The following is a 110559-nucleotide window of genomic DNA, read 5'->3' as shown; positions in this document are numbered from 1 at the left end:
GACGAGGAAGTACGTCGCGAACAGCTCAAGAAGCTGTGGGATAAATATTCGATCTACTTCATCGCCCTGATGGTGCTGGTCGTGGCGGCCGTCGGCGGCTGGCGCGGCTATCAGTACCTGGAGGCCAAGAAGGCCGCCGAGGCCGGCGCCGCGTTCGAGAAGGCTGTCGAACTGTCCGAGCAGAGCAAGCACGCCGAGGCCGAAGCCGCCTTCACCGAGCTCGCCGCCAAGGCGCCGTCGGGCTATCGCACCCTGTCGCGGCTGCGCGCCGCGGCCGAGGCCGCCAGCCGCGATCCCAAGGCGGCCGCGAGGCTGTATGACGACATCGCCGGCGACCGCAGTGTGGGTGGCGAGTGGCAGGATCTGGCAAAGATCCGCGCCGCGGGCTTGCTGCTCGACATTGCGTCCTATGCCGACATGCAGCAGCGGCTGGAGGCGTCGGCCGCGCCGAAATCGACATTCCGCCACAGCGCGCGCGAGATGCTGGCGTTGTCCGCCTGGCGCAACAACGACGCGACCGCCGCGCGCAAATGGCTCGATACAATTGCCGAAGACGGCGAAACGCCGCCCGGCCTGCGCTCGCGCGCCGAGGCGCTCCAGGCCCTGCTGCCGCCCGTCGCCAAAAGCTGACGACGGCCCTCTGACGTAACGAGACACCAAGATGCGCCGCACGCCACGCTTGATCGCAGCCGCCGTCCTGATCGCCTTCACGGGCGTCCTGGGCGGCTGCTCCAGCTTCGATCCAAGCGACATGCTCGACTTCCTCGACACCAAGAAGAAGCTGCCGGGTGACCGCAAGCCGGTGTTCCCGGAAGGTGTGCCGGGTCTCGAGCAGGGCGTCCCGAAGGAGCTGTACAAGGGCGCTCAGCAACAGCCTGATCCGAACGCGGGGGCCGTTGCGGCCTTGCCGACCGAGCCGCCGCCTGAACAGGCCAAGCAGGCCAAGGGCGCCAAGGCGAAGAAGACCAGGCAGCCGGCCGCAGCAGTCGCACCGGCCGAGGCGCCTGCCGGCGAAGTCGATGGCGAGGCCCAGCCGGAAGCTGCGCCGCCCACGGCCGCTCCGCCGCCCAAGCAGAAGATCGTCCGCAAGCGCACCACCGCGCCGCCGCCGGAGCAGCCTGTCCAGCAGGCCCAACCGACCCAGACCACTCAGCAACAGACGCAGGGTGGCTTCCCGGCGCCGCTGCCGAGCGGCAGCTTCTCGCGCTAATAATTCCGTTGCATTGACAGGCGCAGCCCCCGCAGCGCACGAATGACCGATGTCCTTCACGATCGCCATCATCGGCCGGCCCAATGTCGGCAAATCGACGCTGTTCAACCGCCTGGTCGGACAGAAGCTCGCGCTCGTCGATGATCTGCCGGGCGTCACTCGCGACCGCCGCGAGGGTGAGGCCAGGCTTGGCGATCTCCAGTTCACCATCATCGATACCGCGGGCCTCGACGAGGGCGCCAAGGGCTCGCTGACCGCGCGGATGCAGGAGCAGACCGAGACCGCGATCGCGCAGGCGGACGCGCTGTTCTTCGTCATCGACGCCCGCATCGGCCTCACGCCCACCGATCGCGCCTTCGCCGATTTCGCCCGCAAGGCCGACAAGCCGGTGCTGCTCGTCGCGAACAAGAGCGAAGGCAAGCATGGCGATGCCGGCGCGATGGAAGCGTTCGCGCTCGGTCTGGGCGATCCCATCCAGATCTCTGCGGAGCATGGCGAGGGCATGGGCGAGCTCTATGATGCGCTCGCCAGGCTGATGCCGGAGCCGGTCGAAGAAGACGAGGACGAGGACGACGCGCCGCTCTCGGAAGAAGAGGCCGCGACGCGTCCGATCCGGGTCGCCATCGTCGGCCGGCCCAATGCCGGCAAGTCGACACTCATCAACCATCTGCTTGGCGAAGAACGTTTGTTGACCAGCCCGGAGGCCGGCACCACGCGCGATTCCATCGCGGTCGAGATCAACTGGAAGGGCCGCGATTTCCGCGTGTTCGACACCGCCGGCCTACGCCGGCGCTCGCGCATCGAGGAGAAGCTGGAGAAGCTCTCGGTCGCGGACGCGCTGCGCGCGGTGCGCTTTGCCGAAGTCGTCGTACTGATGATGGACTCGCAGAACCGCTTCGAGGAGCAGGACCTGCGCATCGCCGATCTGATCGAGCGCGAAGGCCGCGCGGTCGTGCTCGCCGTCAACAAATGGGACCTGATGGAGACCAAGGGCGGCGGCGCGATCTCGGGCCTGCGTCGCGATGCCGACCATTGGCTGCCGCAGGTCAAGGGCGTGCCGATCGTCGCCGTCTCCGGCCTGATGGGCGAGGGCATCGACCGCCTGATGCAGGCGATCCAGGACGCCTATGCGGTCTGGAACAGGCGCGTGCCGACCTCCGCGCTCAATCGCTGGTTCGAGCAGGCGATCCAGGCCAATCCGCCGCCGGCGGTGTCCGGCCGCCGGCTGAAGCTGAACTACATCACGCAGAACAAGGCGCGTCCGCCGAGCTTCGTGCTGTTCTGCTCGCGTGCCGATGCGGTGCCGCAGTCTTATTTGCGCTACTTGACCAATTCCCTGCGCGAGACGTTCGAGCTGCCGGGCACGCCGGTGCGCATCACGCTGCGCGAGAAGGCCAATCCCTTCGCGCACAAGCGCAAGCGGCCGTCATGAGCGACGGCGCCGGCGAGGCGATGGCTCAGGGCGCAGCGCCGGTCCGGCGCGGCGCGGTCGCCTTCATCTTCGTCACCATCCTGCTCGACATGCTCGCGATCGGCGTGATCATGCCGATCCTGCCCAAGCTGGTCGAGAGCTTCGTCGAGAACGACACCGCGCATGCGGCGCGAATCTTCGGCCTGTTCGGCACCGCCTGGGCGCTGATGCAGTTCGTGTTCTCGCCGGTGCTCGGTGCACTCTCCGACCGCTTCGGGCGGCGGCCGGTGGTGTTGCTGTCGAATTTCGGGCTCGGCGCCGACTATGTGCTGATGGCGCTGGCGCCGTCCCTGACCTGGCTGTTCATCGGCCGCGTCATCTCCGGCATCACCTCGGCCAGCATCTCGACCGCGTTTGCCTATATCGCCGACATCACGCCGCCAGAGCGCCGCGCGGCGATCTTCGGCAGGATTGGCGCCGCCTTCGGCGCCGGCTTCATCCTCGGCCCGGCGCTGGGTGGCCTACTCGGCGATATCGATCCGCGGCTGCCGTTCTGGGCGGCGGCGGGGCTGAGCTTCGCCAATGCGCTCTACGGGCTCCTCGTGCTACCGGAATCGCTGGCGCCCGAGAAGCGTGCGCCGTTCCGCTGGAGAAGCGCCAATCCGGTCGGAGCGCTGCATCTGCTGCGCTCCAATGCAGCGTTGGCCGGACTGTCGATCGTCAATTTCATCGCGCAGGTCGCCCATGTCGTGCTGCCCTCGACCTTCGTGCTCTATGCGACATATCGTTACGGTTGGGATTCCAAGACGGTCGGATTGACGCTCGCGGTGGTCGGCATCTGCGCCATGCTGGTGCAGGGGCTCGCCATCGGCCCAATCGTGCGCGTGCTTGGTGAGCGCAAAGCGCTGGTGCTCGGCCTGTGCTGTGGCGCGATCGGCTTCGTGATCTTCGGCGCGGCCCCGACCGGGCCGCTGTTCTGGATCGGCATTCCCGTGATGTCGCTGTGGGGCATCTCGGGCGCCGCCATGCAATCGTTGATGACCCGGCTGGTCGCGCCCGATCAGCAGGGCCAGTTGCAGGGCGCGACCGCGAGCGTGCAGAGCGTCTCGCAGCTCGTCGGCCCGTTCCTGTTCACGCTGACGTTTTCCTATTTCATCAGCACCAGCGCGCCGCTGCATCTGCCCGGCGCGCCATTCCTGCTTGCGGCGGCGCTGATGGTGGTCTGCGTGGCGATCGCGGTGCGGTCGCTGGGTGCGACCAAGACGGTCTCGTAGGGTGGGCCAAGCGAAGCGTGGCGCGCCTTTGCCTACCCTACGGCAGTGTTGCCCGGGATGACGGCTACGCGGTCACTTCTTCACCAGCGGGCACTCGCTGTCCTTGAGCGGCTTGGCCGCGTCTTCCGCCGAGATGTTCGCGACCAGTTTGTAATAGTCCCACGGACCCTTCGACTCCTCCGGCTTTTTCACCTCGAACAGATAGGCCGGGATGAGGCGGCGGCCGTCGGCGCGTAGCGGGCCCTTGCCGAACAGCGGATCGTCGGTCGGCAGCTCCTTCATCTTGGCGACCACCTTGGCGCCGTCATGCGGGTTGGCGCCGAGCGCGTCCATCGCCTTCAGGTAATGCAGGATGCCGGCATAGAGCCCCGCGACCGTCATCGACGGCATCGAGCCCTTGGGCGAGACCTTCTGGAAGCGCTTCGACCATTCGCGGGTCTGGTCGTTGAGGTCCCAGTAGAAGGACTCTGTGAAGGTCAGGCCCTGTGCGGTCTTCAGGCCCAGCGAGTGCACGTCATTGATGAACAGCAGCAGCGCGGCGAGCTTCTGACCACCGGAGACGATGCCGAATTCGGCGGCCTGCTTGATCGCATTGGTGGTGTCGCCGCCCGCATTGGCGAGGCCGATGATCTTCGCCTTCGAGGACTGCGCCTGGAGCAGGAACGACGAGAAGTCGGCCGTGTTGAGCGGGTGCTTGACGCCGCCGAGCAGCTTGCCGCCGTTGGCCGTGACGACCGCGCTGGTGTCGCGTTCGAGGGCATGACCGAAGGCGTAGTCGGCGGTCAGGAAGAACCAGCTGTCGCCGCCGGCCTTGGTCAGCGCCTTGCCGGTGCCGTTGGCGAGCATGTAGGTGTCGTAGGTGTAGGAGATCGTGTTCGGCGTGCAGGCCTTGCCGGTGAGGTCAGCGGTGGCCGCACCCGAATTGAGCAGCACCGAGTTCTTTTCCTTGACGAGGTTGTTCACCGCGAGCGCCACGCCAGAGCTCGGCGTGTCCGAGATGACGTCGACCTTGTCGTTGTCGATCCATTGCCGGGCAATGTTGACGCCGATGTCGGGCTTATTCTGGTGATCGCCGGAGAGGACGTCGATGGTCCAGCCCTTGGCCTTCAGGCCGGAATCCTCGACCGCCATTTTCACAGCGGCGACCGAGTTCGGGCCGCCGATGTCGGCATAGAGGCTCGACATGTCGTTGAGCACGCCGATCTTGATGGTCTTGTCTTGCGCGTAGGCCGATGTTGCAAAACCGAAAGTGGCGCATGCCAAAAGAGCCGCAGTGCGGCGCGCGAGCGTCGTCGTCATGAAAGGTCTCCTCCACTGTCAAATATTCGGACGGCTCTCTTGGACGGAGCCTTGTTCCGGTTGACGCTCTACCGTGTCCCACGGCCGGCTGCAATGCACCTAAATGCGGATGACGCTGCGTCGTAGCGTCATCCGTCGGTTAACTCTTGGGGCAAAATGCGTTGAGACGCTATTTGAGCGCGTCCGAGGTCAGCTTGAATTTCTGGATGCGTTTTCCGGTATCGACCTCGGCGGTATAGACGTTACCCCTCGCGTCGACCGCCATCGCATGCACCCAGTGGAATTGCCCGGCATTGCGACCGTTGTGGCCGAAGCTGCCGACCACGCTGCCGTCGTCCCGTTTGATCACCCTGATCTCGTTGTTCTCGCCGTCGGCGCTGAGCAGATAAGTCTGTTTCGGATCGGGCCAGATCGCGATGTCCCAGACAGCGCCATTGCCGAGCGTGTTCTTCTCGAAGAAGAACTCCTTCACGAAGGTGCCGTTCTTCTTGAACACCTGGATGCGATTGTTGATTCGGTCGCAGACATAGACCTGCCCGTCATTGGCGAGCTTGACGCAGTGAACGGGATTGCCGAATTGCTGCGACACCGGCGCCTTCGGATCGTAGGCCGCCTGCTTGGCGTCATCAGGCTTGTTGCCGTAGGCGCCCCAGTGCCGCTTGTAGGCGAGCGTTGTCGCATCGAACACGATGACGCGGCGGTTGCCGTAGCCGTCGGCAACGTAGATCTCGTTCGCCTCCTTGTCGATAGCAGTCTCCGCGGGCTTGCCTAGCTGCGTCGTGTCGTTGCTGCCGAGGCTCGGCGCGATCTTGCCGATCTGCGCGACGAACTTGCCGTCCAGCGTGAACTTCAGGATCGCGTTGTCGTTGTCGGCATTGCCGCCGACCCAGACGAAGCCGCGCTCGTCGACCTCGATGCCGTGCTCGCGGCCGACCCATTCATAGCCTTCGCCCGGACCGCCCCACGAGCGCAGGAGGTTGCCCTCGCTGTCGAATTCGAGCACGGGCGGCGCCGAGACGCAGCACTTGGAGCGCGGCGGGTTGAGGCTCGCGCCTTTCTCGTCATCGGTGAGCGAACGCGGGCGATGGATGACCCAGATGTGGCCCTGCCAGTCGACGGTGATGCCGCCGACCTGGCCGAGGATCCAGTTGTTCGGCAGCTGCTTCGGCCAGGAGGGATCGACTGCGAAGGTCGGAACATCGCCGGCAATCGCAACGCCCGGGAGGAGGAGCGCAATGGCAGCGATCAGGATGGAAAAAGCATGAAGGACATTTGCGAGCGCACGAGAAAGCCCTGTGCGATGCCATGGCGCCATGGCGACCTCCCTTTCCTGGCCTGCGGCTTGCTGCCGCTTGAGCGCCGGCAGTCAATCGCGGGGAGGCATTTGAGTCAATCAGGCCGGCGGGCGGAAGCTCATCAGGCTGCGGGTCTTGTAGTCGTAGAACTTGCCGGTCTCGGTCCAGTCGGGCGTGCACAGCGGGACGATGAATTCGGCGACCTGCTCGGGCGTGTCGAGCGTCGCGGGGTCTTCGCCCGGCATCAGGGTGGCGCGCATGCGGGTGCGGATGGGCCCGGGATTGAACAGGTTGACGCGGACCTTGGTGTTCGCGGTCTCCTGCGCCCAGGCTCGTGCCAGCGTCTCCAGCGCGGCCTTGGAGGCGGCGTAGGGGCTGACATAGGCGGTCGCCTTGTTGGCGGCGCCCGAGGTGATGAACACGGCGCGGCCGGCGTCCGATTGCTTCAGCAGCGGCTCCATGCAGCGGATCAGCTGGAAGTTCGCGGAGACGTTGACGGCCATCACGTCGTTGAAGGTCTTCAGCTCGATGTGGCCGATCGGCGAGGAGGGGCCGAGCACGCCGGCATTGCCGACGAGGATGTCGAGCTTGCCGTAGCGCTCGTGCAGCCCCGCGCCGAGCCGCGCGATGCCGTCAAAATCGGTAAGGTTGAGCGGCACCAGCGTGGCGCTGCCGCCGATTTTCCGGATCTCGTCGTCGAGCTCTTCCAGCCCGCCCTGCGTGCGCGCGGTGGCAACGATATGGGCGCCGGCCTTCGCCAGCGCGAGGGCGGTGGCAAAACCGATGCCGCGCGAGGCGCCGGTGACGAGAGCGATGCGGCTCGTGAGGGGTTTTGTCATAGCGGGGTTTTACAGGCGTGGACGGCCGGGACAAGCCCCGCGTGGCCGTCATTCCGGGGCGATGCGAAGCATCGAACCCGGAATCCAGAGGTGACGAGGCAATCTCGAGATCCCGGGTTCGCGCTGTCGCGCGCCCCGGGATGACAACTCAAGATCAGCTCGCCTCCGCCAGCAGCGACAATTGCCGCGGCTGCGGCTCGGTCTGGGTCTGGTCGGTCAGGTGGGTCGGGTAGGCCCCGGTGAAGCAGTGATCCGAGAATTTCGGATTGGCGGGGTCGCGGCCGGGCTCACCCATGGCGCGGTACATGCCGTCGATCGACAGGAAGGCGAGCGAGTCGGCGCCGATGATCTCGCGCATCTCCTCCAGCGAATGCGTCGCGGCCAGGAGGCCGCCGCGGTCGGGCAGGTCGATGCCGTAATAATCCGGGTAGAGGATCGGCGGCGAAGCGAGGCGGAAGTGCACTTCCTTGGCGCCGGCATCGCGCATCATGCGCACGATCTTCTTCGAGGTGGTGCCGCGCACCAGGGAGTCGTCGATCAGGATGATGCGCTTGCCTTCGATCGCGGCGCGGTTGGCCGAGTGTTTCATGCGCACGCCGGACTCGCGGATCGCCTGCGTCGGCTGGATGAAGGTGCGGCCGACATAATGGTTGCGGATGATGCCGAGCTCGAACGGCACGCCGGAATACTGGCTGTAGCCGACCGCGGCGGGCACGCCGGAATCCGGCACCGGCACGACGACGTCGATCGGCACGTGGCTCTCGCGCGCGAGCTGCGCGCCGAAGGCCTTGCGCACCTCGTAGACCGAGCGGCCGTGGACGATGGAGTCCGGCCGGGAAAAATAAATGTATTCGAAGATGCAGGGGCGCGGGGCCATCGGCGGGAACGGCTTGTGGATGTCCTGGCCATTCTCGTCGAACACGATGACTTCGCCCGGCTCGATGTCGCGGATGAAGCGTGCACCGATGATGTCGAGCGCGCAGGTCTCCGAGGTCAGGATCGGGCAGCCGTCGAGCTCGCCGAGCACGAGCGGACGGATGCCACGCGGATCGCGCGCGCCGACCAGCTTCTTGTTGGTGAGCGAGACCAGTGCATAGGCGCCCTCGATCTCGCGCAGCGCGTCGATATAGCGCTCGATGAAGCGGGCGCGCTTGGAGCGCGCGACCAGATGGAGGATCACCTCGGTGTCGGTGGTCGACTGCATCATCGCGCCGTGCTTCACGAGCTCGCGCCGCAGCGTCAGGCCGTTGGTGAGGTTGCCGTTGTGGGCGACTGCGAGGCCGCCGGCATTGAGCTCGGCGAACAGCGGCTGCACGTTGCGCAGGATGGTGGCGCCGGTGGTGGAATAGCGGACATGGCCGACCGCGACGTTGCCCGGCAGGCGGTCGATCACCTCGCGGCGGGAGAAGGTGTCGCCGACGAGGCCGAGGCGCCGTTCCGAGTGAAAGCGGCTGCCGTCGTACGAGACAATGCCGGCGGCTTCCTGGCCGCGGTGCTGGAGGGCGTGCAATCCGAGGGCGGTGATGGCTGCTGCATCGGGGTGGCCGTAGATGCCGAACACGCCGCACTCCTCGCGCAGCGTATCTCCCTCGAGGTCGTCCTGAAGCTCTAGCGCGGCAGGGCCCAAACCAGTCCCGAGATCTAGATCAAGCTGGGCGTCCTGGTCAGGGTGTCGCATCTCGTCCGCGCCTCTCTGTTGGGGCCTAATCAACGCGCCGCAGGTTTCTCGATCAGCTTCTTCAAACTGTCACGAGCCGGTTTGCTGTATCCGTCGCCACTGCCCGAAGGCTGCTGCTCGGAATCAGCTTGATCATCATCTGGTTTGTTTTTCTTGAATCTCTTCAAGATGGTGTTCTCGGGGTCGTCCGGCAAGAGGGACATCAGCCAATCCCCGGTTCCCTGGAGGACCACGCGGGACTTAGCCCCCGTGACCCAATCCGGGCGCTGCTTGTCCGGCACCAGCCAGGTGAAGAACAGGAATGCGACTACGACGATCAAAAGCCCGCGAGCGAGGCCAAACAGGAACCCCAGGGTCCGGTCCAGCGCACCGATACGCGAATCCAGGATCATGTCGGAGATTCGCACCGTGATCACGGAAACGATGACCAGGGTGCCGACGAACACACCTGCGATCACGACCACGCTCGCGACCGTGTCGTTGTTGAAATAGGTCTTGGCCGTCGGCAGCAGCTTCGAGAACGAGTAGAGCGTCACGATCGCGGCGGTGCCCCACGCCGCGATCGAGAGGATTTCGCGCATGAAGCCGCGGACCATGGCGAGCAGGCCCGAGATCAGCATCACACCGAGCAGGATCAGGTCGAGGAGTGTTACTGGCATCGGCTGGTCTGGTCCGCTCGTACTTCAAAAGGTGCTCTAGCCGAATCGGTGCTTGGCCGCTGCCTTAAAAGAGGGGCAGACGGCGTTCCCGGCAAGGCCGCAACCACGCAATCCCATGCTGCTTTTGTGACGGCTGTATAGCGGCGAGGGCGGGATACGTCACCTCCAGCTACCCCTCTCCACGGCGGAATCTTGCCGGTGTGGCATTTTTCTCCGCCGGAGCGCTCTGATCGCCGCGGCGGGAGCCCTTGGCGGCGATTTCGGCCACGAGGGTCGTGAGGCTGTTGACCGCGTTCAGCGACAATCCGGCGTCACTGCCGGCATCGCCGCCCCGGGCCGATTCGGGCAGCACGGCGCGTTTGAAGCCGAGCTTGACGGCTTCCTTGAGCCGGGCCGGGGTCTGTGCCACCGGACGGATCACGCCAGAGAGCGAAATCTCGCCGAAATAGACGGCATCGGTGGGTAACTGCGCATTAACCAGGGACGAGACCAACGCGGCTGCGGCGGCCATATCGGCTGCCGGCTCGTGGATGCGCAGGCCGCCCGCGACGTTCAGATAGACGTCGTGGCCGGACAGCTTGACCCCGCAATGGGCCTCCAGCACCGCCAGCACCATGGAGAGCCGGCTCTGGTCCCAGCCGACCACGGCCCGGCGCGGGGTGCCGAGCGAGGTCGGGGCCACCAGCGCCTGCAATTCGACCAGGACGGGCCTCGTACCCTCGATGCCCGCAAAAACTGCGGTGCCGGGCGTGCCGAGGTCACGCTCGGACAGGAACAGCTCGGACGGGTTGGTGACCTCGCGCAGGCCAAGGCCGGTCATCTCGAACACGCCGATCTCGTCGGTCGGACCGAAACGGTTCTTCACCGCGCGCAGGATGCGGAATTGTTGCGAGCCTTCGCCCTCGAACGACATCACGGCATCCACCATGTGCTCGACGACGCGAGGACCCGCGATCTGGCCGTCCTTGGTGACGTGGCCGACCAGGATGATGGCCGCGCCAGTCTTCTTGGCGAAACGAATGAGCGCCTGCGCGGAGGCGCGCACCTGCGTCACCGTGCCGGGCGCGGATTCGACCGTGTCCGTCCACATGGTCTGGATCGAGTCGATCACGATCAGCCGCGGCACCGCGCCTTCCGACAGCGTCGAGACGATGTCTTCCACCGATGTCTCTGCGGCGAGCTGCACCGGCGCATCCGACAGCCCGAGCCGTTCGGCGCGCAACCGCACCTGGGCGATGGCTTCTTCGCCGGAGATATAGACGATGCGGTGGCCGGCGCGCGCCATCATGCTGGTCGCCTGCGTCAGCAGCGTCGATTTGCCGATGCCGGGGTCGCCGCCGACCAAGAGCACCGAGCCGCGGACGAAACCGCCGCCGGTGACGCGGTCGAGCTCGGTCATCCCTGACGAGAGGCGCGGCGCATCCGGGCTCTTGCCGGCAAGGCTCTCCAGGGCGAACGTCCGGCCTTTGCGCTTGGAACGGATCGACACCGGCACGCTTCCGCTGGTGTCTTCTTCCGCGAGCGTATTCCACTCGCCGCAGGACTCGCACTTGCCCTGCCAGCGGTTGTAGGCCGCGCCGCAGTTCTGACAGACGAAGGAAAGCGTGTTCTTGGCCATGGGGACAGCGAGTCGGAGGGGTTTGTGGTCTGCTGATAGCACGGAACGGAGCGCAGAGAGCGAACCCTGCCGCTCCCGAATATCGCAATTCAATGCGCCCGATACACCCTTTGTTAGTTCTGAGCCGCGGCACCAGAGCGAACTTTGCCAAATGTTAGCGGACGCAGGCGCAGTTTCGGATCCAAAGACGGGGTGGCGAAACAAACAAATGACGGTGGTCTTGCGCATATTGCTCGCGATGGGCATGGCCTGCGGCGTTCTGATGCCGCCTGGCGGCGCTGTCGCGGCGGACGCCAGGCGTCTCAACATCGTTTTCGTCAACCCCGGCAAGACCGGCGAAGTCTACTGGGACATGGTCGCGCAGACCATGCAGGCCGCCGGCCGCAAGCTCGACGCACATATCGAGGTGCTGAGCAGCGAGCGCAATTACCGCACCATGCAGGAGCTGGGATTCGGCGTGGTCGCGCGCGCCGACAAGCCCGATTTCCTCATCCTCTCGAACGAGGAATCCGCCGCCGTTCCGATCCTGGAGGCGGCCGAGGCCGCCGGCGTCAGAACGCTTTTGCTCTCGAACACGCTGATCGGCGATGACGCGGCCCGCCTTGGCCCGCCGCGGCAGAAGCTCAAGACCTGGCTCGGCGACATCACGACCGATCTTCAGACCGCGGGAGCGCGGATGGCGAACGCCCTGATCGCTACCGCGCGCACCGAGAAATGGCAGAGCGCCGACGGCAAGATCCACATTCTCGGCATCGGCGGTGACGAGACCACCCCGTCCTCGATCGCCCGCAATGCCGGCCTCAAGCTCGCCGTGGAGGCCGCGCCCGACGTCGTGGTGGACCGGATGCTGTTCGCCAACTGGACGCAGTCCGAGGCCGAGCAGGTCACCGCGAATTATCTGGGCTGGGCCTCGCGCAAGGAGATCAGGCCGGCCGGCATCTGGGCCGGAAACGATCCGATGGCGCTCGGCGCGCTGCGCGCGGTGATCGCCGCCGGTCTCACGCCGGGCCGGAACATCCAGGTGGTCGGCCTCAACTGGTCCGACGATGCGCTGCGCGAGATCAAGGCAGGCCGTCTGCTCCTGAGCGACGGAGGGCATTTTCTGCTCGGCGGCTGGTCGATCGTTCTCCTGCGGGACTACGCTGACGGCTGCGATTTCGCGGCCGCATCGCCGCGCGTCGAGGTCAAGACATCCGCGATCACGCGCGACAATCTAGCCTCGGTCGGCGACCTCATCAGGGTGCGCGGCTTCGACCGCATCGACTTTGCGCGGTTCAGGGCGAAGCCGGGACGATGTGGGGAGTACGATTTCTCGATCGACGCGTTGATCTCGTCGCTGGCGCCGCTGGAAGGCACCGCCGATTGATGCAAAACGGGGACGACATGACCGATCCGGACCGCAGCGCGCAGGCCGTGCCGCCGCGGCTGCGCTCGGTTGTCCGCGCGATGATCTGGGCCACCGTGCCCGTTCTGCTGCTGGTGCAATTGCTCGCCTCTGCCGGCGTCGAAGCCTCGAGCTTCTGGTCGCAGATCCGGCAGCTCGACGCCCGCATCGCCCGCGTCGCCGAGAGCAGGGCCGAGCTGATCGCCGAGCCGCTTTGGAAGATGCGTTACGACCAGGTCACGGGCGTGCTCAACGAGATCATGCACGACGAGACCATCGCGGCGGCGGCCGTCTATGACGACACCGGCGTTGCGATTGCCCGCGTGGTGGCGCGTCCCTCGGAGCAGGGGGTTGCGGAGGTCTCGCGTCCGATCAAGTACAGCAACGGCAACATGTCGGTTCAGGCCGGCCGTATCGCGATCGCCTATTCCCATGCGGCACTGTATGCGGACGCGGGCAGCCGGCTGGTGCTGCTGCTGGTCGTCGGCCTGCTCGCAACGCTCGCCACCCTGATCGCGATGCGGATCTCCGCCAATATCTTCATCGGCAAGCCCTTGGCGGCGATGATGGCGGCGATCCAGCGCAGCAAGCAGGACGGCCGCGCCTATCCGGCGGAGGTCAAATCCTCCAATGAATTCGGCCAGCTCGCCCACGCCTTCAACGCCATGCAGCACACGACGGCGGGTGCGCTGGACCGGCTCAGCCACATGGCCGCGCACGATCCGCTGACTGGTCTGCCCAATCGCCGCTCCCTGTCCGAGCACTTGGTGACGCTGAGCAACGATGCCGGCTCGCCGGACTCGCTGATCGCGTTCTGCTTCATCGATCTCGACGACTTCAAGGGCATCAACGACACCTTCGGTCACCATGCCGGCGACAAGTTCCTGGTCCACATCTCCGAGCGTCTTCGTGCTGCGGTCGAGCCGCAAGATTGGGTGGCCCGGCTCGGCGGCGACGAGTTCGTCGTGATCCGCCCCGAGGTCAGCAACCAGGCGAGCGCGCAGGCGTTTGCGCGCCAGCTGCTGGACGCGATCTCCGAACCGATCCGGCTGCACGACAAGCAGGTGGTGCCGCGCGCCAGCATAGGCCTCGCCGTGCGCCGCGCCGGCGATCCCGAATTGTCGCATTTGCCGGCGCTTGCCGACATCGCGCTCTACCACGCCAAGAGCAAGGCGCCCGGCACCGTCGCCGTGCTGGACGAGGCGCTTCAACGCGACTATCGCCGCCGCAGGGATCTCGAACTCGCCATTCCCGCAGGCTTCGCCGAGGGACAGTTCGAGGTCTGGTATCAAAGCCAGGTCGACCTCGAGAGCCAGGCCGTCGTAGGGCTCGAGGCGCTCATCCGCTGGCGCCACCCTGAACATGGCGTGATCGGCCCCGGCGAGTTCCTGCCGCTGATCGAGCGCAGCGGCAACAATGCGCGGCTGACGCGCTATGTGCTGACCGATGCCTGCCGGGCGTTGCAGCTTCTGGCCGCCGCTGGCAGGCCGCAGATCAGGATCGCGATCAACCTGCCGCCGTCCGAGCTCGCCGACCATTCGCTCGCCGCCGAACTGCGCGCGACCTGCGCGCGCTTCGATGTCGCGCCATCATCGCTGGAGCTCGAGATCACGGAGGGCTCGCTGATCAACAACATCGCCAGCGCCTCCGAGACGCTGCACCGGTTGCGGCGCCTCGGTGCCACGGTTGCGCTGGACGATTTCGGTACCGGCTACTCTTCGCTCGCGCATCTCAGGCGTTTCCCGCTGGACAAGGTCAAGATCGACAAGGCGTTCATCAGCGAGATTCCTGATAGCGCGGAAGACAAGGCGATCGTCGGCGTCATCGCATCGCTTGCCGGTACGCTGGGGCTGACGCTCGTCGCCGAAGGCATCGAGCGGGCCGAGCAGGCGCGCGCGATGCGCGAGATCAGCGTCACGCTGGTGCAGGGCTATCTCTATCACCGGCCCCAGCCGCTCGAGGGCGTGCTGCAATGGCTCGAGGGACAGGCCGTGGCCGAGAAGCGTGTCATTGCGGAGAGCCCGTCGATCGCGCCGGAATTTGCCGCCTGAGGCTGCTTACGACTGGGCCGCGTTCCAGAGCATCGAGAGTCCGGCCGCGATCATGATCGCGTCCATCAGAAGGCGGAACATCTCGGGCTTCAGGTGCAGCACGAACCGTTTGGCGATGAAGGCGCCTGACATCAACGAGGCGCCGGCAATCAGGCCCTTGATGAAGACGTCACCGGTGAGTGCGCCGAACCGTTCGAATGTCACGGACTTCGCGAAGTAAAGGCCGAGCGAGGAGGCCGCTTCGGTGGCGAGGAAGGCGCCCTTGGACAGGCCGTAGAACAGGAACAGCGGCACGCTGAGCGGGCCGGTCGAGACCACGATGCCGGTGAGATAGCCGATGATCGCCCCGCCGATGGCGAGATGCCAGAGATTGGCCTTGAGGTCATGCCGCGCCAGGGCGTGCCGCACCGGCACCATCGCAATTAGGAAACTGCCGATGGCGAGATCCACGGCGTGCGAGGGCAGCGCCAGCAGCGTGCGCGCGCCGAGCGCCCCTGCCGGAATGCCCGTCACCGAATAGGCCGCGCAGGCCCGCCAGTCGACCTCGCGCCACCAGGCCAGGATCCGCGAAAAATTCGCCATCACGGAGGCAACTGCCATGATGGGCACGGCCTCCTTCGGTCCGTAGGCATAGACCAGCACCGGCATCAGCATGATCGACGACCCCGTGCCGACGATGCCTGAGATGGTGCCGGCGATCAGGCCGACGGTGAGCACGAAAAGAAAGGCCAAGGGCGGTGGCTCCCGGAATCGGGAGAGTGTAGCCGGAGGAGGTGGGCAGGGCGAATGCCGTGTCTGGTCAGTCCAGTGGTTAATCGCTGGTGCCCGGCCAGCCGCCAATCCGACGGGTTCCCCGGCCTGATCCTTAGAATTTGATCTGTATTGATCGGAGCGTTCGCTCAAAGAATTTGAGGTCCGCGATGCCCGATCCCCGTTCCTTTTCTGCGCTCGACCGCCATGCGGTACTCGGCGGATCCGACAACGGCTTTCCCTGGTATGCCGGCGCGATGCTCGCGTTTGAGGCGAGCGAGGTGGTGCGGCTGCGCTCCGAGAAGCTCAGCCATGGTGACGAGGCCGCTGGTCAAGAAGCCATGCTGATGGTGAGCGAGAAGATCGCTGCCGCCTTCGAGGCGACCGTGAACCTGCTTGCCGGCGCAACGCCGGCCGCCATCGTCCAGCGCTACCGTGAGCATGTGGCCGCGAACGCCAAGCGGCTGTCCGCGAACGAAGCTCCCTGACGCATCGCGCTGCTGACAGCATGTTGGCAGCAGGGGCGGGTTACGACCATCTCCTGACAAAACGGGGGCGGATCATGCCGATCGAGGCGAGCTGTCATTGCGGTGAGACGGTGTTCGAGGTGACGGAGGCGCCCTTGAGCGTCACCCGCTGCACCTGTTCGCTCTGCTCCAAGCGCGGCGCGCTGTGGGCCTATTACACGCCGGCGCAGTTTCGCCTGTTGTCACCGCCGGACAATGTCGCGACCTATCTCTGGGGCAGCCGCACGGTCAAACATCATTTCTGCGCGGCTTGCGGCTGCGGCACCTATTCGGAGTCACCGGACTGGTCGAACGGCAAGCCGGATTTCGACAATCCCAAGGTCGCAGTGAATGCGCGCCTGTTCGACGATTTCGACCTCGACGCCGTGCCGGTGAACATGATCGACGGCAAGAATTTGTGGTGAACGGGGAGGCATGTGTGCTGCACGCCATGCTCTTGAGGCCCTGTTGAAAAGCTGATTTGGTTCCGGCCCGAGGCAGAGGGAGGAAGCCATGAAGCGTCTTTTTGCGCGAGTGATGCTCGCAATGTGTCTGGCCGGTGCCGTCGGCATCGATGCGCAGGCGCAGATCAAGCCGAAGGTCACTTCGCTCGGACCGGACTTCCCCAAGGCCGCGCTGTTCGTCGGCAACAGCTTCTTCTACTACAACAACGGCATGCCCGGGCATCTCACCTTCATGGAGCGGGCAGCCGATGCCGAGAACAAGGCGGTCTATCGCAACACCATGGCGACGATCGGCGGCTCCGGCCTCGACTGGCACGATATGGACAATCTGCTGCGGCCGGGCGGTCTCGGTGGGTATTCCTTCGACGAGCAGAACAACGTCATCTTCAACAAGCCGGGCAAGCAGTACGACACCGTGGTGATGATGGATTGCAGCCAGTGCCCGATCCATCCGCAGCTCAAGGACGCGTTCACGACCTTCGCGAGGAAGGACAGCGAGATCGTCCGCGCCCATGGCATGCGGCCGGTGCTTTTCATGTCCTGGGCCTACGCCGACAAGCCTGAGATGACCGAGGCGCTGGCCGAGGCCTATACAATCGCGGGCAATGCCAACGATGCGCTGGTCATTCCCGCAGGTCTTGCCTTCGCGCGCGTCCGCAAGCTCCAGCCCGAGCTCAATCTGTATGCGCCGGACAAGCGGCACCCGAGTCCTGCTGGCACGCATCTGGCAACCTGCGTCACGCTGGCTGCGTTGACGGGGCGCTCGCCGGTCGGCAATTCCTACACGATGGGGCTCGATGCTGAGACGACCCAGCTGCTGCAAAAGGCGGCATGGGACACGGTGCAGGACTATTACGGGCGGTAACCCGCCGGACTCATTGGTAGGGTGGCAAAGCGAAGCGTGCCCACCAACAGTTTTTACCGATACGAGATGGTGGGCACGGCGCAAGTGCGCCGTTGCCCACCCTACCACACCTCGCTCACTTCAGCACCACCCACGCCGGCGCATGATCGCTCGCGCCATCCTCGCCGCGCACCTTCTTGTCGACACCGGCCTTGGCCAGGCGTGAAGCCAGGGCAGGGCTGAGCAGCAGATGATCAAGCCGCAGGCCCGCATCGCGCGGCCAGCGGTTTCGCTTGTAATCCCAGAACGTGTAGATGCGTTTCTCCGGATGCAGCTCGCGGATCGCATCGCACCAGCCCTGCGCGACGAGCGAGGCGAACGCGGCGCGGCTCTTCGGCTGGATCAGGGCATCCTTGTCCCACGAACGCGTCGGATAGATGTCGATCTCGGTCGGCGCGACATTGTAGTCGCCGGCGAGCACCACGGGCAGATCCTGCTTGATGAAGCTTTTGGCGTGGCGCTTGAGCCGTGCGAACCAGTCGAGCTTGTAGTCGAATTTCGGTCCCGGCTGTGGATTGCCGTTGGGCAAGTAAATGCTGGTGACGATGAGGCCGCGCACGGCAGCCTCGATATAGCGGGCCTCCTGATCCTCCGCCTTTCCCGGCAGACGGTCGCGCGTCAGCACAGGCTCGGCGTCGCGGGCGAGGATGGCGACGCCGTTCCAGGTCTTCTGTCCACACCACACTGCGCCGTAGCCGGCCTTTTCGATCGCGGCCGCCGGAAATTCGCCATCACTTGCCTTCAATTCCTGAAGTGCGACGACATCGGGCTTCGCTGCGCGCATCCAGGCCAGCAGATTGGGCAGGCGGCGGTTGATGTTGTTGATGTTGAATGTCGCAATCTTCATGTAGAGCTATCGGCTCCTGCCTTCCGTCACCGGAGATACAATGTCCAAGTTGAGCTTTGCCGCCATCGTCGTCGCCGTCGCATTCTCCGGTGTCGCTTCGGCACAATCGTCCGATCCGCGCGGTGCGTGCAAGGCGGACTATGACAAATTCTGCGCCGGCATCGCGCCGGGCGGTGGCAAGGTGATCGCCTGCCTCGAGGCCAAGCGCGATCAGCTCAGCGCCACCTGCAAGACGGCGCTCGACAGCCGGAAGAAGTAACCTTCGTGTCCCGGCCGCGCGCAGCGCGAGCCGGGACCCGGAAACCGACACGGCACTCTGAGAGATGGGCGCCGGCTCTGCAGCGCACTACGCCGCAGCGCGGCGCACTGCGCTGCGTCCAGGGCACGAGAGCGCGTTAGTTAAGTCGGCAGCGGCGGCGGGCTTGTCGGCTGCTCGATCGGCGGCGGCGAGGGCGGCTGCTCGGCCGATTGCGTGGGCTCCGGCTTTGCCAGCGGCTCCACCACATTGCCGCCCTTGTAGACGCGGGCATAGCGGCGGCCGAGGCTGGTCAGCACCTCATAGCCGATCGTGCCGAAATGGTGCGCGAGCTCGTCGACGGTGATGCCTTCGCCGAGCAGCGTCACCATGTGGCCGCGCCGCGCCACGTTTGACGGCAGATCGGTGATGTCGATCGCGATCAGATCCATGGAGATGCGGCCCGCGACCGGGCAGCGCTTGCCCGCCACGATGACCTCGGCGCCGCGGGTGCCGTCATTGGAGCTGGCGGCGCGGAAATAGCCGTCGGCATAGCCGACCGCGACGATCGCCAGCTTCGTCGGCCGTCGCGCGGTCCAGGTGCCGCCATAGCCGACGGTCTCGCCGCGCTCGACATTGCGGACCTGCACGATGCGCGCCTTGAGGTCCACGACCGGCTGCATCGGATTGTCGGCCTCCGGCGTCGGGTTGACGCCGTAGAGCGCCGCGCCCGGCCGCACCATGTCGAACTGGAAGGGCGCGCCGAGGAAGATGCCGGAGGAATTTGCGAGGGCCGCCGGCACGCCGGAGAATTCGCTGGCGATGCTGCGGAAGGCCGCAAGCTGTCTTGCATTCACCGGGCTGTTGAGCTGCTCGGCCGAGACCAGATGGCTCATCACCAGGGTGATGCCGTGATCGCCGGCATTGATGCGGGGGATGATGGCCTGCGCTTCCGAGAGCGTCAGTCCCAGCCTGTTCATGCCGGTGTCGATGTGGATTGCGGCACCGCCGCTCCAGCCGGTGCGGCGGCAGAACACGTCCCATTCGGCGAGCTCGTTGAGATCGCCGATGACAGGTCGGCAGTTGATCTTGGCGTAATGCTCGCCAGTGTTCTGGAAGTAGCCGCCGAGCACGTAGAGCGCGGCCTCCGGCACGGCTTCCCGCACCTTGCGCGCTTCCTCGATGGTGGCGACGAAGAAGGTCTTGCAGCCGGCCTTGCCGAGGGCGCGCGCGACCTGCTCGGCGCCGCAGCCATAGGCGTCAGCCTTGATCACCGCTGAGCATTCGGCCGGCACCGCCGTCTTCTCGAGCTTGCGCCAATTGGCGATGATCGCGTCAAGATCGACGGTGAGCACGCCGCCATAGGCAGCGAGCGCGGCAGCCTGATTGGCCTCCGCGGAGAGAAGGCCGGATTGCGGGATCATTTTCGGGTCGGGCGCCACCATCATGGCGCCGTTTTACGCAAGAGACGGGTCCGGTTCAAGAAACTCAGTAGTCGCTGCGATCGGGCAGCTGGCCGTCATGCGCGAGGTCGCCGAACCGCGTGACCGATGAATCGAAGTGCAGCTCGACCGTGCCGGTCGGGCCGTGGCGCTGCTTGCCGATGATGACTTCGGCCCGGCCGACCGTGCGCTCCATGTCGGCCTGCCATTTGGCGTGTTCCTCGGTGCCCGGACGCGGCTCCTTCATGGCGAGGTAATATTCCTCGCGGAACACGAACAGCACGACGTCGGCGTCCTGCTCGATCGAGCCGGATTCACGCAGGTCCGAGAGCTGCGGCCGCTTGTCGTCGCGCGATTCCACCTGGCGCGAGAGCTGCGACAGCGCGATCACGGGAACGTTGAGCTCCTTGGCCAGCGCCTTCAGGCTGGTCGTGATCTCCGTGATTTCCTGCACGCGGCTATCGCTGGCGCGCTTGCCCGAGCCGGACAAGAGCTGGATGTAGTCGATCACGAGCAGATCAAGGCCCTTCTGGCGCTTGAGCCGGCGCGCCCGCGCCATCAGCTGCGCGATCGACAGACCGCCGGTCGCGTCGACATAGAATGGTAGCGATTGCAGCTCGATCGAGACCTGGCGGATCTTCTCGAAATCGGCCTCCGAAATGCCGCCGCGGCGGATGTGGGAGGAGGGAATGCCGGTGCGCTCGGCCACGATACGCGTGGCAAGCTGGTCGGCCGACATTTCGCAGGAGAAGAAGCCGATCACGCCGCCATTGACGGCCTTCATCGTGCCGTCCGCCTGGAGCTCGCCGACATAGGCCTGGGCGACATTGTAGGCGATATTGGTCGCCAGCGAGGTCTTGCCCATGCCGGGACGCCCCGCGACGATGATGAGGTCGGAGTGCTGCAGGCCGCCCATCTTGGTGTCGAGGTCGCGCAGGCCCGTCGAGATGCCCGACAGCTTGCCGTCGCGCTGGAATGCCTTTGCCGCGAGATCGACCGCGACCGTCAGCGCCTGCGAGAATTTCTGGAAGCCGCCGTCATAGCGGCCGGACTCGGCGAGCTCGTAGAGGCGGCGCTCGGCATCCTCGATCTGCGCCCGCGGTGCGAAGTCGACCGGCGCATCATAGGCGACATTGACCATGTCCTCGCCGATGCCGATCAGGTCGCGCCTGAGCGACAGGTCGTAGATGGTGCGGCCATAGTCCTGGGCGTTGATGATGGTAGTGGCTTCCGCCGCGAGCCGCGCCAGATATTGCCCGATGGTCATGCCGCCGACGTCAGTATCGGCCGGCAGGAACGTCTTCAGCGTCACCGGGGTGGCAATTTTGCCCATGCGGATCAGACTGCCGGCGGTCTCGAAGATGGTCTGGTGTAGCGGCTCGAAGAAGTGCTTCGCCTCCAGGAAGTCGGAGACGCGGTAGAATGCATCGTTGTTGACCAGGATCGCGCCCAGAAGGCTCTGTTCCGCCTCGATATTGTGCGGGGCGCTCCGATAGGCCGGAGTTCCGGGCTCGGGCGCAAGTTTCAGGACGTTCGAATCAGTCAGGGCCATGGTCGAGCGATAGCAATTTTCTTGGGCAGATGCGGGGCCGGGATAAAGCGCCGCCGCGGCCCAAAGCGGAAGCGAAAGCTCGTCGCTATCAACCGCTCAGTTAAAATGGTGGATGATTAGCAGCCGCAGCATGCAGCGCGCTTGACGGATTTTTGCAGGAGGGCCCGGAAGCCGCGCCGTGGAAAAATCCCATGAACCTTGTGGATTGGCGCGCAGACCTATCGGTAGGCGCGCGAAACGACCCGCGCTGGCCGCGTTCGGCTCGGGTTCAGACCAGCAGGAGGTACACCAGCGCAGCCAGGGCCGCTGCAACGCCGGTGGCGATCAGGGCGTAATCGGTGCGGAGGTCGTCCTGCACGTCAAATGAGGTTCGGGTCTCTTTGCTCATGGTGACGGTCTAGGCCGGACCCGACCAGACTTATGTGAAGCAGTTCACATCTCCCCGGATTCTTTCGGGGCAGAGCCGGAACAGGCAGGTGCGCAGGGGGTTGTCCCCGACCTGCCATCAGAGAGAGGCAAGCGATGCGGCCAGAACGGCAGCACCATCAGTGGCGAAGCGAGGCCGGCAGCCGGCTCTGGCTGTCGGGCCTGATCGCCGCCATGCAGTACGCCGAACGCCCTGAGATCCGGCGCCAGCCGGTCGCACCCGAGATCATCGCGGAACTGCGGGCGCAACTGGCGTTAACGGCCTCATTCAGGTCCTCTGCGTTTTCGACCGTGCGTCACTAAAACTCATTCACCAGCGAGTTTCAGCCTTGGCTTGGCGCCGCCTTCAACCGCCCGCAGGCGGGCTTCCTCGCGCGCGATGTAGTCCCGGGTCATCGGCACCACGCCCTGACGCTTCGTGAGCTGGATCTGGAAGTTCATCATCGCCTGCTTGCGGAACGTCATCTCGCAGGCCGCGAGGTAAAACTCCCACATCAGCGCGAAGCGCTCGTCGTAGAGCTGCACCGCCTCCTCGCGCCGCGCCATGAAGCGCTCCCGCCAAGCCTTCAGCGTTTCGGCATAATGCAGGCGCAGGATCTCGATATCGCAGACAAGCAGACCAGCGCGCTCGATCGCCGGCAGCACCTCCGACAGGGCGGGGATGTAGCCGCCGGGGAAGATGTATTTGGCGATCCAGGGATTGGTCGAGTCCGGCCCCTGTGACCGCCCGATCGAGTGCAGCAGCATGATGCCGTCCTCGCTCAGAAGCTCGGCGCAGCGCTGGAAATAGGTGTCGTAGAACCTTGCCCCAACATGCTCGAACATGCCGACCGAGACGATGCGGTCGAATGGCCCCTCGACGTCGCGGTAGTCCTGAAGCAGGAAGCGCGCCGATCTGCTCAGGCCCCTCTCGGCTGCGCGCGTATTGGCAATCTGCAACTGTTCGGTCGACAGCGTGACGCCGGTGACGTCGGCGCCGGCGATCTCGGCGAGGTAGAGCCCGAGACCGCCCCAGCCGGAGCCGATGTCGAGGACGCGCTGGCCGCTGCCGACACGCAGCTTTGCGGCAATGTGCCGCTTCTTGGCGAGCTGCGCATCGTCGAGCGTGGCCTCCGGTGTCTCGAAATACGCGCAGCTATATTGCTTGTCGGCATCGAGAAAGAGTGAATAGAGCCGCGCGTCGAGATCATAATGATGTGCGACGTTGCTGCGGGCGCGCGAACGCGGATTGAACTGCTTCAGGTGTCGCGTCAGATAGCGCAGGTGCCACCAGGGTTTGGCCCACTGCGGCAATACGTCGGGTTGATCGAGGAGGATCGCGAGCGCATCAGCTATGGTGCCGCGCTCGACGACGAAGTCGCCGTCCATATAGGCCTCGCCAAGCCCGAGCTCGGGATTGATGAGGATCTTCCGTTCGGCGTCGGCCGTGACGAACCGCACCGCGACCGGCTCGCCCGAGCCGTCGCCGAAGGTGAACTTCGATCCGCTTGCGCTGGTCACCGTCAGCGACCCGCGGCGAATGAAATGAGACAGGAATGTCCGCAACAATCGGTCCATCGACACCTTCCTCTCGAGCGACCCGAAGAGATGCGACTAACCCGGCCTCTATATCTGACGCTCGGGTCCCGCTCTGGTTCCTATGCGTTTGCATGTAAAACGTGGGGAGGGTGTTCCGGATGCACTATTGCGCCTGGTTCAAAGCCGATATTCCAAAACCGCTTAGCCACATCCTTGCATGTACCCCTGCTTCCATTCGCGGCTCAATCCGCTAAAAGGTGACCCGCCGCCGCGCCCGACGCCGGCTGCACCTCTCGGATTTCAATGGAGATGATAGGAATGTCGAGCCGAGCGCTCAGCCTCGCGACGGTATTGCTTCTGATCGGCTTCGGCGCGACCGATATCGTTCTTGCGCAGGCGACGAACCTCGAGGCCGGCAAAAGTCCGTCGCAGATCTTCGCGCAGACCTGCAATGCATGCCACAAGAGCCCGCGCGGCCTATTGAAGTCCGTGGCGCCGGGCTCGCTGCCGGGCTTCCTGCGCCAGCACTACACCACGAGTTCGGATATGGCGGGCATCCTCGCCTCCTACCTCGTCTCCAACGGTGCGACCGACACCCGCTACCAAGCCAAGGACGGCAAGAAGGAGAAGGACGCCAACACTGCGCCGGGGCAGTCCCCAGAGCATCAGGGCCGCCGCCAGCGCGCCCAGGAAGCGGCCAAGCCGGAGGGCGAGGGCGCCGCTCCGCCTGCCGAGGGTCGGCAGAAGCGCGCGGCCCGGCCGAGCGAGGAGGGCGCGAAGCCTGCGGGCCAGGCCATGCCCGAGGGCCGCAAAGGCAAGCGTCGCAGCAAGCCCGGGACCGAGGAAGCACCAAAGATCGACGCAACGGCGCCCACCACCGAAGAGAAGAAGAGCGAGCCGAAGGCCGAGTCCAAGCCGGAGAGCGCCAAGGTCGAGCCTGAAACCAGGCCCGAGGGCAGTAGGGCGTCGGAGAAGTCCGCCGAGCCAAAGCCTGATAGCGCCAAGGCCGAGCCGCGTGGCAACGACGCTCCGGCGCTGCGGCCCGATCTGGTGCCGCAGGTGATGCCGGCTGCGAAGCCCACTGAACCGGCCGCGCCCAAGCCGGCGGAAGAGGCGGCTCCGAGGCCGGCGGCGCCCGCCGCGAGCTCTGAACCTGCCTCCAAGCCGCAGGAGCCGGCGCCGCCCGCGACCGCCGCGGCGCCGCCGGCGGAATCTTCCGGCCCGCCAGCGCCGCCGATCTCGCGGTAATTGCCCACATTTCTCGATCGACCTGCGAAGGCCGCCGATCGCGGCTTTGGTGTCGACTTGACGCGACTAGAGTACCGCTCTAGAGTAATACTCTAGGAGGCGTGATGAGCGCGAGCATGCGTGACGATCTGTTGGCCGCGGGACTTGCCGTGTTCGACCGCGTCGGCTTCGAGGCCGCGACGGTGGCCGCGATCCGCACCAAGGCGCACGCATCCAATGGCAGCTTCTTCCATGTCTTTGCCTCGAAGAAGGAGCTCGCCGGTGCGCTGTTTCTGGAGGTGCTCAGGCAGTATCACGCCGCGGTGCTGGCCGCGCTCGATCCGACCCCGGACGCAAGGCAGGGCATCGATCGGCTGATCCGCGCGCATCTCGACTGGGTCGTCACCAGCCGGCGCGAAGCGCGCTACCTGTTCGAAATATCGCGCAGCGAATGGGGCGAGGACGTGCGCGACGCCCAGCGCGCGCAGAATGCGCGCCTTGCCGAAGGCATCGAGCGCTGGCGCGCGCCGCTGGTCGCCAGCGGCGAGCTGCTGCCGATGACGCCGGTGATGTTCGTCAGCCAGCTCATCGGGCCGGCGCAGATATTTTGCCGCGCGTTCCTCTCAGGGCGCGACCGCATCGACCCCCGCGGCGAGGCCGATGCGCTGATCGCCTGCGCCATCCGCGCGCTGGTGCCGCCCGGGCGCATCAACCGGGACTAAGGAGAAGCCTCATGCGAGCCGAAGCAGATCCCGAATTCGAGCCGATCGCCGCGCGCATCCACGCCAACGTTGGCCGGCAAGGTTTTATGAATCTGGTCGGCGCCGAGCTGTCCGAATTGTCGCGCGGCACCTGCACGATCGCCGTCGCCCGCCGGCCGGAGCTGCTGCAGCAGCACGGCTTCTTTCATGGTGGCGTCACCGCCTTCCTGGTCGACAACGCCACGACCATCGCCGCGGCGACCTCGCGCGGCCAGCCGGCGCTGACGGCGGAATACAAGCTCAATTTGTTGTCGCCTGCGGTCGGTGACAAGTTGATCTGCCGAGCGAGAGTGATCAAGCCGGGCCGCCAAGTCTCGGTGGTCGCCGCCGACGTGTTCTGCGTCAGCGACGGTGTCGAGAAGCATACGGCAACGGCACTCGCCTCGATCGCAATGCTGAACGAGGATGTCGCCGCCAAAACGAAAAGCCCGGCCGGCTGAGGCGACCGGGCTTTGATTGCGTTCGTCATTCCGGGGCTCGCGAAGCGAGAGCCCGGAATCTCGAGATTCCGGGTTCGGTCCTGTGGACCGCCCGGAATGACGGTACTCTCGGCTTACTTCTCTTCTGCAGCCGGGGCTGGCTCGACGTCCTCGTGCTGGGCTTCCGGATCGAAGAACTCGCCGGCGGCGGCGATTGCCTCGGCCGCCGCGTCGCGGTCCTCGTTGCGGGTCGAGATGTCCTCGCCGCGGTTGATGCGCTCGGCCTCGTCCTGGCTGCGCGCAACCGTGACGGTGACTTCAACCTCGACCTCGGGGTGGACGGCGACGGTGATCGAGTGCTTGCCGATGGTCTTGATCGGCGCATCAAGCTGCACCTGCGGGCGGGACAGCGCAACGCCGTCGGCTTCGAACGCCATGACGACGTCACGCACCGTGACCGAGCCGAACAGCTGACCGGCTTCCGATGCCTGACGGATCACGATGATGTTCTTGCCATCGATCTTCTCGGCGACCTTGGACGCCTCGGCCTTCGAGGCGAGGTTGCGAGCCTCGAGCTCGGCCTTCATGCCGTCGTACTTGGCGCGGTTGTCGGCGGTGGCGCGCAGCGCCTTGCCGCGCTTGAGCAGGAAATTGCGGGCATAGCCGTCGCGAACCTTCACGACCTCGCCCATCTGGCCGAGCTTGTTGACGCGTTCCAGCAGAATGACTTCCATATTCGTTCTCCTTTTGAAGTGCTGTTTGAGTTGTGGGTTGCAGGCTTGGACTTAAGGGGTCGGCAAAGGCGGCGGCTGGCGACTGCGCAGATAACGCTCGCGGAAGCCGAACACCGCGTCCGCAAGGCCGAGCGCCGTCAGCAGGACGAGGCTCGCACTGAACATGAAGATGATGGCGTATGCAGCAGCGAGCCAGAACCCGCGATTGGCGAGGCCGCGTGTGATGGTGTGCAGAACGGCAAGGCCGATCAGCGCATAGGCCACCATCAAGACGGTGGTGACGATGATGGCCAGAATGCCGATCATTCCGCCGGAGAAGCTGAAGGCAAGCGCGACACAGAGCGCCACGAGCGTCATCGGTGGCAAGCTCGTGCTGCTGAGGTCCGGCGAGGGCCGATGCAGCCTGCCTGAAACCGCCGCGACTTTCGCGGCAAGCCAGAGATTGAGGGTGAGCGTCGTCATCTGCGAGGCCGCAACCAGAACCGGCGTCACCGCGACCATCAGGCTGACGCGGGGGTCGTTCTCGGGGACGGTCGAGTCGCTCACCAGCGAGAAGATCCTGGCGAAGCCACGCCGCATCGCATCGCCGATCGCCGACGCGTCAGTCCCCAGCGACAGCAGAGATCCCGCGGTGAGAAGCGTCGCCAGCGCCGCGATCCAGAGCAGGATACGCCCAAGCGGATACCATTCGACGTGGAGGGCGGTCGCATCCGTGACCGCCGTACCGTCAGTGACCGATCGTCCAAGCATGGCGAGATGCCCGAGCCACCAGGCCGGCAACGCGATCGCAAGACCGTAACCCAAGGCCAGGGGCAGGCTGAGCGCACCGCCGATGACGAGCATGGCGGCGAGACCGCCAATCGCGCCGCAGAGCGGGCCCCAGGCGATCGCAGCCAGCATGAGCGGCAGGGGAGCAAGGCAAACCAGGACGAGCGAGATCAGCGCGCCCGACATGATCGAGGCGAACATCAGGGCCGACGCAGCGCCGGCGATCAGGGCTATCAGTCCAAAGGCCATCATCAGCTGTCCCGCTCCCTTCGAGCGGTTAGAGGCGTCTCGCCCCAACCATCGGCGACCGGACGACCCGGAAGCCTTATGAGATCAAAGAGTGCGGCCGGCGGCGGTAGCGCCGCCGGTCGGATTCGTCTTAGCGAATGACGTAGGGCAGGAGGCCCAGGAACCGCGCGCGCTTGATGGCGCGGGCGAGCTCACGCTGTTTCTTCGCGGACACCGCGGTGATGCGGCTCGGCACGATCTTGCCGCGCTCGGAGACGTAACGCATCAACAGTTTGGAGTCCTTGTAGTCGATCTTCGGCGCATTGGCGCCCGTGAATGGGCAGCTCTTGCGGCGACGGAAAAACGGACGGCGTGCACCAGCTTCAGCCATGGATATTACTCCCCTTCCGTCGTTTCAGCTTCTTCGCGCGGACGGCGCGGGCCGCGATCACCGCGGAAGCCACCACCGTCACGATCGCCACGGAAACCGCCCTCGCGATCGCCGCGGAAGCCGCCACCTTCGCGGTCGCGGAAGCCGCCGCCACGGTCGTCACGCTCGCGATCGCGATCGGCCTTGCGCATCATCGCGGACGGGCCTTCCTCGAGCTCCTCGACGCGGACGCTGAGATAGCGGATCACGTCTTCGCTGATGCGCTCCTGGCGCTCGATCTCGGCGATCGCCGCGGACGGCGCGTCGATGTTGAGCATCACGAAGTGAGCCTTGCGGTTCTTGTTCATGCGATAGGTGAGGGAGCGAACGCCCCAATTCTCGGTCTTGGTGACCTTGCCGCCGAGACCCTCGACGATGCCGGTCATCTGCGCAGTCAGCTCTTCGACCTGCTGCGTGCTCGCGTCCTGACGCGCGAGAAACACATGCTCATAAAGCGGCATGGAAGTCCTTTCCTCATGTTGGCGCATCGCCCGGCGTCAAGCCCTTAAGAGACCTTCGGAAAGGACTCTGGGATGAAGCTCAGAAGGCGGAAACACGGGACGACGGGCCGACTGGCCCTGCCACACCAAAATCACGAATGATTTGCTGAGACCGTCCGTTCAGCTCCCGGCCGGGGTCTGCGGATGGCGCGCTTATACGGATTTTGGCCGGCTTTGCAAGGTTGCAGGCCGCCTTTTCGGCCCGGATGGCTCCGGTACGGCCGGGACTGGTCCTTCATACCACATCCAGCTTGATCTATTTGTTTGTATGTCATACAAATAACTCAACGGAGAGGACCTCGATGGCGGAAAAGTCGGTCCATGACCCTCTTGAGGCGGCCGGCGACCCCAAGCACGCAGCGCGGGCGACGCGCTCGGCCGGCCGCAAGATGCGATCGCTGCTCTTGGACGCCGCGAGCCCGCTGTTCCGGGAGCGGGGGCTGTCAGGAGCCTCGATCACCGACATCGCGGCGGCCGCGAACGCCTTTCCGAGCCAGATCACCTATTACTTCCGCACCAAGGAGGCGCTGTTCGTCGAATGCGCCTGCCGCGATCTTCTGTATCTGGCGCGCGCGACCGAGCGGGCGGCCCTGACCGCGCGCACGCCGCGGGACTACACCCATGCGCTGGCGGAGACCGTGACGGCGAGCGATTCGGTCGCCTTCTTCGCCGAGGCGCTGACGCTGACACGGCGGCGCCAGGATCTCGCCCCGCTGGTCGAGCGCACCATCGAGCGGCTGCACAGTGAAGGCGCGAGGGCCTATGCGGGGCAGGTTGCGCGCCACGGCTGGCGTTCGCTGCGCGCGCCCGACGAAAGCTCGCGGCGGTTCTGGGCCGTCGCCATCGGCGTCATCCTCGAAGGCTACGCCATGGGCCGTTCGCCCGAGGCGCTCTGCGCCGAGATGCTGCGCGTGCTCGGCGAGCAGGCAAAGTCTGATGGCGACACTGCGCGTCTGCGTCTCATCGACAACAATTCAAACGAGGAGGGCTAGGCCATGACCGCGCTTCGCATGCGTGCACGTGATTTCCTGACCGACGCTCAGCTCGCCGACGTGCGCCAGCGCGAGACGTGGAAGGGCGTCGCGCTGATCGCACACGCCTGGGCACTGATCATCGGTGCGATCGCGCTCGTGGCATGGTGGCCCAACCCGCTCACTTACATCTTCGCGGTTGCGATCATCGGCTCGCGCCAGCTGGGCCTCGCGATCCTCATGCATGACGGCGCGCATGGCTGCCTGTCGGCCGACGAGAAGACCAATCTGGCACTGAGCCAGTGGTTCTGCGCCTATCCGCTCTTTGCCGAGACGCGCAGTTATCGGCGCTATCATCTCCAGCATCATGCGCGCACCCAGCAGGAGGACGATCCTGACCTCGTGCTGTCGGCGCCGTTTCCGATCACGAAGCTCAGCTATCGCCGCAAGTTCATTCGCGACATCACCGGCCAGACCGGCTATCAGCAGCGCAAGGCGCAACTGCTCAACGCGCTCGGGCCGAAGGATTGGCCGTGGCGCCAGCGCGCGGCGCATTTCTGGGAGAAGCTCGGCCCGCAATGCCTCGTCAATGCCGCGATCTTCGCTTTGCTCGTGGTGGCCGGCGTCTGGTGGGCGTATCCGCTGCTTTGGCTGGTGCCGCTGCTGACCTGGATGATGGTTATCACCCGCATCCGCAACATCGCCGAGCATGCCGTGGTCCCCGACAGCAGCGATCCCCTGCGCAACACCCGCACCACGCATGCGAACTTTCTCGAGCGCCTCTTCATCGCGCCGTACTACGTGAACTATCACCTCGAGCATCATCTGCTGTTCTACGTGCCCTGCTACAATCTGCCGAAGGTGCATCGCCTGCTCAGCGCGAGCGGGCATGCCGGCCGCATGGAGGTGCAGCCCGGCTATGGCGCCGTGCTACGGCTTGCGACCGCGAAGCCCGACCGGGAGGACCGTCCGGGCCAGCTGGCGAGCAGCGCGCGCCGCGCGCGGGCGGGGGCGGCGGTCGATGCCAACCAGACCAATGGTGGATTCTAAGGCCGCATCCCCAGGTGAATGCCGCCCGAAGTTCCTATCTTGGCTTGACATTCCGGCCCTAGACGGGTCTACGGCCCCTTTCGGAGCATGGTCGGGAACCAAGGCTCGGGCCGGACGTAATCGGCTGCCGGGTTCTCGAAGCGTACGGCTTGAGCGATCAGGGAGCGCCGATGACGGCAGCATTCACATTTCCGGGGCAGGGGTCCCAGGCGGTTGGCATGGGCAAGGCCCTGGCCGATGCGTTTCCGGTGGCGCGCGCCGTGTTCGACCAGGTCGATGCCGCGCTTGGAGAGAAGCTGACGGCGACCATTTGGGATGGCCCGGCCGAGACCCTTCAGCTCACCGAGAATGCCCAGCCGGCGCTGATGGCGGTGTCGATCGCCACCCTGCGCGTGTTGGAGGCCGAAGCCGGTTTTTCCGTCGGGCGGGATGCGGCCTTCGTCGCCGGCCACTCGCTCGGTGAGTATTCGGCGCTCGCAGCGGCCGGCAGCCTGTCGGTCTCCGACACTGCGCGGCTGCTTCGCACTCGCGGTCTCGCAATGCAAAAAGCCGTCCCTGTCGGCGTTGGCGCCATGGCGGCTCTGCTTGGCCTCGACTATGAGGCGGCCATGGAGGTTGCCGGCGAGGCGGCGCAGGGGCAGGTCTGCCAGGCCGCCAACGACAATGGCGGCGGCCAGGTGGTGGTCTCCGGCGACAAGGCTGCCGTCGACCGCGCCGTCGAGATCGCCAAGACCAAGGGCGCCAAGCGTGCCATGCTGCTGCCGGTGTCCGCGCCGTTCCATTGCAAGCTGATGCAGCCTGCCGCCGACGCCATGGCCGAGGCGCTGGCCAAGGTCACGATCAAGGCCCCGGCGGCGCCGCTGGTGTCGAATGTGCTGGCGAGCGCCATCACCGATCCCGACGAGATCCGCCGCCGCCTGATCGAGCAGGTCACCGGCACGGTGCGCTGGCGCGAGTCGGTTGCCTATATGGCAGGACAGGGCGTCACCCGCTTCTTCGAGATCGGCGCCGGCAAGGTGCTGACCGGACTCGTCAAGCGCATTGCGGACGGCGCTGTCGGCGTTGCCGTCGGCGGACCGAACGACATTGCCGCCGCCAAGGATGCATTGGCCGCTGCGAAGCAGGCTTGAGTTTGCGCACGATCTTCCCGGAAAGCCGCTTCACACTGTTCCGGATCGTGCTTTGAAGGAGTTTTCGATGTTCGATCTGACTGGCAAGAAGGCGCTCGTCACCGGCGCGACCGGCGGCATCGGCGGCGCGATCGCGCAGGCGCTGCATGCGCAGGGCGCCGCCGTTGCGATTTCGGGGACGCGGAAGGAAGTGCTGGATGAGCTTGCCGGCAAGCTCGGCGAGCGCACCCACGTGCTGCCCTGCAATCTCTCCAAGGCCGACGAGGTCGAGGCGCTGGTGCCCGCCGCCGAAGCTGCGATGGGGCAGGTCGACATCCTGATCGCCAATGCCGGCATCACCCGCGACAATCTCTTCGTCCAGCTCCGTGACGAGGACTGGGAGGAGGTCATCAACGTCAATCTGACTGCGACCTTCCGCCTGGCGCGCGCCGCGACCAAATTGATGATGCGCAAGCGCTTCGGCCGCATCATCGCCATCACCTCGGTGGTCGGCGTCACCGGCAATCCCGGACAGGGCAACTACACCGCGTCCAAGGCGGGCCTGATCGGCATGATCAAGACGCTGGGCGCCGAATACGCCAAGCGCGGCGTGACCGCGAACTGCATCGCACCCGGCTTCATCAAGACGCCGATGACCGATGCGCTCAACGACAAGCAGCGCGAGACGATTTTGACCAAGGTTCCGGCCGCTCGCCTCGGGACGCCCGAGGACATTGCGGCCGCCGCCGTTTACCTGAGTTCGAACGAAGCAGCCTACGTCACCGGGCAGACCATTCACGTCAACGGCGGCATGGCCATGATCTGAGGCCTCCTCCCGCGCTGCCCATATCCGCAGTGCGGGATGCGGCAAACGGCCGTTTCCGGAGCGAAATGAGGCTTGTAGTCAAGGCAGTTGAAGTATGATAACCGGACCTTCAACGGATGGGCAAAGAACGCCATTGCAGGTTTTTGAAACCCTGTATATTGGCGATGCGGAGCCTTGGCCGTCGTTCGCCGGGCCGCATCGTTGGGATGGGGCCAAATCAAAGATCGTAAGCGAAGGCAGTCAAACGACCACGACGGCTCGTATCGTCCCGGGGGGTCGGGTCTACAGGGAACAACACGAGGTTAAGCAATGAGTGACATTGGCGAGCGGGTTAAGAAGATCGTGGTCGAACACCTTGGTGTTGAGCCCGAGAAGGTTGTCGACAACGCGAGCTTCATCGACGACCTCGGCGCCGACAGTCTGGACACCGTCGAGCTGGTGATGGCGTTCGAAGAAGAATTTGGTTGCGAGATTCCGGACGACGCCGCGGAGACGATTCTCACCGTCGGCGACGCCACGAAGTTTCTCGAGAAGAACGCGAAGAGCTAAGGCTCTTCATTTTCGCGGGGACAACATTGAAACCGGACGGGCCGCTTGCCAGCGGCCAGCCGGTTTCTTGTTATTGGCCGTGAATCTTTCGATGCGGAGTTTTCGGATATGAGGCGGGTTGTCGTCACGGGTCTCGGCATGGTGTCGCCACTCGGCTGCGGCGTCGAGCCGACCTGGAAACGTATCCTCAACGGCGAGAGCGGTGCGCGAGCGATCGAGAGCTTCGACGTCTCCGATCTGCAGACCAAATACGCCTGCACCGTCGTGCGCGGCGACGGCAGCAACGACACCTTCAATCCCGACAAGTGGATGGAGCCGAAGGACCAGCGCAAGGTCGACGACTTCATCATCTTCGGCATGGCCGCGGCCGGCCAGGCGCTCGACGATGCCAACTGGCACCCCGAGTCCGAAGAGGACAAGTGCGCGACCGGCACTATGATCGGATCGGGCATCGGCGGCCTCAACGGCATCGCCGACACCGCGATCCTCTTGAAGGAGCGCGGGCCGCGGCGGGTGTCGCCGTTCTTCATTCCGGGCCGCCTGATCAATCTGGCCTCCGGCTACGTCTCGATCGCCCACGGGCTGAAGGGGCCGAACCATTCGGTGGTCACGGCCTGCTCGACCGGCGCACATGCGGTCGGCGACGCCGCCCGCCTCATCGCGCTGGGCGATGCCGACGTCATGGTCGCAGGCGGTGCCGAATCGCCGATCAGCCGCATCGGCATTGCCGGCTTCAATGCCGCGCGTGCGCTCTCGACCGGCTTCAACGACACGCCCGAGAAGGCCTCGCGTCCCTACGACAAGGACCGCGACGGCTTCGTGATGGGCGAGGGCGCCGGCGTCCTGGTGCTCGAGGAGCTCGGGCACGCCCAGCGCCGCGGCGCGAGGATCTACGCCGAGGTGATCGGCTACGGTCTTTCCGGTGACGCCTACCACATTACGTCGCCGTCGCCCGATGGCGATGGCGGTTTCCGCAGCATGTCGGCGGCGCTCAAGCGCGCCGGCCTGTCGCCGTCCGATCTCGACTACATCAATGCGCACGGCACCTCGACACCGCTCGGCGACGAGATCGAGCTCGGTGCAGTCGAGCGCCTGCTCGGCAACGCCGCCTCCAAGGTCGCGATGTCCTCGACCAAATCGTCGACCGGCCATCTCCTCGGTGCCGCCGGCGCGATCGAGGCGATCTTCGCCGTTCTCGCGATTCGCGATAACGTCGTGCCGCCGACGATCAACCTCGACAATCCCTCGGTCGAGACCGCCATCGACCTCGTGCCGCACAAGGCGAAGAAACGTGAGGTCAATGTCGCGTTGTCGAATTCTTTTGGTTTTGGCGGTACCAACGCATCGGTGATCGTCCGGCGCCTGGTCCATTAGTTTGTGGTTGCGACGAATCCACCGTTTTGCCGTATTCGGCGATAGTCATGGAAGCGGGCGTGCATTTGGCAGGGCAAGCGATTGCCAGGCTGCGATTGAACCGGCAGGATTCAGGTTGCTTCGATGAGTGAAAGGCCGCCCATTTCGCCCCGGAGCCCGCGGGCAGCGCTCGAGCCCGAGCAGGTCCCGCCGCCGCCGAAGCGATCAGACCGCGCGCGCAACCCATTCGTGGTCGTCGGCAACGCCATCATCACCCTGCTGTTGATCGCCATGCTCGGCGCCGGCGGCGTCTACTATTACGGCCGGCAGGTCCTGGAAGCACCCGGGCCGCTGAAAGAGGACAAGATCGTCAACATCCCGCAGCGCGCGGGCAAGCGCGACATCGCCGAGACGCTGAACCGGGAAGGCGTGACCGATGTCAATCCATGGGTGTTCATTGCGAGCGTTGCCGCGCTGAAGGCGAGCTCCGACCTCAAGCCGGGTGAGTATTCGTTCCAGAAGAATGCGTCCTTGCGCGACGTCATCGCCACCATTGTCGAGGGCAAGGTGGTGCAGCACGCCGTGACGATACCGGAGGGCCTGACCTCCGAGCAGATCGTGGCGCGGCTCTCCGACAACGACATCTTCACCGGCAGCGTGCGCGAGCTGCCGCGCGAGGGCACGCTCTTGCCGGAGACCTACAAGTTCCCGCGCGGCACCACGCGCGAGCAGGTGATACAGCGCATGCAGCAGGCGCACAAGCGTGTGCTGGCCGAGATCTGGGAGCGCCGCAATCAGGACATTCCGGTCAAGACGCCGGAGCAGCTGGTGACATTGGCCTCGATCGTGGAGAAGGAGACGGGCAAGCCGGACGAGCGCAGCCGCGTCGCCGCGGTGTTCGTCAACCGGCTGAAGCAGCGGATCAAGCTCCAGTCCGATCCGACCATCATCTACGGTCTCGTCGGCGGCAAGGGCACGCTGGGACGTCCGATCAAGCGCAGCGAGATCACGCAACCTTCGCCCTACAACACCTATGTGATCGAGGGGCTGCCGCCGGGCCCGATCTCCAATCCCGGCCGCGCCTCGCTGGAGGCCGCCGCCAACCCGGCCCGCACCCGCGACCTCTATTTCGTCGCCGATGGCACCGGCGGGCACGCCTTCACCGAGACCTACGACGCGCATCAGAAGAACGTCGCCAAGCTGCGCGCGATGGAGAAGCAGATCCAGAACGACACGGTCGAGCCGGCCGAGGATGCGCCGCCGCCGGCCGCCGCCGCGCCCGCCGCGACCGATGCGCCGACCGCGACCACGCCGGCGCGGCCCAACCAGCAGAAGAAGCCGCCGGCCCGCCCGGCCAATCCGGCGCCGGCCCGGCAAGGCGCGGTGCAGCCCTCGCCGCCGGTGGTCCAGCGTTAGGCTGGCTGCAGGTCCGCCACGGGACTTTGCGGATTCCACTTTCCTGCAAAATAGTCTTAAGATTCGCGTGGCTTGATGCCTCGCGAATCCTGCGTTTCCGGAGAAATTGACCTGATGGCGCTGTCGTCCATGACCGGCTTTGCCCGAAGCCACGGCGCAAGCGGGCCGTATACGTTCGAATGGGAATTGAAGTCGGTCAACGCCAAGGGCTTTGACTTGCGGGTGCGGCTGCCGCAGGGGTTCGACGAGCTCGAGGCCTACGCCAAGAAGCGCGCTGGCGAGCTTTTGTCGCGCGGCACCGTCTACGCCAATCTCAATGTCAAGCGCGCCAACGCCGCCGCCACCGTCCGCGTCAATGAGGACGTGCTCAACGCCGTCCTCAAGGCTGCGGCGCTGATCTCCGGCAAGGTCGACGCGGTGGCGCCGAGCATCGACGGCCTGCTCGCCATCAAGGGCGTCGTCGAGGTCGCCGAGCCCGAGGGCGACGAGGAGGAGGACAAGGCGGCGCGCGCTGCCGCGGCCGAGGCCTTCGACAAGGCGCTTGCCGAGCTCGTCGCGATGCGCAAGCGCGAGGGCGCCTCGCTCGGGCAGATCCTGACCCAGCGCGTCGACGAGATCGAGCAGTTGTCGAAGCAGGCCGAGGCTGCGCCGGGCCGCAAGCCCGAGGCGATCAAGGCGAGGCTCGCCGAGCAGATCGCGACTCTGCTCGACACCTCCGACCGTTTCGATGCCGACCGCCTGATGCAGGAGGCGATCCTGATCGCCACCAAGGCCGACATCCGCGAGGAGCTCGATCGCATCGCCTCGCACATTGCGCAGGCGCGCGAATTGATCGGCAAGGGCGGCCCGATCGGACGCAAGCTCGACTTCCTGGCGCAGGAGTTTCACCGCGAGGTCAACACCTGCTGCTCGAAGTCGAACGACATCGAGCTGACCAATACGGGGCTCGCCATGAAGAACGTGGTCGAGCAGTTCCGCGAACAGGTCCAGAATCTGGAGTGATCGATGACGACAAGCGGTCACGGAACTGACGGGGTCGAGCGGCGCGGATTGATGTTCGTGCTGTCCTCGCCGTCGGGCGCGGGCAAGACGACGCTGTCGCGTCTGTTGATCGACCGGATGCCGGGCCTGCGCATGTCTGTCTCGGCGACGACGCGAGCGATGCGTCCCGGCGAGGTCGATGGGCGCGATTATCTGTTCGTCGACAAGCCCAGGTTCGAGGCGATGGTGAGGGGCAACGAACTCCTGGAATGGGCTACCGTGTTCGACAACAGCTACGGCACGCCGCGCGCGCCGGTCGAAGCCGCGCTGTCATCGGGGCAGGACGTGCTGTTCGACATCGACTGGCAGGGCACCCAGCAGCTGCGCGAGAAGGCGCGCGCCGACGTCGTCAGCGTCTTCATCCTGCCGCCCTCGGCCGGCGATCTCGAGAAGCGTCTGCATTCGCGCGCGCAGGATACCGACGAGGTGATCCGCAAGCGCATGAGCCGCGCCAGCCATGAGATGAGCCACTGGGCCGAGTACGACTACATCGTCATCAACCACGACGTCGACGAGGCGTTCGCCGAGGTGCAGTCGATCCTGAAGGCCGAACGCCTCAAGCGCGAGCGGCGGATTGGCCTCGTGGAATTTGTGCGAAGTCTGCAAGGTCAGCTTCAAGGCTAGGCTGCTTCAGCCGCGGCCCTTCCTGCGCCAGCCGTTCCAGCATCGCCGTGATCACGTCGATGTCGACGGACTCCTCTTTGTGCGCATCTTCTTTGCCTTCATCCACGTCGCGATCGGCCGGCGCTGCTTCGGAAGCGTCGGTGGCCGCGACCTGCGGCGCCGACGCCTCGATCGCGAATTTGCCGTTGAATATGTCGGCCTCATCGAGATCTGCGATCACTTTGCGAGCAGGAGCAGAGTGCGCTGCGATCCTGCCGATCGCACTGCTGAATTCGGTGAGCCGCGCGGCTTTTGGTTGCGCAGCTTTCAGCTGCGCGGCTTTCAGCTGCGCGGCTTGGGGCTGTGTGATCTGAGGACGTACCGCATCGAAATCCACCGGGCCGGCCGTCTGCGCGCGCGAGGCGTCATCGCGCCAGGGGGCGCGGCTCGGATTCTCGTCCTGCGGCTCCCAATCGTCCCAATGCGCGCGGCGGTCGGCTTGGCGGCCGCGCCTGCCGCCGAAGCGGTAGATGATGCTGGCGAGGACGCCGGCCAGCGCCAGCGCGCCGCCGATCACGAGCAGCAGCATCTGGACCGAGCCGGCCGGCTTGTCGGTGCTGCCGTCTGCGGCAGCCAGCGCCATGGGCCCCGGGGATTTCGACGGTTTCGTGCCCGGCGCCGCGACAGGCGCGGGCGCCGGCTGCGGCGCGGGCGATGTGGCCGTGGAGGGATCAGGCCAAGGGGATGCGGTGGCGGGCTGCTGCGCGCTGCTGTCAGCGGAGGGGTTCGCAGCCTGTTGCGTTGGCGTCGTCGGGGCGGCCTGCGCGGGCACGGCCGGCGCGGCGGCGGTCTGCGGCTTCAGATATTCCGCGCGCGCGTCCTGCACCGAGTGCTGCGGCGGTACCGCTGCATCCGCTGCGGGGCCGGCGGCCGCGGTCTGCACCGGCTTTGCGCTGTCCTTTGCATTGTCCTTGCCGCCTTCAGCACGGAGATACCAGCACTGCCGTTTGGTCGAGCGATCGAGGCGATAGTACCAATGCTGGCCCTGCGGCGCGGTGCCCTTCGGCGAGGCGAGGCAGTCGGCGTCGGCGCTGGCCGGGCTCGATGCAGCCGGCGCGTTCTGCGATACGGCAGCTATGGGCGCGCCGGCAATGATGCTGCCAATCAGCGCGGATATGAACTTTGCGGTGCGGTTGCCCATCCTGGTCTCCCGGTTACGCATGACGCAACTCTGAACCGGCCCTTTGTCATCAAAGACTTGGGTGGCAATGAGCCGCAAATCCGGAGAGGATGTGGCTTGAATCAGGCCTGTGCGGCGGTCGTTCCACCGCGAATTGAGCATTTTCTTCGACGTTATTGCTTCGTCGAAGTCCAGGTTCCGCCGCAGCCGTCGGAGCGGCCCCAGGTGCCGGAACCGCTGCGTCCCGCGAGGCGGCCAATAATGGCGGCAGTCTAACAGCCCGGCGCCCGAGAAAAAGCCGTGAGACATTCTGTGCATGCGAAGCGCTTGAGCATTCAGAGAGGTCGTCCTGCCCGCCCCTGTCCTGGACAAGTTCGGCCATGACGGCGTCGACATATCGAACAGGCGAGGGGCCATGCCTCTTCCTTCCCAAGGCAGGATCTGCCCGAGCTTTGCCCTCGTTCGCCGCCCGATGGAGCCAAAGGGCGCAGGGAAGGCCGGGCGCCGGCTGGCACCCGCAGATCCGTGCGCCAGGAAAATGCACACGGGGTGGATCACAGGTGATGCCGGTCGCCCGGCCTTCCCTGCGCGGATGGTTTTAACGGTGTCCTTCGTGCTCTCCTCGGGGAGCGATGCACTATTGCCCCCGTCGCCTTGCAGATCTCGATGCGCGCGCCCGGTCGGGCCGCCACATCACCGCAAGCCTTGACGCACAGACCCCGGGCGTCAGGACCACACGACTTCTCCGTCCGCGGACGGTTTCGCCGGATCGTCGGGGCTGGCGCGTGCTCACCCTCGACGACTGACGAACCCGCTATGACCACGCCGTGTCGTCCGCGTTGCGTGAGGACTCACGGTTGCCCGCCCTGTCATCACGCCAATCGCGCCGGCGCTGCCGCGTCCACCGCAAACCCGGCCCGCATGTCGTGACGGTCGCGAACGCCCCTTTGGCAGGGCCGAGGTACGGGGTGTATGCCACAAATCCGAAATTCGGAAAAGTGAAATATTTTCGCGGCTAGGGGTTGACTGGGTGTGTCGGCCGGAGCTGCCTGGACCTCCGCCGATCGTTCCAAGGCGCGCGAGCACATTCCATTAAAGCGCATAGCGGTGCATCTTCGCGATGCGAGCGGCAACAACGCGGATGATGCCGACGTGCCTAATCGGCTCGCGTTGCAGGGCAGGGGAATCGCATATGGATTTCACGAGGATTGTCTGCGGGCTTGCTCCGCCTCTCCCGTTTGCGGGAGAGGCCGACGCGCCCCGGGCGATGCGAAGCATCGTCCCGCGCGCGGCGGGTGAGGGCTCTTTCCTCTGGGGATTATCCCGTTGCGGAGACACCCTCTCCCGCAAGCAAGCGGGAGGGAGCCCGGTGCCGATGCCGCCGCATCCTGCAAGCCATATGCGATTGCCCTGCGTTGCAGGGCGTGACGTCTTTCAGTTTCGTTCAGCGGACGCAACTGAAGGCGGACGGCGGTGCTTCTCGCGCACGACCGTCCGCGCCGAAGCGATCTCGGTCAGTAGCGATAGCCGTAAGGATACTGACCCGGGCAAACCCAATTGCCGTAGGTATCGTAGGTGCAGCCGCTATTGTTGTTGTAGTAGCCGTAAGCTCCTGCGGCGGCGGCTCCCACCGCAGCCGCTCCCAGACCATAGGCTGCGCCTCTATAGGCGCCGCGATAGGCCGCATTGCGGTAAACACCCCTGGCGACCGGTCGTCCAGGTATCGGGCGGTATCCATAGCCGCGGCCCGCCACGCGATATCCGCCGACACGTCCGGCGTGAACAGCGCCGCCGCGGAAGTGAGCTCCGCGCATGCCTCCGCCTCCGTGATATCCGCCGCCGCCGCGGCGGGCATATGCCTCATCTGGAATCAGGCTCGCGGTGATTAGGACGAGAGCTGCCAGCGCAGCGAGAATATATCGAAGCATGGCGTTCCTCCGTGAGTTGGGCTGCCGTGCAACACCGACGCGATTTCCGCGCCATGTGGATCGGCGCCTGTCCGAGAACCTCAGCTTCTCACCAGTGCCTGATTTGACTTAAATCAAGCATCCTCGCGGTTGGGCGCGCGCAAGCATCCAGAAATGAGTGCGCGGAGCCATGGTTGCGCTCCTCCGACGTGCGTCTGGTTCCAGATTAGGAAGTTTATCATGTCGGCCATCGTTGGATTGCGGCTGACGCGACATCATCATGAGGCGATGCCTCGCCCTTACCGCCGATCCGCGAGGACCATCGTTGCAGAGGATCCACTCGCTATCACCACGCTTGCTTTGGCAGCTCGTGCGCGACGGACGAATGCTGGGGAACAACTCCCGCGCGGCCACGTCATCCATTAGACGAGGGAGATGCCCATGAAAATGCTCGTTGCCGCGATGGCATTTGCAGCCATGTCTGGGCCGGTCATCGCCCAGAATACGGGTCCGGCTCCGCAAACCGGCATGGACAGGCCGGAAAATACCAACGGTGCCACGGAGAAAGGGGCGATGGACACCACAGGCATGAACCCCAATCGGGTAAACCCACCCGAGACGAAAGATGCATCCAAAGAACTCAGGACGCGCGACAAGAAGAAGTAGGCGTTCGCAACGGCTCCCCCATCCTGCGGCTTTACCCCGGAGAACGTCGAGACGCAGCGGAAGGAAATTCGACAAGGCGGCTAGCCCCGCACGCGTCCGACCGCGCTTCAGCTCAGGTAGTCCGGTCTGAAATCGGCGAGCGCTTGCAGCTCGTCGCGCTCGAGCAGCCTGATCTCGCTGCCCTCCCACGCGATCAGGCCGCGATGCCGTAGCTCCTGGATGGTGCGGTTGACGTGGACGATCGACAGGCCGCAGGCGTCAGCAACGTGTCGCTGTGTCATCGGCATCTGGAAGCAGCCGTCGGTGACGAGGCCGACGATCTCGAGCCTTGCGGCGAGCTCGCAAATGAGATGGGCGACCTTGGGCAGGGCCGCCTGGGCGCCGAGGCGCGCGATCCATCGCCGCGAGATCGCCGCATCGATCAGCGTCTCGCGCCAGAAGGCGCGGGTCAGATGCAAGGAGTCGTCGAGCAGCTGCTTGAGCTGGGCGTGCGCGACATACCCGACGACCGATGGTCCAAGACCGACGAGATCGGCGTCCATGGGCGAGACCAGCAGCGTGTGCAGGCACGGCATGTCGCCGGGCACGTGGAAGGACAGGATCTGGGTGCGGTCACCAACGATGCGGGCCTGGTAGAGGAAGCCGCTGGCGACGAATACACAACGCGAGGCGGCTTCGCCCTGGCGCAGCACGATCTCGCCATCCGCGACCTGGCGCAGCGTCGACGGCAGGCCGGCGATCTGCCGCCGTTCGTTTTCGGAGAGACCTTCGATCGCCTGGAGACGCGCGATGAACTTCAGATGCGGCATGAGGGAAGACGCGCCTCAGCCGTCCCGCGGCACGGGAGCCTCGCGCAGGCGCCGCGACAGCTTGGCGATGGTCCAGTCGGAGACGGGCAGGCTGCGGAACTCGCGGACGGCGCGGGCCAGCTCGTGGTCCGACATCGGCCGGAGCGGCTCGGCCACCGTGCCGTTTGCGAGGGCGTCGCTGATGCTGTCGAGGTGCTCGTCCGGATCCGCTGCGAACAGGCGGCAGACGCGCTCCAGGATAGTCGTAGGGCTCATGGGGCGGCTCGATCCGCAATCGGGGGTGACGGGAGGGGCGATGCGGCGTCGTCGCGACCCCTTTAGCAACCTGTGCTTCCGGTTCGCGTTCTAGTCCGCTGAACGCAGGCCTGACGTATCATTTGATAGAACCGGCGGGATTTTTGGCGGCTGCCATGGAAAGAGCCCACGACGTACTGATCCGGAACCTCGGCGAGCACACCAAGCTGACCGGGGAGGATGTCGCCGAGATCCGCGCGCTCACCTTCACCCAGCGCGATTTCGCGCCGAACGAGGATTTCATCCGGCAGGGCGACGCGCCCCAGCATTCGGCGCTGGTCGTCTCCGGCACGGTGGCGCGCTACCACCTGCTCGGCAGCGGGCGGCGGCAATATCTCGCGTTCCATCTGTCCGGAGACCTGCCGGACTCCCAGGGCTTGTTCATCGACCAGATGGACCATGCGCTCTGTGCGCTTGGGCCCGCCACGGTCGCCTTCATCCCGCATCGCGAACTGTTCATCGCCTTCCGGCGGCGGCCGACGTTTGGAATGGCGGTGTGGCGCGAGACGCTGCGCGACGCCGCCATCTTTCGCGAGGCCATCACCAACAACAGTGCCCGGCCGATGCAGGCGCGCATGGCGCATCTGTTCTGCGAGCTGTTCTACCGCGCCCGCGCCGCGCAGCTCGTGCGCGGCAACCGCTGCCGCGTGCCGATCAGTCTCATCCAGCTCGGCGAGGCGCTGGGCATGGCGATTGCGACCGTCAACCGGACGCTCGCCGAACTCCGGCGGACCGGCGCCATGGATCTGCGCGAGGGCCAGCTGATCGTGCTGAAATGGCGCGAATTGCAGCGGCTCGGGGATTTCAATCCGGCCTATCTGCATCTGAAGCAGCAGTCGTCGCGGTGAGCGCACGACGCCTGAGGCGCTCCTGCGCCGCGAGGATCCATTTGGCGGCGCGCTGCTCGAACGGATGGGCCGCGTTGCACGGGCCGAGGGCGCCGCGGTTGTCACCCGAACCGTGCTTCGCAATCCTGCAAGAATCTTCGCTGCGCCGCATGCGCGCGGTAGGCATCGATCGCCCGGTTGGCGAGCATCAGCTGCCGGCGTTCGCCGAGCCTGAGCTGCGCTTCGATCGCGTCGAGAATGACGTTGGCGGACTCGTCGGGAGCACCGAGCTCGCCGCTCTTCTCGAGGGCGCTCCAGGCGATGAAGAATGCGCTTTCGACGGTGCAGCGGATGGACATGCGCTGCCAACGCGGAGCAGTCCCAGCCGTTCCGCGCGGGATCGTGCCCTGAGCACAAAAGTCGAGTGTTACTTCAGCGAGCTGCTGCTCGAGCCGAACTTCGTTTTGAGCGACGTGCCGAGATTGTTGATGACCGCGATGATCGCCAGCGCGATACCTCCAGCGATCAAGCCGTATTCGATCGCGGTGGCGCCGGACTCGTCGGCCAGGAAGCGCCGGATGATCTATACGGTCTCACCAGAATTCCGCAAGCAAGCTGGAGGACAGTAATCCGCATGCGCGAGGTTCCCCAATTCGGAACCCCGCCTTGCCGCCAATTCCGAGTTGATTGCGCAAGAGAAACCCTGCGCCTCGCCGCGAATTGCACCCTCAGTTCTTCAGCACGATGCGGCCGACGACCTTGCCGGCGCGCAATTCGTCGATCCATTTCTGCACGTCGCCCATCGGCTCCTCGCGCATCGGAGGCGGCCTGATCTTGCCGGCGCGGGCGAGCGCCATCAGCTCGTGGGCTTCAGCGAGCGTGCCGACCATGAAGCCCTCGACGGTGAGGCGCTTGTAGACCCATTGCACCATCGGCAGCGTGAACTGGCCGCCCATCAGGCCGGAGACCACGACCTTGCCGCCGCGCGCGGCCACGGCCACGGCGAACGCCATCGATTTCTCGTTGCCGGCGAAGTCGACGACCTCGTCGAATCCGCCCTCGGTCTCTTTCAGGATGCGCCTGATCACGTCGGGCTCGGACGGATCGTAGGCGAGGGCTGCGCCATTCCTCAGCGCGGTCTCGCGCGCGGCCGGCGAGAGATCGGCGACCGTGATCGTCTGCTTGAACATGGCCTGCGCGAACGACAGGCCCATCATGCCGACGCCGCCGAGACCGATCAGCAGGAGGTTACGCTGACGCGGACGGTCGACCAGGCGCTTGAGCGCACCATAGGCGGTGACGCCCGAGCACATCAATGTCGCGGCCTGGTTGACGGGCAGGGGATCATAGTCGAGCAGGTATTTTGCGTCGGGCACCAGCACGTGGGTGGCGAAGCCGCCGTCGATGGAGACGCCGAGGAAGCGCTGCTTCGCGCAGAGGTTCTCGTCGCCATTGGCGCAATCGCGGCACTGGCCGCAGCCGATCCAGGGGAAGACCGCCTTCCTGGCGCCGACGAGCCCAGCCGGCACGTCCGGACCGACCTCGTCGACGATTCCTGCGATCTCGTGACCGAGCGTGAACGGCAGCGTCATGCCGCGCGTGGTGTCGAGCTTCTTGCCGCCGCCGAGATCGGCATAGCCGTCCTGGATGTGCAGGTCGGAATGGCAGAGGCCGCAGCGCTCGATGCGCACCAGCACCTCGCGTCCTTGCGGCTTGGGCGTCTCGACGATGGTCTCGCACAGCGGCGCATCGAACTTGACCAGGGATTGCCGACGCATCAGCGCCATATTCCTTCCTCCGAAATTCTTGTTACTCAGCTTCGCTGCGTATATCGGCCAATTCACGTGCCATGGCAACAAAGCCGGAGATGGGAATGGTCTCGGCGCGTCGCGTCGCATCGACGCCGGCCGCTTGCGCAAGTTGCGCCGGATCGACGCCGAGTGACTTCAGGCTTTGCCGCAGCATCTTGCGGCGCTGGCCGAAAGCTGCGGCCGCGACCTGCTCGAGCAGCCTGCGATCGCACGGCAGCGGTTCTGGGCGCGGCACAAGACGCACGACGGACGAGGTGACCTTCGGCGGCGGCACGAAGGCCGACGGCGAAATGTCGAACAGGATCTTGGTCTCGCAGCGCCAGTTGGCGAGCACGCCGAGCCGGCCATAGGCTTCCTCGTCCTCGCGCGCGACGATGCGCTCGCCGACCTCGCGCTGGAACATCAGCACCATCATGTCGTACCAGGGCGGCCACGGCTCGATTGTGAGCCAGTTGATCAAGAGCTGGGTCGCGATGTTGTAGGGCAAATTGGCGACGATCTTCGCCCGTTCATCCGACAGCAGAGGGCGCGGATCGAAGGTCATGGCATCGCCATGCACGATCTCGAGCCTATCAGGATAGCGCGCGGAAATATCTTCCAGCGCCGGAATCGCACGCTCGTCATGCTCGATGGCGATGACGCGCCTCGCGCCGAGCGCGAGCAGCGCGCGGGTCAGCCCGCCGGGGCCGGGGCCGATCTCGACGATGGTGGAATCTTCGAGCGGCGCCGCCGCACGCGCGATGCGCGCGGTGAGGTTGAGGTCGAGCAGAAAATTCTGGCCGAGCGATTTGCGGGCCGACAGCGCGTGCTGGCGAATGACCTCGCGCAGTGGCGGGAGGTCGTCGATCGCGCTCATCAGGGCTTGGCAGCCGCCATGCGGCCTGCGAGCTGAAGCGCCGCGATCAGGCTGGCCGGATTGGCTTTGCCGGTGCCGGCGATGTCGAAGGCGGTGCCGTGATCGGGCGAGGTGCGAATGAAGGGTAGGCCAAGCGTGACGTTGACGGCGTCGTCGAACGCGACCGTCTTGATTGGGATCAGCGCCTGGTCGTGATACATGCAGACCGCGCAGTCATAGCTGGCGCGCGCAGCGTCGTGGAACATGGTGTCGGCGGGCAGCGGGCCCTTGGCCTCGATGCCGTCGTTGCGCAGAACCTTGAGCGCCGGCGCGATCACCGTCTGCTCCTCATGGCCAAGCGAGCCGTCTTCGCCGGCATGCGGATTGAGGCCAGAGATCGCGATCCGCGGCTGCACGATGCCGAAGCGGGATTTCAGCTCGGTCGCGACGATACGAACGGTGGAGACGATCAGCTCGCTCGTCAGCTGGGTCAGCGCATCGCGCAAGGCGACGTGGATGGTCACGGGTACGACCGCGAGCCGCGGCGACCACAGCATCATCACCGGCTGCGGCACGCGGCCGTTCTCCGCGGCAAGCTCCGCGAGGAATTCGGTGTGGCCGGGATGACGGAAGCCGGCGCGGTAGAGCACGCTCTTGGCGATCGGGTTGGTGACGACGGCGCCGGCGCGGCCCGCGCGGACATCCGCGACCGCTTGTCGGATCGAGGCGAGCGCGGCCGGCGCGCTCGATGTGTCGGGCGTGCCGGGCTCGGCGCTCGCACGCTCGCCGGTCGCAACCACGGGCAGAGCGTCGGTGAAGGCGGCCGCGGCCTCAGCGGGGCTCACCGCGGCGATCCTGAGATCGGCGCCGAGCGCCTTGGCGCGGCGGGCGAGCAAGGCCTCATCGCCGAGCAGGTAGAAGGCGGGCAGGTTCAGCTCGCGGCGGCGGAGCCAGGCGGCGATGGTGATGTCGGGGCCAATGCCGGCGGGCTCTCCCAGGGTGAGGGCGAGGGGCTTTGTCGGGGCGGTGGCCATCAGCGGTTGCGATATTCGATCATCGCGGCCTTGCGGAGCTCGTCGAGATAGGCCTTCTGGGTCTTCTCGTACTTCTCCTGATACATCTTCTCGCGGATCTCGCGCTTCTTCGGCGTGTCGATCGTGGTCGGCTTGCGCGAGCATAGCACCACCATCTCGATGCCGGCCCTGGTCACTTCGGGCGGGGTCAGGTGGCCGACCGGCGTGTCGTCGAGCACCTTGCGCAGCGCCTCGGGCAGGTCCGCGGTGGTCTTGGTGACGCTCTCGCGGATGGTGGCGTTCGGGGTCGAGCGGAACAGCGAATTGGCTTCCTCGCAGCTCCCGACGCGGGCGCGGTAGCCCTCGGCCTCCTTGTGCCGGGTCTCGATGAACCCCTGGGACGAGCCCCGCGGCACGATCAGCACGATCGGCTGCATCTTGTATTCGGTGCCCTCGATCTGGAGCTTCTCGTTGCCGGCTTCGCGCACCTTGTCGGCGACGTCCTTCTCGCCGACCATCAGCTTCTCCTTGAAGCGGCCGCGCACGAGGCTGGTCCAGACCATCTCGGCCTTCATCCGGCCCTTCAGCGTCTCGGGGCGGACGCCCTTGGCCTCGAGCGACTTGGTGAGCTGCTCCGCCGAGATGCGCATGCGCTGCGCCATGCCGTCGTAGGACTGGTTGATGTCGGAGACACCGGGGTCGACGCCGTACTTCTTGCCTTCCTTGATCTTCACCTTGTCGTCGATCAGCTCGTTGATGACCTCCTGCCGGCTCGGCGTCTTCTGCGTCGTCAGCTGGTCGAGCTTGGAGCGCTGCTCGATATCGAAATCGGTGATCGGATCGCCGTTGACCATGACGACGATGTTCTGCGCCCGCGACGGCGAGGAGAGGCCGGTCAGCAGCAGCCCGGCACCGATGGCGAGGAGGAAGCGGAAGACAGGCAATGGGGTCGTCATGAGTGTCGCTCGCATGTCCGCCGTCGTGAGCCTGCGAAGAGGCAACGCGGCCGGGACTTCAAACCGTTCACTGGAGGCCGGCGGAACTGCTGCTGCTGCCTGTCGACGTCGCCAGGGTACGCAGGCCGATCTGGAACATAAACGCGTGGCTCAGCACGGGCGGCGTGGTGCCCGCCGAATAGCTGTACGAAGTTACATAGTTCGCCGCCAGCACGAAGCAATCGTCGACATAGCCGGCGCCGAGCACATATTGGTTGATCTTGTTGGCCTCGAGGTCCCAGCGCGCCGAGCCCGTGACCACCCAGTTGGCCGCGACCTTGATCGAGCCCGAGGTCAGGATGCCCTCGCGGCGGGTCAGATAGCCGAGTTCCGGCTGTGCGGCATAATTGCCGTACATCACGCTCATCGACCAGCGATTGAAGTTGGCGCGGCCTTCGGCCTCGAAGCGCTGCACGTTCCAGGTCTGCTCGTCCATGCGGGAGCGGACGCTGAACGTATAGGTGCTGTTGGGCGAGTAGGCGGCGCTCGCGACATAGTCGGACCGCGGCTTGTCGAGGCCGGACTCAAGACCGGTATTGGTGGAGTCCTGGACCGCGTAGGAGTTCAGGCCGAACAGCTGGTAGGACTGGCCGAACAACACCTTGACGGCACCGCCCCTGTCGAACTGGGTGGTGGCCTGGACGCCGACATTGGCGCGGCCGCCGCCCTCGACGCGGTCGTAGCCGGAGAACTTGTCGACGCTGAACAGGTTCGAGGCGTCGAACACCATGCTCTGGGCGTCCTCATTGGGGAACCTGCCGGCATAGGTCTCGTTCGGTCGGATGATGATCTGCGCGATCGGCTCGACGGTGGTCGAGCCCCAGGGTTGAACGTTGATGAAGGGGTAGCGGTATTCGAGACCCACGGTCGGCATCAGGCGGAACGCCTGGGTGTCGCCGACCGGCAGGTAGTTCGACACGCCGGGCTGATTGGAGACCGAGGAGTTGACCGCGTCGGCGCGCAGAATCGCGAACGGGGTCCAGATCTCGCCGAACGGATCGGTGTAGGATTTGCGCCACTGCGCTTCGGCCGTGAGGCGCGTGTAGGTGCCGGGGAAGCCGCGCAGCAGGCACTGCGACGGCGTGCGGGCGAGCGGATCGGCCGACGTGGTCGTGCACAGGCCGGCGGTGTTGGCGATCGTCGTGATCGGATCGAACACCGCGCTGTCACGCGACAGGTTGACGAAATTGGTCCTGTAGCTGAACTCGCCGCCGAACACCGGATAGTTCAGTACGTTCGAATAATCGATCACGGGGTAGACGACCGGCACCTGGCTCTGGTTGCCCGAATAGCTCAGCCAGTACATCGTGCGCGCGTCGAAGAAGCTGCGGTTGCCGACGCCGGTCAGATAGAGCTGCGACAGCGCGTCGGTCGGCAGATAGAGGAACGAACCCATGGGATCGCGGTACTGCGACAACCGGTAGTCCGAGAAGAAATAGTAGTCGGACATCAGGACGCCGTCCCAACCCCAGACCCACTTGTCGTTCAGCGCGAACTGGCCCTTGGTGTCGACGGCGCCGCGGAACTGGCGGTCGCCGGGTTGACCGGCGAGCGCACCCGGGTCGAGCTGGTCGATGCCGTAGAGGCGGATCTGATAGGCGCCGTCCATCAGCCGCTGGCGGTATTCGGCCTGGAACAGCACGCCCTGCTTGGTGGTGATGCGCGGGTTGAAGGTCAGGTCCATGTCGGGCGCGATCGCCCAGTAGAACGGGATTTCGACGCCGTAGCCGAACGGCGTGTTGGACGTGAAGCCCGGCATCAGGAAGCCGGTCTTGCGCTTCACGGTCGGGTCGGGCGTCGAGAAATAGGGCATGTAGGCGAGCGGCACGCCGAAGAATTCGAGCTGCGCCGTCTCGAAATACAGCATCTTCTCCTGCTGGTCGTGGATGATGCGGGCACCCTTGACCTGCCAGAGCGGCGGCTTCTTCGGATCGTCCTTACACGGTGCGCAGGCGGTGTAGACGCCGTTCTCGAACACCGTGTAATTGCCGCTGGAGCGGTCGGCGCGGCTCGCGGCCATGCGGGTCTGGTCGGCGGTGTCCACGCGCAGCGAATCGACGAAACCGTCGCGGTAGTCGTCGGAGAGATCCATGATCTCGGCATAGGTGATCTTGCCGTCGGCATCCGTCATGCGGATGTTGCCCTCGGCATGCAGCCGCTTGGTCTTCTGGTCGTAGATGACCCTGTCGGCCTCGACGCTGGTGCCGTTGTAGAACAGCTGGACGTTGCCGACCGCGGAGACGCGCGAATTGTTGTAGTCGTAATCGACCTCGGTCGCTTGCACCAGCATCTGGTTGTCGTTGGCGACCTTCGGCGGCTTCGGACGCGGCGGCAGCGGATTGTAGGTGAAGCCCTGGGCCGCGGCCGGTGTCACCGTGGCGACGTCGATCAGGCCGCCGAACGAGGCAGCCGTGACGACGGCGAGCAGGAGCCTGCGGATGGACAAACCGCACCCGTTCGCGCGCACCACAGTGCGCCGCGTCAAACGAGACACGGGTCCTCGACGGACGGCAGTCACTAACCGTCCTCCTGGTACAACAAGGCCAAAAAGCCGGTGAGGCCGCCCACCACCACGGGCAACCACGCCGCAGCGATCGGATGCATCAACTCAGCCTTGCTCAAGTCTTCAGTCACTTTCGATAGAACGTAGAGCAGAAAGCCTGCGCCCACGCCACTCAAAACCATCTTCTGCACGCCGCCCATCCGGAAGAAGCGCAACGACACGGAGGCCGCGAGCATCACCATGGCAGCCAGCAAAAACGGCTGCGCCAGGAGCTTTTGATACTGGAGTCGGTATCCGGCTGTCGCGAAGCCCGAGCTCTCCGACGAGCGGATGTAGCTCGGTAGTTGCCAAAAGGACACAGTCTCGGGTGTGGAAAAGCTGTTGCGGACCTGCGCCTCGGTCAGCGTCGTCGGAATCTCCAACGTCGCCTGGTCGACCGGCGGTGAGTCCAGCGTGAAGCGGCGGACGCCCCTGAACAGCCAGTGGCCGGACTCGAGGGTGGCTTCACGCGCCTCGATCCGCTCCTTGAAGTGCTGATCTGTGTCGAATCGGAACAGCGTGAGCCCGGTGAGGCGCACGCCCTGCTGCTCGCTCCGCGCGGCATTGATGATGGTCTGGCCGTCGCTGGTGACCTGGTTGAGCCAGAAACCGGTGGCGTCCTGGATGCCGCCGCCCGGCGCCGAGCCGAACAGCTCGGCTTCCATGCGCTTGGAGAGCTCGCGCAAGTTCGCCGACATCGGATTATAGGCGACGGTGGCGATCACCCCGATCAGCAGCGCGCTGCCGAGCGCGGGGGAGATGAACTGCCAGGCCGAGATGCCGGCGGCGCGCGCAACCACGAGCTCGAGCCGGCGGGAGAGGGCGAGATAGCAGGTCATGGCGCCGATCAGCATGCAGAACGGCGTCAGCTTCTCCAGCAGCTGCGGCACCCGGAACAGCGAGGTCTCGGCCACCATCAGCGCGGAAGCGGAGGCAAGGCCGGAGGTCTTGCGCACCATCTCGATGTAGTCGACCAGCACCAGCAGCAGGAAGATGCTCACGAACACGCCGAGCGCCGCGACGACGAAGCGTCCGGCGAAATAGCGCCCGAGCGTATTGGTGAGCATGCTCATGCGGTGGCCGGCCGTCCAAACAGCCGCGCGATGCGGGCGTTCGATTTGTTGATGGCTTCCATGAGACCGGGAGGCGGCTCGACGACGATACCGCCGATGATCATCCACAGCCCGACGCCGATGGCACCGAGAACCATGGCGTATTGGACCGCGACCGGGCCCGGCGATTTCACCGCCATCACCGAGCAGGCAAAGCCCGCCATGCGCAGGCCGAACACCGCGAGGATCGAGGAGCCGATCGAGAAATTGCGGCTCTGGCGGGTGGTGCGAGGCGCGCCGAGGAAGGCGAAGGTCAGCACGGCAAAGGCAAACGGGTAAATCGGCGCCAGGAGGTTGTCATGCAGGGCCGAGCGGAACTGCCCGGGAATCTGCTTGTAGACGGGGTCATCGTCGGACGGCGAGAACAGCTCCCAGAGATAGCGCTCGCGGATGCCGAGCGTGACGTCACGGCCCTGGTTGCCGAACTTCGACATGTCGAAGCCGTAGCGGCCGAATGCCACCAGCGCAGGATCGCGCTTGCCGGCCTCGAACCGCTGGAGATTGCCGTCCTTCAGCACCAGGAACGAGCCGTTCTCGTTCTTCACCACCTCGCCGTGCTCGGCGACGATCGAGATGCGCTCGTTCGGATCGCGGCGGTCGTCGATGAAGATGCCAGCGAGGATGCCGCCGGGCTGGCGCTCGCGGATCCGGATCGTCAGGTTCTTGTCGAGCTGGGCGAAGCGGCCCGGCTGCAGGATGTTGGTGAGCACGTCGGCGGTGATCTCGGCGTCCCACTGCTTGATCCGCCGCATGCCGTCGGGGGCGAGATAGGCCGCGATGAAGGCGACGAGCGCCGCCACCACGCAAGTGGCGTAGAAGAACGGATAGAACAGCCGGAACGGCGAGAAGCCGGCGGCATTCATCACGATGATCTCGGAATCGGTCGCGAGCTTGTTCAGCGTGTGCGAGATCGCGATCATCAGCGCGATCGGCGAGATGATCAGCACGAGCGCCGGCACGACGAGGCTGGTGATGCCGAGGAAGGTCAGGATGGTCTGACCCTGGCTCGTCATCAGGTCGATGCCGCGCAACGCCTGCGTAATCCAGATCACGCCGGTAAGGCTGACCAGGACCAGCGCAAACGACGCCAGCGTCGTGCGGAATATATACCTATCGATCGACCCCATGCGCTATCGCACGAATCCCACCAAGTCCCCAACTCAGGCCGGAATTTCATCTGACCAACCAATCCCGGAAGGGGATTCCCCAAGGTCGGACCAACAGTTCTTCCGCCGGCTTACTTTCTCACTACCATCCCTTTGATCCGTCAACAAAATGGCTGCCCCGTGGCACCCTCAACATATGGTTAATATTTCGCCCGTTGTGGCCGGGCGGCCACGGCGCGGCTTGGCATCTGCCGCGCCGGTGGCCCATAGTGCGCACAGTGCAGTGAATCGCCATTCAGCTCCGGCCCCCTTACCGGGGGTCGAGGAAGGGCGAAAAGCCTGATGTTTTGAAGGAGTTACCCATGTCCGATGCCATCAAGGTCGGCTTCGTCCCGTTGTCTGCCGCCCCCCGTGGCATCCTCGTGGTGTTCTGCGACGACGCCCTGAAGCTGGGACCAGCGACGGCCAAGGCGCTCGGCGGCGCGACCGATCTGGTGAAGCGGGCGGCATCCACCGCCGGCTTCAAGGGCAAAAGCGGCGCGGCGCTCGACATCCTGGCGCCGGAGGGGGTGAAGGCCAGCCGCCTAGTCGTGATCGGCGCCGGCAAGGCGGCAAGCCTGAAGGCGAACGATTTCCTCAAATTCGGTGGCGTCGCCGCCAGCAAGCTCTCTGCCGAGGCCACCGCCATGACCATCATGGCGGAATTGCCTGATGGCGCCATGACAAGCGAGCAGGCGGTAGCGATCGCCTCGGGCCTGCGGCTGCGAGCCTACAAGTTCGACCGCTACAAGACCAAGAAGAAGGACGGCGAGGAGCGCGGCTTGCGCGCCGACATCTCGCTCGCGGTGGGCGATGCAGGTGCGGCCAAGAAGGCGTTCGCCTCGGCCGGCCATGTCGTCGACGGCGTGATCATCGCGCGCGACCTCGTCAACGAGCCGCCGAACGTGCTCTACCCCGAGGAATTCGCGCGCCGCGCGAGCCAGCTCCGCAAGCTCGGCGTCAAGGTCGAGGTGCTCGACGTCAAGGCGATGCAGAAGCTCGGCATGGGCGCGCTGCTCGGCGTCGGCCAGGGCTCGGCGCGGCCGAGCCGGACCGTGATCATGCGCTGGGACGGGGGCAAGAAGGGCGATGCGCCGGTCGCCTTCGTCGGCAAGGGCGTCTGCTTCGACACCGGCGGCATCTCGATCAAGCCGGCCGGCAGCATGGAGGACATGAAGGGCGACATGGGTGGCGCGGCTTGCGTCGTCGGCCTGATCCATGCGCTGGCGGCGCGCAAAGCCAAGGCCAACGTGGTCGGCGCCATTGGCCTCGTCGAGAACATGCCGGACGGCAACGCGCAGCGGCCGGGCGACATCGTCACCTCGATGTCGGGCCAGACCATCGAGATCATCAACACCGACGCGGAGGGGCGCCTCGTGCTGGCCGACGTGCTCTGGTACGTCGCGAAGAGGGTCAAGCCGAAATTCATGGTGGATCTCGCCACGCTCACCGGCGCGATCATGGTCGCGCTCGGCACCGAGCATGCCGGCATGTTCTCCAACAATGACGAACTGGCCGAGCGCCTGCTCGCGGCGGGTATCGAGAGCGGGGAGAAGGTCTGGCGCATGCCACTCGGTCCCGAATATGACAAGCTGATCGACTCCCAGTTCGCCGACATGAAGAACACCGGCGGCCGTCACGGCGGCTCGATCACCGCGGCGCAGTTCCTGCAGCGCTTCGTCGACGGCACCCCGTGGGCGCATCTCGATATCGCCGGCACTGCGATGGGCGCGCCGAAGACCGACATCAACCAGAGCTGGGGAAGCGGCTACGGCGTCCGCCTGCTGGATCGCCTGGTGGCCGATCACTACGAGCGCAAATGATCCACGATGACTGAAGTGCTGTTCTATCATCTGCAAAACATGACGGTGGAGAGCGTGTTGCCGCCGCTTCTCGAGAAATCGCTCGAGCGCGGCTGGCGCGTGGTCGTGCAGTCGACGTCGGAGGAGCGCGCCGATGCACTCGACGCGCATTTATGGACCTATCGCGACGATTCCTTCCTGCCGCACGCGACATGGCGCGTGAATGATGCCGCCGATCAGCCGATCCTACTGGCGATTGCGGAGGACAATCCGAACGGCGCCAATGTCCGCTTCCTGATCGACAACGCCGCGCTGCCGCAGGACGCGCAGGGCTATGAGCGGATGGTGTTGCTGTTCGACGGGGACGATCCGGATGCCCTGGCGCTTGCGCGCAGCGCCTGGACGGATTGCAAGGCGCGGGGATTTGATGTCACCTATTGGCAGGCCGACGAGCGGGGCCGGTGGCAGCGCCGGAATTAGCGGTGCATCGCAATTAAGGATAATTTGCACTTTTCGGGCGAGGCTGGCTTTGGTCAATTTCGTGCCGCAAAGTGATGTTCGGACAAACGCTTAGGGCTCGTCCTTCACGCGGGGAATTTAGTTTATCGTGCGACATCAAAAGCTTCCCAGCTCGCTCATAATTGCGCTCGCAGTCCTGGCGCCGCTGGTCGCGGGCTGTTCGGGCGGGACCGATCTGCTGTCGAAGGATGCCGAGTGGTTCCAGCGGCCGGGGCGCCTCTTCATCAAGAGCATCTCGATCGAGTCGCCGCCGCTGACGCCCGACAAGCCGGTGACGGCAGAGGATCTGGTCAGCGCCGACGGCGCTTGTCCCGGCATGGCGCCGGCTCCGGGACCTGCCGATGCCAACGCGTCGACGACCGCACCGGCGCCCGGCGGCGGCACGGTCGCGCTCGGCCACACCGAATGCGATGTCGTGCGCGGCATCGGTGCGCCCTCGAGCGTCAACCTCTCCAACGATGCCGCCGGCCGCCGCGTCGCCGTGGTGACCTGGACGACCGGTCCGCGCGCGGGCATCTACACCTTCACGTCCGGCCGCCTGTCCTCGATCGAGGGCAATCCCGAGCCGCAGGTCGTGCCGAAGGCGACCAAGCCGAAGGCAAAGAAGAAGTCGGCGTAAGTGAATGCTCGTGTCCCGGACGCGTCGCGTCATGAAATGACGCGCCGCTGAGCCAGGACCCATGCTTCAGCCTGCGCGCGGATTTCTGGGCCCCGGCTCTGCGGCGCATCGCTTTGCGCCGCGCCTTGTCCGGGGCACGAGAGCAAGCGCGCTAAAGCGCGATGAGATCAGGACGAATCATGATCGCGCTTTAGGTTATTGTTTGAGCATGATCTTTTCGGAAAACCGCTTCGCACTTTTCCGGATCATGCTCTAGCCCGCCGCTTCGTCGAACTGCGCGCTCGCCTCCAGCCATTGCTCTTCCGCGCGCGCGAGCGCGTCGGCGGCGTTGGCGCGGGCCTTTGACAATTGCGCGGCCTGCTTGGGATCGCGCGTAAAAATGTCGGGCAGGGCAAGCGCGGTGTCGATCTTGGCGATGATCTCGGTGACGCGCGCGATCTCGGCCTCGGCTTCGGCGATGCGCTTCTTCAGCGAGCCGCGATTGTCCGACCTGGGGCGCTGCGGCTTCTCGCTCGGCGCAATGCGCTCCCGCGCGGCCGGCTCGGCATTGCGCGCGGAGAGCACCAGACGGCGGTACTCGTCGAGATCGCCGTCGTAATTGGTGACGGTGCGGTCGGCGACGATCCAGAGCCGCTCGGCGCAGGCCTCGATCAGATAGCGGTCATGCGAGACCATAATCACCGCGCCGGGGAATTCGTTGATGGCTTCGGCCAGCGCCGCGCGGCTGTCGATGTCGAGATGGTTGGTCGGCTCGTCCAGGATGATCATGTTGGGGCCGAAGAAAGTCGCAAGACCCAAGAGGAGCCGCGCCTTCTCGCCGCCCGACAATTTGCCGGCCTTGGTGTCGGCGGCCTTGCCGGAGAATCCGATCGCGCCGGCGCGCGCCCGCACCTTTGCCTCGGGCGCATCGCCCATCAGCTTGCGGACGTGATCGTAGGCTGAGGCGTCCTCGTTCAACTCGTCGAGCTGATGCTGCGCGAAATAGGCGATCGACAGCTTGTCCGCGCGCGTCACCTTGCCGGAGAAGGGCGCAAGGCGCCCAGCGAGCAGTTTTACAAGCGTCGACTTGCCGTTGCCGTTGGCGCCGAGGAGGGCGATGCGGTCGTCATTGTCGATGCGGAGCGTCACCCGGTTCAGCACCGGGGAAGCCGGATCGTAGCCGACCGATGCGTTGTCGACGGCGATGATCGGCGGCGACAGGATCTTTTCCGGCGCGGGAAAGCTGATCTCGCGCACGTCCTCGGTGACCAGCGCCGTGATCGGCTTCAGCCGCTCCAGCATCTTCACACGCGACTGCGCCTGCCGGGCCTTGGAGGCCTTGGCCTTGAAGCGGTCGACGAAGGACTGCAGGCGGGCGCGTTCGGCTTCCTGGCGCTTGACGGCTTTGGCATCGAGCAGTTCGCGCGCGGCGCGCTGCTCCTCGAAGGAGGAATAGGTGCCCTTGTAGAGCGTGAGCTTGCCGCGCTCCAGATGCAGGATCTGGTCGACCGAGCTTTCGAGCAGGTCGCGGTCATGGCTGATCACGATCACCGTGCGCGGATAATGCGCGAGGTGATCCTCCAGCCACAGCGTGCCTTCGAGGTCGAGATAGTTGGTGGGCTCGTCGAGCAGCAACAGATCAGGGGCGGCGAACAGCGTCGCGGCAAGCGCGACGCGCATGCGCCAGCCGCCGGAGAATTCGGCGCAGGGACGCAGCTGGTCGGCGGCGGAGAAGCCGAGACCGGAGAGGATCGCGGCCGCGCGCGCGGGCGCCGAATGCGCGTCGATGTCGACGAGCCGGGTCTGGATCTCGGCGATGCGGTGCGGGTCGGTCGCGCTTTCGGCTTCGTGAAGCAGCGCGTCGCGTTCGAGATCGGCCTTGAGCACAACCGAGATCAGGCTTTCGGGGCCATTCGGCGCTTCCTGCGCGAGGCTGCCGACGCGCCAGCGCGGCGGCAGCGTCACGGAGCCGTGCTCGGCCGCGAGCTCGCCGCGGATCACCTTGAACAGGGTCGACTTGCCGGTGCCGTTGCGTCCGACCAAGCCGACGCGCGAGCCGGGCGTGATCTGCACGGAACTCTGGTCAATCAGAAGGCGTCCGGCGAGGCGGATGGAGAGATCGGTGATGGAAAGCATGCGGCCTTGTCACCGCAAGGCGCCGCGAACGCAACCCGTTTTTCTGTGGCTCAGTGACTCCAAGGCGGCGCGAATCAAATCAATGCGGATCGCGGTCGCGCCGCCTCAGCTCGTCGAGGAGATGCTCGAGATGCGTCGGCAGCCGCGGTTCGGGGCGGATGCTCTGTTGGAGCCGTTCACCCACGGCATCGCAAATCGAGCGGCTGGTGCGCCGGTCAATCTGTTCGCAGTCATGGGCAGAAGGGCCAACCATCGCGCAGGTTCCGTGTTCTCAAGGTAAAGACACGGTATCAAGTCCTTGGCCCCCAAATTGTTTCGCTGGCCGCGGGGCATGCCCGGCATTCTAGTAAAAATTGTATTAATTGCGGTATGTGCGCAAATACAAAGCCCCGGCGCAGGGGGGAACGCCGGGGCTTCGCTTGAAGGTACCCTGGGGAAGGTACCTGGGCTTAAGGTGCTGTCGGGCTCAGTAGCAGCGGTTGATCAGCCGCCAGCGGGGTCCCCAGGGGGTCGGGACCAGCCGGCGCACGTAGCAGCCGCCATAACCGTAAGAGACGGGGGCATAATAGAAGCGGGGGCCGCCCCAGCCGTAGCCGTGGTGCCAGCCACCGCCGTGCCAGCCCCAGCCGCCGTGCCAATGAGCGGAGGCGGAGGTCGGTGCCAGCGCGGCACCCAGCGCGACCGCGGCGACAGCGGCAAGCGAAAGTTTCCTCAACATGGTGATCTCCTCAAAGACTGCCGGCGCGGGGCTATCGCGTCGATGAATGGGCCGCCGAAACGGTCTGCCAAATGATCGGCTTTGTGATCAGGCTTCGGTTTCGATAGGCCGGACCTTACGCCGGTGAAGCTGAACCCAATCCTCACGGGGGTTTCAGATTGGGTTCATCTGGGTGAAATTGCTGTAATCCATGCTGAATTCGGAAGCCCGGGCCCTGCGGCGAAGCGCCTGTGCGGCCGTTTGGGCGGTCGCTTGCCGTAACGCGAAGGCGCCGATATAAGCCCCGCAACTCGAAAACCACCGCTTTCTTCTTCAAGGACAAGATTATGGCCCTAGAACGCACTTTCTCGATCATCAAGCCCGATGCGACCGCGCGTAACCTGACCGGTGCGGTCAATGCCGTGATCGAAAAGGCGGGCCTGCGCATCGTCGCGCAGAAGCGCATCCGCATGACCAAGGAACAAGCCGAGACCTTCTATGCCGTCCACAAGGCGCGCCCCTTCTTCGGCGAGCTGGTCGAGTTCATGACCTCGGGCCCGGTTGTGGTGCAGGTCCTGGAAGGCGAGGGCGCGATCGCCAAGTACCGCGAGGTGATGGGTGCGACCGATCCGGCCAAGGCCGCCGAGGGCACCGTCCGCAAGCTCTACGCGAAGTCGATCGGCGAGAACTCGGTGCACGGCTCGGATGCGCCGGAGACCGCGGCGATCGAGATCGCGCAGTTCTTCTCGGGCAACGAGATCGTGGGCTGATCTCTTCAGCCGGCCTAAAGCGCGATGAAAGTCGTCGCGCTTTGGATTATTGTTTGAGCATGATCTTTCGGAAAACCGCTTCACAGTTTTCCGGATCATGCTTTAGGCGATGGGGCGAAAGGACGTATTGTGAACTGGCTCTGGCAGATCTTCGATCCCGCTACGATCGGGGCATTCTTCACCCAGTTCCGCAATGAGATGGCCGAACCGACCTTCTGGATTGCGGTCGGCAAGATCATCTGGATCAACGTCCTGCTCTCCGGCGACAACGCGCTGGTGATCGCGCTCGCCTGCCGCGGGCTGAAGCCGCGGCACCGGCTCTGGGGCATGATCCTCGGCGCTGGCGCAGCCGTGCTGCTGCGGATCATCTTCACCGGCGTCGTCGCCAGCCTGATGGCGCTGCCCTATCTCAAGCTCGTCGGCGGCCTTGCGCTGATCGTGATCGCGGCCAAGCTGCTGGTGCCCGAAAACGAGGACGAGGAGGGCGTCGAGTCCGCCTCGCATCTGTGGCAGGCCGTGCAGATCGTCGTCGTCGCCGACATCGTCATGAGCCTCGACAACGTCATTGCGGTCGCCGCCGCGGCCAATGGCAGCGTGCCGCTGCTGATCCTCGGCCTTGCCATCAGCGTTCCCTTGATCGTCGCCGGTGCGGCGCTGATCATGGCGCTGCTCGCCAAGCTGCCGGTGCTGGTCTGGGCCGGTGCGGCGCTGCTCGGTTGGATCGCAGGCGAGGTGATCGCGACCGATCCCGGCATCGCGCCGAAGCTGCACACGCTGTTCGACGGGCCGCTCGGCGCCTCGCTGGACAAGATGCTCACCGGCATGCGCATCCCGTTGCAATTCGGCCATGGCGGGTCGGGCGGTGAATATCTCTGCGCGGCGCTCGGTGTTGTCGTGGTGCTGGTGGTCGGCACCATCTGGCGCCGGCGCAGCCTGAGCGCGGTCGCGCTGGAATCCTCCGAGCGGCACGCCAAAGCGTCGGCTGAATAATTTTCTGACCTACCGCCGCACGATCGAGCCGTTGCGGCCGATCAGGCGGGCGAGCTGGCGGAAGCGGCTGCCGACGCGGTCGGCGACGAGGTCGACGAGCCGGTGCTCGAACACCAGCATCAGATTGCGGCCTTGGCTGCGGAAATGCGTGGCCGGCAGTACGCCCGGACGTGCCGCCGAGATCAGGTGGGCGACGCGGAACGCCGCACCGAGCAGGCGTGCGCGTTCGAGCTGCGCCGGCGTCAGCAGCTCCTGCATCGTCGCCGGCGGCTGGTTCTCTTCGCTGAGGCCCGCATAGCGATAGAATACGGACAGGCCGACGAAGGCGCGCTCGGTGTGGGTGATCGCGCCGAAATTGGCTTTGACGACGAGGCTCAGCGTCTGCTCGCCGCGATGGTCCGGATGCACGCGCCAGCCGATGTCCGAGAGCAGGCATGCGGTGTGGCGCAGGCGGCGGTCCTCCGGCGTCTCGCGCAGCTTCACCACGCGTACCAGGATATCGGTCCAGGCGATCAGCTCGCGGGCATGCTTCGCCGAGCGTGACAGCAGCTGGTTCAGCTCCTCGGCCGCGCAAATCAAGCCATCCTTGTTGCGCTCGGATTCCGTCAGCTTCTCGTGCAACAGGCCCTCGCGCACGCCGAAGGTCGAGAACACGATGGTCTTCGGCTTTGCCACGCGGATGATGTGCTCGAGCACCAGCGCCGCATAGGTGAGGAGCGGCCGGCGGGCATCGGCGACGACTTCGATGTCGGCGAGCGTGCCGGTGGCGGCCAGGCGGCGCAGACGGCGCGAGAAGTCGAGCGCTTCAGCCGCGGGAATCGAGTAGCCGTGCATCACCTGGAGCGGATAGCCGCTCTGGATGATGTGGATGCGCGCGAGCGCGCGCCAGGTGCCGCCGACGGCGTAGAAGGTGCGGCCGCGTCCACCAGTTAGCAGCTGCACCTCGTCGATTTCCTCGCGCACGATGCGGTCGGCGCGCTTGAGCGATTTGTGCGCGAGGTCCTGCAGCGCGAGGCCGCCGAGCGGCAGCGTCACGCCGCTGCGCACGCTGTTCCGGCGCACGTCGATCAGTTCGAGCGAGCCGCCGCCGAGATCGCCGACGATGCCGTCGGGAAGATGGATGCCGGAGATCACGCCGAGCGCCGACAGCCGCGCCTCGCGCGGACCGGACAGGATCTCGATCTTCACCGCGCAGATCCGTTCGGCCTTGGCGATGAAGTCGGGCCCGTTGGAGGCGTCGCGGCAGGCCGCGGTCGCGATCGCGAACACGGGGCCGACCTGCATCACGCGGCACAGCGCGCGGAAGCGCTTGAGCGAGGTCAGCGCCTTGTCGACGGCATCGGGCGCGAGCAGGCCGGTGCTCTGCACCTCGCGCCCGAGCCCGCACAGCGTCTTCTCGTTGAAGATCGGGATGAGGCTCCGCGTCAGCCCCTCATAGACGACGAGACGGACCGAGTTGGAGCCGATGTCGATGACCGCGACGCTCGAGCCGCGCTTGCGCGGCCGCTTCACTTCGACGGTCCCGGATCAGGATTGATGACGTTCATTACGGCGCGTGAGGCGGCGCGGCGAGGATTCCTTGAGCGACTTTCCACGGCCAGACAGACTCGGATTTGTCATGAAGTAGTTGTGCACGTTGAAAGGCTCCTCGCCCTTCGCGGCCTTCATACGCGTTGAGGACCCGTCCGGCAACAATTGCCAGCTCTGCTCATTGTCCTTCAGGTTGGCGACCATGATCTGTTCGAGAACCTGCTGATGCACCGTGGGATTTTGCAGCGGACACAGCACCTCGACGCGGCGGTCGAGATTGCGCGGCATCATGTCGGCCGATGAGATATACACAGCAGCTTTCGCGCTCGGCAGCCCCTGGCCCATGCCGAAGCAGTAGATTCGGCCGTGCTCCAGGAATCGTCCGATGATCGACTTGACGCGGATGTTCTCGGACAGGCCGGGAATGCCGGGCCTGAGGCAGCAGATGCCGCGCACCACGAGCTCGACCTGCACGCCGGCCTGCGACGCCTCATAGAGCGCGTCGATGATGTCGGGGTCGACCAGTGCATTCATCTTCATCCAGACCGCGCCGGGACGGCCGTGCTTGGCATGCGCAGTCTCGCCCTGGATGTGCTCGATGATGCGCTTGCGCAAGGTCAGCGGCGACACCGCCATCTTCTCCAGATCGCTCGGCGCGGCATAGCCGGTGATGAAGTTGAACACGCGCGCGGCGTCACGACCGATGGTCGGATCGGAGGTGAAGTAGGAGAGGTCGGTATAGATACGTGCGGTGACCGGATGGTAGTTGCCGGTGCCGGTGTGGACGTAGGTGGTGAGGCTGCCGCCTTCGCGGCGCACCACCATCGAGAGCTTTGCGTGCGTCTTCAGCTCGAGGAAGCCGTAGACGACCTGCACGCCGGCGCGCTCGAGGTCGCGCGCCCAGCGGATGTTGGCTTCCTCGTCGAAGCGCGCCTTGAGCTCGATCAGCGCGGTGACAGACTTGCCGGCTTCGGCGGCCTCGGCAAGCGCGCGCACGATCGGCGAGTTGTTGGAGGTACGGTACAGCGTCTGCTTGATTGCGACGACGTCGGGATCGCGCGCGGCCTGCTGCAGAAACTGCACGACGACGTCGAAAGATTCGTACGGGTGGTGGACGATGAGGTCCTTCTGGCGGATCGCCGCGAAGATATCGCCGCCATGCTCGCGCACGCGCTCGGGATGCCGCGGCACGTAAGGGGTGAATTCGAGGTCGGGACGGTCGAGACGGGTGAGCTGCGAGAGCTCGTTCATGGCGAGCACGCCGTCGACCAGGAACACCTCGTCGTCGGCGGCCGACAGCGCGTGCTGCACGAAGTTGCGCAGCTCCTCCGGCATCTTGGCGTCGATCTCGAGCCGGATCACGGATCCGCGGCGGCGGCGCTTCAGCGCCGTCTCGAACAGGCGAACGAGGTCTTCGGCCTCTTCCTCGATTTCGAGCTCGGAGTCGCGGATGATGCGGAAGGCGCCCTGGCCGTGCAGATTGTAGCCGGGGAACAGGCGGTTGATGAACAGGCTGGTGGCCTGCTCCAGTGAGATCAGCCGCACCTTGCCATCGGCCGGCAGGCGGATGAAACGGTCGATCTTGCCGGGCATGCGGATCAACGCGTTCATCTGCTTGCCGTCGGCCTCGCGCGTCAGCTGGAGCGCGATGGTGAAGCCGAGGCTCGGAATGAACGGGAAGGGGTGGGCCGGGTCGATCGCGAGCGGCGTCAGCAGCGGGAACACGTTGTTGAGGAAATAGTCCTCGATCCAGGTCCGCTCCGCCTTGGTGACGTCCTTGCCGTCGACCAGCACGATGCCGACATCGGCCAGCGTGCCGCGCAGGTCGCGCCAGATCGCCTGCTGGTCGGAGGCGAGCTGGGAGACGGTGCGGTTGATCAGCGCCAGCTGCTCGGATGGCGTCAGGCCGTCGGGCGCGCGCTCGGCAATGCCCTCGCGCACCTGGGCCTTGATGCCGGCGACGCGGACCATGAAGAACTCGTCGAGGTTATTCGCCGATATCGACAGAAATCGCACCCGCTCCAGCATGGGGTGGCTGGGATTGACCGATTCCTCCAGGACGCGGCGGTTGAAATGCAGCCAGGACAGCTCGCGATTGATGAACCGCTCGGGCCTCGTGGCGATTGCCGGCAGGCCATCGGCCTCAGGGGCTTTTTCTTTAATTTCAACGGCTTGCGCTGATTCCATGAGAAGTCGGTCCATCCAATTCGCCTCTTTGCGACTTATGTTCAAAACCGGCGGGAGCATGTGTTAGTGCGATGACGTTTCGATGACATTGATGTTCCGCCGCCGCGCCGCGTCAAGCGGCCAAGGGTGGCTGAGGCGGCCGAGGGCGGCCGGCGCTGCTCAGGCGTCCCGCAGCAGCTCGGCGGCCAGCGCCCTCGTGACGGGACGCCCGAGCCGTAGCGCCTCGCTGTCGAGCAGCTCCACAGCCTGCCGGGCAGCGGCCGAGGACCGCTCCAGGCGGGTGGCGAGATAGCTGACGACGCTCTCGTCCACCGTGAGCTGGCGATCGGCGCAGAATTTGACGATCAGACCGCGGAAAAGCTGGTCGTCGGGAGGGAACAGCGAGATGACGGGAACGGCGCGCAGGCGCGAGCGCAGGTCGCGCAGCTCGATCTCGAGGGATGCCGGCATCTCACGTCCGGTGAAGAGGATGTAGGCGCCGTCCTCGCGGGCGAGGTTCATCAGATGGAAGAGGGCGCGCTCGTCAAAATTCCCGGCCTTGAGATCCTCGACCACCAGCGCGCCGGTGGCGAGCGCGCCCGGGACACCTGCGGCGGTCAGCGCATTGGCCGTGGTCGAGCGCGCGCCGGCCTCTTCGGCCCAGATCGTGGCGAGATGGCTCTTGCCGCTGCCTTCGGGACCGGCCAGCCACATGATCCGGTTCGACCATTCCGGCCAACTGTCGATCAAGGCGAGACCGGCGGCATTCGCGGGGCCTTCGAGGAAATTGTCCCGGCTGAGGCTCTCCGCATGCGGAAGCGAAAACGCCAATTGTCGGGGATGAACGCGGCCTGCCACGCTTGCTTTGCTCCGTGCCGGCGCGCCGGCCGTGTTTGACGAGATTCGACTTCATCGAGCGGAAGTTGGCCTTTTGCGGGGCCAAGGCCCCACTGAAAAGTCCGCAACTCACCTGTCCCAACTCATTTGGCCTCGATCGTGCTCATGTGCCGCAGCCACTCGACGAGGTAGAGCGACACCGAAGAGAGCGTGAAGACCGTAACGAGGCCCATCAGGACGATGTCATAGGGCGCCGGCTTGAAGCCGAAGGCAAGCGCGGCCAGCACCAGGGCTGCGTAGGAGACCTGGGCCGCTGTGTTTAGCTTGGATACTTTCGACGGCTTCATCTCGACGGGCTTGTCGAACAGCCAGGATACGATCACGGCTGCGACGATCATGATGTCACGCGACACCACCAGGATCACGATCCAGCGCGGGATGTCGCCCCAGATGCCGAGCGCGAGGTAGATCGACACCAGCAGCGCCTTGTCGGCGAGCGGGTCGAGCAGGGCACCGAGCTCGCTCGTCATGTTGAAGCGCTTGGCCAGAAAGCCGTCGACGGCATCGCTGATGCCGGCAATCAGGAAGACGGCGAACGCCACCTCCATCTGGCTGGACACGATGGCCCAGACAATGACCGGGACGAGCATGATGCGGCCCAGGGTAATGATATTCGGAATACTCACGCGGCGCTTCCCGGCACCCGGTCTGACCTCGAATCCGGCCCCCAGGGAGGCTGAACCGGTTGATATCTCTACATAGTATAGGGCGGGGCGCTACGCTTGCCATTGCGCATCCCCGGAATTCGACGTAACCAGCCGCAAACCCACTGGAAATCGGGCATGACCGACCGCAAAAACGGCCTCACTTACGCCGATTCAGGCGTCGATATCGACGCGGGCAACCGTTTGGTCGACCTGATCAAGCCGATGGTGCGCGCCACCGCGCGGCCCGGCGCCGACGCCGAGATCGGCGGCTTCGGCGGCCTGTTCGATCTCAAGGCGGCCGGTTTCAAGGACCCGGTCCTGGTCGCCGCCACCGATGGCGTCGGAACCAAGGTCAAGATCGCGATCGAGACCGGGCTGCATGGCGGCATCGGCATCGACCTCGTCGCCATGAGCGTCAACGATCTCGTCGTGCAGGGCGCCGAGCCGCTGTTCTTCCTCGACTATTTCGCCTGCGGCAAGCTCGACCCCGAGGCCACGGCCTCGATCGTCGCGGGTGTCGCCGAGGGCTGCCGGGAATCCGGATGCGCCCTGATCGGCGGCGAGACCGCCGAGATGCCCGGCCTTTATCAGGACGGCGATTACGACCTCGGCGGCTTTGCCGTCGGCGCCGCCGAGCGCGGCACGCTGCTGCCGCGCAAGGACATTGCGGCGGGGGATGCCGTGATCGGCCTCGCCTCGTCGGGCGTGCACTCCAACGGCTTCTCGCTGGTGCGCAAGATCGTGGAACAATCCGGCCTCGGCTTCGAGGCGCCGGCGCCGTTTGCGCCCGTCATGACGCTCGGCGGCGCGCTGCTGACGCCGACGCGGCTCTACGTCAAATCCTGTCTTCGCGCGATCCGCGAGACCGGCGCGGTAAAGGGGCTCGCCCATATCACCGGCGGCGGTTTCACCGACAACATTCCGCGCGTGCTGCCGAAGGATCTCGGCGTCGGCATCGACCTCGCGCGTCTGCCCGTGCTGCCGGTGTTCAAATGGCTGGCTGCCCAAGCCGGCATCGCCGAGCTCGAAATGCTGCGCACCTTCAATTGCGGCATCGGCATGATCGCGATCGTCGAGCCCGACAAGGTCGACGAGGTTGTGCGGGTCTTCACCGACGCCGGCGAGACGGTCGCGCAGCTCGGCACCGTAATCCCGGCCGAGGGCGAGCATCGCGTCGTCTATAACGGCCATCTCGATCTGGCACTGTGATGAAGCGCCGCGTCGCCATCCTGATCTCCGGCCGCGGCTCCAACATGGCCGCGCTGATCAGGGCCGCTGCTGCGGCCGATTTCCCGGCGGAGATCGCGCTCGTGATCTCGAACAAGGCCGATGCGCTCGGGCTCGAACGGGCCAAGGCGGCCGGCGTGAACACGCTGGTGATCGAGAGCAAGCCGTTCGGCAAGGACCGCGCCGGCTTCGAGAAGGTGCTGCAGGCTGCGCTCGATCAGCACGGCATCGAGCTGATTTGCCTCGGCGGCTTCATGCGCCTGTTCACCGCCGAGTTCACCAAGGCCTGGTATGGGCGGATGCTCAACATCCATCCCTCGCTGCTGCCGTCGTTCCCCGGCCTCGATCCGCACGGCCAGGCTTTGCGCGCCGGCGTCAAGCTGTCCGGTGCGACTGTGCATTTCGTGATCCCCGAGACCGATGCGGGCCCAATCGTGATGCAGGGCGCGGTGCCCGTCAGCGACCACGACACCGCGGACACGCTGTCCGAGCGCATCCTCGAGGTCGAGCACCGCATCTATCCCGAAGCGTTGCGGCTGCTCGCGACCGGCAAGGTCAAGATCGAGGGCGATGTCTGCAAGACGGCGGGAAGCTCTGCGTCGGAGAATTTTCTGGTTGCGCCGGTGGTGGGCTGAAGCTTCACCCGCGTTTCGCCTCCTCAAACAAAATCCCCCGGCAGAGCCGGGGGAACGTCGTGATCTCTCGCGCTTGGCGTTGAGAGACATCAGGAGACCTTGAGGTTCTCCGCGGATGACTTGCCGCGGTTCTCCACGAGGTCATATTCAACCACCTGGTTCTCGTTGAGGGTCGAGAGTCCGGCGCGCTCGACGGCGGAGATGTGAACGAATACGTCCTTGTCGCCGCCGTTCGGCTTGATGAACCCATAGCCCTTGGTCGGGTTGAACCATTTGACGGTGCCCTTTTGCGGCATCCTCAGTCTCCTCCACTAGATATAAAAAAGACGCGGCCGCTGTTTCGCGTGCCACGCCACAAACGGGCTTCCGGAAGTCTGTTCGAGTCTTGAATCTCAATGTCGCGAAACGCACAGCCGAGCGGCCAATTCCGATTGTGTCCAATATTGCAACATGAAAATCGCCGGTTAGCAAGCCGCGCGCGAATTTCAAGAGCGCGCCGGCTGTCGCCAGCCGCTATTTCCAATCTGTGGCAGCGGAACCACAATTGAGCGCAATGCCTCGCGATGACGTTGCCTTCCGGTTGACCCTCCGTGGCAGTTCGGCGCAAATCGCATCATGCGCTGCACATCGTGTTGCATTTTTGCGCCGCCATTTTGCTTTGGGATTGGTCGTCATGCGCTGCACCTCGCAGCCCTCAGGGACACGGCAGACGAGCAGCGCGAACCGCGTCCGCCGGGTCGCTGCGGCGGTCGCCAAAATCGTTGCGGTCATGGCGCTCGCGCTGATCGTGATGATGTCGGCGGCGCCCGTCTTCGCGCAAAGTCCGACACCCACTCCGACCCCGACCCCGACCCCGACGCCGTCGCCCACGCCGTCGCCGACCCCTGTCCCCATGCCCACCTCGACCAACTACGATCAGTCGGCCGGCAACAGCATGCTCAATTTCGGTTCGGGATTTCTGGAGCGATTGGCCAACCAAGCCTCCAATGGCGTTGACCGGTCCTTCCGCACCAATTCCGGTGGCGGCGGCGCTTCGGCAAGCACGGAAGATCCGCGCTACCGCACCTGGTTCGAGGGCTATGGCATCTCGGTCCGCACCGATGCGCAAGGCGACTTCGTCGGCGACAAGCGCAAGACCTTCGGCGGCGTTGCCGGCCTCGGCGCGCGGATCGCGCCCGGCGTCAATCTCGGTTTCTCCATCGACCAGAGCCACACCGACATCGACGTGCCGCTCGCGCTCCAGTCCGCAACGCTCGACCTGACGCAGCTCGGCGTCAACGGCTCGGTCGACAAAGGGCCGTGGACCTGGGCTTTCGCGCTGGTGCACGGCTTCGGCAAGGTCCGCTCCAGCCGGGATACCGGCTTCGGCTTTGCGACTGCGGGCTATCGCGCCGCGGTCGACGGCGCCCTGACCGAGATCAGCTACTTCTGGACCAATGACCAGATGCGCATCGTGCCCAAGGGCGCGGTCGAATATGTGCGCGCCACCAGCGCGGCGTTCCAGGAGACCGGCGGCCTCGATCCGCTCAACGTCGGTTCCTCCACGCTCTCACGCGCGCGTGTGATGGTCGGCGCCGAGATCGGCCGCTACTTCATCCTCGACCAGAAGATCCTGGACCTGTCCGCCTACGGCAAATTCGTCGACAATTTCCACCAGGACCTCGGATCGATCCAGGTCAGCCTGGGCACCCAGAGCATCGTCGTGCCCGGCATCGGCGAAAGCCGCTACGGCATGGATGCCGGCGCCTCGGCCTCGCTCAGCGTGACCAACATGGCGCGGCTCTACGTCAATTACGACGGCAAGTTCCGCAACGAGCTGACCTCGCATCAAGGCACGGCCGGGTTCGAATATCGCTGGTAAGCCGATTCCGCCGGCGTTACGTCGGCGTCGCCGCGACGTAACCGCTCAGTCCAAATCCCTCGCGCACGGCCGTCATCATCGGCACCAGCGCGTTCGGGTGGATGAACTCGTCGCGGAAGCAGGGATAGGTCCTGGGATCGAAGATCCTCTTCAGCCAGTCGACCACGATCTTGTGTCGCTCGGAGCTGCGGAACTCCCGGTGATAGGTGAGCCAGAGATCGGCGTGGTGGCTGACGCCGAGATCGACGGCAACGAGCGGTGCGCCGAGCGCGATCGATACGGTCGGCAGGAAGCCGATGCCGGCGCCGCGTTCGACCGCATAGAGCGCGCCGACGGATGAATTGGTCTTGATGCCGACGATGCCTTCGAGCGAGGTCAGGCCGAGAATGCGGGCGTAGGCGCTGTCGTCGATTTGCGGCGCGGTTTGCTTGACGATGCGATGGTTCTTCAATTCGGCGAGCGTTGCCGGCACGCCGTAGAGCGTCTCGTATTCCCTGGAGACGAAGGGATAGATGTGGAGACGGCCGAGCTTGGCGACGATCAGGTCGGGATTGGTCGGCGGCTCGAGCTGGATCGCGATATCGGATTCGAGCCGCGCCACGTCGGACTGTTCCATCGCGCAGCGCAGGTCGACGGTGATCTTGTGATAGGTCTTCTGGAAGTCGATCAGCCGCGGCAGGATCCAGAAATTGCCGGGGCCTTCCGTCACCGCGACGCGCACGGTGCCCGCGGTGTCGTTCGACGAGCGCGAGGCGCGGCGGAAGACGTTGAAGGCGTGGCGCTCCATGTGCGCGACGTCGGCGATCATAGCGGTGCCTTCGTCGCTGAGCGTCAGTCCGCTCTGGTCACGCAGGAACAGCTTGCAGCCGATGCTTTCTTCGAGCCGGTCGATCCTGCGCATCAAAGTGGTGGAGGTGAGCCCGAGCTCCTCGGCCGCGTTGCGAAAACTTTTATATTTTGCGCACGCTAAAAACAGCTTCAAATCGTCCCAGGATGCATCCAGGGCTTCTTCACGGTGCTGCATCATCGCAGCACCCCGGTGCAATAACTGCTGCATACTCCTGATCCCCAACCGCTAAGCTCAATGTCGTAGCGGGGCGCTGAAGGCTTCGAACGATAGTGGGACGACATGAGTATGGAAAGGGGCTCGTTTGCCGCAAGGCATGATTTCGACGCGCTGCCGCAAAGCGCGGACGTCGATGTCCGTTGCGCCAAATTTTCCGAAATTGCGGCGCTTTCGGAGATGGCGCATCGGCTGGTGCCGGGCGTAGAGATCGGCGCGGCCGAGCTTGCGAGATATCTCGCCTTCGATCCGCAGAGCATCCTGACGTTCAGCCGCAAGGGCAAGCTGCTCGGCGGCATGGCCTTCCTGTTCCTCAATGAGCGCGGGCACGATGCGCTGCTGCTCGACGAGATCTGCCTGACCGCGCCCGAGACGCATTATCTGGCCGCGCCAGAGCAAGACGCTGCTGCCATCTACATCTGGGCGATCGCGGCGAGGGGCCGTGGCATCACCGGCCTCGGCAAGGCCGCGGCTCATCTGCGACAGCTAAGGTTTCGCAGCGCCGATTGCTATGCACAGCCGTCAACCGTGGCCGGACGCGACATCATGAGGGCGACAGGCTTCGAACCTGTCCCGAGCTTCCAACCCGATCTCTGGTGCTACCAGCGCCCCTGGCACAGGCAGCCGCTGCGCATGCCCGGCGCGATCAATCACGCAAGGAGTTTTGCAGATGCACGGTACTAGGATTCCTCTCGCCAAGCCCGACTCCCGCGCCATCACCATCCGTCTCGCGCGCGATCCCAGCGATCTCATGCTGGTCACCGCGATCCGCTCCGCAGTCTATCTCGCCGAGCAGGATTGTCCGTTCGAGGAGGAGTTCGACGGCAACGACATGGTTGCCGCGCATTTCATCGGCTATGTCGGCAACGAGCCGGCGGGCTGCCTACGGGTTCGCTTCTTCGGCGATTTCGCCAAGGTGGAGCGGCTTGCGGTGCGGCACCAATATCGGCGCTCGCGGGTCTCGTTCAAGCTGGTGCAGGCCAGCGTCGACTATGTGAAGCGCAAGGGGTTCCGCAAGATCTACGGCCAGGCGCAGGACCGGCTGGTCGATTTCTGGGCCCATTTCGGCGCCAAGCCGCTCGGCCACAATCGCAAGATCACCTTCTCCGATTTCTCCTACACGGAGATGCTGCTGGAGATCGAGCCGGGGCCGGATGCCATCACGCTCGATAGTGATCCCTATGTGATCATTCGCCCCGAGGGCGACTGGGACCGGCCGGGCGTGCTCGACGCATCCGCGGGGCGGGCGGTGACATCGCCGCTGCGGGACCTCGCACTCGCAGATCGCTGAAACTGGTGCAGCTGCGCGCAAGATTATGCCGATCTCTGCTGACGATGATCCGCCCATCCTGATCTGCGCGGATCTCCAGGTCGAATATCTGACCCCCGGGCGACGCCATCTCATCCACGACGGCGATGCCGCCACTGTGCGCTGCCTGGAACTGCTCACCCTGTGGCGCAGCAATCTCCAGCCGGTGATGCATCTGAAGCGGATCGCGCAGGCGGCCTGGTTCAATCCGGCATCCAGACTGACCGATTGGATCGAGGAAGCGAGGCCGCGGCCGGGCGAGATGACGTTCGAGCATCCGCTGCCCTCGGCCTACAGCTCCGCGCGGTTCGTGGACTACATGTCCAATATCCGCAATGTGCGCTGCGTTCTGATCGGCTTTTCGCTTGACGAGACCATCCTGGCCACCGCCATCGACGGGTTTCACCGCAGCCATCGCTATCAGGTGATCGGCGATGCCGTGGCTTGCCGGCAGGCGGGCACGGGCGATGCCGTCGCCTACAAGCACGCGGTAGTGAATGTCATCGGGAATTTTGCTACAGTTCATCCCAGCGCCGAACTGATCAGAACCAGCGGCGCCGTTGCGGTGTAGGCGGCCGCGATCGGCGGATGGGGTGGGACATTGTCACGGGGAGAAGAACTCAAGGAGCTGGCGAGCGATCTATCGCGTGCGGCCGAGCGGGCGCGCCGGCTTGGTCTGCCGACGACGGTCTATCTGCTCTCGATGGCACTCGTCGAGGTGAGGGAAGCCGCTGCCACCGACGACGGGGATGACGACAGCGCGGCGTGAGAGCTGCCCCGGATGCGGCGCGCATGTGCGGCATTGTGCAACGCGGCTGAGCGCTGGCTGCCGACGAATTGGCGTTGCAAGTCTTGCCTCGCCACAATAGCCAAGTAACGTGATGATCGAGTGATCGACGCCGGCCGGCGGCGACGTGACGATTGACGTGACGATTCAAGGATGCCTGCAAATGTCCATGCTGCCCAATTCGCAAGAGGCCCGGGATGTGGCCTACCAGCTCCATCCCTACACCAATGCGCGCACCCATCAGCAGGCCGGTCCCCTGGTGATCGAGCGCGGCGAGGGCCCTTACGTGTTCGATGCGGCGGGCAAGCGCTATTTCGAGGCGATGGCGGGCCTGTGGAGCGTCGGGCTCGGCTTCAACGAGAAGCGGCTGGTCGAGGCCGCGCACAAGCAGATGCAGGCGCTGCCGTTCTACCACACGTTTTCCGCCAAATCGCACGGCCCCTCGATCGATCTCGCCGAGAAGCTGGTCGCGCTCGCGCCCGTGCCGATGAGCAAAGTGTTCTTCACCAACTCCGGTTCGGAGGCCAACGACAGCGTCCTCAAGCTGATCGCCTATCGCTCCAATGCGCTCGGCCAGCCCCAGCGCAAGAAGGTGATCAGCCGGATGCGCGCCTATCACGGAGTCACCATTGCCTCGGCCAGCCTCACGGGCCTGCCGAACAACCACCGCTCGTTCGACCTGCCACTGCCGAACATCCTGCACACCGGCTCGCCGCATTTCTACAAGGACGGCGCGCCCGGCGAGAGCGAGGAGGCTTTCGCGACGCGCCGGGCCGAGGAGCTCGACGCGCTGATTCAGAAGGAAGGGCCGGACACGATCGCGGCCTTCTTCGGCGAACCGGTGATGGGCGCGGGCGGCGTCATCGTGCCTCCGGCAACCTACTGGGACAAGATCCAGGCCGTCCTGAAGAAGTACGATATTCTGCTGGTCGCGGATGAGGTGATCTGTGGCTTCGGCCGCACCGGCAAAATGTTCGGCTGCGAGACCTACGGCATCAAGCCGGATGCGATGGTGGTCTCCAAGCAGATCACCTCGAGCTACTTCCCGCTGTCGGCGATCATCCTCAACGACCGCATGTTCGAGCCGATCGCGGACGAGAGCAACAAGATCGGCGTGCTCGGCCACGGCTTCACCGCGGGCGGCCATCCGGTCGGCTCGGCGATTGCGCTTGAAAACCTCAAGATCATCGAGGAGCGCGGCCTGGTCGCGCATGCCGCCGAGCTCGGCGGCTACATGCAGGGCCGCTTACGCGAGCTCACGAGCCACCCGCTGGTCGGCGAGGTCCGCGGCGTCGGCATGATCGCAGCGCTCGAGCTTGTGCTGGACAAGGATCGCAAGACTGCGGCGGCGACGCCCGGCGCCGTGGGCGGTATCGCCAGCCGCATGCTCCAGGAGCGCGGCGTGATCTCGCGCAACATGCTGGATGCCATCGCCATCTGCCCGCCGCTGATCACGACCAAGGCCCAGCTCGACGAGCTGGTCACCGCAATATCAGGTGTCCTGAATGACATGAAGGGCGAAGTGGCGAAGCTGACGCCGGCGTAGAACGCGCTGTCGCGTCAGATTTCCGTCATTGCGAGCGAAGCGAAGCAATCCAGGCTGTTTCCGCGGAAAGATTCTGGATTGCTCGCTGCGCTCGCAATGACCTGTGGTTGGCATTGCGCCAGCTATAGCGAGCGTTTGTGCGGGCCTACGCCCGCTGCACCCCGACCACGCGGCCCTTTTCGATCGCCAGCGCCAGCTCGCCGCGCTTGAGCTTCAAGGCGGCCTCGCCGAACAGCTCGCGGCGCCAGCCGCGCAAGGCGGGGACATCGGCCTCGTCACTGGCTGCGATCTCCTCGAGATCGTCGACGGTGGCGATCACTTTGCTCGCGACCGCATGGCGCTCCGCGGTCATGCGCAGCAGCACCTTCAACAGCTCGACGATCGCCGCGCCGTTATTGTTGTTGCGCGGCTTCTCCAGCTTCGGCAGCGTGGAGAAATCCCGCGCCAGCCCGCGCTCGACCGCGGCGATGATATCCGCGCCCCATTTGGATTTCTCAAAGCCCTTCGGCACCGAGCGAAGATGGGCGAGCTTCTCGAGCGTGTTCGGCGCATGGGTGGCGATATCGCTGATGGCCTCGTCGCGCAGCACGCGCCCGCGCGGCACGTCGCGGCTCTGCGCCTCCTGCTCGCGCCATGCCGCGACCTCCATCAGGACGGCGAGGTCCTTGGGCTTGCGCACGCGCGTCTTCAGCCGCTCCCAGGCGCGCTCGGGGTGGAAGTCGTAGGTGCGGGGCGAGGTCAAAACCTCCATCTCGATCGAGACCCATTCGCTGCGTCGGCGCTTCTTCAGGTCGGCGTCGAGCGCGGCGAAGACGTCGCGCAAATGCGTGACGTCGGACACCGCGTAATGCATCTGCTCTTTGCTAAGCGGCCGACGCGACCAGTCGGTGAAGCGGTGGGTCTTGTCCGGGCGATGGCCTGTGACCTTCTCGACCAGCTGGTCGTAGGCGATGCTGTCGCCATAGCCCAGCACCATGGCGGCGACCTGGGTGTCGAACACCGGGTGGGGGATGATGTTGGCCTGATGCCAGATGATCTCGATGTCCTGGCGGGCGGCGTGGAACACCTTCAGCACGCTCTCATTGGCCATCAGCTCGAAGAACGGCTTGAGGTCGATGCCCTCGGCAAGGGCGTCGATGACCACGGCCTCCTCGGCGCTGGCCATCTGCACCACGCACAGCAGCGGGTAATAGGTGGTCTCGCGCAGGAACTCGGTATCGACGGTAATGACGGGGTGCTTGGCGAGGCGGCTGCAGGCAGCCGCGAGGTCAGCGGTGGTGGTAATTAAATCCATGAACGGCCCATGACACGTGCCATCAGCCGTTCTGCCGAAAGTGCTGTGATGTCAAGGGGCTCTGAGCGAATTCGAGCCCTGCATCGGGCCGGAATCGGCCCTTTCCGCGGAAAATTCCTATTCGTAGCGGATTCGGTGCGAGGATTTGCGGGCGCAGGGCAGCGCCACCACGACCACGCACATGGCGACCAGGGCCAGTCCCAGGAACTCGAAAACCAACAGATCCACGGCGAAATCTCCAGAAACATTGATAGATTTGTCGGGGGTGCGTTGACGGTCTGTTAATTCTCGTGGTTACCGGCGGCGGGCCAGGCCGAATGGTGGACGGGAAGTTAACGGGGGGCCTGAGCTTCGCTTCACGCCATCAGCTTCGGCAAGGCCGCGGCCAGCGTGTCCACGGCGACACGGACTTTTGGGGGCAGGTGGGGCGAACGCGGCCACAACGCGTGGCAGTCGTAGAGGAATTCGCCCTGGCTCGCGAAGACATCGACCAGCGCGCCGGTGTTAAGGCGTTCGCGGACCAGCCAATAGGGCAGCCACGCAAGCCCCATGCCTTGTGCGGCGGCATCGGCGATCGCCTCCATATCGTCCAGCCTCAGCCGCCCTGACGGCATGATCTCGCGTGGAGGCTCGCCCTCCCGCGGAAACAGCCACGGCCGGACGCGTCCAGAACGGCGGTAGATGATCGCCTGGTGAGCGCCGAGATCGTCGAGCGATTTCGGCCTGCCGTTGGCACGCAAATACGAGCGCGCGCCGCACACCACCATCCGCTGGCGTGCGATGCGCCGCGCGATCAGGCCGAACTGGTCGTCGAGATCGCCGGTGCGGATCGCAAGATCGTAGCCGGCCTCCATGATGTCGGCGATCGGATCGCCGAAGGAGAGGTCGAGTTCAAGGTGCGGATATTTCCGCGCGAGTTTCATCAAGAGCGGCGCGATGCAGTGCCGTCCCAGCAGGGCCGGCATGGTCACGCGCAGCCTGCCGCGCGGCTCGGACAACTCTTCGGCAACGGCGGCATCGGCCGCTTCGGCCTCGTTCAGCACCGCACGGCAGCGCTCGTAATAGGCCTGGCCAGTCTCGGTCAGGCTCTGGCGCCGCGTCGTGCGGTTGAGGAGGCGGACGCCGAGGCGCTCTTCGAGGAATCGCACATGCTTGCCGACCATCGGCCCAGACATCTCCAGGGCGTCGGCCGCCGCGGCGAACGAGCCGAGGTCGACGGCCCGAACGAACACGGCCATGCTGGTCAGGCGGTCCATGATTGAAAACTCCTGGTTTCGACTGTTGGCTCGTGGAGCCGATTTATCGGCTTCCCCAGGTTCGGCATACCTCCATTCAGTTCAACTGTCTTGGAGTGTGCCCATGGCTCGCGTCGTCCGCTTTTATCAACATGGCGGCCCTGGGGTGCTGCGCATCGAAACTGTCGACGCTCCGCCGCCGGCAAGGGGTGAAGTTCAGATCCGGGTCTGGGCGCTTGGGCTCAACCGCGCGGAAGCCCTGTTGCGAAGGGGCACCTATATCGAGAGCGCGATATTTCCGTCCGGCCTTGGTCTGGAGGCGGCCGGCATCGTCGAGGCGGTCGGGGAAGGCGTGATCGGCTTCGTGCCGGGTGATGCCGTCAGCGTCGTGCCGCCCTTGTCGATGGTGCGATGGCCGGCCTATGCCGAGCTCGCGACATTCCCGGCCGAACTCGTCGTGAAGCATCCGCCCGAGCTCGGCTTCGAGACGGCTGCCGCGGTATGGATGCAGTATCTGACGGCCTACGGCGCGCTGGTCGACATCGCCGGACTCTTGCGAGGGGATGTCGTCGCCATCACGGCGGCATCGAGCAGCGTCGGGCTGGCGGCCATCCAGATCGCGAACCGGATCGGCGCAGTTCCTATCGCCTTGACGCGAACCTCGGCGAAGCGGAAAGCCTTGCTCGATGCCGGCGCGGGCCACGTCATCGCATCGGCCGAAGAGGATATCCGCGCGCGGCTGGCGGAGATCGCCGGTTCGAAGGGTGTCCGCGTGGTGTTTGACGCCGTCGGCGGGCCAGCCTTCGAGCCGCTGACCGCGGCCATGTCGCCGGGCGGCATCTTGATCGAGTATGGCGGGCTGAGCCCCGAGCCGACGCCGTTTCCGCTGTTCAACGTGTTGACCAAGAGCCTGGTGTTGCGCGGTTACCTCGTGCACGAGATCATCCGAGATTCCGTGCGCCTTGCGCGAGCCAAGGCCTTCATCCTCGAGGGGCTCGCGGATGGGACGTTGCGGCCGATCATCGCTCGAATCTTTCGGTTCGAGGATATCGTCGAGGCGCATCGTTTCCTGGAGTCGAATGCGCAGTTCGGGAAGATCGTTGTGACGTTCTGAGTCGGTGCGTCCAAAAACGCATTCGGCGCCCCGCACTGCGGGGCGCCGAAATTGTCGGTCAATCGAACGCCCGCCTTACGGCAGCTTCAGCGAGGTCTCGGCATTGTACGGCTTGAGCGTTTCGTCCGCAGCCTTCTGGGCGGCGGCGAGGGCTTCCTTCGGCTGCTTCTTGCCGTTGAGGACGAGCATGACCTCGTCCTCGAGGTTCTTGCGGACAGGGACGGTCTTGTAGGTCGCGAACCAGGGTTTTGCCACGTCGAGCTGCTCGACGGCGGTCTTGGCGTCCGGGTTCTTGTTGAGGAAGTCGACCATCTCGGGCGTCTTGTAGGCGGCCATGTTGGGCGCGAAATAACCGGTGGCACGGCTCCACCAGCCGCTCTTCTCGGGCGAGGTCATCCACTTGATCAGCGTCCAGGCGGCCTTCTGCTTGTCGGCCTCGAGGCCTGCCGGCATGATCAGCGAGGCGCCGCCGATCGGCACGGCGTTGCGGACGTTGCGCGGGATGAAGGCGACCTTGTAGGCGAACTTGGCATTGTCGCGCACGTAGGTGAGCGAGCCCGTCGAGAGCATCATCATCGCGGCATTGCCGGAGATGAAGGAGGTGCTGACGGCGGGGCCGGGCGTGGCGCCGGGGGCGTGGACCTTGTGCTTGTAGATGAGGTCGTTCCACCAGGTCAGCGCACCGAGCATCGAGGGCGTGTCGTAGTAGACTTCACCGCCGAACTCCTCGTTGTAGTAGCGCCCGCCGTTGGTCATGGTGAACGTTTCCATCATCCAGCCGCAATAGTCGTAGGCGCAGGGGATCGCGATGCCCCATTGGGTCACCTTGTCGGCCTCGCGCTTGGTGAGCTTCTTGGCCCAGTCGGTGAGCTCGGCCCAGGTCTGCGGCGGCTTGTCCGGATCGAGGCCGGCTTCCTTGGCCTTGTCGGCGTTGATGTAGAGCAGCGGCGTCGAATTGTGGAACGGCACGCCGTAGACCGAGCGGTTGATCACCGCATTGCCCTGCAGCGCAGGGAAGAACTGGCCGAGGAACTGGTCCTTGGTGCTGCCGTCGGCGGCGATCAGACCGTCGAGATTGGTGAGCTCGTTCTCGATCTGCATGTCGAGCAGGAAGTTCGCCGACATGATGACGGCAGCCGGGGGCTTGCCGGCCTTGATCGAAGCGCGGGTCTTGATCAGCGTGTCGTCATAGGAGCCGGTATAGACGGCGGTCGCCTTGATCGCCGGATGGGTCTCGTTGAACTCTTTGATCAAGGTGCCCATGTCACGGGCGAGCTTGCCGTCGACCGGCACGGGGAAGAACAGGTCGATCTCGGTCGGACCTTCGGCCATCACCGGGGCGGCGAGGGCGCCTACCATGGAGCCAGCCACGGCGAGGCCCAGCATGAGCCTGCGGGTAAACTGCATCGGAAAATCTCCTATTTGATGCCTGAGGTGACGAAAGAGCTGATGAAGCGCTTCTGGAAGATCAGGAAGGTGATGAGCAGCGGCGCGATCACCATCAGCGTGCCGGCGGCGATGGTGCCCCAGGCCTGGGTGCCTTCCGCCGTCGCGGTGAAGACCGAGAGCCCAACCGTGAGCGGCCGCTTGTCCGGCGAATTGATCACCATCAGCGGCCACAGAAAGTCGTTCCAGTGGCTGGTCACGGAGATGATGGCGAAGGCGGAAAAGCTCGGCAGCGACAGCGGCACGTAGATGTGGCGGATGCGCTGGAACAGGCTGGCGCCGTCGATCAGGGCGGCGTCCTCCAGCTCGGTCGGGATCGCCTCGAACGCCTGCCGCATCAGGAAGGTGCCGAAGGCGGAGGCGAAGAACGGCATCATCACCCCAGTGAGCGTGTCGTAGAGGCCGAACTGCGCGACGATGCGCAAATTCGGCACGATCAGCAGCACCGGCACCAGCATCAGCTGCATCAGGAATAAATAGAAGATCAGGGTCTTGCCGGCGAAATCGAGCCGCGCGAAGGCGAAGCCCGCCAGCGTGATGGTGACGAACTGGACCAGGAGGATACCGGTGCAGATGATCGTGGTGTTGAGGAAATAGCGCGGGAAATCACCGATCTCCCAGGCATCCCTGATGTTGTCGAGCGTGGGCTTCAGGCTCGGCATCAGCTCGGCCATCAAGTTGATGCCGTCGGAAGCCGGGCGCAACGTCGCCACGCCCATCCACAGGAACGGGATCAACCAGACCAGCGCGAGCAGCATGGTCAGCAGGAAGCCGAGCTTGGGCGTGATCTCGCGGCGGGTCGCGAGCGGGGCGTCCTTCCACAGTGCATCGATCAGCTTCATGGCCCGCCCTCGCGGTTTGCCATGGTGCGGAACGAGAGCGCGGTGAGGCCCATCAGGGCGGCGAGCGTCAGCAGCGTCGCCGCCGACGCCTTGCCGATGTCGTAATGCTCGACCGCCTGCTGATAGACGTAGAACAGCACGAGATTGGTGGCGTTCGACGGCCCGCCCTTGGTCATGACGAAGACGTGGTCGACCTGCGTCACCGCGTTGAGCGTCGCGATCACGATCACGAACAGGAAGGTGGGCTTCAGCTCCGGCAGAGTAATGTGCCGGAAGCGCTGCCAAGGCCCCGCGCCGTCGAGATGGGCGGCGTCCATGACATCCTCGGGCACGGACTGCAGGCCCGCGAGGAAGAACAGCATGTAATAGCCGGCGTTCTTCCAGATCGTGATGACCATGATCGCGTACAGCGCGATATCGGGATCGCCGAGCCAGTTCGGCAGCACCGGCAGCAGCCGGCCGATGTAATAATCGAGCAGGCCGACATTGGGCAGGAAGATGAACAGGAACAGCGCGGAGGCCGCGACCATCGGAATCAGGACGGGGAGGAACAGCGCGGCGCGCAGCGCGCTGGTCACGGCATTGGTCCGCGCCAGCGCCAGCGCGAACAGAAGCGCAAGCGCGATGCTCGGGACCGCCGTGCCGATGGCGTAGACGAGATTGTTGATGACCGCGCCGGTGAAGGCGGGGTCGGCCAGCACCGCGTTGATATTGTCGAGGCCGACGAAGCGCACCGGCGCCTTCGGTGTCGCGCGCTGATAGAGCGCGTCGATGACGACGCGGCCCATCGCGCCATAGGTGAACAGCGCGAGGAAGACGAGCGAGGGCAGCAGCAGCAGATAGGCCGGCAGCGAGGCTTTGAAGCGATGGGAGAACCGCTTCAGGATTTTGAGGCGCGGCGGCGCCGATGCCGCGACCGGGAGAGCCGCGGGTTCAGCGAGGCTCATCTCACCGCGCCGGGAAGTTGAGCGCATAGTCGCGGCCGTCCACGCCAGCGGGTGGCTCGAACGGGAAGCGCAGACTCTGGTCGAGGAAGTCGTGGCTGTGCACGACGAGGTTCTCCCGGTCGATCAGCACCACTCCGTAAGCCGGCGGCTCGTGGCTCGCCAGATGCTCGGTGGCCGCAGCGTCGAGCTCGAACCAGACCTGGTGGTTGGTGCCGCGCAGGGTGGAGAACGGGATCTTGCCGTAGCTGCCGAAGATCGGGCGGTGCACATGGCCGAAGAACAGGTGGCGGATGCGCGAACGATACGGCGCGATCACCTCGGCGAATTCGGTGCTCTGCTTCAGTGCGATCTCGTCCATCGCGTGGACGCCGACCGGGAAGGGCGGGTGGTGCATGAACACGACGAACGGCATGTCGTCCGGCGCCGCCGCCAGCGTGCCGGCGAGCCAGTTGAGGCGCTTTTCGCACATCTCGCCGGCGTGGCTGGTCTCGTCCAGGGTGTCGAGGAAAACGAACAGGCCGTGCTCGGTCGTCCGGGTGCCCTGCACGAAGCCGTTGGCATCGCGCGGCGCGGACCGAAGGCCGTCGAGGCAGGCCACGCGCTTGTCGTGATTACCGACCATGGCGACGTAAGGCATTTTCAGCGCAGACATCGCCTCGGCGAAATTGCCGTAGGATTCCGGCTCGCCCCAATGGGTGAGGTCGCCGGTCACCACCGCAAACGCGGCGTCGGACTGGTGCTTGTTGATGTCGGCGACCGCCGCATCCAACCGGGCGCGCGGATCGAGCCCATAGAGCTTCAGCCCGGGGTTCGCGAGATGCGTGTCGGTGATGTGGATGAATTTGAAAGGCATGGCGCGCTTGTCGGGGACTGTTGGAGGATGGTCGCCTCCGGCAAGACGGCCTGCCAGCCCGTTAGAACGCGTGTGTTTCAGTTTGATGACAGTGGTTCCGGAGGCCTCGAATTCCACAGGAAGCGCCGGCGAGGACGCCGAGCCGGATGCCCCTGCAAAATATCGAAAACAACCCCATGCACAGTAGCCAGGTTGCCGGGGGGACGCTCACCGTGTTTCGACATCCTTTGAAACGTCGGGCAAAACAGAATCAGAATTTACGGCCGGCGCGGCCCGGCGGAAGAACGTAGGGCGGAGTTTGTCGCTCCGTCCCGCGAAGCGTTTGCAACACCTTCGAGTCCGGCAATGGCTGCGTTTTCGAGGCGTGCGCCGGCGGCGCAGAAGTGACCGATCCGGCGTCAGCGCTCACTGGCGGGCAGCAGACCGCTCAAGGCTTTGGCCTCGTAAGTCAGAACGTCGATGGCGGCCTTGCGCGCCTCTGCGTCGAAGCGCGTCCGGATCGCTGACACTGACAAGGCGCCGCGCAACTTGCCCTGGACATCGATCACGGGGACTGCGGCAGCTGCGACCTCGGGATCACGCTCGCCGAGCGACACGTAGAAACCGCGCTCGCGGATTTTCCTGGCTTCGGCCGAAGCGGCATCGCGATAGGCAGTGAGCACGCGACCGGCGGCGCCACGATCGATCGGCAGTCGCTGGCCCTCGTCGAGATGATGCCGTACGGAGCGCGGGGAGTTGACCCGGTAGAGGCAGATGCGCTCGTCGCCGTCGGCAATATAGAACGAGGCCGTCTCGCCAGTCGCTTCGACCAGGCGATGCAGCGTCGGTCTCACGAGGTCGCCGAGATCAAGGCCGCGCTGATAGAGCGCACCGAGGCGCCAGAGTTCTGGCCCGGGGCGGAACAGCCGGTCTGCGCCGCGAACAAGAAAGCCATCGCTCTCCAGCGTCGCGGCGAGACGAAGCACCGTGCTCTTATAGAGATCAGTCGCCTCGGCAATCTCAGTCAGCGTCATGGCGCTGCGCTCCGGCCCAAAGGCCTTGAGGATCGCCAGCGCCCGCGCCACCGCATCAACGCCTGTCTTGGTCATTTCAGCTCCTGTTCTGCTGTATAGAACAAATATCACAAGTGCGTCCGAAAGTCGATAAAACTGCCGATATATAGGTTCTATTTTGCGAAATCAATTTGACTCATATGGCGCGTCTGGGGTATGGGTTTTGGATAATAGAACTGGTTCTACGGAGCGAAACAATGGAAGGGCAGCCGGCCTCGGCCGTCGATTTGCGCGACGTCATGATCCGCTTCGGCGATTTCACCGCCGTCAAAAGCATGAACCTCCAGGTTGGCGAGGCCGAGTTCGTCGCGGTGGTCGGGCCGACCGGCTGTGGCAAGTCGACCATCCTCAACACCGTCACCGGATTGCTGAAGCCCGCCGCCGGCGATGTCCGCATCTTCGGCAAGCCGCTCGCGGGGCTGAATGACCAGTCCGGCTACATGCTTCAGCAGGAAGGACTGCTGCCCTGGAAGACGGCGCAGGACAATGTCGGCCTCGGCCTCGTGTTTCAGGGCAAGTCGGTCGAGGAGGCGTGGGCGCAGGCGCGGCCCTGGCTCGCTAAGGTCGGCCTGAAGGGTTTCGAGGAGCGCTATCCGCATCAGCTGTCGGGCGGCCAGCGCAAGCGCGTGGCAATGGCCCAGACCCTGATCATGGAGCCGAGGATCGTTTTGATGGACGAGCCGTTCTCGGCGCTCGACGTGCACACCCGCCGGCTGATGCACCGTATCCTGCTCGATCTCTGGCAGGCGGAGCGGCGCTCCCTGATCTTCATCACCCACGATCTCGACGAGGCGATCACGCTCGCTGACCGCGTTGTGGTGATGTCGGCGGGACCGGGCAGCCGCATGGTCGGCGACGTCCCGATCACGCTGCCACGCCCGCGCGACGTATCGGCGCTCCAGACCACCGATGAATTCGTCGCACTCTATCGTCAAATCTGGTCGCTGCTCGGCGCCGAAGTGGAGAAGAGCTATGCCGCGCAAAGGTAAAGTCGTTCTCGTTCAGGTCGCGATCGTGCTAAGCCTGCTCTTGGTCTGGGAGTCCGGCGTGCGAGCAGGGCTGATCGACCCGTTCTTCTTTCCGGCGCCATCGACGCTGGTGGCGCGGATCGGCGAATGGATGTCGACCGCGGATTTCTGGACCGACGTCGGCGTCACGCTGCTGGAGACGATCCTGTCCTTCGTGGCGGGGATCGCGATCGGCACCACGCTCGGTATATGGCTTGGCCTGAGCCCGTTTGCGGCCGAGGTCGTGCAGCCCTTCATCAAGATGTTCAACGCCATCCCGCGTATTCTGCTCGGACCGATCTTCGTGATCTGGTTCGGCCTCGGTCTGACCTCGAAGGTGGCGCTGGGCCTCACGCTGGTGCTGTTCGTCGCCTTCTTCAACACCTTCCAGGGCGTGCGCGAGGTCAACCCGGTGGTGCTCGCCAATGCCCGCCTGCTGCGCGCGTCCAAATGGTCTTTGCTGCGCCACGTCTACCTGCCGTCGGCCACGACCTGGATCTTGTCGAGCTTGCGGGTCTCCGTCGGTATGGCCGTGATGGGCGCGGTGGTCGCCGAGTATCTCGGCTCGTCCGCCGGACTCGGTCACCTGATCGCCCAGGCCGAGGGCGTGCTCGATGCCGCCGGTGTGTTCGCCGGCATCATCGTGCTGTCCGCCTTCGTCGTCGCCCTGGATGCGGTGGTCGATCGCGCCGAGAAACGGCTCCTGGTGTGGCGTCCCGCGCCGGCCCACGAAGTCTGACCGAACAATAACGCAAACATGGAGGTTCGCATGCGCGTCTTCACCCGGCTGATCCTCGTCGTATCGGCGATCGGTCTTTCCATCCTCTCGGCGCAGGCCGGCGAGCCCGAAAAGGCCAAGCTCAAGATCGCCGTCGGCTCCCAGATCCTCAACTACATGCCGCTCGAGCTCGGCGTGAAGCTCGGTATGTTCAAGGAGGAGGGGCTCGACGTCACCGTCGAGAACTTCCAGGCCGGCGGCTCGAAGGCGCTGCAGGCGCTGGTCGGTGGCTCGGTCGACGGTACCGTCGGCTTCTATGACCACACGATACAGATGCAGGCGCAGGGTAAGGAGATCTCCTGCGTATTCCTGCTCAACGACGTCCCGGGCGTGCTGCTCGGAGTCCGCAACGGCCTTGCCGACAAGGTCAACACCGGAGCCGATCTGAAGGGCCTCAAGCTCGGCATCACTGCGCCCGGCTCGTCGACCGACACCATGGCGCGCTATTACATCAAGAAAGCCGGGCTCGGACCACGCGACGTCAACATCATCGCCGTCGGCAGCGGGGCACCGGGCATGGTCGCGCTCGAGGCCAAGAACATCGACGCGCTCGTCTATTTCGATCCGATTGCGACGCTGCTGGCACGCAAGAACTCGGCGACGCCACTGTTTGACGCGCGCACGATCGAGGGATCCAAGCAGGCCTTCGGCGGCATCTACCCGACGGCCTGCCTCTATCTTCAGCAGTCCTTCATCGACAAAAATCCGGAGACGGTGCAGCGCCTCGTCAACGCGCTCCTGAAGACGCACCGCTGGATCAACTCGGTCCCGACCGAGCAGCTCGTCGACGCGATCCCCGCTGGCTACAAGACTGACAATCGTGACGTCAACATCGAGATCATGACGGCGTCGAAGGCGTTGTTCTCGCAGACCGGCCAGATGGATGTCGAGGCCGCTAAGGTGCCCCTTGGTGTGCTCAGCGAGTACGATCCCAAGATCGCGGCCGCCAAGATCGATCTCACCAAGACCTTCACCAACCGCTTCGCCGTGCGCGCTGCCGAGCTACTGAAGTAGGGGCAATCGGAATGTCTTTGCCGCTGACCGGCATCCGCGTCCTCGACCTGTCCAACGTTCTGGCGGGTCCGTTCTGCGGCTACCATCTCGCGCGCCTCGGCGCCGAGGTGATCAAGATCGAGAATCCGAACGGCGGCGACCTAGCGCGACGCCTCGGCGCCGATCCGAAGCGGGCGGAGCGACTTCAGGGCTTGTCCTTCGTGGCCGTCAATGCCGGCAAGCAGTCGGTCGCGCTCGACCTGAAGTCGGAGGCGGGCAGGCAGGTGTTCCTGCGCTTCGTCACTGAAGCGGACGTCGTTCTGGAGAATTTTCGACCCAAGGTGATGGAGCGGCTCGGGCTCGGCTACGAGGTGCTGAGCCGGCACAATCCGCGTCTGGTCTATTGCGCGATCTCGGGCTTCGGCCAGAGCGGGCCGTGGGCGAAGCGGCCGGCCTATGACCAGATCGTGCAGGGCCTGTCGGGCGCCATGAGCGTGACGGGCGATGCGCAGTCCGCGCCGCTCCGCACTGGATTTCCGATCTCCGACACCATCGCCGGATTGACCGCGGCCTTCGCCATTTCTTCTGCGCTTGTCGATCAGCGCCAGACCGGCCGGGGCCGCTTCATCGACGTGTCGCTGCTGGAGGCCACCGTTGCAGCGATGGGCTGGGTGGTTTCAAACCACCTCAATGCGGGCGTCGAACCGGCGCCGATGGGCAACGAGAATTTCACCGCCGCGCCTTCCGGCACGTTCAGGACCGCGACCGGGCCGCTCAACATCGCAGCGAACGAGCAGAAGCAGTTTCAGACCTTGTGCGATCTGGTCGGCCGAGCTGAGCTTGCGACCGATCCGCGTTTCGCCAAACGCGAGGCGCGCAAGGCCAATCGCGCGGCACTGAACCAAGCGCTGAACGATGCGCTGGGCGCGAAGGCGGCGGAGGATTGGGAGCGCGAGCTTAACGCGGCCGGCGTGCCTGCAGGCTGCGTGCTGACGGTGCCGCAAATCCTCACCCAGCCGCAACTGCTCGAGCGTCGATTTGTCGAAGCGTTGCCGGCAGAGCAGGACGAAGGACAACCACTGCGGATCACGCGGCCGGGCTTCCGGCTCGACGAGGACTTTCCGGTGCCGGCGTTGCCGCCGGAGCTCGGCGCCGACACCGAACGCTGGCTCGCGCAACTCGGCTACTCCGAGGAGGCCATCGCCCACCTTGTCACGAGCGGCGCGGTCGCAGCCGTGGCCACGAAGAAGAACGGCACGAAGGGGAGCGCACAATGAGACTTGCCACGCTGCAGCAGGACAAGCCCGACGCGCGCACTGGCCGATTGGGCCGGCAAGGCTGTGAAGAGATCGGAGGTCACGATGAGCGATGAAACCGCATTACGGGACGCGGCCGCGCAATGGTGGCGGACGTCGATCTGTGATATCGCCCCCGGGCGCATCGCCTATCGGGGCTATCCGATCCAGGACCTGATCGGCCGGATCTCGTTTCCGGCGATGATCTGGCTGATGCTGCGCGGGGAGCTGCCAACGGCGGCGCAGGAGCGGCTGCTGCAGGCTGCGCTGGTCGCCTCCGTCGACCACGGCCCGCATGCCCCGTCGATCGCGATTGCGCAGATGGCGGTGAGCTGCGGCCTGCCGCTCAACGGCGCGATGGCTTCCGCCATCAACACGCTCGATGACGTTCATGGCGGCGCCGGCGAGCAGGCGGTCGAACTCTATGACGACGTCTTGCGGCGGAGCGAGACCGCAGAGATCGATGCAGCCGCAGGCGCGGCCATCGACCATTTCACCGCGACCAAAAGCAAGTACCTGCCGGGCTTCGGCCACCGTTTTCACCCGGTAGACCCGCGTGCCGCGCCGCTGCTCGCGCTGGTGGATGCGGCAGCGAATGAGGGCAGCGTTGGCGGTCGCTATGCTGCGGCCGCGCGCGCGATCGAGCGCGTGATGCAGGCCCGCAAGGGCAAGCTCATTCCGATGAACATCGACGGCGCGACCGCGGTGATCTATGGCGAGCTCGGCTTTGCGCCACCGCTGGCACGGGGCGTGTTTTGTCTTTCGCGCGCGGTCGGTATCCTCGCCCATGCTTGGGAGCAGACCGGGCGCAGGGACCGCAACAAGGGGCCGATGCCGAAGCAATTCGCCTATAAATATGAAGGGCAGCCGCGCCGCGCGCTGGACGATCGGCCATGATGTATCTCGACACGCCGCCGCGGCGCGTTGAGAGCCGCGTCTTCTCGGCGATGCCGGCCGAGTTTCGGCGCCCCGGCGTCCGCTCGGACTGGGCCGATGCCAACCGCGGCGGTCATCCCGTCGACAGTTTCATTGAGGGGCCCGCGTTCGATGCGCAGGGCAATCTCTACGTCGTCGACATCCCGTTCGGCCGCATCTTCCGGATCGCGCGTGACGGGAGATGGTCTCTGATCGCGGAGTATCGGGGATGGCCGAACGGCCTGAAGATCGCGCCCGACGGCCGCATTCTCGTGGCCGATTACATGAACGGCATCATGGAGCTCGATCCCGGACGCGGCACGATCAGGCCAATCCTGGCGCATCGCAACTCGGAGTCCTTCAGAGGCTGCAACGACCTGCATATCGCCTCGAATGGCGATGTCTATTTCACCGATCAGGGCCAGACCGGGCTGCATGATCCAAGCGGCCGGGTGTTTCGCTTGCGCGCGGACGGCCGTCTCGACTGTCTGATTGCGAACGGGCCAAGTCCGAACGGCCTTGTGCTGAGCCCGGATGAGGCGGTGCTGTTCGTCGCGATGACGCGCGACAACAGCGTCTGGCGCGTGCCGCTGATGCGCGACGGCGGTGTCGCCAAGGTCGGGCGCTTCACCTCGTTCTTCGGCACCAGCGGGCCGGATGGGCTGACAATGGATCACGCTGGACGCCTGTTCGTTGCGCATGCGTCGCTTGGCCATGTCTTCATGCTGGCGCCGAACGGGGAGTGCATCGCACGGATCAAATCATGCGCCGGCCAGACCTGCACCAATGTGGCACTGGATCAGACTGGCGAGACCCTGATGATCACGGAATCGTCGAGCGGATCAGTGTTGGCGGCTTGTGCTTGATTTTGAGTGGTGATGATGCCTCTGGCGGCTGACTGTCACGTCCCGCAGAACGTCTGCAGCACCCGCTGGTCCGGCAGCGGCGGATCGGCGTAGGCGGCGTAGTCGGGCTGTTCTTCGTATGGCTTCTCCAGCAGCTTGACCAGCTCCTCGAACGGGGCGTAGTCGTCGCCGTTCACCGCGGCGTGGATCACGGCCTCGACGCGGTGGTTGCGCGGGATGAACAGGGGATTGACGGCGTGCATCGCCGTACGCCGCTCGGCCGCGCTCTGCGGCTCCAGCGCAATGCGCTCGCGCCAGCGTTTGGCCCACTCGTCGAACGCCGAGGTGTCCATGAACTGCGCGCGGACGTCGGCGACGTCATCGCCTGCGGCGTCACCGAGCTTGCGGAAGGTGAGTGTGAAGTCGGCCTGGTTCCTGGCCATGGCATCGAGCAGGTCCTGGATCAGCGCGTCGTCGCCGTCGCGCTCCGTGAACAGGCCGACCTTCTTGCGTAGGCCAGCCTGATAGACGGCGCTGAACTGATCGGCGAACGCGCCGAGGATCTCCTGCGCGTCGGCGATCGCCTTCTCCTGCTCGCCTCCGAACAGCGGCAGCAGGCATTCGGCGAGGCGGGTCAGATTCCACAAGCCGATGCGCGGCTGGTTGGCATAGGCGTAACGGCCCATCTCGTCGATCGAGGAAAACACCTGCGCAGGATTGTAGGCGTCCATGAAGGCGCACGGGCCGTAATCGATGGTCTCGCCGGAGATGGAGGTGTTGTCGGTGTTCATCACGCCGTGGATGAAGCCGACCAGCAGCCAGCGCGCGACGAGCTCGGCCTGGCGCGCGACGACGGCGGCGAGCAGGGCGTGATAGGGCCGCTCCGCATGGAGCAGGTCCGGATAGTGGCGCGCGATGACGTGGTCGGCGAGCCGGCGGATCGCCTCGGTGTCGCGTCGCACGGCGAAGAACTGGAAGGTGCCGACCCGGATGTGGCTCGACGCGATGCGCGTCAGCACCGCGCCGGGCAGCGCGGTCTCGCGGATGACATGCTCGCCGGTGACGACCGCGGCAAGCGCGAGCGCGTGGTCGGAATGCCCAGCGCATACATCGCTTCGCTGACGATGTACTCGCGCAGCACCGGCCCGAGCGCGGCGCGGCCGTCGCCGCGGCGGGAGAACGGGGTCGGGCCGCTCCCCTTGAGCTGGATGTCACGGCGGACGCCGTCTCGGTCGATGACCTCGCCGAGCAGGATCGCCCGGCCGTCGCCGAGCTGGGGCACGAATTGCCCGAACTGGTGGCCGGCATAGGCCATGGCGATCGGATCGGCCCCGTCAGGAACCGTCTTGCCGGCCAGGATCTCGGCGCCCTCCGCCGTCTCCAGCATGTCAGGATCGAGCCCGAGCTGAACCGCCAGCGGCCGGTTCAGCTTGATCAGCCGTGGCGCAGCGACCGGGGTCGGCGCCACGCGGGCAAAGAAGCTGTCCGGCAGCGCCGAATAGGAGTTCTGGAAGGGGAAATGCACGGTCATGGCCCCAAGATAAGGCTGGAACAGCTGATGGCAAAGGCTGCAAGCCCGATAGGCCAAAAATGGGCCCTTCCTGGCCCAAATCAGGCCGTTCCCTTGGTTGCCGCCCCCTTCCTCGTCGGGTAAACCCTGCCGCAACTTCGGACCGGCCGTGACTGGCCGTCCGATTCGCTTCCTCCGACATTGATTTTGGGACGACCATGCATCGCTACCGGTCACATACATGCGGCGCGCTCCGCGAGAGCAACATCGGCGAGACTATCCGCCTCTCGGGTTGGGTCCATCGCGTTCGCGACCATGGCGGCGTGCTGTTCATCGACCTGCGCGACCATTACGGCCTGACCCAGTGCGTGGTCGACCCGGACTCGCCAGCGTTCTCGCTGGCCGAAAAGCTGCGCTCGGAATTCGTGGTGAAGATGGACGGCAAGGTCCGCCGCCGCCCCGAAGGCACCGACAATGACGATTTGCCGACCGGCAAGGTCGAGGTCTATGTCAGCGAGATCGAGGTGCTTGGCCCGGCCGGCGACCTGCCGCTACCGGTGTTCGGCGACCAGGAATATCCCGAAGACATCCGCCTCAAGTACCGCTTCCTCGACCTGCGCCGCGAGAAGCTGCACCAGAACATCATGACGCGCGTCGAGATCATCAAGTCGATGCGCCGGCGCATGGAGGGGCAGGGCTTCTTCGAGTTCAACACGCCGATCCTGACCGCGTCCTCGCCGGAAGGCGCGCGCGACTTCCTGGTGCCCTCGCGCATCCATCCCGGCAAGTTCTACGCGCTGCCGCAGGCGCCGCAGCAGTACAAGCAGCTCTTGATGATGTCGGGCTTCGACCGCTACTTCCAGATCGCGCCCTGCTTCCGCGACGAGGACCCGCGCGCCGACCGTCTGCCGGGCGAGTTCTACCAGCTCGACGTCGAGATGAGTTTTGTCACTCAGGAAGACGTCTTTGCGGCGATGGAGCCGGTGATCACGGGCGTCTTTGAAGAGTTCGCCAAGGGCAAGCCCGTGACGAAGGGCTGGCGCCGGATTCCGTTTGCGGAAGCGTTGCGCAAATACGGCAGCGACAAGCCGGACCTGCGCAATCCCATCGAGATGCAGGACGTGTCCGAGCATTTCCGCGGAAGCGGCTTCAAGGTCTTTGCGCGCATGCTCGAGGACCCCAAGAACCAGGTGTGGGCGATTCCGGCCGCGGGCGGCGGCAGCCGCGCCTTCTGCGATCGCATGAACTCGTGGGCGCAAGGAGAGGGCCAGCCCGGCCTCGGCTACATCATGTGGCGCGAGGGCGGCGAGGGTGCAGGTCCGCTGGCCAACAACATCGGGCCGGAGCGCACCGCCGCGATCCGCGCCCAGCTCGGCACCAAGGAAGGTGATGCCGCCTTCTTCGTCGCCGGCGATCCAGACAAGTTCTGGAAGTTCTCAGGCCTTGCCCGCAACAAGGTCGGCGAGGAATTAAATCTCACGGACAAGGAGCGGTTCGAGCTTGCCTGGATCGTCGACTTCCCGATGTACGAGTACAACGAGGACGACAAGAAGGTCGACTTCTCGCACAACCCGTTCTCGATGCCCCAAGGTGGGCTCGAGGCGCTGAAGTCGCAAGACCCGCTGACCATCAAGGCGTTCCAGTACGACATCACCTGCAACGGCTACGAGATCGCCTCGGGCGGCATCCGCAACCACGTGCCGGAGGCCATGGTGAAGGCGTTCGAGATCGCAGGTTACGGCGAGCAGGAAGTGGTCGAGCGCTTCGGCGGCATGTACCGCGCCTTCCAGTACGGCGCGCCGCCGCATGGCGGCATGGCCGCGGGCGTCGACCGCATCGTGATGCTGCTCTGCGGCACCACGAATCTGCGCGAGATCTCGCTGTTCCCGATGAACCAGCAGGCCATGGACCTCCTGATGGGGGCGCCGTCGGAAGCCACGACCAAGCAGCTCCGCGAGCTGCACATCCGGGTGAACCTGCCGCAGAAGTGAGCTTCGTGCCCCGGACGCCGTCAGCGCGTTTACGCGCGTCTTCGACGCGCTATGGCGGCGCTATCCGGCGATGCGAAGCATCGTCCGGTCAGCGGTGCGCTGCAGAGCCGGGGGCCCATGCATCAGCGAAGTTCGTGGCTTTCTGGTCCCGGCTCTGCACAGCAACGCTTCCGCGTTGCAGCGCGTCGGGGGCACGAGATCGCTGCGCGACCGCTCAGCTTGCAGCGCCGCCGACGTGCGGTGTTGATGGGGGCGCAATCGGATGTTGCCACCGGGCCTTCGGCCGTGCTTCATCCGGATTCCATGACCCGGAAATACCGTTCGCTTGGACGGCCGCTCCGGAGCGTGCATTTTGAGGCCGGTAACGCGAGGCGAGACACCGCATGTCGTCCTATTCTGAAGATCTCCACCAGGCGGCGCTCGCCTATCATCGTCTGCCCCGCCCCGGAAAGCTCGAGATCCAGGCAAGCAAGCCGCTTGCCAACCAGCGCGACCTCGCGCTGGCCTATTCTCCGGGCGTCGCCGCCGCCTGCACCGAGATCGCCAAGAACCCGGCCGAAGCGGCCTCGCTCACCACGCGTGCCAATCTGGTCGCCGTGGTCTCGAACGGCACCGCGGTGCTCGGCCTCGGCAATATCGGCCCGCTGGCGTCCAAGCCGGTGATGGAGGGCAAGGCGGTCCTGTTCAAGAAATTCGCCGGCATCGACGTGTTCGACATCGAGATCGCGGCCGACACGATCGACCGTGTGGTCGAGACCGTGGCCGCGCTCGAGCCGACCTTCGGCGGCATCAATCTGGAAGATATCCGCGGACCGGAATGCTTCGAGATCGAGAGCCGGCTGAAGGAGCGCATGAAGATCCCGGTCTTCCATGACGACCAGCACGGCACCGCGATCATCGTCGCCGCCGCCATCACCAACGGTCTCCGCCTGAACGGCAAGAAGCTGTCCGACGTCAAGATCGTGGCGTCGGGGGCAGGGGCGGCCGCGATCGCGACGCTCAACCTGCTGGTCTCGATGGGCGCGCAGCGCAAGAACATCTGGGTCTGCGACATCGACGGCCTCGTGCATGAGGGCCGCAACACGTCGATGGACCGTTGGAAGGCAGTCTATGCGCAGAAGACCGACAAGCGCACGCTCGGCGACGTCATCGGCGGTGCCGACATCTTCATCGGCCTCTCGGCGCCCGGCGTGCTCAAGCCGGAGATGGCGCAGGCGATGGGCGACAAGCCGCTGATCATGGCGCTCGCCAACCCGACGCCCGAAATCATGCCGGAGGAGGCGCGCAAGGCGCGCCCGGACGCGATGATCTGCACCGGCCGCTCGGACTACCCGAACCAGGTCAACAACGTCCTGTGCTTTCCCTTCATCTTCCGCGGCGCACTCGATGTCGGCGCCACCGCGATCAACGAGGAGATGAAGCACGCCGCGGTCGAGGCCATCGCGCAGCTCGCGCGCGAGGCGCCGTCGGACGCGGTCGCGCAGGGCTTCGACACCGGCGAGACGCAAGGGTTCGGTCCGGGCTCGCTGATCCCGAGCCCCTTTGATCCCAGGTTGATCCTGCGCATCGCGCCGGCGGTGGCGAAGGCGGCGATGGAATCGGGCGTCGCGACGCGCCCCATCACCAATTTCGACGAATACACCGCGCTGCTCGAGCGCTTCGCCTTCCGTTCCGGCCTCGTCATGAAGCCGATGTTCGCCAAGGCCAAGACCCAGCCGGTGCGCGTGATCTACGCCGAAGGCGAGGACGAGCGCGTGCTGCGCGCCACGCAAGTGGTGCTGGAGGAGAAGCTGGCGCGGCCGATCCTGGTCGGACGCCCCTCGGTGGTGGAGGCGCGCATCAAGCGCTTCGGCCTGTCGATCAAGGCCGGCAAGGATTTCGACCTCGTCAATCCCGAGGACGATCCGCGCTACCGCTCCTACGTGCAGTCCTATGTCGAGCTCGCCGGCCGCCGCGGCGTGACGCCGGATGCGGCGCGCACGGTGGTGCGCACCAACAACACGGTGATCGCCGCGCTCGCAGTGACGCGCGGCGAGGCCGATGCCATGCTCTGCGGCGTCGAGGGCCGCTACATGCACCATCTGCGCCACGTCCGCGAGATCGTCGGCTTCTCGCCCGGGGTCAGCGACTATGCGGCGCTGGCGCTGCTGATCACCACCAAGGGCGCGTTCTTCATCGCCGACACGCAAGTTCGCCCCAATCCGGGCCCGGAGGAGCTTGCCGAGATCGCCTCGCTCGCAGCGGTCCACGTCCAGCGCTTCAACATCAAGCCGAAGATCGCCTTCGTCTCGCATTCGGATTTCGGAAGCTACGACACCGACTCCTCGCGCAAGATGCGCCGAGCGACTCAGCTCTTGAAGGAGAAGCATCCGGAGATCGAGGCCGACGGCGAGATGCAGGGCGACACGGCACTCTCGGCTTCCGCGCGGAAAATGGTGCTGCCGCACTCCAAGCTCGAGGGCGAGGCCAACATCATGATCATGCCGAGTCTCGACACCGCCAACGTCGCCTATCAGATGATCAAGTCGCTGGCGGACGCGCTGCCGGTCGGCCCGATCCTGATCGGCCCGGCGCGGCCCGCCCATATCCTCACCCCATCGGTGACGGCGCGCGGCATCCTGAACATGACCGCGGTCGCCGTGGTCGAAGCCCAGGAGCGCGCCTCGCGGCAGCAGCCGACGCTGTTTACGTGAGGCAGTCGCCGGCGTCGCGTTCGCCGCTTCCCGCGTGCGGGAGAGGCCGGAATTTGCGGGAGCAAATTCCGGGTGAGGGGGGATCTCCGCGATTCAGCTCTCACTGCGATTGCGAAGCAGCCCCTCACCCCAACCCTCTCGGCGCGAGCGAAGCTCGTCGCGCCGCCGTAAGAACGGGGAGAGGAAGCACGAGCAGCGCCGCTGCGCCTCAATTTTTTCAAAACAGTTCGCCATTTCCCCGTTTGTAAACCGGCGCACGACTCTTCATAATCACCAGGCGCTTTTGTCCAAATTCCGATTTTCAATAAGCCTGAGCCAAGAGGCCGATCATGCCAGCGTTCGTGACTTTCGGGCGAATCCTGTTCGCCGTGCTGTTCATCTACACGGGCGCGACCAAGCTCTTTGCGATCCAGGCAACGGCGGAGTTCATCGCCGGCAAGATCGTGGTGCCCGAAGCGATCGAGCCCTATGCCAAGCAGATCGAGAGGGCGACCGCGATGACCACGCCGCAGCTGCTGGCGATTGCGGTGGGCGGGCTCGAGGTCATCGCGGGCCTGATGATCGCGCTGAATTTCGGCGCGCGCTTTTTTGCGATGCTGATGATCATCTACATCGCGATCTCGACCTTGCTGTCCGCCGATTTCTGGAATCTCGCACCGCCTGACAACGCCAAGATGGTGGTCGACGCGCTGAAGAATCTCGCGATCATCGGCGCGCTCTGCATGATCATCGGCTACGGCCGCACCACGCGCCCGGCCGAGTCGGCCTACGGGGACGTGTAGGCTCGTACGTCGCAGGCGACGGGCCCAGCTTCACGCAAGCTCGCTCCCGCAGAATGGCGGGGAGCGAGGTGTGAGGCGGATTCGAGGAATCCTCAGCATTCGAATGCGCGAAGGGGCATCTGCCTCGCACCTCTCGTCATCGCATCGATGAGGGCCCATCGCAATGTATGCTGAAGCGTCGTCGGGTTCCCCATCATTCGAGGCCGCTCTGGCGCACCATCGCGCGGGCCGCTTGCCGCAAGCGGAGGCGATCTATTGGCAGATCCTGGCATCCCAGCCGGATCATGCGGACTGTCTGCACCTGCTGGGAATTGCCTTGCTCCAGGCAGGCCACCCCGACAGGGCGCTCGATGTCATCATCCGCGCCGTTAAGCTTCAGCCTTCCAACAGCGTCCATCACAGCAACATGGCGGGCGCTCTGCGCGCCCTCGGACGAAGGGACGAGGCCATCGCGAGCTATCGGCAAGCGCTGCTGCTCAAGCCAGACAATCTGGATGGGCATAATCAGCTTGGCATCCTGCTGGGTGAATGCGGCGACGTCGCGGGCGCGGAGGCCCATTATCGGCTGGTGCTGCGACATCCCGCCGGCCTCGACCTCAATGACGCTCGCGCTCAGGTCGATGCCCGTTTCAATCTCGCCAATCTGCTGGTGCGGCAGAAGCAGTTCGATGCGGCGATCGGCGAGTTTCGCCATGTGCTGCGGCAGCGGCCGGACTTTGCGGCCGCCCACTGCAACCTCGGAGCCGTGCTGTTCGATCTGTCCGCTTTCGAGGAATGCGAGCGTTGCTATCGTGAGGCCCTGCGCCTCAATCCGGCATTTGCCGAGGTTCATAACAATCTCGGTGGTCTTCTCATCAAGCTCGGCCGGCTCGACGAGGCGGAGGTCAACCTTCGCGAAGCCTGCAGGCTCAAGCCAGCTTTCCCCGAGGCGCTGAACAATCTCGGCGACTTGCTGTGTATTCGCGGACAGGCGGAAGACGCGGAAGCCTGCTGTAGGGAGGCCTTGCGTCTGAAGCCGGACTATTTTCCGGCGCAGCTGACCCTGGGCAACGCCCTTCGCGAGGCCGGTCGTTTCCACGACGCCGAACCTTGCTATCGGGTCGCTCTTGCCCGCGATCCGGCCTGGCCGGAGGCGCTCAACAATCTCGGCACCCTGCTGTTCGATCTTGGGCGGCCCGACGAAGCCATTCAGAGCTTGCGAACGGCGCTGTTGCAGAGGCCGGACTATGCCGATGCGCATTTCAACCTTGGGGTCGCTCTGTTGCTGGCCGGCCAGCTCGACGAGGGCTGGCGGGAATATGAGTGGCGGTGGAAACAGGACAGCAAGAAGCCGCATCTGCGCGATTTCAGCCAGCCGGTCTGGGATGGCGGAGACATCGGCGATCGGGTCCTGCTGCTGCATGCGGAGCAGGGGGTGGGCGACACGCTCCAGTTCGTTCGCTTCGTGCCGGCCATTGCGGCGGGGCGGCGGGTCGTCCTCGAGGTTCAGCGGGCGCTGCTGCCGCTTCTTGCGCCGCTCTTGGCGGAGCTGCCGGGGCTTCAGAGCATCGTCGCGCGTGGCGATCCGCTGCCACCGTTCGATCTGCATTGCCCGCTGCTCAGTCTGCCGCGCCCCCTTGGCACCAGCCTCGAAACCATCCCGCGAGAGGTACCCTATCTGCGGACCGACCCGCAACGCGCGGCGGCCTGGCGCCAGCGGGTTGAGCAGCTCGATGGGCTCCGGGTCGGCCTGGTCTGGGCCGGCAATCAGACGATGAGCGGCGACCGGCGCCGATCGATTTCGCTCAACCGGTTTTCGGAGCTGGCGAATCTGCCGGGGGTGAGTTTCGTCTCGTTGCAGAAGGGACCGGCGAGCCAGTCGCCTCCGCCAGGTCTGTCCTTGCACGATTGGACGGATGATCTCCACGACTTCGGTGAAACCGCAGGGCTGATCGAGGCCCTCGACCTCGTCATCGGCGTCGACACCGCGGTGGTGCACCTTGCAGGCGCGCTTGGACGCCCTGTCTGGCTGCTCAATCGCTTTGACCGGTGCTGGCGCTGGCTGCTGAACCGCGACGACAGCCCCTGGTATCCGACGCTGCGGCAATTCCGGCAGCCTCAGCCAGGCGATTGGGACAGCGTCCTGCGGGACGTGCGCGCTGAACTCGAGAAAGGCAGCTTGATCCAATCAACCGTCCCAGGGGCGCCACGCGCGACGTCCGATCTGCGTGGCAGGGACATAAGATAGATGCCGGTACCTACGCACCGGTGTTGTGCATGGGGTTGTTTGGAGGTTTAGTTGGCGCCTCTGGCCCGCCGCCACGGCGTGACGGTCACCTCGTGCGCCGCGTCGAGCAGATACGGCGCGCCCGGCTTCATCCCGTGCGAGGCGAGCACCTCGTGCGGTGTCCGCTCCGGTACGCCGACGAAACAGCCTTCGCCGCCGGGCAGCCGCACATGCGGAGCCTCCGACAGCCAGAACGTGTCGTAGCGGTCCATGAACATGTCGAACACGACGGGGCCGCCGATGATGGCGACGGTCCCTGAGGCGACATCGGCGAAGGCGCAGGCCTGCTCGAAGCTCGCATGCTTCGGATTCCACAGCGTCGCGTTCGGCGTCTCCGGATCGACGGTGAGCGCCTTGATCTTGCGGGTCAGGATCAGGCGCTTGCGCCTCCGCGAATTCGGCTGCTGCTCATGCGAGTGGCGGCCATGCACGATCAGCGCGGCGCGATCGAGCGCCTGCTCGAAGAACAGCTTGTCGCCTTCGAACTTCAGACTGTCCGGCATCACATGTGCAGCGTCGGCGAGCATGCCGTCCGCCGAGACGATGACGTAGCCTTCGAACCGAAAAGACAATTGCCTTCTATTCGGAAACTGTCGTCACCACGGAATTGACCGGACGCTGGCTCACCGTCGGCAGCTTGACGTCCTTGAGCAGCTCCTGGTCGTATTCCGGCAGCGTCGAGGCCGGGAATTTGGCGCGCATCGCCACTACCTTGTAGCCGCCGGCCTTCAGGCGCTTGAGCAGCTCGGGCAGGGCTTCCGCGGTGTGCTTCTGGAAGTCGTGCATCAGGATGATGCCCTTGCCTTTGTTGTCGAGCTTCTTCATCACGGTCTCGATCACCTTCTCGGGCTTGGATGCCTTGAAGTCGAAGGAGTCGATGTCGCAGGAGAAGATTCCGATGTTGCGGTTGCCGAGATAGGTGACCATCTCCGGCGGATGCTGCAGCGCCGGGAAGCGGAAGAACGGCGAGGGCGAGATGCCGCCGAGCGCCCACTTCACCGCGGACAGGCCCTTCTCGATCTCTTCCTTGCGCTGCGCTTCCGTCAGCTTCTTGTTATTGAGGTTGGCGTGCGACCAGGTGTGGCTGCCCACGGTGTGGCCGGCTGCATAGACCTGCTTGAGGATCTCCGGCTCGTAGGTCGCGTGCTTGCCGATCGAGAAGAAGATGCCGGTGGTGCATTCATCGGCGAGCGCCTTCAGCACGGCGGGCGTGTTCTTCGGCCACGGGCCGTCGTCGAAGGTCAGGACCACCTCGTGGTCGCGCAGGAAGTCGAGCTCCTTGAAGTGCTCGAAGCCGAAGCCGGGACCACCGGTGGTGTCGATCTCGACGGTGCGGGCGACCCCGAGCGCACCCGGCGTGTTGCAGGCCGCGCGCGCCGGCTGCGGCGCCTGTTTTGGCGGGGGCGGATTGACGAAGGCCGGTTGGGCTGGCGCAGCGGCTGCCCCGGGAGCAGCTGCCGGAGCTGCAGCAGCGGGCGCCGCCGCCGGCGCGGCTTGCGTCGCGGCTGCGGGCTTCGCGGCCGGGGTCTGCGACCATGCCGCGCCCGTCATTGCAAGAGACATCGCGCTTGCCAAAATCAGTCCTGCCGCCACACGCATGGTGTTGTCCTCGAGATTGATCCCGTTGTTCCGCCGCGGCTTTTCGCCTCGGGCGAAACCCATCCTGCCCCAAACGATCCTAGCCTAGATGTTGGGCCCTCGCCATTGCAACGGCTGTTTGGCGCGAGGCCACAATTGTGCCCAGCCGGATTGCGGCGCGGCGCTCAACTGTCGGCCAGCGCCTTGGCGATGGCCGTCTTGACCCGGGTGTCCGCCGGCTCGACCGCGGATGAAAATACCTCGGCAATATAGCCGTCGCGGCCGATCAGGTATTTGTGGAAGTTCCAGCGCGGAACTTCCCGGGGACGCGCCTCGGCCGCCCATTTGTAGAACGGGTGCGCTTTCGCCCCGACCACGACGGACTTGGCGGTGATCGGGAAGGTCACGCCATATTGTTGATGCGCGGTCTCGGTGATCTCGCTTCTGCCGCCGGGCTCCTGACCGCCGAAGTCGTTGGAGGGCACGCCGATCACGGTCAGTCCGCGCGCGCGAAATTCGCTCCAGAGCTCCTGCAGGCCCGCGTATTGCGGGGTATAGCCGCACAGCGAGGCGGTGTTGACCACCAGCAGCGGTTTGCCGGTGAAAGCCGCAAGACGGATGTCGTCGCCTGACAGAGCGGGGAAGGAAAAGGCGTAGGCCGAGATCCGGTTCATGCTGACCTCGGCGAGCGCGCGGCCTGTCGGCGCGAGCATACCTGCCATTGCCGCGAACAGCATGGTCCTGCGGTTCATCATGACGGCGTCCCCCGAAATGATCAGGACGACATGTTACTCCGCCGGCGTTGTTCGCCCGCTCAACACCGCGTTATCGGTCGTGGCGATGCGCGGGCTAATAAAGGCGAACGATGAAGTCGGTGCCTTCGCCGGTCTCGCCCTGATTGATGCCCTGGTCGGAGACGATGATTGAGCCGCCCGATGTCAGCATCTCGTTGATCTTCGCCATGGTGTCGGCGGGGATCGTGATGCGGTCGAGCGCTTCTGCCGGGCTGTCGGGCGTAACGACCGGCTTGGCGGCGACGGGAATCACGGCGGCGCCACCCTTGCGGCGCGACATGCGTCCATCCTCCTCGCGCGCGGCGGCGCGGATTGAGACCGGCAGCGACACCACCGACCAATGCAGCGCATTGGCATCGGTCTTGTCGACCTCGGCAGTGAAGACATGGGTGCCGAGCGGCCGGTCGCTGGCGGCGATCGTGATCGGCACCTCGAACAGCGGCGCAAAGTTCTGCCGCGCGTAGAGCTTGGAGTCCTTGCGGCTTATGAAAACCGCGATCTGGCCGGCACGCTTGGGTGCTTCCGGCTTTGCCGCGGGCGCAGGGTCAGCGACCCGGATCTCGTCCTTCTTGGCGTCCGGCGCGGGCGCCATTGCCGCCGCGTCAGGCTTCTTGGCTGTGTCGGCCTCTTTAGCCTTGGTCGGCTCGGACTTTGCGGCTTCCTCCGACTGCGGCTTGGCGGTGTCGGGCGCCTCGGCCATCTTCGTCTCGGATTGGGCAGCCGCTTCGATCCAGTCGGCCGGCGCGGTGGCCTCTTCGCGGGCCGATGCATTGCCGGTCGTCACGTCGGACATCACGGTGTGACCGACCGACGAGCGCAGCTCGAGTACGCCATCGGCGCTCGCGGTCTTTGTCTCGACAGGCTTCGCTTCAGCGGCCTTGACGTCGACCGCGCCCTTGTCGGCCTTGTCGCCGACATTGGTCTGCGGCTCGAGGCTGGCGGCGGGCTGTGGCGGTACGCGCACGGAGGCGAGCAGCGGATGCGAGAAGCTTTGCGGCGACATCTGGCCGGGGGCGACGATGACGCGCGCGCCCATCTTGGTCCAGTTCCACATCTTCACCGCAAATGCCATCGGCATGCGGATGCAGCCATGCGAGGCCGGATAGCCCGGCAGCACGCCGGCGTGCATGGCAACGCCCGACCAGGTGATCCGCTGCATGTACGGCATCGGCGCGCCGCTATAGATGTTGGAGTGGTGGAATTTGTGCTTCTGGATGACGCTGAACACACCCATCGGCGTCGAATGGCCCTTCATGCCCGTCGACACCGGCGATTCCGCGAACACGCCGTTGCTGTCGTAGATCGTCACCTTCTGCCGATCGATCGAGACGACGATGACGAGCGGCCCCTGCGGCTTTGTGCCGGCTTCCTTCTCTGCGACGGCTTCTTTTTTCTTGCTGGAGACGCCCTGCTTTGGCGGCTTCCGGCGCGGGATTTCGGGGGGGCGCTCCTGCCGGGCGTAGTAGGATCCGTCGGAATAATCCGTCCAATAATAAAAAGCTGCGTCCGCCTGGCTGGTCGTGCCGATCGCACCGGCCGCCGTGAAAATGGCGACCTGCCACAGCCGTGCCGGCTTGATGGAGAAACCGGACCCGCTCACGCTGTTCATCCTCGAATCCACAATCCTACTCAGACGTTAGTCTCGCAGAGGGGTCATGCGTTCACCAGCGCGGCGGTTCCCCGGTCCGCTAATTTTGTCCAAGACGTAGCAAAAAAGCCTCACGGAGCGGTAAACGGCAGCCGGGCTTGGCGGCCCGTCGTCTTCCTGTCCGGCTGGTAGCTCCCTACATTGCGGGGACTTGTTACCGGAGAACTTCATGTCATCTCGTTTCCCCGGTCTTTCCGGCATCCGCTTGAAGGGCCTCGCTTTATTCCTCCTGGCTCTGGCTGTTCCGGCGGCTTCCGCATCCGCCGCCGAAGAGCCCGATCTGATCTTCCGCCGCTCCACCGTGTTCAAATGGATGAGCCCGAACGACAAGCTCGCGACCTATGGCCTGGACGACCCCGAAGTCGAGGGCGTGGCCTGTCACTTTACCGTGCCCGAGAAGGGCGGCTTCAAGGGTTGGCTGGGCCTTGCCGAGGAGGTCTCGGACATCTCGCTGGCCTGCCGCCAGGTCGGCCCGATCAAGTTCAAGAACAAGATGGAGCAGGGCGACGACATGTTCCGCCAGCGCCGCTCGCTGTTCTTCAAGAAAATGCAGATCGTGCGCGGCTGCGACGCCAAGCGCAACGTCCTGGTCTACATGGTCTATTCGGACAAGCTGATCGAGGGCTCGCCGAAGAACTCGACCTCGACCGTGCCGATCATGCCGTGGGGACCGGCAGACGCCAGCGTCCAGAAATGCGGCGAGTTCTTCACTCACTAACGCGTTTGCGTTGGCGCAGTCGTGTTCACCCGGTGACGGTGGCGCGGCTGGGCTGCGGTCGCACGAGATGCGAGCCGGTCAGCCGCACGAATGCTTGTGGCGCGGCGTCATAGCCGCGACCTGACTGTAGCGACATCGCGCCGGCTGAGGCGACGCGGTTTCGCATGGATTGCTGCTCGGCGCGGTTCGTCTCCGCGTCGCGCGCCGTTGCGCGATCTTGCGCCATCATGATGGCCATCCCTCACGTGGTTGCGCCCGGTGTGCCGGGCGTCCTGGTTTCGATGGCTTGGGTCGGCTGCCGATGCGTCTCGCGTTCGATTTGGCCCAGCCTTCGTTCAGGCTCCTCTTCAGCAGAAAAACGTAAAATGCATGTGAAGTGCGGAAGGCGTGGCCGTGACGCCGTGCTGTGCGCGGCATCCGTGCCGGCGCGGATGGCGCCTGTGAAGCGGCTTTGAGCGGCCGGACGAGCCATCTGAAAAGATTGAGATTTTCCGCCGAATGTTTCGTCGCTCCGGCCGCGACGAAACAATTCTCACAAAGACGAAACCATTTTCCGCTTTTGGCGCATCACGCGCGAAACGACGCATGGTTATCAGCCTCACAACGACGACGGCGGCACCGCCGGCCACGGAATGGGACACACGATCATGCGCGCGCTCAGCCTCATCCTTGCTTTCGGTTTCGTGCTCGCGGGTTCCTCGTTTGCGGGCGCGCCGGACGGCAATCTCCCCGGCATCGGAACTTTCCAGTACAGCGGCTCGCCCGCCACAGCGGCGCCGCAGCCGATTGTGGTTGCAGCGCGCCTCTGATCGCCTTCAAGAAAATCAGCCGATAAAGGCCATCATGGTTGCTCGTTTCAGCCTCGCCGCATTCCTAGCTGTTCTGACGATCACCGCCGCTCAGGCGCAAGTGCGCGCTCCCTCGAGGCTACCGGATCCCCGCAGCGAATTCGTGCGCCAGTGCGCGCCACGCATGCTCGGCCGATGGGAGCACCCGGAGGAGGTCTGCGGCTGCCTGCACGACCACGCCGCCGCCGCCGTCGAGGACCGCGACCTGCGCGAGGCGCTGCTGCGCGGCATCAGCGAGACCGGCGTGCCGACGATCGAGACCGATTGGGTGCCGCCCTCCAAGCAGAGCGAGATCGGCCCGACCTTCACCAAGATCGCCAAGCCGACCCTTCAATGCATGTTCGATCCGGCGAAATCCTGATCTGCTATTTCGATTTTGGACCGTAACGCGGCACGCAGGCGGCGGTCCGCGCCACGCCCTTGTCGGTCATCTTCGAGCCCCGCACTTCCTTCACCTGCCCGGCGGGGCAGGTTCCGTCGTCCACCTGCACGCGCTGACCCAGCTTGAGATCGGTGATGTCCTGCTCGCGTCCGACGGTGACGGCATGCGCCGTCGACACGAGCGCGGCGGAGATCAGGAGCGAGAGGCAGGCTGCACGGCGCAGAAGCATGATGAGAGGTCCCGGCATCGATGCCGCAATGTAGGGAGGGGCCGGCGATTCTGATAGTGAACCTTCGTCACGCCCGCCGGGCCGATTTGCTTCTGGCGCGCAAGGCCGCGCACGATTCCCGCGCCAGCCGCCGGGCAGAGGCCACAAGCTCAGGAACCGCGTGCCCCGAAAATCCCAGCACGAAACCGGGCAGGGGACGCGCGCGCGAATAGGTGTCGGCGAGCAGCCAGCCTTCTGCGCCGGCGGCCCGCTTGGCCTCTGCCGGGACCGAAACATCGATCGCCGGATCGAACCGGGCGACCAAGTGCAGCCCTTGCGAGGGCACCGGCACCGACAGCGCACCCTCGGATGCGGCTTCCAGTGTCTCGGCCAGCGCGTCGCGCGCTTCGCGATAGAGTTTTCGGACCCGCTTCAGGTTCACGGCGAAGGCGCCGGAATTGAGCATGTCGGCCACAGCGCCTTCCATCAGCGTGCCCGGAAAACGGTCGAGCGCGGCGCGCGCGGCGGTGACGTCGGAGATCAGGCGCTCGGGCAGGGCGCAATAGCCGATGCGCAGGCCCGGAAAGAGCGTCTTGGCGAAGGTGCCCATGTAGATCACGCGCTGGAGGTGGTCGATGCCCGCCAGTGACATCAGCGGCGCGCCGTCATAGCGGAACTCGCTGTCGTAATCGTCCTCCAGCACGAAGGCGCCGGCTTGCCTCGCCCAGTCCAGCAGCTCCAGCCGCCGCGGCATCGACATCTGCACGCCCAGCGGAAACTGGTGCGACGGCGTGACATAGGCTGCGCGCGCGGACGGCGCCGCAATCCGCCCCTTCGCGACACGCATCCCGTGCTCGTCGACGGCAATAGGCACGGCGCGATAGCCGCAATGCGCGATGGTTTTCCGCGCGGCGGGGTAGCCGGGATCCTCGCACCAGACCTGATCGCCAGACTTCAGGATCGCGCTCAGCACGATGCGCAGCGCGTGCAGCGTGCCTGACGTGAGCATGATCTGATCGGGATCGCAGCGCAGCCCTCGCGCCGAAAGCAGATGATCGGAGATCGCCGCGCGCAGCTCGCGGCTGCCGCGGGGATCGCCATAGTGCAGATGTTCGGACCCGAAGGCACGCATGCGCCGGCCGACGAAGGCGCGAAAACGCTGCACCGCGCGCTCGTCGATATGCGTGCAGCCGAGCGAGAACGCGCCTTGCCGGGGCGCCTCGACCACGATCTTGGGCCTCTTCGGCTCGGTCGCGCGCGCGGGAATGCGCGCCGCAACGAACGTGCCGGAGCCGACAGTCGCCTCGGCAAAGCCGTCGGCGATCAGACGCTCATAGGCGGTGACGACGGCGTTGCGGCGGAAGCCGGTTTGCTTCGCCAGCGTGCGCGATGGCGGCAGCGGCTCGCCCGGCTTCACAAGACCCGAGACGATCATCTCGCACAGCGCCTGATACAGCCGGTGTGCGGCGGAGGCACCTGCCGTGATGTGCGCCCCGGTGAGATCGAGCGGCAGCTCAGCCTTGGCGGGCGGCAGAGAATTGGTTGAAATTTTTCGCATGGAATTGGCACTATCGCAGACCAAATCCGCCGCTACAACTCTCCTGGAACAGTTGCAATCCTGACAGGAGCGGCCGTGAGCCAGACCGAAAGCCAAAATTCCTATCCGACGTCGGCGCGCAACCAGGTGAAGCGCCGTCACGACCGCGGCTTCTACGATCACGAGACGGTTCATCGCATTCTGGATTCCTCGATGCTCTGCCACGTCTCCTACGTCATCGACGGTCAGCCCTATTGCACGCCGACCTTCTTTTGGCGCGAGGGTACGAAGCTTTATTGGCACGGCTCGAGCGCCAGCCGTATGCTGCGCAACCAGACCAAAGGCGAGCGCGTCTGCCTGACGGTCGCCCATCTCGACAGCCTCGTGCTGGCGCGCTGTGGCTTCAACCATTCCGCCGACTATCGCGCGGTGATGGCGTTCGGCTCGGCCTATCTCGTCACCGACGCGGAAGAGAAGGAACGTGCGGTGGTCGCCATGGTCGACCGCTTCTTCCCGGATCGCACCGCCACCTTGCGGGCCAGCACCACGCAGGAGATCAAGGCGACCTCCTTCATCGCCATGGAGATCGAGGAAGCCTCGGCCAAAATCCGCGCCAAGGGCGTCGCCGATGACGACGAGGACTATGCGCTGCCGATCTACGCCGAGCGTATTCCGGTCCGCACCGTGCTCGGCGCGCCGGAACCGTGCCCGCGGCTCCTCGAGGGCGTCACGCGCCCTGCGACACTCAATGGCTATTCGGAAGGCCGCTTGCTCGAAGATGCATTGCGGGATGCTTATTTTGTGGAGTACCCGAACGGCTGAAATCGGTTAGCTTCGCGCTCCCAAAGGATCATTGAAATGCCTGGAGTTGCCTGATGAATGCCGAAACGCAGCAAAGGATTCTCGACGCCGTCGATGCAGGCTTCGAAGCCCAGCTTGCGACCACTCGCGATTTCGTCGCGATCCCTTCGACCCGCGGCGCGGAGGGGCCGTGCCAGGACATGATCGGCGACCTCCTGCGCGCGCGCGGCTACGAGGTCGATGACTGGCACATCAATGTCGACGATCTCAAGGATCTGCGCGGCTTCGGCCCGATCGAGCACGATTTTTCCAAGGCGCGCACCGTGGTCGGCACCTACCGCCCCACGACCGAGGCCGGCAAATCGCTGATCCTCCAGGGGCACTGCGACGTGGTGCCGGCGGGTCCCCTGGAATTGTGGGACACCCCGCCGTTCTCGCCTGTCATCAAGGACGGCAAGATGTTCGGCCGCGGCGCCTGCGACATGAAATCCGGCACCATCGGCGCGCTCTATGCGCTGGATGCCATCAAGGCCGCCGGCCTCAAGCCGACGGCGCGGATCCACTTCCAGTCGGTGATCGAGGAAGAGAGCACCGGCGTCGGCGCGCTCTCGACATTGCAGCGCGGCTACCGCGCCGATGCCTGCTTCATCCCGGAGCCGACCGGCGGCAAGATGGTGCGCTCGCAGGTCGGCGTGATCTGGTTTCGCCTGCGGGTGAAGGGGCATCCGACGCATGTCGCTTTTGCCGGGTCAGGCTCCAACGCGATCATGGCGGCCTATCACCTGATCCAGGCACTGCAGAAGCTCGAGATCGAGTGGAATGAGCGCGCCAAGGCCGATCGGCACTTCAAGACGCTCAACCATCCCATCAACTTCAACCCCGGCATCATCAAGGGCGGCGACTGGGCCTCGAGTGTGCCCGCTTGGTGCGACGTCGATTGCCGCATTGCGGTTCTGCCGGGTTGGTCGGTGGCCGATCACCAGAAGGAGATCATGGCCTGCGTCGCTGCCGCCGCGCGCACCCACCGCTTCCTCGCCAATAATCCGCCGGAGATCGAATGGTCCGGCTTTCTGTCGGAAGGCTATGAACTGACCGACGCCGCCGCGCCGGAGGCCGCGTTCGGCAAGGCCTTCAACAAGGTCTATGGCGGTGACGTGGAAGACCTCGTCTTCACCGCGCTCACCGACACCCGCTTCTACGGCCTCAACTACGGCATTCCCAGCCTCTGCTTCGGCGCCAGCGGAGGCGAGATGCACGGCTTCAACGAATTCGTCGATCTGGAGTCGCTGAAGAAGGCGACCAAGGCGATGGCGCTGTTCATCGCGGAATGGTGCGGGGTGGAGAAGGCATAGCGGCAAGCCGCCGGCACAGGTGTCCTACGGCGGGCAAAGGCGCAGTTGCGCCGTGCCCACCAGCTTTCGCCGACCTTCGCTCTGCGAGCTACGGCGGATAAGTCGCTTGCCTACCTACGGCACCTTCGTCGGAGCACCCGCTGCCCGAAACACGGGCTTCGCCAAATCCTTTAAGCTTAAAAGAAAGACTAGGAGACCGGCCGCAGCGGTGGCAGACTGCAGCCTGTTCGCTGAATGAGCCGTCGGGAGCAACGATGCGCGATTGGGATGATGCTTACGCCAATTCGGCCCATATCCCGGGCTCGGAAAAATTGCCGGCGCAATGGGCGGAGCGGGCGGCGGCCTACCGCTCGGGACTGAAGCATTTTCGCCCTGACATCGCTTACGGCTCCGGCGAGCGCCAGCGGCTCGACCTGATCCTGCCTGACGGCGACAGCAAGGGTCTCGTCGTGTTCGTCCATGGCGGCTACTGGATGCGCTTCGACAAATCGACCTGGACGGACCTGGCTGAAGGCGCACGGCACCACGGCTGGACGGTCTGCCTGCCGAGCTACACGCTGACGCCGTCCGCACGCATCTCCGACATTACCGCGGAGATCACCGCTGCGATTACGCAAGCGGCTGCGCTCGCCGCCGGGCCGATCCGGCTCGCCGGCCATTCCGCGGGCGGCCATCTCGTCACTCGCATGCTGTGCGACGACAGCCGGCTCGAGGACGCCATCTACAACCGTATCGCCGGCACGCTCTCGATCAGCGGCCTGCACGATCTGCGTCCGCTGCTGAAGACGAAGATGAACGACACGCTGCGCATGACCATGGAGGAGGCGAGCCTCGAAAGCGCCGCGCTGCATCTGCCGCGCGGACATTCGCCCGTGACTGCCTGGGTCGGCGGCAGCGAGCGGCCGGAATTCATCCGCCAATCCGATCTAATGGCCAATATCTGGACCGGATTCGACGTGTCGACCCGCCTCGTCGTCGATCCCGGGCTGAACCATTTCACCGTGATCGACGGGCTCAAGGATCCGTCGTCGCCGATCACCGCGCGCCTGATCGGCCTCGACTGAGCCAGGGCAGGGATGATCGATCGGGAGGGACTGTCATGACGTCCAGCGATTACGATCCCACCAACGAAGGCGCCGAGACCGATTTCGCCCGGCGCATGTCCTATGGCGACTATCTGGCGCTGGACAAGATCCTCGGTGCGCAGCATCCGCTGTCAGAGGCACATGACGAGATGCTGTTCATCATCCAGCATCAGACCACCGAGCTGTGGATGCGGCTTGCCATCCACGAGCTCAGCGCCGCGCGTCGCGCCATAGCCAAAGACGAGGTGCAGCCCGCGATGAAGATGCTGGCGCGGATGTCGCGCATCTTCGAACAGCTCAACAACGCCTGGGACGTGCTGCGCACGATGACGCCGAGCGAATATACGCGCTTTCGCTCCCAGCTCGGCCAGTCCTCGGGCTTTCAGTCGCGGCAGTACCGATTGATCGAATATCTGCTCGGCAACCGCAACCACGCCATGCTCAAGCCGCACGCGCACGACGCCGAGACGACGAAACTCCTGGAGGCGGAGCTCGCAACGCCCAGTCTCTATGACGAGGTGCTGCGGCTCGCCGACCGTAACGGGCTGAAGATGCCGCCGGCCGTGCTGGCCCGCGACGTCCGCGAGACCCACAGCTTCAACGAGGGCGTGCTGCAGGCTTGGCGTATCGTTTACCAGGCGCCGGAGACGCACTGGATGCTTTACGAGCTCGCGGAGAAGCTGGTCGACTTCGAGGATTATTTCCGGCGTTGGCGCTTCAATCATGTCACGACGGTCGAGCGCGTCATCGGCTTCAAGCGCGGCACCGGCGGTACCGGCGGCGTCAGCTATCTCAAGCGCATGCTGGAGGTCGAGCTGTTCCCCGAGCTCTGGCGCGTGCGCACCATTCTCTAGAGATGTCCATGACCAAGCTTCGCGTCTACGACGACACCAGGGCCCTGTTTCACCTGCCTGACGGTGTGATCTATCTCGACGGCAACTCGCTCGGGGCGCTGCCGTGGGGCGTCGCTGAGCGCGTCAATCGTGTCATCACGGACGAGTGGGGCAATGAGCTGATCCGCGCCTGGAACACGGCGGGCTGGTATGCCCAGCCGCGCCATGTCGGCGATCGCATCGCGCGGCTGATCGGCGCGGAGGCAGGGTCGGTGATGGTCGGCGACACGCTGTCGCTGAAGGTCTATCAGGCGCTCGCCGCCGCGCTCGACATGAACGCATCGCGCAAGGTCGTGCTTTCAGACACCGGCAATTTCCCGACCGATCTCTACATGGCCGAGGGCCTGATCGCTACGCTCGGGCGCGGCCACCAGTTGCGCCTGGTCGCGCCGGAGGAGATCGAAGCCGCGCTGTCGGAGGACATCGCGGTGCTCTACATCACCGACGTCGATTACCGCACCGGCCGCCGCCATGACATGGCGAAGCTGACGGCAAAGGCGCATGCTCTCGGTATCGTCACGGTGTGGGACCTCGCGCATTCGGCCGGCGCGCTGCCGGTCGATCTCGCCGGCTCGGGTGCCGATTTCGCCGCTGGGTGCACCTACAAATACATCAACGCCGGCCCGGGTGCACCGGCCTTCCTTTATGTCGCGCCGCGCCATGCCGATGACGCACGCGCTGCGCTATCGGGTTGGATGGGGCACGCAAAACCCTTCGCGTTCGAGCTTGGTTATGCGGCCGCCAGCGGCGTCGAGCGCATGCGCGTCGGCACGCCGCCAGTGCTGGCCATGGCGGCGCTGGAAGCTTCGCTCGACATTTGGGATCGCGTCGATATTGCCGAGGTCCGCGCGCGCTCGCTAGCGCTCGGCGATCTCCTGATTGCGGAGGTGGAGCGCCGCTGCCCGTCTCTGAAGCTGGTGACGCCGCGTTCGCACGCGCACCGCGGCTCACAAGTCTCGTTCGCTTTCGACAGCGGCTACGCCGCCATGCAGGCCCTCATCGCGCGCGGCGTGATCGGAGACTTCCGCGCGCCTGATATCATGCGGTTCGGGATTACGCCGCTGTATATCGGAGAGGATGAAATCGTCCGCGCAGCCGAGATCATCGAGGAGGTGATCACAGGCGAGGTGTGGCGGCGGCCGGAGTACCAGGTCGTCAACGCGGTGACGTAAGAAGGGCCTCGTGACCCGGACG

General features: G+C 65.2%; 108 protein-coding genes and 1 pseudogene (1 of these 109 only partly in view). 58 read left to right on the top strand and 51 right to left on the bottom strand.

The window, feature by feature from the left end:
* The 4 genes in view from ACVWY3_RS13310 to ACVWY3_RS13295 are tightly spaced (at most 49 nt apart) and all read left to right on the top strand, a layout consistent with a single transcriptional unit that may run on beyond the window.
* Nucleotides 1-630, top strand: partial view of a tetratricopeptide repeat protein gene (locus ACVWY3_RS13310; RefSeq protein ID WP_456838853.1) — the 3' portion only. Its footprint begins 24 nt before the window's first position; 630 of the gene's 654 nt are visible here — the last part of the coding sequence; its start codon lies beyond the left edge, outside the window; the stop codon is at nucleotides 628-630.
* 31 nt (nucleotides 631-661) lie between these two features.
* A complete protein-coding gene (locus ACVWY3_RS13305) occupies nucleotides 662-1210 on the top strand; it encodes a hypothetical protein (RefSeq protein ID WP_456838852.1) in 549 nt (182 codons plus the stop codon).
* Between the two features lie 49 nt (nucleotides 1211-1259).
* The gene (gene der / locus ACVWY3_RS13300; RefSeq protein ID WP_456838851.1) at nucleotides 1260-2642 is read left to right on the top strand and encodes a ribosome biogenesis GTPase Der; all 1383 of its coding nucleotides are present in this window, start codon (nucleotides 1260-1262) and stop codon (nucleotides 2640-2642) included.
* The gene (locus ACVWY3_RS13295; RefSeq protein WP_456838850.1) at nucleotides 2639-3895 is read left to right on the top strand and encodes a TCR/Tet family MFS transporter; all 1257 of its coding nucleotides are present in this window, start codon (nucleotides 2639-2641) and stop codon (nucleotides 3893-3895) included. The genes der and ACVWY3_RS13295 overlap by 4 nt, the downstream gene beginning before the upstream one ends.
* A 72-nt stretch (nucleotides 3896-3967) precedes the next feature.
* Here ACVWY3_RS13295 and ACVWY3_RS13290 read toward each other — a convergent pair whose 3' ends face one another.
* The 6 genes from ACVWY3_RS13290 to radA form a co-directional block, all read right to left on the bottom strand.
* Entirely contained in the window at nucleotides 3968-5194 is a 1227-nt protein-coding gene (locus ACVWY3_RS13290) for an ABC transporter substrate-binding protein (protein WP_456838849.1), read from the bottom strand.
* Between the two features lie 169 nt (nucleotides 5195-5363).
* Nucleotides 5364-6509, bottom strand: coding sequence for a hypothetical protein (locus tag ACVWY3_RS13285; RefSeq protein WP_456838848.1), 1146 nt, complete (start codon nucleotides 6507-6509; stop codon nucleotides 5364-5366).
* 78 nt (nucleotides 6510-6587) lie between these two features.
* The gene (locus tag ACVWY3_RS13280) at nucleotides 6588-7328 is read right to left on the bottom strand and encodes an SDR family NAD(P)-dependent oxidoreductase (protein WP_456838847.1); all 741 of its coding nucleotides are present in this window, start codon (nucleotides 7326-7328) and stop codon (nucleotides 6588-6590) included.
* A 154-nt stretch (nucleotides 7329-7482) separates the two neighbouring features.
* Nucleotides 7483-9006, bottom strand: a complete 1524-nt coding sequence (gene purF, locus ACVWY3_RS13275) for an amidophosphoribosyltransferase (protein ID WP_456838846.1) — start codon at nucleotides 9004-9006, stop codon at nucleotides 7483-7485.
* A gap of 29 nt (nucleotides 9007-9035) precedes the next feature.
* Entirely contained in the window at nucleotides 9036-9665 is a 630-nt protein-coding gene (locus tag ACVWY3_RS13270; protein WP_456838845.1) for a CvpA family protein, read from the bottom strand.
* Between the two features lie 169 nt (nucleotides 9666-9834).
* Nucleotides 9835-11283 carry a DNA repair protein RadA gene (gene radA, locus ACVWY3_RS13265; RefSeq protein WP_456838844.1) on the bottom strand — a complete coding sequence of 483 codons (1449 nt, stop codon included), beginning with the start codon at nucleotides 11281-11283 and terminating at the stop codon, nucleotides 9835-9837.
* Between the two features lie 208 nt (nucleotides 11284-11491).
* Here radA and ACVWY3_RS13260 point away from each other — a divergent pair, with 208 nt between their 5' ends.
* Together ACVWY3_RS13260 and ACVWY3_RS13255 are read left to right on the top strand one after the other, a co-directional pair.
* On the top strand, nucleotides 11492-12649 hold the full coding sequence (locus ACVWY3_RS13260) for an ABC transporter substrate-binding protein (RefSeq protein ID WP_456838843.1): 1158 nt from the start codon (nucleotides 11492-11494) through the stop codon (nucleotides 12647-12649).
* Entirely contained in the window at nucleotides 12649-14718 is a 2070-nt protein-coding gene (locus ACVWY3_RS13255) for a putative bifunctional diguanylate cyclase/phosphodiesterase (protein ID WP_456843357.1), read from the top strand. The genes ACVWY3_RS13260 and ACVWY3_RS13255 overlap by 1 nt, the downstream gene beginning before the upstream one ends.
* A 6-nt stretch (nucleotides 14719-14724) precedes the next feature.
* On the opposite strand, the gene ACVWY3_RS13250 is transcribed toward ACVWY3_RS13255, so the two are convergent.
* Nucleotides 14725-15450 carry a sulfite exporter TauE/SafE family protein gene (locus ACVWY3_RS13250; RefSeq protein ID WP_456838842.1) on the bottom strand — a complete coding sequence of 242 codons (726 nt, stop codon included), beginning with the start codon at nucleotides 15448-15450 and terminating at the stop codon, nucleotides 14725-14727.
* Nucleotides 15451-15638: 188 nt separating this feature from the next.
* Here ACVWY3_RS13250 and ACVWY3_RS13245 point away from each other — a divergent pair, with 188 nt between their 5' ends.
* The 3 genes from ACVWY3_RS13245 to ACVWY3_RS13235 all read left to right on the top strand — a co-directional run bounded on the left by ACVWY3_RS13245 (nucleotide 15639) and on the right by ACVWY3_RS13235 (nucleotide 17303).
* A complete protein-coding gene (locus ACVWY3_RS13245; protein WP_456838841.1) occupies nucleotides 15639-15956 on the top strand; it encodes a hypothetical protein in 318 nt (105 codons plus the stop codon).
* A gap of 74 nt (nucleotides 15957-16030) precedes the next feature.
* Nucleotides 16031-16399 (top strand): GFA family protein, encoded by a 369-nt coding sequence (locus ACVWY3_RS13240; protein ID WP_456843356.1) that lies wholly within the window; start codon nucleotides 16031-16033, stop codon nucleotides 16397-16399.
* A gap of 88 nt (nucleotides 16400-16487) precedes the next feature.
* Nucleotides 16488-17303 carry a hypothetical protein gene (locus tag ACVWY3_RS13235; RefSeq protein ID WP_456838840.1) on the top strand — a complete coding sequence of 272 codons (816 nt, stop codon included), beginning with the start codon at nucleotides 16488-16490 and terminating at the stop codon, nucleotides 17301-17303.
* Nucleotides 17304-17418: 115 nt separating this feature from the next.
* Here ACVWY3_RS13235 and ACVWY3_RS13230 read toward each other — a convergent pair whose 3' ends face one another.
* Nucleotides 17419-18189 carry an exodeoxyribonuclease III gene (locus ACVWY3_RS13230; RefSeq protein ID WP_456838839.1) on the bottom strand — a complete coding sequence of 257 codons (771 nt, stop codon included), beginning with the start codon at nucleotides 18187-18189 and terminating at the stop codon, nucleotides 17419-17421.
* A gap of 40 nt (nucleotides 18190-18229) precedes the next feature.
* On the opposite strand from ACVWY3_RS13230, the gene ACVWY3_RS13225 reads away from it, so the two are divergent.
* Nucleotides 18230-18448, top strand: coding sequence for a cysteine rich repeat-containing protein (locus ACVWY3_RS13225; RefSeq protein WP_456838838.1), 219 nt, complete (start codon nucleotides 18230-18232; stop codon nucleotides 18446-18448).
* 140 nt (nucleotides 18449-18588) lie between these two features.
* On the opposite strand, the gene alr is transcribed toward ACVWY3_RS13225, so the two are convergent.
* On the bottom strand, nucleotides 18589-19848 hold the full coding sequence (gene alr, locus ACVWY3_RS13220) for an alanine racemase (protein ID WP_456838837.1): 1260 nt from the start codon (nucleotides 19846-19848) through the stop codon (nucleotides 18589-18591).
* Nucleotides 19849-19912: 64 nt separating this feature from the next.
* A complete protein-coding gene (locus ACVWY3_RS13215; protein ID WP_456838836.1) occupies nucleotides 19913-21418 on the bottom strand; it encodes a replicative DNA helicase in 1506 nt (501 codons plus the stop codon).
* Nucleotides 21419-21940: 522 nt separating this feature from the next.
* Between ACVWY3_RS13215 and ACVWY3_RS13210 the strand changes: the two genes are divergently transcribed.
* Nucleotides 21941-22147: a transcriptional regulator gene (locus ACVWY3_RS13210; protein WP_456838835.1), complete on the top strand. Its 207-nt coding sequence runs from the start codon at nucleotides 21941-21943 to the stop codon at nucleotides 22145-22147.
* Between the two features lie 3 nt (nucleotides 22148-22150).
* Here ACVWY3_RS13210 and ACVWY3_RS13205 read toward each other — a convergent pair whose 3' ends face one another.
* On the bottom strand, nucleotides 22151-23401 hold the full coding sequence (locus ACVWY3_RS13205) for a class I SAM-dependent methyltransferase (protein WP_456838834.1): 1251 nt from the start codon (nucleotides 23399-23401) through the stop codon (nucleotides 22151-22153).
* A gap of 279 nt (nucleotides 23402-23680) precedes the next feature.
* Here ACVWY3_RS13205 and ACVWY3_RS13200 point away from each other — a divergent pair, with 279 nt between their 5' ends.
* The 3 genes from ACVWY3_RS13200 to ACVWY3_RS13190 all read left to right on the top strand — a co-directional run bounded on the left by ACVWY3_RS13200 (nucleotide 23681) and on the right by ACVWY3_RS13190 (nucleotide 25790).
* Nucleotides 23681-24610, top strand: a complete 930-nt coding sequence (locus ACVWY3_RS13200) for a hypothetical protein (RefSeq protein ID WP_456838833.1) — start codon at nucleotides 23681-23683, stop codon at nucleotides 24608-24610.
* A gap of 104 nt (nucleotides 24611-24714) precedes the next feature.
* Nucleotides 24715-25311, top strand: coding sequence for a TetR/AcrR family transcriptional regulator (locus tag ACVWY3_RS13195; RefSeq protein ID WP_456838832.1), 597 nt, complete (start codon nucleotides 24715-24717; stop codon nucleotides 25309-25311).
* An 11-nt stretch (nucleotides 25312-25322) separates the two neighbouring features.
* The gene (locus ACVWY3_RS13190; RefSeq protein WP_456838831.1) at nucleotides 25323-25790 is read left to right on the top strand and encodes a PaaI family thioesterase; all 468 of its coding nucleotides are present in this window, start codon (nucleotides 25323-25325) and stop codon (nucleotides 25788-25790) included.
* A gap of 113 nt (nucleotides 25791-25903) precedes the next feature.
* Here ACVWY3_RS13190 and rplI read toward each other — a convergent pair whose 3' ends face one another.
* The 4 genes from rplI to rpsF all read right to left on the bottom strand — a co-directional run bounded on the left by rplI (nucleotide 25904) and on the right by rpsF (nucleotide 28390).
* Nucleotides 25904-26503, bottom strand: coding sequence for a 50S ribosomal protein L9 (gene rplI, locus ACVWY3_RS13185; RefSeq protein ID WP_456838830.1), 600 nt, complete (start codon nucleotides 26501-26503; stop codon nucleotides 25904-25906).
* Between the two features lie 51 nt (nucleotides 26504-26554).
* On the bottom strand, nucleotides 26555-27523 hold the full coding sequence (locus tag ACVWY3_RS13180) for a hypothetical protein (protein WP_456838829.1): 969 nt from the start codon (nucleotides 27521-27523) through the stop codon (nucleotides 26555-26557).
* A 127-nt stretch (nucleotides 27524-27650) separates the two neighbouring features.
* The gene (gene rpsR / locus ACVWY3_RS13175; RefSeq protein WP_007592020.1) at nucleotides 27651-27890 is read right to left on the bottom strand and encodes a 30S ribosomal protein S18; all 240 of its coding nucleotides are present in this window, start codon (nucleotides 27888-27890) and stop codon (nucleotides 27651-27653) included.
* Nucleotides 27891-27895: 5 nt separating this feature from the next.
* The gene (gene rpsF / locus ACVWY3_RS13170) at nucleotides 27896-28390 is read right to left on the bottom strand and encodes a 30S ribosomal protein S6 (protein WP_456838828.1); all 495 of its coding nucleotides are present in this window, start codon (nucleotides 28388-28390) and stop codon (nucleotides 27896-27898) included.
* Nucleotides 28391-28731: 341 nt separating this feature from the next.
* On the opposite strand from rpsF, the gene ACVWY3_RS13165 reads away from it, so the two are divergent.
* The 9 genes from ACVWY3_RS13165 (at nucleotide 28732) to gmk (ending at nucleotide 37368) form a co-directional block, all read left to right on the top strand.
* Complete coding sequence (locus ACVWY3_RS13165; protein WP_456838827.1) at nucleotides 28732-29421, top strand: TetR/AcrR family transcriptional regulator C-terminal domain-containing protein; 690 nt, start codon at nucleotides 28732-28734, stop codon at nucleotides 29419-29421.
* Nucleotides 29422-29424: 3 nt separating this feature from the next.
* Nucleotides 29425-30450, top strand: a complete 1026-nt coding sequence (locus tag ACVWY3_RS13160; protein WP_456838826.1) for a fatty acid desaturase family protein — start codon at nucleotides 29425-29427, stop codon at nucleotides 30448-30450.
* 170 nt (nucleotides 30451-30620) lie between these two features.
* Nucleotides 30621-31580, top strand: coding sequence for an ACP S-malonyltransferase (gene fabD, locus ACVWY3_RS13155; protein WP_456838825.1), 960 nt, complete (start codon nucleotides 30621-30623; stop codon nucleotides 31578-31580).
* A 67-nt stretch (nucleotides 31581-31647) separates the two neighbouring features.
* Nucleotides 31648-32385, top strand: a complete 738-nt coding sequence (gene fabG / locus ACVWY3_RS13150; protein ID WP_456838824.1) for a 3-oxoacyl-[acyl-carrier-protein] reductase — start codon at nucleotides 31648-31650, stop codon at nucleotides 32383-32385.
* Nucleotides 32386-32694: 309 nt separating this feature from the next.
* On the top strand, nucleotides 32695-32934 hold the full coding sequence (locus ACVWY3_RS13145; RefSeq protein WP_008551805.1) for an acyl carrier protein: 240 nt from the start codon (nucleotides 32695-32697) through the stop codon (nucleotides 32932-32934).
* A 108-nt stretch (nucleotides 32935-33042) separates the two neighbouring features.
* Nucleotides 33043-34308 carry a beta-ketoacyl-ACP synthase II gene (fabF, locus tag ACVWY3_RS13140; protein WP_456838823.1) on the top strand — a complete coding sequence of 422 codons (1266 nt, stop codon included), beginning with the start codon at nucleotides 33043-33045 and terminating at the stop codon, nucleotides 34306-34308.
* 123 nt (nucleotides 34309-34431) lie between these two features.
* Nucleotides 34432-35703 (top strand): endolytic transglycosylase MltG, encoded by a 1272-nt coding sequence (gene mltG / locus ACVWY3_RS13135; RefSeq protein ID WP_456838822.1) that lies wholly within the window; start codon nucleotides 34432-34434, stop codon nucleotides 35701-35703.
* Nucleotides 35704-35817: 114 nt separating this feature from the next.
* Complete coding sequence (locus tag ACVWY3_RS13130) at nucleotides 35818-36705, top strand: YicC/YloC family endoribonuclease (RefSeq protein WP_456838821.1); 888 nt, start codon at nucleotides 35818-35820, stop codon at nucleotides 36703-36705.
* 3 nt (nucleotides 36706-36708) lie between these two features.
* Complete coding sequence (gmk, locus tag ACVWY3_RS13125) at nucleotides 36709-37368, top strand: guanylate kinase (protein ID WP_456838820.1); 660 nt, start codon at nucleotides 36709-36711, stop codon at nucleotides 37366-37368.
* On the opposite strand, the gene ACVWY3_RS13120 is transcribed toward gmk, so the two are convergent.
* A complete protein-coding gene (locus tag ACVWY3_RS13120; RefSeq protein WP_456838819.1) occupies nucleotides 37301-38548 on the bottom strand; it encodes a hypothetical protein in 1248 nt (415 codons plus the stop codon). The genes gmk and ACVWY3_RS13120 overlap by 68 nt on opposite strands.
* A gap of 1493 nt (nucleotides 38549-40041) precedes the next feature.
* Nucleotides 40042-40455 carry a hypothetical protein gene (locus ACVWY3_RS13115; RefSeq protein ID WP_456838818.1) on the bottom strand — a complete coding sequence of 138 codons (414 nt, stop codon included), beginning with the start codon at nucleotides 40453-40455 and terminating at the stop codon, nucleotides 40042-40044.
* Nucleotides 40456-40875: 420 nt separating this feature from the next.
* On the opposite strand from ACVWY3_RS13115, the gene ACVWY3_RS13110 reads away from it, so the two are divergent.
* Entirely contained in the window at nucleotides 40876-41100 is a 225-nt protein-coding gene (locus ACVWY3_RS13110; RefSeq protein ID WP_456838817.1) for a hypothetical protein, read from the top strand.
* A 107-nt stretch (nucleotides 41101-41207) separates the two neighbouring features.
* On the opposite strand, the gene ACVWY3_RS13105 is transcribed toward ACVWY3_RS13110, so the two are convergent.
* Nucleotides 41208-41909 carry a Crp/Fnr family transcriptional regulator gene (locus ACVWY3_RS13105; protein ID WP_456838816.1) on the bottom strand — a complete coding sequence of 234 codons (702 nt, stop codon included), beginning with the start codon at nucleotides 41907-41909 and terminating at the stop codon, nucleotides 41208-41210.
* 15 nt (nucleotides 41910-41924) lie between these two features.
* Entirely contained in the window at nucleotides 41925-42164 is a 240-nt protein-coding gene (locus ACVWY3_RS13100; RefSeq protein ID WP_456838815.1) for a hypothetical protein, read from the bottom strand.
* Between the two features lie 155 nt (nucleotides 42165-42319).
* On the opposite strand from ACVWY3_RS13100, the gene ACVWY3_RS13095 reads away from it, so the two are divergent.
* On the top strand, nucleotides 42320-43051 hold the full coding sequence (locus ACVWY3_RS13095; RefSeq protein WP_456838814.1) for a Crp/Fnr family transcriptional regulator: 732 nt from the start codon (nucleotides 42320-42322) through the stop codon (nucleotides 43049-43051).
* Nucleotides 43052-43152: 101 nt separating this feature from the next.
* On the opposite strand, the gene ACVWY3_RS13090 is transcribed toward ACVWY3_RS13095, so the two are convergent.
* The 9 genes from ACVWY3_RS13090 to lptF form a co-directional block, all read right to left on the bottom strand.
* Nucleotides 43153-43389, bottom strand: coding sequence for a hypothetical protein (locus tag ACVWY3_RS13090; protein WP_456838813.1), 237 nt, complete (start codon nucleotides 43387-43389; stop codon nucleotides 43153-43155).
* Between the two features lie 68 nt (nucleotides 43390-43457).
* The gene (locus tag ACVWY3_RS13085) at nucleotides 43458-43613 is read right to left on the bottom strand and encodes a Flp family type IVb pilin (protein WP_456843355.1); all 156 of its coding nucleotides are present in this window, start codon (nucleotides 43611-43613) and stop codon (nucleotides 43458-43460) included.
* 145 nt (nucleotides 43614-43758) lie between these two features.
* Nucleotides 43759-44817, bottom strand: a complete 1059-nt coding sequence (locus ACVWY3_RS13080; RefSeq protein WP_456838812.1) for an alcohol dehydrogenase — start codon at nucleotides 44815-44817, stop codon at nucleotides 43759-43761.
* A gap of 22 nt (nucleotides 44818-44839) precedes the next feature.
* Nucleotides 44840-45697 (bottom strand): 16S rRNA (adenine(1518)-N(6)/adenine(1519)-N(6))-dimethyltransferase RsmA, encoded by an 858-nt coding sequence (gene rsmA, locus ACVWY3_RS13075; RefSeq protein WP_456838811.1) that lies wholly within the window; start codon nucleotides 45695-45697, stop codon nucleotides 44840-44842.
* Entirely contained in the window at nucleotides 45697-46710 is a 1014-nt protein-coding gene (gene pdxA, locus ACVWY3_RS13070) for a 4-hydroxythreonine-4-phosphate dehydrogenase PdxA (protein WP_456838810.1), read from the bottom strand. Before pdxA ends, rsmA begins: the two co-directional genes overlap by 1 nt.
* On the bottom strand, nucleotides 46710-47645 hold the full coding sequence (locus ACVWY3_RS13065) for a peptidylprolyl isomerase (protein WP_456838809.1): 936 nt from the start codon (nucleotides 47643-47645) through the stop codon (nucleotides 46710-46712). Before ACVWY3_RS13065 ends, pdxA begins: the two co-directional genes overlap by 1 nt.
* Before the next feature lie 67 nt (nucleotides 47646-47712).
* Nucleotides 47713-50202 (bottom strand): LPS-assembly protein LptD, encoded by a 2490-nt coding sequence (locus ACVWY3_RS13060; RefSeq protein ID WP_456838808.1) that lies wholly within the window; start codon nucleotides 50200-50202, stop codon nucleotides 47713-47715.
* Nucleotides 50202-51299, bottom strand: a complete 1098-nt coding sequence (gene lptG / locus ACVWY3_RS13055; protein WP_456838807.1) for an LPS export ABC transporter permease LptG — start codon at nucleotides 51297-51299, stop codon at nucleotides 50202-50204. Before lptG ends, ACVWY3_RS13060 begins: the two co-directional genes overlap by 1 nt.
* On the bottom strand, nucleotides 51296-52465 hold the full coding sequence (gene lptF / locus ACVWY3_RS13050; protein WP_456838806.1) for an LPS export ABC transporter permease LptF: 1170 nt from the start codon (nucleotides 52463-52465) through the stop codon (nucleotides 51296-51298). The genes lptG and lptF overlap by 4 nt, the downstream gene beginning before the upstream one ends.
* Nucleotides 52466-52806: 341 nt before the next feature.
* On the opposite strand from lptF, the gene ACVWY3_RS13045 reads away from it, so the two are divergent.
* The 3 genes from ACVWY3_RS13045 to ACVWY3_RS13035 all read left to right on the top strand — a co-directional run bounded on the left by ACVWY3_RS13045 (nucleotide 52807) and on the right by ACVWY3_RS13035 (nucleotide 55423).
* Nucleotides 52807-54306, top strand: a complete 1500-nt coding sequence (locus tag ACVWY3_RS13045) for a leucyl aminopeptidase (protein WP_456838805.1) — start codon at nucleotides 52807-52809, stop codon at nucleotides 54304-54306.
* Between the two features lie 6 nt (nucleotides 54307-54312).
* Nucleotides 54313-54765 carry a DNA polymerase III subunit chi gene (locus ACVWY3_RS13040; RefSeq protein WP_456838804.1) on the top strand — a complete coding sequence of 151 codons (453 nt, stop codon included), beginning with the start codon at nucleotides 54313-54315 and terminating at the stop codon, nucleotides 54763-54765.
* Nucleotides 54766-54892: 127 nt separating this feature from the next.
* Complete coding sequence (locus ACVWY3_RS13035) at nucleotides 54893-55423, top strand: hypothetical protein (protein WP_456838803.1); 531 nt, start codon at nucleotides 54893-54895, stop codon at nucleotides 55421-55423.
* A 252-nt stretch (nucleotides 55424-55675) separates the two neighbouring features.
* Here the strand turns inward: ACVWY3_RS13035 and ACVWY3_RS13030 are convergent, their stop codons facing one another.
* Entirely contained in the window at nucleotides 55676-57538 is a 1863-nt protein-coding gene (locus tag ACVWY3_RS13030) for an ABC-F family ATP-binding cassette domain-containing protein (protein WP_456838802.1), read from the bottom strand.
* On the opposite strand from ACVWY3_RS13030, the gene ACVWY3_RS13025 reads away from it, so the two are divergent.
* The gene (locus ACVWY3_RS13025; protein ID WP_456843578.1) at nucleotides 57525-57818 is read left to right on the top strand and encodes a hypothetical protein; all 294 of its coding nucleotides are present in this window, start codon (nucleotides 57525-57527) and stop codon (nucleotides 57816-57818) included. The two genes, ACVWY3_RS13030 and ACVWY3_RS13025, sit on opposite strands and share 14 nt — an antisense overlap.
* Before the next feature lie 186 nt (nucleotides 57819-58004).
* On the opposite strand, the gene ACVWY3_RS13020 is transcribed toward ACVWY3_RS13025, so the two are convergent.
* The gene (locus ACVWY3_RS13020; RefSeq protein ID WP_456838801.1) at nucleotides 58005-58256 is read right to left on the bottom strand and encodes a sulfur globule protein precursor; all 252 of its coding nucleotides are present in this window, start codon (nucleotides 58254-58256) and stop codon (nucleotides 58005-58007) included.
* Between the two features lie 326 nt (nucleotides 58257-58582).
* Here ACVWY3_RS13020 and ndk point away from each other — a divergent pair, with 326 nt between their 5' ends.
* Nucleotides 58583-59005: a nucleoside-diphosphate kinase gene (ndk, locus tag ACVWY3_RS13015; protein ID WP_456838800.1), complete on the top strand. Its 423-nt coding sequence runs from the start codon at nucleotides 58583-58585 to the stop codon at nucleotides 59003-59005.
* 129 nt (nucleotides 59006-59134) lie between these two features.
* Nucleotides 59135-59995, top strand: a complete 861-nt coding sequence (locus ACVWY3_RS13010) for a TerC family protein (RefSeq protein WP_456838799.1) — start codon at nucleotides 59135-59137, stop codon at nucleotides 59993-59995.
* A 9-nt stretch (nucleotides 59996-60004) separates the two neighbouring features.
* Here ACVWY3_RS13010 and ppx read toward each other — a convergent pair whose 3' ends face one another.
* From ppx to ACVWY3_RS12990, 4 genes are all read right to left on the bottom strand, one after another.
* The gene (gene ppx, locus ACVWY3_RS13005) at nucleotides 60005-61507 is read right to left on the bottom strand and encodes an exopolyphosphatase (protein WP_456838798.1); all 1503 of its coding nucleotides are present in this window, start codon (nucleotides 61505-61507) and stop codon (nucleotides 60005-60007) included.
* 15 nt (nucleotides 61508-61522) lie between these two features.
* Nucleotides 61523-63712, bottom strand: coding sequence for an RNA degradosome polyphosphate kinase (locus ACVWY3_RS13000; RefSeq protein ID WP_456843354.1), 2190 nt, complete (start codon nucleotides 63710-63712; stop codon nucleotides 61523-61525).
* Between the two features lie 159 nt (nucleotides 63713-63871).
* Entirely contained in the window at nucleotides 63872-64549 is a 678-nt protein-coding gene (locus ACVWY3_RS12995) for a chromosomal replication initiator DnaA (protein ID WP_456838797.1), read from the bottom strand.
* A 122-nt stretch (nucleotides 64550-64671) separates the two neighbouring features.
* Nucleotides 64672-65214 carry a CDP-alcohol phosphatidyltransferase family protein gene (locus tag ACVWY3_RS12990; protein WP_456838796.1) on the bottom strand — a complete coding sequence of 181 codons (543 nt, stop codon included), beginning with the start codon at nucleotides 65212-65214 and terminating at the stop codon, nucleotides 64672-64674.
* Nucleotides 65215-65370: 156 nt separating this feature from the next.
* Here ACVWY3_RS12990 and purM point away from each other — a divergent pair, with 156 nt between their 5' ends.
* Nucleotides 65371-66444 carry a phosphoribosylformylglycinamidine cyclo-ligase gene (purM, locus tag ACVWY3_RS12985; RefSeq protein ID WP_456838795.1) on the top strand — a complete coding sequence of 358 codons (1074 nt, stop codon included), beginning with the start codon at nucleotides 65371-65373 and terminating at the stop codon, nucleotides 66442-66444.
* Entirely contained in the window at nucleotides 66444-67097 is a 654-nt protein-coding gene (gene purN / locus ACVWY3_RS12980; protein ID WP_456838794.1) for a phosphoribosylglycinamide formyltransferase, read from the top strand. Before purM ends, purN begins: the two co-directional genes overlap by 1 nt.
* An 89-nt stretch (nucleotides 67098-67186) precedes the next feature.
* Here the strand turns inward: purN and ACVWY3_RS12975 are convergent, their stop codons facing one another.
* Complete coding sequence (locus ACVWY3_RS12975; RefSeq protein WP_008551638.1) at nucleotides 67187-67393, bottom strand: cold-shock protein; 207 nt, start codon at nucleotides 67391-67393, stop codon at nucleotides 67187-67189.
* A gap of 377 nt (nucleotides 67394-67770) precedes the next feature.
* Here ACVWY3_RS12975 and ACVWY3_RS12970 point away from each other — a divergent pair, with 377 nt between their 5' ends.
* Nucleotides 67771-68958, top strand: a complete 1188-nt coding sequence (locus ACVWY3_RS12970) for an autotransporter outer membrane beta-barrel domain-containing protein (protein WP_456838793.1) — start codon at nucleotides 67771-67773, stop codon at nucleotides 68956-68958.
* Between the two features lie 16 nt (nucleotides 68959-68974).
* On the opposite strand, the gene ACVWY3_RS12965 is transcribed toward ACVWY3_RS12970, so the two are convergent.
* Entirely contained in the window at nucleotides 68975-70015 is a 1041-nt protein-coding gene (locus ACVWY3_RS12965; RefSeq protein ID WP_456838792.1) for a LysR family transcriptional regulator, read from the bottom strand.
* A 72-nt stretch (nucleotides 70016-70087) separates the two neighbouring features.
* Here ACVWY3_RS12965 and ACVWY3_RS12960 point away from each other — a divergent pair, with 72 nt between their 5' ends.
* The 5 genes from ACVWY3_RS12960 to ACVWY3_RS12940 all read left to right on the top strand — a co-directional run bounded on the left by ACVWY3_RS12960 (nucleotide 70088) and on the right by ACVWY3_RS12940 (nucleotide 73663).
* On the top strand, nucleotides 70088-70705 hold the full coding sequence (locus ACVWY3_RS12960; protein WP_456838791.1) for a hypothetical protein: 618 nt from the start codon (nucleotides 70088-70090) through the stop codon (nucleotides 70703-70705).
* Nucleotides 70692-71312, top strand: coding sequence for a GNAT family N-acetyltransferase (locus ACVWY3_RS12955; RefSeq protein ID WP_018645421.1), 621 nt, complete (start codon nucleotides 70692-70694; stop codon nucleotides 71310-71312). Before ACVWY3_RS12960 ends, ACVWY3_RS12955 begins: the two co-directional genes overlap by 14 nt.
* 25 nt (nucleotides 71313-71337) lie before the next feature.
* Nucleotides 71338-71901, top strand: coding sequence for an isochorismatase family protein (locus tag ACVWY3_RS12950; RefSeq protein ID WP_456838790.1), 564 nt, complete (start codon nucleotides 71338-71340; stop codon nucleotides 71899-71901).
* Nucleotides 71902-71931: 30 nt separating this feature from the next.
* A complete protein-coding gene (locus ACVWY3_RS12945) occupies nucleotides 71932-72099 on the top strand; it encodes a hypothetical protein (protein ID WP_456838789.1) in 168 nt (55 codons plus the stop codon).
* Between the two features lie 181 nt (nucleotides 72100-72280).
* The gene (locus ACVWY3_RS12940) at nucleotides 72281-73663 is read left to right on the top strand and encodes an aspartate aminotransferase family protein (protein WP_456838788.1); all 1383 of its coding nucleotides are present in this window, start codon (nucleotides 72281-72283) and stop codon (nucleotides 73661-73663) included.
* A gap of 145 nt (nucleotides 73664-73808) precedes the next feature.
* Here ACVWY3_RS12940 and rnd read toward each other — a convergent pair whose 3' ends face one another.
* Both rnd and ACVWY3_RS12930 read right to left on the bottom strand, forming a co-directional pair.
* Nucleotides 73809-74957 (bottom strand): ribonuclease D, encoded by a 1149-nt coding sequence (rnd, locus tag ACVWY3_RS12935; protein ID WP_456838787.1) that lies wholly within the window; start codon nucleotides 74955-74957, stop codon nucleotides 73809-73811.
* Nucleotides 74958-75313: 356 nt separating this feature from the next.
* On the bottom strand, nucleotides 75314-76213 hold the full coding sequence (locus ACVWY3_RS12930; RefSeq protein WP_456838786.1) for a LysR family transcriptional regulator: 900 nt from the start codon (nucleotides 76211-76213) through the stop codon (nucleotides 75314-75316).
* 103 nt (nucleotides 76214-76316) lie between these two features.
* Between ACVWY3_RS12930 and ACVWY3_RS12925 the strand changes: the two genes are divergently transcribed.
* Complete coding sequence (locus ACVWY3_RS12925) at nucleotides 76317-77306, top strand: zinc-dependent alcohol dehydrogenase family protein (RefSeq protein ID WP_456838785.1); 990 nt, start codon at nucleotides 76317-76319, stop codon at nucleotides 77304-77306.
* A 75-nt stretch (nucleotides 77307-77381) separates the two neighbouring features.
* On the opposite strand, the gene ACVWY3_RS12920 is transcribed toward ACVWY3_RS12925, so the two are convergent.
* The 5 genes from ACVWY3_RS12920 to ACVWY3_RS12900 form a co-directional block, all read right to left on the bottom strand.
* Nucleotides 77382-78713 carry an extracellular solute-binding protein gene (locus ACVWY3_RS12920; protein ID WP_456838784.1) on the bottom strand — a complete coding sequence of 444 codons (1332 nt, stop codon included), beginning with the start codon at nucleotides 78711-78713 and terminating at the stop codon, nucleotides 77382-77384.
* 11 nt (nucleotides 78714-78724) lie between these two features.
* The gene (locus ACVWY3_RS12915; protein WP_456838783.1) at nucleotides 78725-79594 is read right to left on the bottom strand and encodes a carbohydrate ABC transporter permease; all 870 of its coding nucleotides are present in this window, start codon (nucleotides 79592-79594) and stop codon (nucleotides 78725-78727) included.
* Nucleotides 79591-80541 carry a carbohydrate ABC transporter permease gene (locus tag ACVWY3_RS12910; RefSeq protein ID WP_456838782.1) on the bottom strand — a complete coding sequence of 317 codons (951 nt, stop codon included), beginning with the start codon at nucleotides 80539-80541 and terminating at the stop codon, nucleotides 79591-79593. Before ACVWY3_RS12910 ends, ACVWY3_RS12915 begins: the two co-directional genes overlap by 4 nt.
* A gap of 1 nt (nucleotide 80542) precedes the next feature.
* On the bottom strand, nucleotides 80543-81394 hold the full coding sequence (locus ACVWY3_RS12905; RefSeq protein ID WP_456838781.1) for a phosphodiesterase: 852 nt from the start codon (nucleotides 81392-81394) through the stop codon (nucleotides 80543-80545).
* A gap of 398 nt (nucleotides 81395-81792) precedes the next feature.
* On the bottom strand, nucleotides 81793-82482 hold the full coding sequence (locus tag ACVWY3_RS12900; RefSeq protein ID WP_456838780.1) for an IclR family transcriptional regulator: 690 nt from the start codon (nucleotides 82480-82482) through the stop codon (nucleotides 81793-81795).
* 161 nt (nucleotides 82483-82643) lie between these two features.
* On the opposite strand from ACVWY3_RS12900, the gene ACVWY3_RS12895 reads away from it, so the two are divergent.
* The 6 genes from ACVWY3_RS12895 to ACVWY3_RS12870 all read left to right on the top strand — a co-directional run bounded on the left by ACVWY3_RS12895 (nucleotide 82644) and on the right by ACVWY3_RS12870 (nucleotide 88300).
* Complete coding sequence (locus tag ACVWY3_RS12895; protein WP_456838779.1) at nucleotides 82644-83435, top strand: ABC transporter ATP-binding protein; 792 nt, start codon at nucleotides 82644-82646, stop codon at nucleotides 83433-83435.
* Nucleotides 83419-84192, top strand: coding sequence for an ABC transporter permease (locus ACVWY3_RS12890; RefSeq protein ID WP_456838778.1), 774 nt, complete (start codon nucleotides 83419-83421; stop codon nucleotides 84190-84192). Before ACVWY3_RS12895 ends, ACVWY3_RS12890 begins: the two co-directional genes overlap by 17 nt.
* A gap of 30 nt (nucleotides 84193-84222) precedes the next feature.
* Nucleotides 84223-85245, top strand: a complete 1023-nt coding sequence (locus tag ACVWY3_RS12885; RefSeq protein WP_456838777.1) for an ABC transporter substrate-binding protein — start codon at nucleotides 84223-84225, stop codon at nucleotides 85243-85245.
* 11 nt (nucleotides 85246-85256) lie between these two features.
* Nucleotides 85257-86501 (top strand): CaiB/BaiF CoA transferase family protein, encoded by a 1245-nt coding sequence (locus ACVWY3_RS12880; protein WP_456838776.1) that lies wholly within the window; start codon nucleotides 85257-85259, stop codon nucleotides 86499-86501.
* An 84-nt stretch (nucleotides 86502-86585) separates the two neighbouring features.
* Nucleotides 86586-87416, top strand: a complete 831-nt coding sequence (locus ACVWY3_RS12875; RefSeq protein ID WP_456838775.1) for a citryl-CoA lyase — start codon at nucleotides 86586-86588, stop codon at nucleotides 87414-87416.
* The gene (locus ACVWY3_RS12870; protein ID WP_456838774.1) at nucleotides 87413-88300 is read left to right on the top strand and encodes an SMP-30/gluconolactonase/LRE family protein; all 888 of its coding nucleotides are present in this window, start codon (nucleotides 87413-87415) and stop codon (nucleotides 88298-88300) included. Before ACVWY3_RS12875 ends, ACVWY3_RS12870 begins: the two co-directional genes overlap by 4 nt.
* Before the next feature lie 35 nt (nucleotides 88301-88335).
* Here ACVWY3_RS12870 and ACVWY3_RS12865 read toward each other — a convergent pair.
* Nucleotides 88336-89810, bottom strand: a pseudogene (locus ACVWY3_RS12865) (protein adenylyltransferase SelO).
* Between the two features lie 197 nt (nucleotides 89811-90007).
* On the opposite strand from ACVWY3_RS12865, the gene aspS reads away from it, so the two are divergent.
* The 4 genes from aspS to ACVWY3_RS12845 all read left to right on the top strand — a co-directional run bounded on the left by aspS (nucleotide 90008) and on the right by ACVWY3_RS12845 (nucleotide 97482).
* Entirely contained in the window at nucleotides 90008-91780 is a 1773-nt protein-coding gene (aspS, locus tag ACVWY3_RS12860) for an aspartate--tRNA ligase (protein WP_456838773.1), read from the top strand.
* 383 nt (nucleotides 91781-92163) lie between these two features.
* A complete protein-coding gene (locus tag ACVWY3_RS12855) occupies nucleotides 92164-94473 on the top strand; it encodes an NADP-dependent malic enzyme (RefSeq protein WP_456838772.1) in 2310 nt (769 codons plus the stop codon).
* A gap of 329 nt (nucleotides 94474-94802) precedes the next feature.
* On the top strand, nucleotides 94803-95255 hold the full coding sequence (locus ACVWY3_RS12850) for a DoxX family membrane protein (RefSeq protein ID WP_456838771.1): 453 nt from the start codon (nucleotides 94803-94805) through the stop codon (nucleotides 95253-95255).
* 163 nt (nucleotides 95256-95418) lie between these two features.
* Nucleotides 95419-97482, top strand: a complete 2064-nt coding sequence (locus ACVWY3_RS12845) for a tetratricopeptide repeat protein (protein ID WP_456838770.1) — start codon at nucleotides 95419-95421, stop codon at nucleotides 97480-97482.
* Between the two features lie 47 nt (nucleotides 97483-97529).
* On the opposite strand, the gene ACVWY3_RS12840 is transcribed toward ACVWY3_RS12845, so the two are convergent.
* From ACVWY3_RS12840 to ACVWY3_RS12825, 4 genes are all read right to left on the bottom strand, one after another.
* Nucleotides 97530-98093 carry a dihydrofolate reductase gene (locus ACVWY3_RS12840; RefSeq protein WP_456838769.1) on the bottom strand — a complete coding sequence of 188 codons (564 nt, stop codon included), beginning with the start codon at nucleotides 98091-98093 and terminating at the stop codon, nucleotides 97530-97532.
* A gap of 7 nt (nucleotides 98094-98100) precedes the next feature.
* Nucleotides 98101-99120, bottom strand: a complete 1020-nt coding sequence (locus ACVWY3_RS12835; protein WP_456843353.1) for a polysaccharide deacetylase family protein — start codon at nucleotides 99118-99120, stop codon at nucleotides 98101-98103.
* 164 nt (nucleotides 99121-99284) lie between these two features.
* Nucleotides 99285-99854: a glutathione peroxidase gene (locus ACVWY3_RS12830; RefSeq protein ID WP_456838768.1), complete on the bottom strand. Its 570-nt coding sequence runs from the start codon at nucleotides 99852-99854 to the stop codon at nucleotides 99285-99287.
* Nucleotides 99855-99948: 94 nt separating this feature from the next.
* Nucleotides 99949-101502: a L,D-transpeptidase gene (locus ACVWY3_RS12825; protein ID WP_456838767.1), complete on the bottom strand. Its 1554-nt coding sequence runs from the start codon at nucleotides 101500-101502 to the stop codon at nucleotides 99949-99951.
* Between the two features lie 208 nt (nucleotides 101503-101710).
* Here ACVWY3_RS12825 and ACVWY3_RS12820 point away from each other — a divergent pair, with 208 nt between their 5' ends.
* Nucleotides 101711-102259 (top strand): CreA family protein, encoded by a 549-nt coding sequence (locus ACVWY3_RS12820; RefSeq protein ID WP_456838766.1) that lies wholly within the window; start codon nucleotides 101711-101713, stop codon nucleotides 102257-102259.
* Nucleotides 102260-102284: 25 nt separating this feature from the next.
* Here ACVWY3_RS12820 and ACVWY3_RS12815 read toward each other — a convergent pair whose 3' ends face one another.
* Complete coding sequence (locus ACVWY3_RS12815; RefSeq protein WP_456838765.1) at nucleotides 102285-102488, bottom strand: hypothetical protein; 204 nt, start codon at nucleotides 102486-102488, stop codon at nucleotides 102285-102287.
* Nucleotides 102489-102906: 418 nt separating this feature from the next.
* On the opposite strand from ACVWY3_RS12815, the gene ACVWY3_RS12810 reads away from it, so the two are divergent.
* Together ACVWY3_RS12810 and ACVWY3_RS12805 are read left to right on the top strand one after the other, a co-directional pair.
* A complete protein-coding gene (locus ACVWY3_RS12810) occupies nucleotides 102907-103068 on the top strand; it encodes a hypothetical protein (RefSeq protein WP_456838764.1) in 162 nt (53 codons plus the stop codon).
* Nucleotides 103069-103102: 34 nt separating this feature from the next.
* Entirely contained in the window at nucleotides 103103-103468 is a 366-nt protein-coding gene (locus ACVWY3_RS12805) for a hypothetical protein (protein WP_456843352.1), read from the top strand.
* A 4-nt stretch (nucleotides 103469-103472) separates the two neighbouring features.
* Here the strand turns inward: ACVWY3_RS12805 and ACVWY3_RS12800 are convergent, their stop codons facing one another.
* Together ACVWY3_RS12800 and pdxR are read right to left on the bottom strand one after the other, a co-directional pair.
* The gene (locus ACVWY3_RS12800; RefSeq protein WP_456838763.1) at nucleotides 103473-103718 is read right to left on the bottom strand and encodes a DUF6719 family protein; all 246 of its coding nucleotides are present in this window, start codon (nucleotides 103716-103718) and stop codon (nucleotides 103473-103475) included.
* A gap of 67 nt (nucleotides 103719-103785) precedes the next feature.
* Nucleotides 103786-105255, bottom strand: coding sequence for a MocR-like pyridoxine biosynthesis transcription factor PdxR (gene pdxR / locus ACVWY3_RS12795; RefSeq protein ID WP_456838762.1), 1470 nt, complete (start codon nucleotides 105253-105255; stop codon nucleotides 103786-103788).
* A gap of 75 nt (nucleotides 105256-105330) precedes the next feature.
* Between pdxR and ACVWY3_RS12790 the strand changes: the two genes are divergently transcribed.
* From ACVWY3_RS12790 to kynU, 5 genes are all read left to right on the top strand, one after another.
* Nucleotides 105331-106056 (top strand): pyridoxamine 5'-phosphate oxidase family protein, encoded by a 726-nt coding sequence (locus ACVWY3_RS12790; protein WP_456838761.1) that lies wholly within the window; start codon nucleotides 105331-105333, stop codon nucleotides 106054-106056.
* Nucleotides 106057-106109: 53 nt separating this feature from the next.
* A complete protein-coding gene (locus ACVWY3_RS12785) occupies nucleotides 106110-107387 on the top strand; it encodes an ArgE/DapE family deacylase (protein ID WP_456838760.1) in 1278 nt (425 codons plus the stop codon).
* 254 nt (nucleotides 107388-107641) lie between these two features.
* Complete coding sequence (locus ACVWY3_RS12780; RefSeq protein WP_456838759.1) at nucleotides 107642-108451, top strand: alpha/beta hydrolase; 810 nt, start codon at nucleotides 107642-107644, stop codon at nucleotides 108449-108451.
* A gap of 35 nt (nucleotides 108452-108486) precedes the next feature.
* The gene (gene kynA / locus ACVWY3_RS12775; RefSeq protein WP_456838758.1) at nucleotides 108487-109326 is read left to right on the top strand and encodes a tryptophan 2,3-dioxygenase; all 840 of its coding nucleotides are present in this window, start codon (nucleotides 108487-108489) and stop codon (nucleotides 109324-109326) included.
* Nucleotides 109327-109334: 8 nt separating this feature from the next.
* Nucleotides 109335-110537 (top strand): kynureninase, encoded by a 1203-nt coding sequence (gene kynU / locus ACVWY3_RS12770; protein ID WP_456838757.1) that lies wholly within the window; start codon nucleotides 109335-109337, stop codon nucleotides 110535-110537.
* Nucleotides 110538-110559 lie beyond the last annotated feature (22 nt).

Source organism: Bradyrhizobium sp. USDA 4486, from assembly GCF_054057995.1.
The sequence above is the reverse complement of the archived record's forward strand: the minus strand, read 5'-3'. Positions and strand labels throughout refer to the sequence as shown.

What these genes read in the sequence shown, in the direction of transcription:
- ACVWY3_RS12815 (WP_456838765.1), bottom strand. Translation starts at nt 102,488, where the DNA reads ATGATGGCGCAAGATCGCGCAACGGCGCGCGACGCGGAGACGAACCGC.
- mltG (WP_456838822.1), top strand. Translation starts at nt 34,432, where the DNA reads ATGAGTGAAAGGCCGCCCATTTCGCCCCGGAGCCCGCGGGCAGCGCTC.
- ACVWY3_RS13030 (WP_456838802.1), bottom strand. Translation starts at nt 57,538, where the DNA reads ATGCTTTCCATCACCGATCTCTCCATCCGCCTCGCCGGACGCCTTCTG.
- rnd (WP_456838787.1), bottom strand. Translation starts at nt 74,957, where the DNA reads ATGGATTTAATTACCACCACCGCTGACCTCGCGGCTGCCTGCAGCCGC.
- lptG (WP_456838807.1), bottom strand. Translation starts at nt 51,299, where the DNA reads ATGAGCATGCTCACCAATACGCTCGGGCGCTATTTCGCCGGACGCTTC.
- fabG (WP_456838824.1), top strand. Translation starts at nt 31,648, where the DNA reads ATGTTCGATCTGACTGGCAAGAAGGCGCTCGTCACCGGCGCGACCGGC.
- ACVWY3_RS13180 (WP_456838829.1), bottom strand. Translation starts at nt 27,523, where the DNA reads ATGATGGCCTTTGGACTGATAGCCCTGATCGCCGGCGCTGCGTCGGCC.
- ACVWY3_RS13235 (WP_456838840.1), top strand. Translation starts at nt 16,488, where the DNA reads ATGAAGCGTCTTTTTGCGCGAGTGATGCTCGCAATGTGTCTGGCCGGT.
- ACVWY3_RS13290 (WP_456838849.1), bottom strand. Translation starts at nt 5,194, where the DNA reads ATGACGACGACGCTCGCGCGCCGCACTGCGGCTCTTTTGGCATGCGCC.
- purM (WP_456838795.1), top strand. Translation starts at nt 65,371, where the DNA reads ATGACCGACCGCAAAAACGGCCTCACTTACGCCGATTCAGGCGTCGAT.
- ACVWY3_RS12850 (WP_456838771.1), top strand. Translation starts at nt 94,803, where the DNA reads ATGCCAGCGTTCGTGACTTTCGGGCGAATCCTGTTCGCCGTGCTGTTC.
- rpsR (WP_007592020.1), bottom strand. Translation starts at nt 27,890, where the DNA reads ATGGCTGAAGCTGGTGCACGCCGTCCGTTTTTCCGTCGCCGCAAGAGC.
- ACVWY3_RS13215 (WP_456838836.1), bottom strand. Translation starts at nt 21,418, where the DNA reads ATGGCCCTGACTGATTCGAACGTCCTGAAACTTGCGCCCGAGCCCGGA.
- ACVWY3_RS13080 (WP_456838812.1), bottom strand. Translation starts at nt 44,817, where the DNA reads ATGGCGCTGATGCGTCGGCAATCCCTGGTCAAGTTCGATGCGCCGCTG.
- lptF (WP_456838806.1), bottom strand. Translation starts at nt 52,465, where the DNA reads ATGGGGTCGATCGATAGGTATATATTCCGCACGACGCTGGCGTCGTTT.
- ACVWY3_RS13105 (WP_456838816.1), bottom strand. Translation starts at nt 41,909, where the DNA reads ATGCCGCATCTGAAGTTCATCGCGCGTCTCCAGGCGATCGAAGGTCTC.
- ACVWY3_RS13090 (WP_456838813.1), bottom strand. Translation starts at nt 43,389, where the DNA reads ATGTCCATCCGCTGCACCGTCGAAAGCGCATTCTTCATCGCCTGGAGC.
- alr (WP_456838837.1), bottom strand. Translation starts at nt 19,848, where the DNA reads ATGATCCCGCAATCCGGCCTTCTCTCCGCGGAGGCCAATCAGGCTGCC.
- ACVWY3_RS13160 (WP_456838826.1), top strand. Translation starts at nt 29,425, where the DNA reads ATGACCGCGCTTCGCATGCGTGCACGTGATTTCCTGACCGACGCTCAG.
- ACVWY3_RS13210 (WP_456838835.1), top strand. Translation starts at nt 21,941, where the DNA reads ATGCGGCCAGAACGGCAGCACCATCAGTGGCGAAGCGAGGCCGGCAGC.
- ACVWY3_RS12835 (WP_456843353.1), bottom strand. Translation starts at nt 99,120, where the DNA reads ATGCGTGTGGCGGCAGGACTGATTTTGGCAAGCGCGATGTCTCTTGCA.
- ACVWY3_RS13280 (WP_456838847.1), bottom strand. Translation starts at nt 7,328, where the DNA reads ATGACAAAACCCCTCACGAGCCGCATCGCTCTCGTCACCGGCGCCTCG.
- aspS (WP_456838773.1), top strand. Translation starts at nt 90,008, where the DNA reads ATGCATCGCTACCGGTCACATACATGCGGCGCGCTCCGCGAGAGCAAC.
- fabD (WP_456838825.1), top strand. Translation starts at nt 30,621, where the DNA reads ATGACGGCAGCATTCACATTTCCGGGGCAGGGGTCCCAGGCGGTTGGC.
- ACVWY3_RS12825 (WP_456838767.1), bottom strand. Translation starts at nt 101,502, where the DNA reads ATGAACAGCGTGAGCGGGTCCGGTTTCTCCATCAAGCCGGCACGGCTG.
- ACVWY3_RS12885 (WP_456838777.1), top strand. Translation starts at nt 84,223, where the DNA reads ATGCGCGTCTTCACCCGGCTGATCCTCGTCGTATCGGCGATCGGTCTT.
- purN (WP_456838794.1), top strand. Translation starts at nt 66,444, where the DNA reads ATGAAGCGCCGCGTCGCCATCCTGATCTCCGGCCGCGGCTCCAACATG.
- ACVWY3_RS12830 (WP_456838768.1), bottom strand. Translation starts at nt 99,854, where the DNA reads ATGATGAACCGCAGGACCATGCTGTTCGCGGCAATGGCAGGTATGCTC.
- ACVWY3_RS13165 (WP_456838827.1), top strand. Translation starts at nt 28,732, where the DNA reads ATGGCGGAAAAGTCGGTCCATGACCCTCTTGAGGCGGCCGGCGACCCC.
- ACVWY3_RS12780 (WP_456838759.1), top strand. Translation starts at nt 107,642, where the DNA reads ATGCGCGATTGGGATGATGCTTACGCCAATTCGGCCCATATCCCGGGC.
- ACVWY3_RS12950 (WP_456838790.1), top strand. Translation starts at nt 71,338, where the DNA reads ATGCCGATCTCTGCTGACGATGATCCGCCCATCCTGATCTGCGCGGAT.
- ACVWY3_RS13230 (WP_456838839.1), bottom strand. Translation starts at nt 18,189, where the DNA reads ATGAAGATTGCGACATTCAACATCAACAACATCAACCGCCGCCTGCCC.
- ACVWY3_RS12915 (WP_456838783.1), bottom strand. Translation starts at nt 79,594, where the DNA reads ATGAAGCTGATCGATGCACTGTGGAAGGACGCCCCGCTCGCGACCCGC.
- ndk (WP_456838800.1), top strand. Translation starts at nt 58,583, where the DNA reads ATGGCCCTAGAACGCACTTTCTCGATCATCAAGCCCGATGCGACCGCG.
- ACVWY3_RS13020 (WP_456838801.1), bottom strand. Translation starts at nt 58,256, where the DNA reads ATGTTGAGGAAACTTTCGCTTGCCGCTGTCGCCGCGGTCGCGCTGGGT.
- ACVWY3_RS12965 (WP_456838792.1), bottom strand. Translation starts at nt 70,015, where the DNA reads ATGCAGCAGTTATTGCACCGGGGTGCTGCGATGATGCAGCACCGTGAA.
- ACVWY3_RS12910 (WP_456838782.1), bottom strand. Translation starts at nt 80,541, where the DNA reads ATGAGCCTCGCTGAACCCGCGGCTCTCCCGGTCGCGGCATCGGCGCCG.
- ACVWY3_RS13260 (WP_456838843.1), top strand. Translation starts at nt 11,492, where the DNA reads ATGACGGTGGTCTTGCGCATATTGCTCGCGATGGGCATGGCCTGCGGC.
- purF (WP_456838846.1), bottom strand. Translation starts at nt 9,006, where the DNA reads ATGCGACACCCTGACCAGGACGCCCAGCTTGATCTAGATCTCGGGACT.
- ACVWY3_RS12925 (WP_456838785.1), top strand. Translation starts at nt 76,317, where the DNA reads ATGGCTCGCGTCGTCCGCTTTTATCAACATGGCGGCCCTGGGGTGCTG.
- ACVWY3_RS12805 (WP_456843352.1), top strand. Translation starts at nt 103,103, where the DNA reads ATGGTTGCTCGTTTCAGCCTCGCCGCATTCCTAGCTGTTCTGACGATC.
- ACVWY3_RS13240 (WP_456843356.1), top strand. Translation starts at nt 16,031, where the DNA reads ATGCCGATCGAGGCGAGCTGTCATTGCGGTGAGACGGTGTTCGAGGTG.
- ACVWY3_RS12820 (WP_456838766.1), top strand. Translation starts at nt 101,711, where the DNA reads ATGTCATCTCGTTTCCCCGGTCTTTCCGGCATCCGCTTGAAGGGCCTC.
- kynA (WP_456838758.1), top strand. Translation starts at nt 108,487, where the DNA reads ATGACGTCCAGCGATTACGATCCCACCAACGAAGGCGCCGAGACCGAT.
- ACVWY3_RS13120 (WP_456838819.1), bottom strand. Translation starts at nt 38,548, where the DNA reads ATGGGCAACCGCACCGCAAAGTTCATATCCGCGCTGATTGGCAGCATC.
- ACVWY3_RS12875 (WP_456838775.1), top strand. Translation starts at nt 86,586, where the DNA reads ATGAGCGATGAAACCGCATTACGGGACGCGGCCGCGCAATGGTGGCGG.
- ACVWY3_RS12900 (WP_456838780.1), bottom strand. Translation starts at nt 82,482, where the DNA reads ATGACCAAGACAGGCGTTGATGCGGTGGCGCGGGCGCTGGCGATCCTC.
- ACVWY3_RS13205 (WP_456838834.1), bottom strand. Translation starts at nt 23,401, where the DNA reads ATGGACCGATTGTTGCGGACATTCCTGTCTCATTTCATTCGCCGCGGG.
- ACVWY3_RS13000 (WP_456843354.1), bottom strand. Translation starts at nt 63,712, where the DNA reads ATGGAATCAGCGCAAGCCGTTGAAATTAAAGAAAAAGCCCCTGAGGCC.
- ACVWY3_RS12880 (WP_456838776.1), top strand. Translation starts at nt 85,257, where the DNA reads ATGTCTTTGCCGCTGACCGGCATCCGCGTCCTCGACCTGTCCAACGTT.
- ACVWY3_RS13270 (WP_456838845.1), bottom strand. Translation starts at nt 9,665, where the DNA reads ATGCCAGTAACACTCCTCGACCTGATCCTGCTCGGTGTGATGCTGATC.
- ACVWY3_RS12940 (WP_456838788.1), top strand. Translation starts at nt 72,281, where the DNA reads ATGTCCATGCTGCCCAATTCGCAAGAGGCCCGGGATGTGGCCTACCAG.
- ACVWY3_RS13295 (WP_456838850.1), top strand. Translation starts at nt 2,639, where the DNA reads ATGAGCGACGGCGCCGGCGAGGCGATGGCTCAGGGCGCAGCGCCGGTC.
- ACVWY3_RS13100 (WP_456838815.1), bottom strand. Translation starts at nt 42,164, where the DNA reads ATGAGCCCTACGACTATCCTGGAGCGCGTCTGCCGCCTGTTCGCAGCG.
- ACVWY3_RS13255 (WP_456843357.1), top strand. Translation starts at nt 12,649, where the DNA reads ATGCAAAACGGGGACGACATGACCGATCCGGACCGCAGCGCGCAGGCC.
- ACVWY3_RS12785 (WP_456838760.1), top strand. Translation starts at nt 106,110, where the DNA reads ATGAATGCCGAAACGCAGCAAAGGATTCTCGACGCCGTCGATGCAGGC.
- ACVWY3_RS13040 (WP_456838804.1), top strand. Translation starts at nt 54,313, where the DNA reads ATGACTGAAGTGCTGTTCTATCATCTGCAAAACATGACGGTGGAGAGC.
- ACVWY3_RS13115 (WP_456838818.1), bottom strand. Translation starts at nt 40,455, where the DNA reads ATGCTTCGATATATTCTCGCTGCGCTGGCAGCTCTCGTCCTAATCACC.
- ACVWY3_RS12920 (WP_456838784.1), bottom strand. Translation starts at nt 78,713, where the DNA reads ATGCAGTTTACCCGCAGGCTCATGCTGGGCCTCGCCGTGGCTGGCTCC.
- fabF (WP_456838823.1), top strand. Translation starts at nt 33,043, where the DNA reads ATGAGGCGGGTTGTCGTCACGGGTCTCGGCATGGTGTCGCCACTCGGC.
- ACVWY3_RS12960 (WP_456838791.1), top strand. Translation starts at nt 70,088, where the DNA reads ATGAGTATGGAAAGGGGCTCGTTTGCCGCAAGGCATGATTTCGACGCG.
- rsmA (WP_456838811.1), bottom strand. Translation starts at nt 45,697, where the DNA reads ATGAGCGCGATCGACGACCTCCCGCCACTGCGCGAGGTCATTCGCCAG.
- ACVWY3_RS12930 (WP_456838786.1), bottom strand. Translation starts at nt 76,213, where the DNA reads ATGGACCGCCTGACCAGCATGGCCGTGTTCGTTCGGGCCGTCGACCTC.
- ACVWY3_RS13195 (WP_456838832.1), top strand. Translation starts at nt 24,715, where the DNA reads ATGAGCGCGAGCATGCGTGACGATCTGTTGGCCGCGGGACTTGCCGTG.
- ACVWY3_RS13245 (WP_456838841.1), top strand. Translation starts at nt 15,639, where the DNA reads ATGCCCGATCCCCGTTCCTTTTCTGCGCTCGACCGCCATGCGGTACTC.
- ACVWY3_RS13145 (WP_008551805.1), top strand. Translation starts at nt 32,695, where the DNA reads ATGAGTGACATTGGCGAGCGGGTTAAGAAGATCGTGGTCGAACACCTT.
- ACVWY3_RS12845 (WP_456838770.1), top strand. Translation starts at nt 95,419, where the DNA reads ATGTATGCTGAAGCGTCGTCGGGTTCCCCATCATTCGAGGCCGCTCTG.
- ACVWY3_RS13065 (WP_456838809.1), bottom strand. Translation starts at nt 47,645, where the DNA reads ATGACGACCCCATTGCCTGTCTTCCGCTTCCTCCTCGCCATCGGTGCC.
- ACVWY3_RS12810 (WP_456838764.1), top strand. Translation starts at nt 102,907, where the DNA reads ATGCGCGCGCTCAGCCTCATCCTTGCTTTCGGTTTCGTGCTCGCGGGT.
- ACVWY3_RS13200 (WP_456838833.1), top strand. Translation starts at nt 23,681, where the DNA reads ATGTCGAGCCGAGCGCTCAGCCTCGCGACGGTATTGCTTCTGATCGGC.
- ACVWY3_RS12905 (WP_456838781.1), bottom strand. Translation starts at nt 81,394, where the DNA reads ATGCCTTTCAAATTCATCCACATCACCGACACGCATCTCGCGAACCCC.
- ACVWY3_RS12800 (WP_456838763.1), bottom strand. Translation starts at nt 103,718, where the DNA reads ATGCTTCTGCGCCGTGCAGCCTGCCTCTCGCTCCTGATCTCCGCCGCG.
- rpsF (WP_456838828.1), bottom strand. Translation starts at nt 28,390, where the DNA reads ATGCCGCTTTATGAGCATGTGTTTCTCGCGCGTCAGGACGCGAGCACG.
- ACVWY3_RS13095 (WP_456838814.1), top strand. Translation starts at nt 42,320, where the DNA reads ATGGAAAGAGCCCACGACGTACTGATCCGGAACCTCGGCGAGCACACC.
- pdxR (WP_456838762.1), bottom strand. Translation starts at nt 105,255, where the DNA reads ATGCGAAAAATTTCAACCAATTCTCTGCCGCCCGCCAAGGCTGAGCTG.
- rplI (WP_456838830.1), bottom strand. Translation starts at nt 26,503, where the DNA reads ATGGAAGTCATTCTGCTGGAACGCGTCAACAAGCTCGGCCAGATGGGC.
- ACVWY3_RS12955 (WP_018645421.1), top strand. Translation starts at nt 70,692, where the DNA reads ATGCACGGTACTAGGATTCCTCTCGCCAAGCCCGACTCCCGCGCCATC.
- ACVWY3_RS13045 (WP_456838805.1), top strand. Translation starts at nt 52,807, where the DNA reads ATGTCCGATGCCATCAAGGTCGGCTTCGTCCCGTTGTCTGCCGCCCCC.
- kynU (WP_456838757.1), top strand. Translation starts at nt 109,335, where the DNA reads ATGACCAAGCTTCGCGTCTACGACGACACCAGGGCCCTGTTTCACCTG.
- ACVWY3_RS12890 (WP_456838778.1), top strand. Translation starts at nt 83,419, where the DNA reads ATGCCGCGCAAAGGTAAAGTCGTTCTCGTTCAGGTCGCGATCGTGCTA.
- ACVWY3_RS13130 (WP_456838821.1), top strand. Translation starts at nt 35,818, where the DNA reads ATGGCGCTGTCGTCCATGACCGGCTTTGCCCGAAGCCACGGCGCAAGC.
- ACVWY3_RS12895 (WP_456838779.1), top strand. Translation starts at nt 82,644, where the DNA reads ATGGAAGGGCAGCCGGCCTCGGCCGTCGATTTGCGCGACGTCATGATC.
- ACVWY3_RS12975 (WP_008551638.1), bottom strand. Translation starts at nt 67,393, where the DNA reads ATGCCGCAAAAGGGCACCGTCAAATGGTTCAACCCGACCAAGGGCTAT.
- ACVWY3_RS13110 (WP_456838817.1), top strand. Translation starts at nt 40,876, where the DNA reads ATGAAAATGCTCGTTGCCGCGATGGCATTTGCAGCCATGTCTGGGCCG.
- gmk (WP_456838820.1), top strand. Translation starts at nt 36,709, where the DNA reads ATGACGACAAGCGGTCACGGAACTGACGGGGTCGAGCGGCGCGGATTG.
- radA (WP_456838844.1), bottom strand. Translation starts at nt 11,283, where the DNA reads ATGGCCAAGAACACGCTTTCCTTCGTCTGTCAGAACTGCGGCGCGGCC.
- ACVWY3_RS12870 (WP_456838774.1), top strand. Translation starts at nt 87,413, where the DNA reads ATGATGTATCTCGACACGCCGCCGCGGCGCGTTGAGAGCCGCGTCTTC.
- ACVWY3_RS13225 (WP_456838838.1), top strand. Translation starts at nt 18,230, where the DNA reads ATGTCCAAGTTGAGCTTTGCCGCCATCGTCGTCGCCGTCGCATTCTCC.
- ACVWY3_RS13305 (WP_456838852.1), top strand. Translation starts at nt 662, where the DNA reads ATGCGCCGCACGCCACGCTTGATCGCAGCCGCCGTCCTGATCGCCTTC.
- ACVWY3_RS12970 (WP_456838793.1), top strand. Translation starts at nt 67,771, where the DNA reads ATGCGCTGCACCTCGCAGCCCTCAGGGACACGGCAGACGAGCAGCGCG.
- ACVWY3_RS12855 (WP_456838772.1), top strand. Translation starts at nt 92,164, where the DNA reads ATGTCGTCCTATTCTGAAGATCTCCACCAGGCGGCGCTCGCCTATCAT.
- ACVWY3_RS13190 (WP_456838831.1), top strand. Translation starts at nt 25,323, where the DNA reads ATGCGAGCCGAAGCAGATCCCGAATTCGAGCCGATCGCCGCGCGCATC.
- pdxA (WP_456838810.1), bottom strand. Translation starts at nt 46,710, where the DNA reads ATGGCCACCGCCCCGACAAAGCCCCTCGCCCTCACCCTGGGAGAGCCC.
- ACVWY3_RS13285 (WP_456838848.1), bottom strand. Translation starts at nt 6,509, where the DNA reads ATGGCGCCATGGCATCGCACAGGGCTTTCTCGTGCGCTCGCAAATGTC.
- der (WP_456838851.1), top strand. Translation starts at nt 1,260, where the DNA reads ATGTCCTTCACGATCGCCATCATCGGCCGGCCCAATGTCGGCAAATCG.